Origin of the sequence: Streptomyces exfoliatus, assembly GCF_000725545.1 — a bacterium.
Taxonomy (GTDB): Bacteria; Actinomycetota; Actinomycetes; order Streptomycetales; family Streptomycetaceae; genus Streptomyces; species Streptomyces exfoliatus.
Window position 1 is genome coordinate 512365 of the sequence record NZ_JNZP01000001.1, and the last position, 114039, is coordinate 626403.

103 protein-coding genes (2 of these 103 cut by a window edge) are annotated in these 114039 nt (G+C 72.5%); 62 read left to right on the forward strand and 41 right to left on the reverse strand.

Annotated features, from left to right (window positions below; genetic code table 11):
- The 3 genes from IO20_RS0102345 to IO20_RS0102355 form a co-directional block, all read left to right on the forward strand.
- Positions 1 to 2836, forward strand: the 3' portion of a protein-coding gene (locus tag IO20_RS0102345; RefSeq protein WP_030547157.1) for a DEAD/DEAH box helicase. Its footprint begins 44 nt before the window's first position; the window shows 2836 of its 2880 coding nt (coding positions 45-2880); the start codon falls outside the window, past its left edge; the stop codon is at positions 2834 to 2836.
- Positions 2833 to 4101, forward strand: a complete 1269-nt coding sequence (locus IO20_RS0102350) for an SWIM zinc finger family protein (protein ID WP_030547155.1) — start codon at positions 2833 to 2835, stop codon at positions 4099 to 4101. The genes IO20_RS0102345 and IO20_RS0102350 overlap by 4 nt, the downstream gene beginning before the upstream one ends.
- Positions 4102 to 4226: 125 nt before the next feature.
- A complete protein-coding gene (locus IO20_RS0102355; protein WP_030547153.1) occupies positions 4227 to 5036 on the forward strand; it encodes a chaplin in 810 nt (269 codons plus the stop codon).
- Positions 5037 to 5082: 46 nt separating this feature from the next.
- On the opposite strand, the gene IO20_RS0102360 is transcribed toward IO20_RS0102355, so the two are convergent.
- The 3 genes from IO20_RS0102360 to IO20_RS0102370 all read right to left on the reverse strand — a co-directional run bounded on the left by IO20_RS0102360 (position 5083) and on the right by IO20_RS0102370 (position 7524).
- A complete protein-coding gene (locus tag IO20_RS0102360) occupies positions 5083 to 5772 on the reverse strand; it encodes a DUF2293 domain-containing protein (RefSeq protein WP_030547151.1) in 690 nt (229 codons plus the stop codon).
- Between the two features lie 14 nt (positions 5773 to 5786).
- A complete protein-coding gene (locus IO20_RS0102365; protein ID WP_030206093.1) occupies positions 5787 to 6245 on the reverse strand; it encodes a hypothetical protein in 459 nt (152 codons plus the stop codon).
- A gap of 67 nt (positions 6246 to 6312) precedes the next feature.
- Entirely contained in the window at positions 6313 to 7524 is a 1212-nt protein-coding gene (locus IO20_RS0102370) for a pyridoxal phosphate-dependent aminotransferase (protein ID WP_030547148.1), read from the reverse strand.
- Between the two features lie 91 nt (positions 7525 to 7615).
- Here IO20_RS0102370 and IO20_RS0102375 point away from each other — a divergent pair, with 91 nt between their 5' ends.
- On the forward strand, positions 7616 to 8284 hold the full coding sequence (locus IO20_RS0102375; RefSeq protein WP_030547145.1) for a winged helix-turn-helix transcriptional regulator: 669 nt from the start codon (positions 7616 to 7618) through the stop codon (positions 8282 to 8284).
- On the opposite strand, the gene IO20_RS0102380 is transcribed toward IO20_RS0102375, so the two are convergent.
- Both IO20_RS0102380 and IO20_RS0102385 read right to left on the reverse strand, forming a co-directional pair.
- The gene (locus IO20_RS0102380; RefSeq protein WP_037634382.1) at positions 8277 to 8639 is read right to left on the reverse strand and encodes a MerR family transcriptional regulator; all 363 of its coding nucleotides are present in this window, start codon (positions 8637 to 8639) and stop codon (positions 8277 to 8279) included. The genes IO20_RS0102375 and IO20_RS0102380 overlap by 8 nt on opposite strands.
- Positions 8640 to 8665: 26 nt before the next feature.
- Positions 8666 to 9418, reverse strand: a complete 753-nt coding sequence (locus tag IO20_RS0102385) for an SDR family NAD(P)-dependent oxidoreductase (RefSeq protein WP_030547141.1) — start codon at positions 9416 to 9418, stop codon at positions 8666 to 8668.
- 78 nt (positions 9419 to 9496) lie between these two features.
- On the opposite strand from IO20_RS0102385, the gene IO20_RS0102390 reads away from it, so the two are divergent.
- A complete protein-coding gene (locus IO20_RS0102390; protein ID WP_030547139.1) occupies positions 9497 to 10132 on the forward strand; it encodes a nucleoside/nucleotide kinase family protein in 636 nt (211 codons plus the stop codon).
- A gap of 50 nt (positions 10133 to 10182) precedes the next feature.
- On the opposite strand, the gene IO20_RS0102395 is transcribed toward IO20_RS0102390, so the two are convergent.
- Together IO20_RS0102395 and IO20_RS0102400 are read right to left on the reverse strand one after the other, a co-directional pair.
- Positions 10183 to 11109 (reverse strand): carbohydrate kinase family protein, encoded by a 927-nt coding sequence (locus tag IO20_RS0102395; protein WP_030547137.1) that lies wholly within the window; start codon positions 11107 to 11109, stop codon positions 10183 to 10185.
- Positions 11106 to 12053 (reverse strand): pseudouridine-5'-phosphate glycosidase, encoded by a 948-nt coding sequence (locus IO20_RS0102400; protein ID WP_051874307.1) that lies wholly within the window; start codon positions 12051 to 12053, stop codon positions 11106 to 11108. Before IO20_RS0102400 ends, IO20_RS0102395 begins: the two co-directional genes overlap by 4 nt.
- 273 nt (positions 12054 to 12326) lie before the next feature.
- Between IO20_RS0102400 and IO20_RS0102405 the strand changes: the two genes are divergently transcribed.
- The 4 genes from IO20_RS0102405 (at position 12327) to IO20_RS0102420 (ending at position 16679) form a co-directional block, all read left to right on the forward strand.
- Positions 12327 to 12683, forward strand: coding sequence for a cupin domain-containing protein (locus tag IO20_RS0102405; RefSeq protein ID WP_030547132.1), 357 nt, complete (start codon positions 12327 to 12329; stop codon positions 12681 to 12683).
- Between the two features lie 322 nt (positions 12684 to 13005).
- Positions 13006 to 14349, forward strand: coding sequence for a discoidin domain-containing protein (locus IO20_RS0102410; protein ID WP_030547130.1), 1344 nt, complete (start codon positions 13006 to 13008; stop codon positions 14347 to 14349).
- Positions 14349 to 15674, forward strand: coding sequence for an MFS transporter (locus IO20_RS0102415; protein ID WP_030547127.1), 1326 nt, complete (start codon positions 14349 to 14351; stop codon positions 15672 to 15674). The genes IO20_RS0102410 and IO20_RS0102415 overlap by 1 nt, the downstream gene beginning before the upstream one ends.
- A 3-nt stretch (positions 15675 to 15677) precedes the next feature.
- On the forward strand, positions 15678 to 16679 hold the full coding sequence (locus IO20_RS0102420; RefSeq protein ID WP_031126692.1) for a TolB family protein: 1002 nt from the start codon (positions 15678 to 15680) through the stop codon (positions 16677 to 16679).
- 57 nt (positions 16680 to 16736) lie between these two features.
- Here IO20_RS0102420 and IO20_RS0102425 read toward each other — a convergent pair whose 3' ends face one another.
- On the reverse strand, positions 16737 to 17978 hold the full coding sequence (locus IO20_RS0102425; protein WP_037634385.1) for an MFS transporter: 1242 nt from the start codon (positions 17976 to 17978) through the stop codon (positions 16737 to 16739).
- 185 nt (positions 17979 to 18163) lie between these two features.
- Positions 18164 to 18730, reverse strand: coding sequence for a methylated-DNA--[protein]-cysteine S-methyltransferase (locus tag IO20_RS0102430; protein ID WP_030547119.1), 567 nt, complete (start codon positions 18728 to 18730; stop codon positions 18164 to 18166).
- A gap of 239 nt (positions 18731 to 18969) precedes the next feature.
- Here IO20_RS0102430 and IO20_RS0102435 point away from each other — a divergent pair, with 239 nt between their 5' ends.
- The 5 genes from IO20_RS0102435 (at position 18970) to IO20_RS0102455 (ending at position 26128) form a co-directional block, all read left to right on the forward strand.
- The gene (locus IO20_RS0102435; protein WP_030547117.1) at positions 18970 to 19869 is read left to right on the forward strand and encodes an MHYT domain-containing protein; all 900 of its coding nucleotides are present in this window, start codon (positions 18970 to 18972) and stop codon (positions 19867 to 19869) included.
- A 40-nt stretch (positions 19870 to 19909) separates the two neighbouring features.
- Positions 19910 to 22045 (forward strand): excinuclease ABC subunit UvrB, encoded by a 2136-nt coding sequence (gene uvrB / locus IO20_RS0102440; RefSeq protein ID WP_030206039.1) that lies wholly within the window; start codon positions 19910 to 19912, stop codon positions 22043 to 22045.
- 137 nt (positions 22046 to 22182) lie between these two features.
- Entirely contained in the window at positions 22183 to 22761 is a 579-nt protein-coding gene (locus tag IO20_RS0102445; RefSeq protein ID WP_030206036.1) for a TerD family protein, read from the forward strand.
- A 122-nt stretch (positions 22762 to 22883) separates the two neighbouring features.
- The gene (locus tag IO20_RS0102450; RefSeq protein ID WP_030547115.1) at positions 22884 to 24875 is read left to right on the forward strand and encodes a TerD family protein; all 1992 of its coding nucleotides are present in this window, start codon (positions 22884 to 22886) and stop codon (positions 24873 to 24875) included.
- 245 nt (positions 24876 to 25120) lie between these two features.
- Positions 25121 to 26128 (forward strand): TerC family protein, encoded by a 1008-nt coding sequence (locus tag IO20_RS0102455; RefSeq protein ID WP_030547113.1) that lies wholly within the window; start codon positions 25121 to 25123, stop codon positions 26126 to 26128.
- A gap of 74 nt (positions 26129 to 26202) precedes the next feature.
- On the opposite strand, the gene IO20_RS0102460 is transcribed toward IO20_RS0102455, so the two are convergent.
- The 3 genes from IO20_RS0102460 to IO20_RS0102470 form a co-directional block, all read right to left on the reverse strand.
- Complete coding sequence (locus IO20_RS0102460) at positions 26203 to 27489, reverse strand: MFS transporter (RefSeq protein ID WP_030547111.1); 1287 nt, start codon at positions 27487 to 27489, stop codon at positions 26203 to 26205.
- A gap of 152 nt (positions 27490 to 27641) precedes the next feature.
- On the reverse strand, positions 27642 to 28298 hold the full coding sequence (locus tag IO20_RS0102465; RefSeq protein ID WP_030206024.1) for an MBL fold metallo-hydrolase: 657 nt from the start codon (positions 28296 to 28298) through the stop codon (positions 27642 to 27644).
- Between the two features lie 34 nt (positions 28299 to 28332).
- On the reverse strand, positions 28333 to 29028 hold the full coding sequence (locus IO20_RS0102470) for a maleylpyruvate isomerase family mycothiol-dependent enzyme (RefSeq protein ID WP_030547110.1): 696 nt from the start codon (positions 29026 to 29028) through the stop codon (positions 28333 to 28335).
- Positions 29029 to 29226: 198 nt separating this feature from the next.
- Between IO20_RS0102470 and uvrA the strand changes: the two genes are divergently transcribed.
- Both uvrA and IO20_RS0102480 read left to right on the forward strand, forming a co-directional pair.
- Positions 29227 to 32298: an excinuclease ABC subunit UvrA gene (uvrA, locus tag IO20_RS0102475; RefSeq protein WP_030547109.1), complete on the forward strand. Its 3072-nt coding sequence runs from the start codon at positions 29227 to 29229 to the stop codon at positions 32296 to 32298.
- A 104-nt stretch (positions 32299 to 32402) separates the two neighbouring features.
- Entirely contained in the window at positions 32403 to 32843 is a 441-nt protein-coding gene (locus tag IO20_RS0102480; RefSeq protein WP_030547108.1) for a Rieske (2Fe-2S) protein, read from the forward strand.
- Positions 32844 to 32881: 38 nt separating this feature from the next.
- Here IO20_RS0102480 and IO20_RS0102485 read toward each other — a convergent pair whose 3' ends face one another.
- Positions 32882 to 33811, reverse strand: a complete 930-nt coding sequence (locus IO20_RS0102485; protein ID WP_030206013.1) for a hypothetical protein — start codon at positions 33809 to 33811, stop codon at positions 32882 to 32884.
- A 232-nt stretch (positions 33812 to 34043) separates the two neighbouring features.
- Here IO20_RS0102485 and IO20_RS0102490 point away from each other — a divergent pair, with 232 nt between their 5' ends.
- From IO20_RS0102490 to IO20_RS0102560, 15 genes are all read left to right on the forward strand, one after another.
- On the forward strand, positions 34044 to 34628 hold the full coding sequence (locus tag IO20_RS0102490; RefSeq protein WP_030547107.1) for a papain-like cysteine protease family protein: 585 nt from the start codon (positions 34044 to 34046) through the stop codon (positions 34626 to 34628).
- Between the two features lie 5 nt (positions 34629 to 34633).
- Complete coding sequence (locus tag IO20_RS0102495; protein WP_030547105.1) at positions 34634 to 35434, forward strand: hypothetical protein; 801 nt, start codon at positions 34634 to 34636, stop codon at positions 35432 to 35434.
- Between the two features lie 113 nt (positions 35435 to 35547).
- Positions 35548 to 37524: an excinuclease ABC subunit UvrC gene (uvrC, locus tag IO20_RS0102500; RefSeq protein ID WP_030547103.1), complete on the forward strand. Its 1977-nt coding sequence runs from the start codon at positions 35548 to 35550 to the stop codon at positions 37522 to 37524.
- On the forward strand, positions 37521 to 38510 hold the full coding sequence (gene rapZ / locus IO20_RS0102505) for an RNase adapter RapZ (RefSeq protein WP_030547101.1): 990 nt from the start codon (positions 37521 to 37523) through the stop codon (positions 38508 to 38510). The genes uvrC and rapZ overlap by 4 nt, the downstream gene beginning before the upstream one ends.
- Entirely contained in the window at positions 38507 to 39532 is a 1026-nt protein-coding gene (locus IO20_RS0102510; protein WP_030205999.1) for a gluconeogenesis factor YvcK family protein, read from the forward strand. Before rapZ ends, IO20_RS0102510 begins: the two co-directional genes overlap by 4 nt.
- Positions 39523 to 40512, forward strand: coding sequence for a DNA-binding protein WhiA (gene whiA / locus IO20_RS0102515; RefSeq protein WP_030205996.1), 990 nt, complete (start codon positions 39523 to 39525; stop codon positions 40510 to 40512). Before IO20_RS0102510 ends, whiA begins: the two co-directional genes overlap by 10 nt.
- A gap of 162 nt (positions 40513 to 40674) precedes the next feature.
- Positions 40675 to 43626 carry a M14 family metallopeptidase gene (locus IO20_RS0102520; RefSeq protein WP_030547098.1) on the forward strand — a complete coding sequence of 984 codons (2952 nt, stop codon included), beginning with the start codon at positions 40675 to 40677 and terminating at the stop codon, positions 43624 to 43626.
- A 218-nt stretch (positions 43627 to 43844) separates the two neighbouring features.
- A complete protein-coding gene (gene gap, locus IO20_RS0102525; protein WP_030205989.1) occupies positions 43845 to 44855 on the forward strand; it encodes a type I glyceraldehyde-3-phosphate dehydrogenase in 1011 nt (336 codons plus the stop codon).
- Positions 44856 to 44959: 104 nt separating this feature from the next.
- Positions 44960 to 46171, forward strand: coding sequence for a phosphoglycerate kinase (locus tag IO20_RS0102530; RefSeq protein WP_030547095.1), 1212 nt, complete (start codon positions 44960 to 44962; stop codon positions 46169 to 46171).
- A gap of 7 nt (positions 46172 to 46178) precedes the next feature.
- Positions 46179 to 46955: a triose-phosphate isomerase gene (tpiA, locus tag IO20_RS0102535; protein WP_030547093.1), complete on the forward strand. Its 777-nt coding sequence runs from the start codon at positions 46179 to 46181 to the stop codon at positions 46953 to 46955.
- Between the two features lie 97 nt (positions 46956 to 47052).
- Complete coding sequence (gene secG, locus IO20_RS0102540) at positions 47053 to 47283, forward strand: preprotein translocase subunit SecG (protein ID WP_024758014.1); 231 nt, start codon at positions 47053 to 47055, stop codon at positions 47281 to 47283.
- Positions 47284 to 47360: 77 nt separating this feature from the next.
- On the forward strand, positions 47361 to 47696 hold the full coding sequence (locus IO20_RS0102545; protein ID WP_071891222.1) for an RNA polymerase-binding protein RbpA: 336 nt from the start codon (positions 47361 to 47363) through the stop codon (positions 47694 to 47696).
- Between the two features lie 231 nt (positions 47697 to 47927).
- Positions 47928 to 49580, forward strand: coding sequence for a glucose-6-phosphate isomerase (gene pgi / locus IO20_RS0102550; protein ID WP_030547088.1), 1653 nt, complete (start codon positions 47928 to 47930; stop codon positions 49578 to 49580).
- Positions 49581 to 49584: 4 nt separating this feature from the next.
- Positions 49585 to 50085 (forward strand): PH domain-containing protein, encoded by a 501-nt coding sequence (locus IO20_RS0102555; protein WP_030547087.1) that lies wholly within the window; start codon positions 49585 to 49587, stop codon positions 50083 to 50085.
- Positions 50082 to 51632 (forward strand): PH domain-containing protein, encoded by a 1551-nt coding sequence (locus IO20_RS0102560; RefSeq protein ID WP_051874306.1) that lies wholly within the window; start codon positions 50082 to 50084, stop codon positions 51630 to 51632. The genes IO20_RS0102555 and IO20_RS0102560 overlap by 4 nt, the downstream gene beginning before the upstream one ends.
- Positions 51633 to 51660: 28 nt before the next feature.
- Here the strand turns inward: IO20_RS0102560 and pgl are convergent, their stop codons facing one another.
- Genes pgl through tkt form a run of 5 tightly spaced genes read right to left on the reverse strand, consistent with a single transcriptional unit; the run spans position 51661 to position 58290 of the window.
- Positions 51661 to 52443 carry a 6-phosphogluconolactonase gene (gene pgl, locus IO20_RS0102565; protein WP_030547082.1) on the reverse strand — a complete coding sequence of 261 codons (783 nt, stop codon included), beginning with the start codon at positions 52441 to 52443 and terminating at the stop codon, positions 51661 to 51663.
- Complete coding sequence (gene opcA / locus IO20_RS0102570; RefSeq protein WP_030547079.1) at positions 52440 to 53498, reverse strand: glucose-6-phosphate dehydrogenase assembly protein OpcA; 1059 nt, start codon at positions 53496 to 53498, stop codon at positions 52440 to 52442. The genes pgl and opcA overlap by 4 nt, the downstream gene beginning before the upstream one ends.
- Positions 53495 to 55027: a glucose-6-phosphate dehydrogenase gene (gene zwf, locus IO20_RS0102575; protein WP_030547077.1), complete on the reverse strand. Its 1533-nt coding sequence runs from the start codon at positions 55025 to 55027 to the stop codon at positions 53495 to 53497. Before zwf ends, opcA begins: the two co-directional genes overlap by 4 nt.
- Positions 55028 to 55032: 5 nt before the next feature.
- Complete coding sequence (gene tal / locus IO20_RS0102580; protein WP_030205960.1) at positions 55033 to 56151, reverse strand: transaldolase; 1119 nt, start codon at positions 56149 to 56151, stop codon at positions 55033 to 55035.
- 36 nt (positions 56152 to 56187) lie between these two features.
- Positions 56188 to 58290, reverse strand: a complete 2103-nt coding sequence (tkt, locus tag IO20_RS0102585; protein WP_030547075.1) for a transketolase — start codon at positions 58288 to 58290, stop codon at positions 56188 to 56190.
- Positions 58291 to 58603: 313 nt separating this feature from the next.
- On the opposite strand from tkt, the gene IO20_RS0102590 reads away from it, so the two are divergent.
- The 3 genes from IO20_RS0102590 to IO20_RS0102600 all read left to right on the forward strand — a co-directional run bounded on the left by IO20_RS0102590 (position 58604) and on the right by IO20_RS0102600 (position 61192).
- The gene (locus tag IO20_RS0102590; protein ID WP_030205955.1) at positions 58604 to 59551 is read left to right on the forward strand and encodes a heme o synthase; all 948 of its coding nucleotides are present in this window, start codon (positions 58604 to 58606) and stop codon (positions 59549 to 59551) included.
- A 144-nt stretch (positions 59552 to 59695) separates the two neighbouring features.
- Positions 59696 to 60016, forward strand: a complete 321-nt coding sequence (locus IO20_RS0102595; protein WP_030205952.1) for a hypothetical protein — start codon at positions 59696 to 59698, stop codon at positions 60014 to 60016.
- A 75-nt stretch (positions 60017 to 60091) separates the two neighbouring features.
- On the forward strand, positions 60092 to 61192 hold the full coding sequence (locus tag IO20_RS0102600) for an amidohydrolase family protein (RefSeq protein WP_030547073.1): 1101 nt from the start codon (positions 60092 to 60094) through the stop codon (positions 61190 to 61192).
- A 34-nt stretch (positions 61193 to 61226) separates the two neighbouring features.
- On the opposite strand, the gene IO20_RS0102605 is transcribed toward IO20_RS0102600, so the two are convergent.
- The 3 genes from IO20_RS0102605 to IO20_RS0102615 form a co-directional block, all read right to left on the reverse strand.
- The gene (locus IO20_RS0102605; protein WP_030547071.1) at positions 61227 to 62186 is read right to left on the reverse strand and encodes a COX15/CtaA family protein; all 960 of its coding nucleotides are present in this window, start codon (positions 62184 to 62186) and stop codon (positions 61227 to 61229) included.
- Positions 62187 to 62259: 73 nt separating this feature from the next.
- Positions 62260 to 63027: an ABC transporter permease gene (locus IO20_RS0102610; RefSeq protein ID WP_030547069.1), complete on the reverse strand. Its 768-nt coding sequence runs from the start codon at positions 63025 to 63027 to the stop codon at positions 62260 to 62262.
- The gene (locus IO20_RS0102615; protein WP_037634396.1) at positions 63024 to 63977 is read right to left on the reverse strand and encodes an ABC transporter ATP-binding protein; all 954 of its coding nucleotides are present in this window, start codon (positions 63975 to 63977) and stop codon (positions 63024 to 63026) included. The genes IO20_RS0102610 and IO20_RS0102615 overlap by 4 nt, the downstream gene beginning before the upstream one ends.
- A 180-nt stretch (positions 63978 to 64157) precedes the next feature.
- Here IO20_RS0102615 and IO20_RS0102620 point away from each other — a divergent pair, with 180 nt between their 5' ends.
- The 9 genes from IO20_RS0102620 to IO20_RS0102660 all read left to right on the forward strand — a co-directional run bounded on the left by IO20_RS0102620 (position 64158) and on the right by IO20_RS0102660 (position 71119).
- Positions 64158 to 64883: a helix-turn-helix transcriptional regulator gene (locus IO20_RS0102620; protein WP_030547065.1), complete on the forward strand. Its 726-nt coding sequence runs from the start codon at positions 64158 to 64160 to the stop codon at positions 64881 to 64883.
- A complete protein-coding gene (gene sufB / locus IO20_RS0102625; protein ID WP_030547063.1) occupies positions 64880 to 66295 on the forward strand; it encodes a Fe-S cluster assembly protein SufB in 1416 nt (471 codons plus the stop codon). Before IO20_RS0102620 ends, sufB begins: the two co-directional genes overlap by 4 nt.
- A gap of 61 nt (positions 66296 to 66356) precedes the next feature.
- A complete protein-coding gene (sufD, locus tag IO20_RS0102630) occupies positions 66357 to 67538 on the forward strand; it encodes a Fe-S cluster assembly protein SufD (RefSeq protein ID WP_030205930.1) in 1182 nt (393 codons plus the stop codon).
- Positions 67538 to 67855 (forward strand): bifunctional 3-phenylpropionate/cinnamic acid dioxygenase ferredoxin subunit, encoded by a 318-nt coding sequence (locus IO20_RS0102635; RefSeq protein WP_030322524.1) that lies wholly within the window; start codon positions 67538 to 67540, stop codon positions 67853 to 67855. The genes sufD and IO20_RS0102635 overlap by 1 nt, the downstream gene beginning before the upstream one ends.
- A gap of 7 nt (positions 67856 to 67862) precedes the next feature.
- On the forward strand, positions 67863 to 68630 hold the full coding sequence (sufC, locus tag IO20_RS0102640) for a Fe-S cluster assembly ATPase SufC (RefSeq protein ID WP_030205925.1): 768 nt from the start codon (positions 67863 to 67865) through the stop codon (positions 68628 to 68630).
- On the forward strand, positions 68627 to 69895 hold the full coding sequence (locus IO20_RS0102645; RefSeq protein ID WP_030205922.1) for a cysteine desulfurase: 1269 nt from the start codon (positions 68627 to 68629) through the stop codon (positions 69893 to 69895). The genes sufC and IO20_RS0102645 overlap by 4 nt, the downstream gene beginning before the upstream one ends.
- 9 nt (positions 69896 to 69904) lie before the next feature.
- Positions 69905 to 70375: a Fe-S cluster assembly sulfur transfer protein SufU gene (gene sufU, locus IO20_RS0102650; RefSeq protein ID WP_030547061.1), complete on the forward strand. Its 471-nt coding sequence runs from the start codon at positions 69905 to 69907 to the stop codon at positions 70373 to 70375.
- Positions 70372 to 70710, forward strand: a complete 339-nt coding sequence (locus IO20_RS0102655; RefSeq protein WP_030205917.1) for a metal-sulfur cluster assembly factor — start codon at positions 70372 to 70374, stop codon at positions 70708 to 70710. Before sufU ends, IO20_RS0102655 begins: the two co-directional genes overlap by 4 nt.
- A 43-nt stretch (positions 70711 to 70753) precedes the next feature.
- Positions 70754 to 71119 carry a VOC family protein gene (locus IO20_RS0102660; RefSeq protein WP_030547059.1) on the forward strand — a complete coding sequence of 122 codons (366 nt, stop codon included), beginning with the start codon at positions 70754 to 70756 and terminating at the stop codon, positions 71117 to 71119.
- 6 nt (positions 71120 to 71125) lie between these two features.
- On the opposite strand, the gene IO20_RS0102665 is transcribed toward IO20_RS0102660, so the two are convergent.
- Complete coding sequence (locus tag IO20_RS0102665) at positions 71126 to 72214, reverse strand: DUF7847 domain-containing protein (protein ID WP_031126701.1); 1089 nt, start codon at positions 72212 to 72214, stop codon at positions 71126 to 71128.
- A 63-nt stretch (positions 72215 to 72277) separates the two neighbouring features.
- Between IO20_RS0102665 and IO20_RS0102670 the strand changes: the two genes are divergently transcribed.
- From IO20_RS0102670 to dapD, 3 genes are read left to right on the forward strand one after another with little or no spacing between them, the layout of a single operon-like run.
- Positions 72278 to 72598 carry a DMT family transporter gene (locus tag IO20_RS0102670; RefSeq protein ID WP_030205910.1) on the forward strand — a complete coding sequence of 107 codons (321 nt, stop codon included), beginning with the start codon at positions 72278 to 72280 and terminating at the stop codon, positions 72596 to 72598.
- A complete protein-coding gene (locus IO20_RS0102675; RefSeq protein WP_051874305.1) occupies positions 72598 to 73200 on the forward strand; it encodes a TetR/AcrR family transcriptional regulator in 603 nt (200 codons plus the stop codon). Before IO20_RS0102670 ends, IO20_RS0102675 begins: the two co-directional genes overlap by 1 nt.
- A gap of 44 nt (positions 73201 to 73244) precedes the next feature.
- Entirely contained in the window at positions 73245 to 74228 is a 984-nt protein-coding gene (dapD, locus tag IO20_RS0102680) for a 2,3,4,5-tetrahydropyridine-2,6-dicarboxylate N-succinyltransferase (RefSeq protein ID WP_030547055.1), read from the forward strand.
- Between the two features lie 35 nt (positions 74229 to 74263).
- Here dapD and IO20_RS0102685 read toward each other — a convergent pair whose 3' ends face one another.
- Positions 74264 to 75538, reverse strand: coding sequence for an outer membrane protein assembly factor BamB family protein (locus tag IO20_RS0102685; protein ID WP_078945866.1), 1275 nt, complete (start codon positions 75536 to 75538; stop codon positions 74264 to 74266).
- Positions 75539 to 75755: 217 nt separating this feature from the next.
- Between IO20_RS0102685 and IO20_RS0102690 the strand changes: the two genes are divergently transcribed.
- Complete coding sequence (locus IO20_RS0102690) at positions 75756 to 75974, forward strand: hypothetical protein (RefSeq protein ID WP_030547052.1); 219 nt, start codon at positions 75756 to 75758, stop codon at positions 75972 to 75974.
- Here IO20_RS0102690 and dapA read toward each other — a convergent pair.
- Positions 75896 to 76882 (reverse strand): 4-hydroxy-tetrahydrodipicolinate synthase, encoded by a 987-nt coding sequence (gene dapA, locus IO20_RS0102695; RefSeq protein ID WP_051894183.1) that lies wholly within the window; start codon positions 76880 to 76882, stop codon positions 75896 to 75898. The two genes, IO20_RS0102690 and dapA, sit on opposite strands and share 79 nt — an antisense overlap.
- A 113-nt stretch (positions 76883 to 76995) precedes the next feature.
- Entirely contained in the window at positions 76996 to 77439 is a 444-nt protein-coding gene (locus tag IO20_RS0102705) for a GNAT family N-acetyltransferase (protein WP_030547048.1), read from the reverse strand.
- Between the two features lie 96 nt (positions 77440 to 77535).
- Between IO20_RS0102705 and IO20_RS0102710 the strand changes: the two genes are divergently transcribed.
- Complete coding sequence (locus tag IO20_RS0102710; protein WP_030547046.1) at positions 77536 to 78249, forward strand: antibiotic biosynthesis monooxygenase; 714 nt, start codon at positions 77536 to 77538, stop codon at positions 78247 to 78249.
- Positions 78250 to 78267: 18 nt separating this feature from the next.
- Here the strand turns inward: IO20_RS0102710 and IO20_RS0102715 are convergent, their stop codons facing one another.
- Positions 78268 to 80106 (reverse strand): endonuclease/exonuclease/phosphatase family protein, encoded by a 1839-nt coding sequence (locus tag IO20_RS0102715; protein ID WP_030547044.1) that lies wholly within the window; start codon positions 80104 to 80106, stop codon positions 78268 to 78270.
- A 204-nt stretch (positions 80107 to 80310) separates the two neighbouring features.
- Between IO20_RS0102715 and IO20_RS0102720 the strand changes: the two genes are divergently transcribed.
- From IO20_RS0102720 to IO20_RS0102735, 4 genes are all read left to right on the forward strand, one after another.
- The gene (locus IO20_RS0102720; protein ID WP_030547042.1) at positions 80311 to 81774 is read left to right on the forward strand and encodes a hypothetical protein; all 1464 of its coding nucleotides are present in this window, start codon (positions 80311 to 80313) and stop codon (positions 81772 to 81774) included.
- Between the two features lie 158 nt (positions 81775 to 81932).
- Positions 81933 to 83393 (forward strand): alkaline phosphatase PhoX, encoded by a 1461-nt coding sequence (locus IO20_RS0102725; RefSeq protein WP_030547040.1) that lies wholly within the window; start codon positions 81933 to 81935, stop codon positions 83391 to 83393.
- Positions 83394 to 83467: 74 nt separating this feature from the next.
- A complete protein-coding gene (locus IO20_RS0102730) occupies positions 83468 to 84151 on the forward strand; it encodes a GntR family transcriptional regulator (protein ID WP_030547037.1) in 684 nt (227 codons plus the stop codon).
- Positions 84152 to 84276: 125 nt separating this feature from the next.
- The gene (locus tag IO20_RS0102735; protein WP_030547035.1) at positions 84277 to 85293 is read left to right on the forward strand and encodes a 1-aminocyclopropane-1-carboxylate deaminase; all 1017 of its coding nucleotides are present in this window, start codon (positions 84277 to 84279) and stop codon (positions 85291 to 85293) included.
- Between the two features lie 21 nt (positions 85294 to 85314).
- Here the strand turns inward: IO20_RS0102735 and IO20_RS0102740 are convergent, their stop codons facing one another.
- Complete coding sequence (locus tag IO20_RS0102740) at positions 85315 to 86565, reverse strand: TerD family protein (RefSeq protein ID WP_030547033.1); 1251 nt, start codon at positions 86563 to 86565, stop codon at positions 85315 to 85317.
- Between the two features lie 112 nt (positions 86566 to 86677).
- Between IO20_RS0102740 and IO20_RS0102745 the strand changes: the two genes are divergently transcribed.
- Complete coding sequence (locus IO20_RS0102745; RefSeq protein ID WP_245684845.1) at positions 86678 to 87694, forward strand: AraC family transcriptional regulator; 1017 nt, start codon at positions 86678 to 86680, stop codon at positions 87692 to 87694.
- A gap of 270 nt (positions 87695 to 87964) precedes the next feature.
- Here the strand turns inward: IO20_RS0102745 and IO20_RS0102750 are convergent, their stop codons facing one another.
- Together IO20_RS0102750 and IO20_RS0102755 are read right to left on the reverse strand one after the other, a co-directional pair.
- Positions 87965 to 88720, reverse strand: a complete 756-nt coding sequence (locus IO20_RS0102750; RefSeq protein WP_030547029.1) for an SDR family oxidoreductase — start codon at positions 88718 to 88720, stop codon at positions 87965 to 87967.
- Positions 88721 to 88791: 71 nt separating this feature from the next.
- Complete coding sequence (locus tag IO20_RS0102755; protein WP_030547027.1) at positions 88792 to 89601, reverse strand: NAD-dependent epimerase/dehydratase family protein; 810 nt, start codon at positions 89599 to 89601, stop codon at positions 88792 to 88794.
- A 215-nt stretch (positions 89602 to 89816) separates the two neighbouring features.
- Between IO20_RS0102755 and IO20_RS0102760 the strand changes: the two genes are divergently transcribed.
- A complete protein-coding gene (locus IO20_RS0102760) occupies positions 89817 to 90749 on the forward strand; it encodes a 5-dehydro-4-deoxyglucarate dehydratase (RefSeq protein WP_030547025.1) in 933 nt (310 codons plus the stop codon).
- Positions 90746 to 91879 (forward strand): hypothetical protein, encoded by a 1134-nt coding sequence (locus tag IO20_RS0102765; RefSeq protein WP_030547023.1) that lies wholly within the window; start codon positions 90746 to 90748, stop codon positions 91877 to 91879. The genes IO20_RS0102760 and IO20_RS0102765 overlap by 4 nt, the downstream gene beginning before the upstream one ends.
- A 53-nt stretch (positions 91880 to 91932) precedes the next feature.
- Here IO20_RS0102765 and IO20_RS0102770 read toward each other — a convergent pair whose 3' ends face one another.
- The 8 genes from IO20_RS0102770 to IO20_RS0102805 all read right to left on the reverse strand — a co-directional run bounded on the left by IO20_RS0102770 (position 91933) and on the right by IO20_RS0102805 (position 103055).
- The gene (locus IO20_RS0102770) at positions 91933 to 94710 is read right to left on the reverse strand and encodes a SpoIIE family protein phosphatase (RefSeq protein ID WP_030547021.1); all 2778 of its coding nucleotides are present in this window, start codon (positions 94708 to 94710) and stop codon (positions 91933 to 91935) included.
- The gene (locus IO20_RS0102775) at positions 94707 to 96773 is read right to left on the reverse strand and encodes a SpoIIE family protein phosphatase (protein ID WP_030547020.1); all 2067 of its coding nucleotides are present in this window, start codon (positions 96771 to 96773) and stop codon (positions 94707 to 94709) included. The genes IO20_RS0102770 and IO20_RS0102775 overlap by 4 nt, the downstream gene beginning before the upstream one ends.
- A gap of 52 nt (positions 96774 to 96825) precedes the next feature.
- A complete protein-coding gene (locus IO20_RS0102780) occupies positions 96826 to 98001 on the reverse strand; it encodes an MFS transporter (protein ID WP_031126709.1) in 1176 nt (391 codons plus the stop codon).
- Positions 98002 to 98050: 49 nt separating this feature from the next.
- Positions 98051 to 98491 carry a hypothetical protein gene (locus IO20_RS0102785; RefSeq protein WP_037634400.1) on the reverse strand — a complete coding sequence of 147 codons (441 nt, stop codon included), beginning with the start codon at positions 98489 to 98491 and terminating at the stop codon, positions 98051 to 98053.
- A gap of 115 nt (positions 98492 to 98606) precedes the next feature.
- On the reverse strand, positions 98607 to 100055 hold the full coding sequence (locus IO20_RS0102790) for a peptidoglycan D,D-transpeptidase FtsI family protein (protein ID WP_030547015.1): 1449 nt from the start codon (positions 100053 to 100055) through the stop codon (positions 98607 to 98609).
- A 122-nt stretch (positions 100056 to 100177) separates the two neighbouring features.
- Entirely contained in the window at positions 100178 to 100837 is a 660-nt protein-coding gene (locus tag IO20_RS0102795) for a response regulator transcription factor (RefSeq protein ID WP_030547013.1), read from the reverse strand.
- Positions 100834 to 102078 (reverse strand): sensor histidine kinase, encoded by a 1245-nt coding sequence (locus IO20_RS0102800; RefSeq protein ID WP_030547011.1) that lies wholly within the window; start codon positions 102076 to 102078, stop codon positions 100834 to 100836. The genes IO20_RS0102795 and IO20_RS0102800 overlap by 4 nt, the downstream gene beginning before the upstream one ends.
- On the reverse strand, positions 102075 to 103055 hold the full coding sequence (locus IO20_RS0102805; protein WP_030547009.1) for a hypothetical protein: 981 nt from the start codon (positions 103053 to 103055) through the stop codon (positions 102075 to 102077). Before IO20_RS0102805 ends, IO20_RS0102800 begins: the two co-directional genes overlap by 4 nt.
- Before the next feature lie 169 nt (positions 103056 to 103224).
- Between IO20_RS0102805 and IO20_RS0102810 the strand changes: the two genes are divergently transcribed.
- Positions 103225 to 103728, forward strand: a complete 504-nt coding sequence (locus IO20_RS0102810; RefSeq protein ID WP_030547007.1) for a cupin domain-containing protein — start codon at positions 103225 to 103227, stop codon at positions 103726 to 103728.
- 8 nt (positions 103729 to 103736) lie between these two features.
- Here the strand turns inward: IO20_RS0102810 and IO20_RS0102815 are convergent, their stop codons facing one another.
- Complete coding sequence (locus IO20_RS0102815; RefSeq protein ID WP_030547005.1) at positions 103737 to 104507, reverse strand: IclR family transcriptional regulator; 771 nt, start codon at positions 104505 to 104507, stop codon at positions 103737 to 103739.
- Between the two features lie 150 nt (positions 104508 to 104657).
- On the opposite strand from IO20_RS0102815, the gene IO20_RS0102820 reads away from it, so the two are divergent.
- On the forward strand, positions 104658 to 106163 hold the full coding sequence (locus IO20_RS0102820) for an aldehyde dehydrogenase (NADP(+)) (protein WP_245684846.1): 1506 nt from the start codon (positions 104658 to 104660) through the stop codon (positions 106161 to 106163).
- Between the two features lie 12 nt (positions 106164 to 106175).
- On the opposite strand, the gene IO20_RS0102825 is transcribed toward IO20_RS0102820, so the two are convergent.
- Positions 106176 to 107222 carry a zinc-dependent alcohol dehydrogenase family protein gene (locus IO20_RS0102825; RefSeq protein ID WP_245684847.1) on the reverse strand — a complete coding sequence of 349 codons (1047 nt, stop codon included), beginning with the start codon at positions 107220 to 107222 and terminating at the stop codon, positions 106176 to 106178.
- Positions 107223 to 107323: 101 nt separating this feature from the next.
- Here IO20_RS0102825 and IO20_RS0102830 point away from each other — a divergent pair, with 101 nt between their 5' ends.
- From IO20_RS0102830 to IO20_RS0102840, 3 genes are all read left to right on the forward strand, one after another.
- Positions 107324 to 108238 carry an AraC family transcriptional regulator gene (locus IO20_RS0102830; protein ID WP_030546998.1) on the forward strand — a complete coding sequence of 305 codons (915 nt, stop codon included), beginning with the start codon at positions 107324 to 107326 and terminating at the stop codon, positions 108236 to 108238.
- A 151-nt stretch (positions 108239 to 108389) separates the two neighbouring features.
- Positions 108390 to 109097 carry a DsbA family oxidoreductase gene (locus IO20_RS0102835; RefSeq protein WP_030546997.1) on the forward strand — a complete coding sequence of 236 codons (708 nt, stop codon included), beginning with the start codon at positions 108390 to 108392 and terminating at the stop codon, positions 109095 to 109097.
- Positions 109098 to 109210: 113 nt separating this feature from the next.
- Entirely contained in the window at positions 109211 to 110278 is a 1068-nt protein-coding gene (locus IO20_RS0102840) for an aminotransferase class V-fold PLP-dependent enzyme (protein WP_030546995.1), read from the forward strand.
- A 75-nt stretch (positions 110279 to 110353) separates the two neighbouring features.
- Here the strand turns inward: IO20_RS0102840 and IO20_RS0102845 are convergent, their stop codons facing one another.
- Positions 110354 to 110884, reverse strand: coding sequence for a MarR family winged helix-turn-helix transcriptional regulator (locus IO20_RS0102845; protein WP_031126711.1), 531 nt, complete (start codon positions 110882 to 110884; stop codon positions 110354 to 110356).
- Positions 110885 to 110999: 115 nt separating this feature from the next.
- Between IO20_RS0102845 and IO20_RS0102850 the strand changes: the two genes are divergently transcribed.
- Entirely contained in the window at positions 111000 to 112067 is a 1068-nt protein-coding gene (locus IO20_RS0102850; protein WP_030546991.1) for an alkene reductase, read from the forward strand.
- Positions 112068 to 112128: 61 nt separating this feature from the next.
- Here IO20_RS0102850 and IO20_RS0102855 read toward each other — a convergent pair whose 3' ends face one another.
- Complete coding sequence (locus IO20_RS0102855) at positions 112129 to 113229, reverse strand: pyridoxal-phosphate-dependent aminotransferase family protein (protein ID WP_030546989.1); 1101 nt, start codon at positions 113227 to 113229, stop codon at positions 112129 to 112131.
- A 297-nt stretch (positions 113230 to 113526) separates the two neighbouring features.
- On the opposite strand from IO20_RS0102855, the gene IO20_RS0102860 reads away from it, so the two are divergent.
- Positions 113527 to 114039, forward strand: partial view of an FG-GAP repeat protein gene (locus IO20_RS0102860; protein WP_030546987.1) — the 5' portion only. Its footprint extends 1035 nt past the window's final position; the window shows 513 of its 1548 coding nt (coding positions 1-513); it begins with the start codon at positions 113527 to 113529; its stop codon lies off the right edge, out of view.

The window sequence follows — 114039 nt, forward strand, 5'->3', positions numbered from 1 at the left end:
CGCACTGCCGCGCGAGGGCCGGGTCGCCTTCTGGGCCCCGGACGGCGGCGCGCTGCCCGATCCGGCGGGGAGCGGAGCGGAGCGCGTCGAGCTGACCGTCGCCCGGCGGCACGGCAGCGGCGCCCGGGGGCGCGCGGTCCCCGCGCTCACGCTGCCCGTCGACGCCGCGCTGCCCCATCTCGTCGCGGCCCGCCACCATCCGGCCGCCCACCCGGCGACCGCAGGCTGGGGCGCCGCCGCCCTGCACGCCCTGCACCTGGCGGCCCGCGGCCGAATGCTTCCGGGGCTGACCGCCGACGACCTGGACGCCTGGCGGGCCGGGCCGCTGGACGCCGACGACATCGCCCATCTGCGGGCCGTCGCCGCCGCCCTGCCGTACGAGGCGCACGCCGTGCCCGTCCCGGGGCCCGGCCCGCTGCGGCTGCCCGATCCCGAGGCGCTCGTGCGCGCCTTCCTCGACGCGGTCGCCGACGTGCTGCCCCGCACCCCGGCCGCCGCGCACGCGGTGGGGGCGCCCTTCGCCTCCCGCGAGCCGCAGCACCTGCCCCGCGCGCGGGCCTGGGCCGCGGAGGCGGCCGCCGGGATGGACGCGGGTGTCCGTGTCTCGCTCCGCCTGGACCTCTCGGCGTACGAACTCTTCGACACGGCCGCCGGTGATCCGGCCGACGGGGCCGATGGGGCCCACGGGGCGGACGAGAGGCCGCGCGGCGAGCGCCATGCCGCCGCCGCGCTCCTCCAGGTCCACAGCCTCGCCGACCCGACCCTCGTCATCGACGCCGCGGCCCTGTGGGCGGGGGACGGCGACCACTTCGGGCCCCGCGCCCGGATCGACGCCGTCCTCGCGCTGCGCCGGGCCGCCCGCGTCTGGGCCCCGCTCGCCCGGCTCCTGGAGCGGGACGTGCCCGATGTCCTCGCCGTCACCGAGGACGAGCTGTACGAGCTGCTCGGCCCCGCCTCCGCCCGGCTCGCCGACGCCGGCGTCGCCGTCCACTGGCCCCGCGAGCTGGCCCGTTCGCTCAGCGCCTCCGCCGTCGTCCGGGCCGGCCACACCGCACCCGGGTCCGCGACCGACGGCACCGCCTTCTTCGACAGCGAGGAACTCCTCCGGTTCAACTGGCAGCTGGCCCTCGACGGCGATCCGCTCACCGAGCGCGAGATGGACCTGCTCGCCGAGGCCCATCGGCCCGTCGTGCGCCTCCGCGACCAGTGGGTCGTCGTCGACCCCGACCTCGTCCGCAAGGCGCGCAAGCGGGAGCTGGGCCTGCTCGAACCGGTCGACGCCCTCGCCGTCGCCCTCACCGGCACCGCGGAGGTGGACGGCGAGACCGTGCCCGCCGTCCCCGTCGGGGCGCTCGCGGCGCTCCGCGACCGGCTCCTCGCGGGACCCGAGGACGTGCAGGCCCCGCCCGGTCTCACGGCCACCCTCCGTGACTACCAGCTGCGCGGCCTCGCCTGGCTCGACCTGATGACCTCGCTCGGTCTCGGCGGCTGCCTCGCCGACGACATGGGCCTCGGCAAGACCATCACCCTCATCGCCCTCCATCTGCGCCGCGCCCGCCGGGCCCCCACCCTCGTCGTCTGTCCGGCCTCCCTGCTCGGCAACTGGCAGCGGGAGGTGGGGAAGTTCGCCCCCGGCGTGCCCGTCCGACGCTTCCACGGCGCCGAGCGGGACCTCGACGGCGCCGAGGGCGGCTTCGTCCTCACCACGTACGGCACCCTGCGCACGAGCGCCGCCCAACTGGCCGAGCGGGAGTGGGGGATGGTCGTCGCGGACGAGGCCCAGCACGTCAAGAACCCGTTCTCCGCGACCGCGAAGGCGCTGCGCGAGATCCCCGCGCCCGCCCGGGTCGCCCTCACCGGTACCCCCGTGGAGAACAACCTCTCCGAGCTGTGGGCCCTCCTCGACTGGACCACCCCCGGTCTCCTGGGCCCGCTCAAGGCCTTCCGTTCCCGGCACGCCCGCGCCGTGGAGAACCACGAGGAGATCGAGCACGAGGAGGCCGTCGAGCGGCTCGCCCGGCTCGTGCGGCCCTTCCTGCTGCGCCGCCGCAAGTCCGACCCCGGCATCGTCCCCGAGCTGCCGCCCAAGACCGAGTCCGACCATCCCGTCTCCCTCACCCGCGAACAGGCCTCGCTCTACGAGGCGGTGGTCCGCGAGACCATGGCGCAGATCGAGGAGGCGCGGGGCATGGCCCGCCGGGGCCTCGTCATGAAGCTGCTGACCTCGCTCAAGCAGATCTGCAACCACCCCGCGCAGTACCTGAAGGAACAGGCGCCGCGCGGCAGCGGCACCGCGCGGCTCGCCGGCCGCTCCGGGAAGCTCGCCCTGCTCGACGAACTCCTCGACACGATCCTCGCCGAGGACGGGTCGGTGCTCGTCTTCACCCAGTACGTGTCGATGGCACGGCTCCTCGCCGACCATCTGGCCGCGCGCGGCATCCAGACCCAACTCCTCCACGGCGGAACGCCGGTGGCCGAGCGGGAGCGGATGGTGGACCGCTTCCAGGCCGGTGAGATCCCCGTCTTCCTGCTCTCCCTCAAGGCCGCGGGCACCGGCCTCAACCTCACCAGGGCCGGTCACGTCGTGCACTACGACCGCTGGTGGAACCCGGCCGTGGAGGAGCAGGCCACCGACCGCGCCTACCGCATCGGGCAGACCCAGCCGGTGCAGGTCCACCGGCTGGTCGCCGAGGGCACGGTCGAGGACCGGATCGCCGAGATGCTGCGTGCCAAGCGGGCCCTCGCCGACGCCGTCCTCGGCTCGGGCGAGGCCGCCCTCACCGAACTGACCGACCGGGAGCTCGCCGACCTGGTGTCCCTGAGGAGGCCCTCGTGAACACGGCAAGGGGCGCGCGTGGAGCCGCTCCCCGCCACGACGACCGCCGCCGCAGCTTCCCGCAGGTCGCGCCCCGCGAGGCGCCCGACGGCCGGTTCGCCGCGACCTGGTGGGGCAACGCCTGGGTGGAGGCGCTGGAGGACACGGCGCTCGACCCGGCGCGCCTCGCCCGCGGCAAGGCGTACGCCGGGCGCGGGCACGTCGACGCGATCACCGTCACCCCGGGCCGGGTCGTCGCCTACGTCCACGGCAGCCGCGCCCGCCCGTACCGCACCGAGATCAGGATGCGGACCCTCGGCGACGAAGGCTGGGAGAGGTTCCTCGACGAGGCCACCGCCCGCCCCGAACACATCGCCGCCCTCCTCGACAAGGACGTGCCGCACGCCCTGGAGGCGGTCACCGGACTGCTGCCGGCTCCCGGCGACCTCGTCCCCGACTGCTCCTGCCCGGACGACGGTTACCCCTGCAAGCACGCCGCAGCCCTCTGCTACCAGGCCGCGCGGCTCCTCGACGAGGACCCGTTCGTCCTCTTCCTGATGCGCGGCCGGGGCGAGCAGGAGCTGCTCGCCGAGCTCACCCGGCGCAACGCGGCCCGTTCCGCGGCCGAGACGATCGCCGCCGCCCCGCTGATGCCGACGGTCCCCGCCCGTGCCGTGCTCGACGCGACGGAGCGACCGGGGCCTCCCTTGCCCCCTCCGCTGCCGGTGCCGGACCGGCCCGGCCGCCCCGCGGTGTTCCCGCCCGACCCGGACGCCCCCGATCCGCTCGCGCTCGACCTGCTCGCCGCCGAAGCCGCCGCCCGCGCCCATGTGTTCCTCACCACCGGACACGACCCGGTCGCCTCGCTCACCCCCTGGCAGGACGCCGTCCGCCTCGCCGCGGCGCACCCCGGCTCAGGTCTCACCGCCTCGACCCGCGCCCTCTACCGCGACCTGGGGTACGCGCTCGACCGCACCCCCACGGATCTCGCCAGGGCCGTCGCCGCGTGGCGACAGGGCGGTGCGGCCGGTCTCGCCGTACTCGAAGAGCTCTGGGACCCGCCGGCGGGCCCGTTCGACCGGGCCAGACCCGCGCTGATCGCCGCCGACTTCCCCGCGTTCCGGCCCTGGCGCAACCGGCTCTCCACCGAGTCCCTCCAGCTCCGCCTCGGTCGGGACGGCCTCTGGTACGGCTACGAGTCGGACGCGGGGCGCGAGGACTGGTGGCCGCGTGGTGCCCCCGACGCCGACCCGGTGGGAGCGCTTACCGACCTCCTGGGGCGCTGACCGCCACTCGAACGGAGTCCCACTCGATGGAGTGAAACCCGTCAACGGCTGGATCCGGCACGTGCGTTTGTCGCGTTGATTCCGGTACGGGCACTTGCCCGCACATTTCCGGAAGGCAGGAAGCCATGAGGCAGATTCGCCGAAGTGGTCTGGCCACACTGTTGGTCACGGGTGGAGCGCTCGCGCTCTCGGCGGGCGCCGCGCACGCCGATTCCGGCGCGCAGGGCGCCGCGGTGGGTTCGCCGGGCGTCGGCTCGGGCAACACGGTTCAGCTCCCGGTGCACGTGCCGGTCAACGCCTGCGGGAACACGGTCAATGTCGTCGGCCTGCTCAACCCGGCCTTCGGCAACAGCTGTGCCAACCGCTCCGCCGAGCCCGAGTCCGAGGGCTACGGTTCGGACGACGGCGGCGGCCGGTCCCACAAGGACCAGCCCGGTACCCCGCGCGGCGGCGAGCAGGCCGGCGGCTCCCACGGAGGCGGCACGCAGGGCGGCTCCTCCAACGGCGGCGGGTCCACCGCCGAGGGCCGCGCCGAGGGTTCGCCCGGCGTCCTCTCAGGGAACGGCCTCCAGCTGCCGATCGACCTGCCCGTGAACGTCAGCGGCAACTCGGCCAACGTGGTCGGCATCCTCAACCCGGTCTTCGGCAACACGGCGGTCAACGGCCCCGCGAAGCCCGCCCAGCCGATCGAGAAGCCGACCCCGCGCCCGCAGACCCCCGTCCGGAACGTGCCGGTCCCGCAGACCGAGACGGAGCGCGAGACCGAGCGCGAGACGCCCGCCCCGGCTCCCGCGCCGCAGGGTGAGACGAGCCGGGCCGCGCTGGCCGCCACCGGTTCGGAGACCCTCGGCTACGCCGCCTCCGCGAGCGCGGCGCTGCTGCTCGGCGGCGCCCTCCTGTACCGTCGCGCGCGCCGCACGGGCGACCAGGCCTGAGGGTCGCGTCCCACGGTCCGGCGGAGGCGCGCTGACCCCCGAGCCGTCAGTCGTGTCCCCGGCCGTGGGTGTCCTCGCCACCACGACGCCAGGCCCGGAGCACCGCCTCGATGGCGGGTGCGACCCTCGTCCGGGCCTGGTGCCGGGGAACCCCGGCCATCAGCAGGGAGTCGTACGGTGTGTCGACATGGCGTACGGAGGCGCGCACCGCGGCGGTGACGGCGCCGCGGTCGAGCGAGCGGCCCGCGGCGGTGCGCCCCACCCGCCCGCTGCCCTTCGCCGAGGCGTGGACGGCGACCTCCGTGGCCCGGTCCGCCGGGATGGAGGGGAAGAGTCGCAGGACCTCCGCCCGGAGGACCTCGGTGATCTCGGCGTCCTGCGCCGCCCGCCGTACCGCGTCCCTGGCCCGCCGTCTCGCCCGTGCCTCCGCGTCCGCGAGGCAGGCGAGTTCCGCCACGGCGAGCGCAGCCTCCTCCACGAGGAGGCCCTGACGCTCGTACCGCGTACGGCGCCGGTTGTGCCGTACGACGACGGCCCAGAGAGTGCTGGCCTCCCGGGCACGCCGGGTGAGGGCCGTGTCGCCCCGGCGCAGGAAGACGAGATGCCCGAGGTCGGCGCAGTCCAGACAGACGGGCGCGTTGAACTCGACGATCATCCGCTCCAGCGGTCCCTGCCGGCACTCCGAGCAGCGGGGGCGCCTGAGCGGTTCGACGACGACGGGTGCGACGAGGTCCATGTCCCCCTCCCCGGTCAGCGGACGCCGGGTGCGGCGGCGGCGATGAACACGGCGAGCGCCTCCTTCGCCTGTGCGGAGCGGCGGGCGCGCTCCGCCTCCCCCTCCGCCTCGTGCATGCAGTGGGCCTCCTCGAAGGCGGCCTCCGCCAGCCGGCGGACCCGCGGGTCGTCGCAGACCAACTGGACGCGGAAGAGGGCCTGTCGGGCGGCGGTGCGCCGCCGGTAGGAGGCGTGGCGGGACTCCTCCGCCTCCTCGGAACCGGGTTCCTTCATCGCCCGGAACCAGCGGTCGTTCTGGCTGTGCCGGTAGTCGACGACCGCGCCCGCGTAGGCGCTGTAGGTCGCGATCCGCTCCTGGCGGAGCTGTTCGGTCCGGGCGAGCGAGGCGGTGCGCTCGGTGGTCCGCCTCTGGAACCAGTGCGTGGCGACGACGCCCAACAGGGTTCCCGCCACCGCTATCAACGCCACATCCACGACCGCTCGCCCCTCCGTCTCCCTCAGCTGTCGGACCTGTAGATCATGACAGCCGAGGGGCGGGACGTCACTGCCGGTAGCCGCTCAGGAAGCGGCCGATGCGGCTGATCGCGGCGTCGAGGTCGTCGACGTACGGCAGGGTCAGGATGCGGAAGTGGTCCGGGCGCGGCCAGTTGAAGCCCGTCCCCTGGACGACCTGGATCTTCTCGCGCAGGAGCAGGTCGAGGACGAACTTCTCGTCGTCGTGGATCTTGTGCACGGCGGGGTCGAGACGCGGGAAGGCGTAGAGGGCCCCCTTCGGCTTCACGCAGGAGACGCCCGGGATCTCGTTGAGCTTCTCCCAGGCCCGGTCGCGCTGTTCGCGCAGCCGGCCGCCCGGGGCGGTCAGTTCGTCGATCGACTGCCGGCCGCCGAGCGCGGCCTGGATGGCGTACTGGGCGGGCGCGTTGGGGCAGAGCCGCATGGAGGCCAGCATGGTGAGGCCCTCCAGATAGTTCCTGGCGTGCTGCTTGGGGCCGGTGACGACCAGCCAGCCGGAGCGGAAGCCCGCGACCCGGTACGTCTTGGAGAGCCCGCCGAAGGTGAGGACGACCAGGTCGGGGGCGAGGGAGGCGGCCGGGTGGTGGACGGCGTCGTCGTAGACGATCTGGTCGTAGATCTCGTCGGCGAAGACCAGCAGGCCGTGGCGCCGGGCGAGTTCGAAGATGCCGTCCAGGACCTCCTTCGGGTAGACGGCGCCCGTGGGGTTGTTCGGGTTGATGACGACGATGGCCTTGGTGCGGTCGGTGATCTTCGACGCCATGTCGTCGAGGTCGGGATACCAGTCGGCGGACTCGTCGCACAGGTAGTGCACCGGCCTGCCGCCCGCGAGCGTGATCACCGCCGTCCACAGGGGGTAGTCCGGGGCGGGTACGAGGACCTCGTCGCCGTCCTCCAGGAGGGCCTGGACGGCCATGGAGATCAGCTCGGACACGCCGTTGCCGAGGAAGACGTCGTCGACGTCCACGTCCGGCAGGCCCATGGCCTGGTAGCGCTGGGCCACCGCGCGCCGGGCGGAGAGGATGCCGCGGGAGTCGGTGTACCCGTGGGCCTTGGGGAGCATCCGGATCATGTCCTGGACGATCTCCTCGGGCGCCTCGAAGCCGAAGAGCGCCGGGTTCCCGGTGTTGAGGCGCAGGACGCTGTGGCCCGCCTCCTCCAGCGCGTTGGCGTGTTCGATGACCGGGCCCCGGATCTCGTAACAGACCTCGCTCAGCTTGCTCGACTGCCGGAACTCCATGTCCGACCTCCCCAAGTCCCCGGAATCAGTGTTGCTTGGTTTTACCAAGTTCGAGCTTGGAAAGTCCAACAACTTGTCTAGACTGCGTCGCATGCCACGTCAGCCACGCCGCCGCAGTTACGACCAGCACTGCGCCGCCGCGCGCGCCCTCGACCTGGTCGGCGACCGCTGGACCCTGCTCGTCGTCCGTGAACTCCTCGCCGGGCCGCGCCGCTACACCGACCTCCACGCCGACCTCCCGGGCGTCAGCACCGACATGCTCGCCGGGCGGCTCAAGGACATGGAGGCAGCCGAACTCGTCACCCGCCGCCGACTGCCCGCACCCGCCTCGTCGTTCGTGTACGAGCTCACCCCGCGCGGCCGCGAGCTGCTGCCCGTGCTCCGCGCCCTCGCCGCCTGGGGAGTGCCGGACCTGGGCGAGCCGCGGCCCACCGACGCGGTCCGTGCCCACTGGTACGCGATCCCCCTGCTCGGGGCGCTCGCCGAGCTCGGCGCGGGCGTCGTCCAGGTGACCCTGGACGAGGGCGAGTTCCACGTACGCGTCGGTGACGACGGGAGCGTCGCGTACGGGGACGGGGTGTACGGGGCGGGTACGGCGGCGGTGGCCGACGCGCGGCTGAGCACCGACGCGGCGACCTGCCGGGCCCTCGCCGGCGGGGAACTGACGCTCGCCGAGGCGATCGGATCGGGCCGCGCCACCCTCGAACGGACCGGGCCGGCCGCGGGGAGCCCCCTGACACCGGTCGCCGGGGTCAGCTGATCAGCTGGTCCGACTCCGCGGCCAGGGAGCGCGCCAGGCGGTCCCGGGCCTCGGTCTGCGCCGCGATCCGTGCGTCGAGGACGGCCAGCCGCTCGCGGGCGATCTCCAGACCACGGGCGGACGGCGGGGTCGACGGCATGTCCCCGTCGAGACAGGAACGGAACGCGGACACGTCGTCGAGGGTGAGCCCCGCGTCCAGCAGGTACCGGATGTTCGACACCCGGACCACCGCGCCCTCCCCGTACACCCGGTAGCCGTTGGCCGCGCGGGTCGAGGAGATCAGCCCCGCCGTCTCGTAGTGGCGCAGGGCGCGGGGCGACACCCCTGTCCGCCGGGCCAGTTCACCGATGCGCAAGGGCGCCACCTCCTCACGCAGTCGTATCACGCGACCAGCGCACCCCCGTCGACGGGCAGGACCGTGCCGGTCAGGAAGGCGGCGTCCGGCGCGGCGAGCGCGGTGATCGCCCAGGCGACCTCCTCGGGCCTGCCGATCCGGCCGAGCGGGGTGTGCGCGAGCTGCCACGCGCGCACGGCCCGCAGCTGCTCGGGGGAGAGGCCCATGTGGTCCCCGATCGGTGTCTCGATCGCGCCGGGGGCGACCGCCACCACCCGGACGCCGTCGGGCGCGAGCTCCACCGCCCAGCAGCGGGTCAGGGTCTCCAGGGCGCTCTTGGTGGCCGGATAGAAGGAGTTGGACGGCCAGCCGCGCTGTCCGATCGTCGTCGTCACGTTCACCACGACGCCCCGGGACGCGCGGAGGGCGGGGACGGCGGCCTGGGTGAGCAGGACCGGGGCGACGAGGTTGGTCTCGAGGAGCGGGGTGATCACGGAGCGGTCGAGGGTGCCGAGCGGGCCGCCCGTGGCGACGCCGGCGTTGTTGACGAGCACGTCGAGCCGGCCGTGGTCGCTCAGCGCGGTACGGACGATCTCCTCGGCCGCGCCCTCCGCCGTGACGTCGGCGACGTACGGACGGATCCCGGGATGCCCCTCGGCGGTCTCCCTCAGCGGCTCCTTCCTGCGGCCGACGGCGACGACCGTCGCCCCCTGCCCGGCGAAGGCGCGGGCGGTGGCCCGGCCGATGCCGGTGCCCGCGCCGGTGACGACGACGACCCTGGTGGGTGTGGTGGTGTCCATGAATCCGATGGTGAAACAGTGACGCCAGTGACAAGGTCAAGCCGTGACCTGTGACCGGTGACGAGCGGGATGAGCGGGATGCGATACGAGGCGATCACCTGGGAACGGCTGGCGGCGACCCTCGCCGGGCACGTCGACGCGGCCACCCCCGGCGACGGCGGCGACTGGCTCAAGGTCGGCATCGACGGGCCGCCCGCCGCACCCGGCGGCGAACTCGCCGCCCTGCTCGCCGAGCGGCTGCGGACGCGCGGGCGCTCCGTCCACGTCGTGGGGACCGGCGGCTTCCTGCGGCCCGCCTCCCTCCGGTACGAGTACGGGAAGCGGGACCCCGACGCGTACTACGACGGGTGGACCGACATCAAGGCCCTGTGGCGGGAGGTCTTCGCTCCGCTGGAGCCCGGGGGCACCGGGCGCGTGCTGCCCGACCTGTGGGACCCGGCGCGGGACCGCGCGACCCGCAGCCCGTACGTCACCCTGCCGCCGGGCGGGGTCCTCGTGCTGCACGGGCCCTTCCTGCTGGGCCACTGGTTCCCCTTCGACCTCACCGTGCATCTGCGGCTCTCGCCCGCCGCCCTGGCCCGGCGTACCGAGGAGACCTGGACCCTGCCCGCCTTCGCCCGGTACGAGACGGAGGTCGACCCCACCGCGACCGCCGACGCCGTGGTCCGCGCCGACGACCCCCGCCACCCGGCCTGGACGGGGCTCGGCTCGTAGGCCCGGATGCCGGTAGGACCGGGCCCCGGTAGGCCCGGACGGAGGTTGTGTCAGGCGCCGGCCGGGAGGGGACGCTGGAGGTCGGGTGGGCGACCGCCCACCACGGTGACCGCTTCCGCGCCCGCGCGGCAGCCCGCCTCCGCCGCCCGCGCCGGATCCGCCCCCGCGAGCCGCGCCGCGAGGAACGCCCCGGTGAACGCGTCGCCCGCGCCGGTCGAGTCCACCGGCCGCACCCCCGGCGCCGCCACCCGCGCGGTGACCGCGCCGCCCTCGGCGACCAGCGCGCCCGCCGCCCCGAGGGTGACCACCACCAGCGGGAACCGGCGGCTCAGCTCGGCGGCCGCCGCCTCCGGTTCGCCGCGGCCGGTGAGCGTACGGGCCTCGTCGGCGTTGGGCAGCAGGACCTCGGCGCCCTCCGCCGCCGTCAGGAACCGGTCGACCCCCAGCTCCGTCAGGAACCCCGCCGAGGCCGGGTCCACACTCACCGGAACCCCCGCCTCCCGCGCGTCCCGCAGCGCACGCCGAGCCGCCTCGCGGCTCGGCGTGGCGAAGAACAGATAGCCCGACAGATGCAGCCGGGCCACGCCGTCGAGCAGGGCGGCGGACCAGTCGCCGGGGGAGAGGCGCAGGGCGGCGCCGCTGTCGGTGAGGAAGGTGCGCTCCGCCGAGGAGTCCACGAGCGCGATCACCGTGGCCGTCGACGCCTCCGGGTCCGGTACGAGCAAGGGGCGTACGCCCGCGTGCCGCAGGGCCCGCACGTGCCAGTCCGCCGCGTCCGTGCCCACCCGGCCGAGCAGCCGCACCTCGCAGCGACCGGAACGCGCGGCCCAGCAGGCCGCGTTGGCCCCGGCGCCGCCCGGGAGCGTGCGGATCTCCGCCGCCGTGTCCGTGGCCGGGGCGAGCGGGGTCCGGTGCCGCGCGATGACGTCGGTGACCACGTCCCCGACGACCAGAAGCGCACCCGCCGTCCGGCTCACCGGCCGTCCGCGCCGGGCGCCGCCGTCACGCCGTCCGCCCCCGCGCCGTACGCTCCCGCGATGCTCGCCGCGAGCCGCACATTGCCCCGTACCGCCGCAAGATTGGCCTCCAGGGACGCCCCCTCGGTGTGCACCGTCAGGTATTCGAGCAGGAACGGTGTCACCCCCTGCCCCGAGATCCCCTTCTCCTTCGCCGCCGCCAGGCCTCCCGCGAGCACCCGGTCGTGCAACGCGGGATCCAACTGCTCCGTCACCGGTACCGGGTTGCCGACGACGAGCGCCGCCCGGGGCCCGCCGAGCCGGTCCTGCGCCCGTATCACCGCGGCCACCTCCTCCGGTGTGCGGAGGGTCCAGTCCACGGTCTCGCCCGAGGAGGAGAGGTAGAAGCCGGGGAAGTGCTCCGTGCCGTACCCGACGACCGTCACCCCCAGGGTCTCCAGGCGCTGGAGCGTCGCGGGCACGTCGAGGATCGACTTGACCCCGGCACAGACGACGGTGATCCCGACCCGGGCGAGCAGCCGCAGGTCGGCGGACTCGTCCTGGGTCTCGGTCCACCCGCGGTGGACGCCGCCGAGCCCGCCGGTCGCGAACACCCGTATGCCCGCCGCGTCCGCGAGCCAGGCCGTCGCCGACACCGTCGTCGCTCCCGTCGTGCCCGTCGCCAGCGCCGGGGCGAGGTCGCGGTGCCCGAGCTTGCGCACGGCCGGGTCCTCGGCGATCCGGGTCAGGGCCTCCCGGTCCAGGCCGACCCTGGCCGTCCCTTCGACCACGGCGACGGTGGCGGGGACGGCGCCCCCGGCCCGTACCAGCTCCTCCAGTTCCAGGGCCACGGCCAGGTTGCGCGGGCGCGGCAGGCCGTGGGCGATGATCGTCGACTCCAGCGCGACGACGGGACGCCCCTCGTGGAGCGCCTCCCGTACCTCTTCGGACACCTGTGTCGACATGTCCCATTCCTGGCGCGACCACCGGCTCGGCAAACCTCGTCGGCGAGCACCGGCCACCCGGAGAGCCGCGCCTTCGGAATCCGTCACGGGGTGCCCGGGGCGGTCGCCCGGACGGACGCGCCGCCCGCCGGAGGCCGGGAGGAAGGGCCGGTACGGATTTCGTCGTCCTCGCGGGATACCGGCATCGTCCCTGGTGGGAGGGGAAGCGGAGGGCTGTCGTCCAGCCGGTCCCGGCCTCGGGGCACCCCTGGACCACCGCTACAGTCACCGCCCATGACGACACATGACCAGCCCTCCTTCGCCGTGCACATCCCGGACGCGGACCTCGAGACGGAGCCGCTCGATCCCGGCCAGATCGTCTCCGGCACGCCGGAGGTCACGGGCAAGGTGCTGTGGGAGTCGGCCGACGGCAAGCAGCTGCGCGGCATCTGGCAGATCACGCCCGGCGTCGTGACCGACACCGAGGCCAACGAGCTCTTCGTGGTGGTCTCGGGCCGGGCGACCGTCGCCGTCGAGGGCGGCGACACCCTGGAGATCGGGCCGGGCGACGCCTGTGTGCTGCGCGAGGGCGACCGGACGACCTGGACCGTGCACGAGACCCTGCGCAAGGCGTACCACATCAGCCTCTGAAGCCCCTTGGGTCGGGGGTGCCGCGCGCTTCCAGTGGGCTGGAATCCGGGGCACCGAAGGTCTGGTAGGAAACCTTCCTGTCGGCTAGCATCCCCGGGCAGCGGCTTGGCGCGGCGACCCTTCCCAGGGCGTGACGCGCTCAGTGAGAGCTCTGACCCGGCCGCCGAGCACCACCCACCGCGTGGCGCCCCGAATCGCCACGGCCGGCCGCCCGTGCCCCATGTCCCGGGGCACGGGCGAACCGGTCCGCGCCCCGCGGCGGCCCGTGGTGCGCCGCACCGGTGTCCAGCTCTCGCCGTCCCCCAGGCCAGGGAGCCCAGGTATGCGCCTGAACGCCTCCGCCCCACCCCGCCCCACCGTTTCCCACCGACTTCCCCTCGTCCTCACCGCCGTGCTCATGCTCGTCGGCGGACTCCTCCTCGCCCTGCCGGACCGGGCGGGAGCCGCCGTCGACGTCCTGATCTCCCAGGGCCGGCCGGCCACGTCCTCCTCCGTCGAGGACAGCACGTTCGGCCCGGAGAAGGCCTTCGACGGCGTCTCCACCACCCGCTGGGCCAGCGCCGAGGGCATCGACCCGCAGTGGATCCGGGTCGACCTCGGCCCCTCCGCCACCATCTCCCGCGTCAAGCTCGTCTGGGAGGTCGCCCACGCCAAGGCGTACCGCGTCGAGATCTCCACCGACGGCACGACCTGGACGAGCCTCGCCACCGAGAGCGCGGGCAACGGCGGCACGGACGACTGGACCGGACTCACCGGGACCGGCCGCTACCTGCGCGTGTACGGGACCGCGCGCGGCACCCCGTACGGCTACTCGCTCTACACGGTCGAGGTCTACGGCACCGCCGGCACCACGCCCCCGCCCACCGGCGCGTTCACCGTCGTCGCGGCCGGTGACATCGCCGCCCAGTGCACGGCCTCCAGCAGCTCCTGCGCCCACCCCAAGACCGCCGCCCTCGCCCAGCGGATCGCGCCGTCCTTCTACCTGACGATGGGCGACAACCAGTACGACGACGCCCGGCTCTCCGACTTCCGCAACTACTACGACAAGACGTGGGGCGCCTTCAAGGCGCAGACCCGGCCCGTGCCCGGCAACCACGAGTCCTACGACCCGGCCGGCGCGTTCGCCGGCTACAAGTCGTACTTCGGCGCCATCGCCTACCCCCAGGGCAAGCCCTACTACAGCTACGACCAGGGCAACTGGCACTTCATCGCCCTCGACTCCAACTCCTTCGACGACGCCGCGCAGATCCAGTGGCTCAAGGACGACCTCGCGCGGAACACCAAGGGCTGCGTCGCCGCCTACTTCCACCACCCGCTGTACTCCTCCGGCGGCCACGGCAACGACCCCGTCTCCAAGCCCGTGTGGCAGATCCTCTACGGCGCGAAGGCCGACCTGGTGCTCAACGGCCACGACCACCACTACGAGCGGTTCGCCCGGCAGAACCCGAGCGGACAGGCCGCCGCCGACGGCATCGTCGAGATCGTCGGAGGCATGGGCGGCGCCGAGCCGTACGCGATCGAGACGGTCCAGCCCAACAGCCAGAAGCGGATCAGCGGTCCGTACGGCGTCCTGAAGCTGGACTTCACCGACACGACGTACACCTGGCAGTACGTCGGCGTCGACAACCAGGTCAAGGACACCGGCCCGACCTACACCTGCCACTGATGTACCTCGCGACCACCGGTCGCCGCGACGCGCCGCCCACCCCCTCGGGGGTCCGGCGGCGCGTCCCCGGCACCGTCCTCGCCCTGGGCGCGGTCAGCCTGGTCACCGACGTCTCCTCGGAGATGGTGACCGCGGTCCTGCCGCTCTACCTGGTCCTCGGACTCGGCCTGTCCCCGCTCCAGTTCGGGCTGCTCGACGGTCTCTCCACCGGCGCCACCGCGCTCGTACGGCTCCTCGGCGGCACCGCCGCCGACCGGGGCGGCCGCCACAAACAGATCGGCGGCCTCGGCTACGCCCTCTCCGCCTGTTCACGGCTCGGCCTCCTCCTGGCGGGCGGCGCGACGGGCTGGATCGCCACCGCCATCGCCGCCGACCGGCTCGGCAAGGGCGTCCGCACGGCCCCGCGCGACGCCCTGATCACGCTGCACAGCCCACCCGAGGACCTGGGGCGCGCCTTCGGCACCCACCGCGCCATGGACACCGTCGGCGCCCTCCTCGGGCCCCTGGCCGCCTTCGCCCTGCTGTGGGCGACGGCCGACGCGTACGACGCCGTCTTCGCCGTCAGCTTCTGCGTGGGGGCGTTCGGCGTCCTGCTGTGGGTGCTGCTCGTCCCCGGCCGGACGCGGGAGGGGCCGGGAGGGGTTCCGACGAAGCCGGCCGCCGAATCGGCGGCGCCACGCGCGCGTGGTGGGCTTCTCGCCGGACTGCGCTCGCCCGCGTACCGGCGGATCGTGCTCTGCGCCGGACTCCTCGGCGCCGCCACCGTCGGCGACTCCTTCCTCTACCTGCTGCTCCAGCGGCGGCTCGCGTTCGACCCCGTCTGGTTCCCGTTCCTGCCACTCGCCGCCGCCGGCGTCTTCCTGCTGCTCGCGGTCCCCGCCGGACGCCTCGCCGACCGGATCGGGCGGCGCGCACCGTTCCTGTACGGGCACGTGGCCCTGCTCCTCGCCTACGGACTGCTCCTGGCACCGCTGCCCGACACGGCGGTCCTCCTGGGCGTCCTCGTCCTGCTCGGCGTCTTCTACGCCGCCACCGACGGCGTCCTGATGGCCCTGACCGGCCCCTTCCTCGCCGAGGGGCGGCAGGCGGGCGGCCTCGCGCTCGTCCAGACCGCCCAGGCGCTCGCCCGGGTGGGGGCCGCCGTCGCGTTCGGCGCCGTCTGGACCGCGGGCGGACCCGGGACCGCGCTCGTGGCGGCGCTGCTCGCCCTCACGGCCGCCCTCTGCTGCGCCGCGCGCATGCTGCCCGACACCCCCGTGGACCGCGGGGCCCCGAGGCCCTCCGTGGCCGCCGCCGTCCCCGAGCCCTCCGAGAGGACCGACTGACCCATGCCCGTTCCGACCGGTGCCCGCCCGTCCACCCGCACGCGCGTGTGGATCCTCGTACTCGCCCTCCTGCTGCTCGGCGGCGGAGCCACGGCCTACACCCTGCGGGCGGCCTCAGGACGGGGGGCCGCGACCACCGGCGCCGCCGACCCCGGCTTCACCCTCGCCGCCGGCCCCGGCGCGCTCTACGCCCGGGACACCGCGACCGGCCGCGTCGCGCGCGTGGACCCGTCCGCGCACGGCGGCCGGGTGGTGGGCGGCCCCTCCTGCGACCGCTTCCACGCGGCCGGCGGGACCGCCCTCTGCCTCCAGCGCAGGCCGGGCGTACCGGCCCGCTCGTACGCCCTCGTCCTCGACCGGAGGCTGCGCGAGGTGCGGCGCATCGGCCTGCCTGGCATCCCCAGCCGCGCCCGGGTCTCGGCCTCGGGGAACATGCTCTCCTGGACGATGTTCGCGACCGGCGACTCCTACGCGCGCTCGTCCTTCTCCACCCGCACCTCGATCCTCGATCTGCGCACCGGCTACCTGGTGAAGAACATGGAGCAGATCCCGCTCACCCTCGGCGGCCGTCGCCACCACGCCCCCGACGTCAACTACTGGGGTGTCAGCTTCGCCGCGGACGACAACCGCTTCTACGCCACCGTCTCGACGGCCGGCCGCACCCACCTCGTCGAGGGCGACATACGGAACTGGTCGGCCAGGACCCTGCGGGAGAACGTCGAATGCCCGTCGCTCTCCCCGGACGGCACCCGGATCGCCTTCAAGAAGAAGGTGTCCGAGGGTCCGCGCGAGCCGTGGAGGCTGTACGTGTACGAGCTGGGGACCGGGCGCGAACACGCGGTCGCCGAGCGGCGCGGCATCGACGACCAAGCGCTGTGGACGGACCGGTCGACCCTCGCGTACGGATACGGGGGAGCGGTCTGGTCCGTGCCCGCGGACGGCACGGGTGCCCCGCGCCGGCTGGCGGGAGGGGCGTCCTCCCCGGCGGTGCCGCAGCCGGGCTGATCTCCCGGCGTCAGGTCTTCGGGTGCCAGGTCTTCGGCGGTCAGGCCTTTCGGGCGGTCAGGCCTTGCGGAGCGAGCCGCGGAGCGCGAGCGCGGCCATCGGCAGCAGCAGGCACGCGGCGATCGCGTTCAGCGGGCCGTAGCCCGCCTTCGCGACGATCAGGCCCGCCGCGAGGCCGCCGACACCGGCCGCGGTGTTCATGATGAAGTCGGAGAGTCCCTGCACCGCCGCCCGCGCCGCCTGCGGCACCGAGTCCGTGAGCAGCGCCGAGCCGGACACCAGGCCCGCCGACCATCCCAGGCCGAGGACGAAGAGCCCCAGGGCGATCCGGCCGTGGCTGGGTCCCGCCGTGCCCGCGACGAGCGCCGCCGCACCGATGAGTCCGACCGCGAGCCCGATCACCGAGAGCCGCCCCAGCCGGTCCGACAGCCACCCCATCAGGGGCGAGAAGGCGTACATGCCCGCGATGTGCCCGCTGATCACGAGTCCGATCAGCTGGATGTCCGCGCCGTGGTGGGTGAGGGCCACCGGGGTCATCGACATGATCGACACCATCGCGGTGTGCGAGCCGGCGACGGTGACCAGGGCGAGACGGGCCCGCGGGGACTCCCGTACCACCCGCATCCCGGCCCGGAGCGAACGTTCCTCCGCCGTCTCGTCCGCCCCGGTGTCGGCCAGCGCGCGGGCGGTGAGGAGCGGGTCGGGGCGCAGCAGCAGGGCCACCACGAGCGCCGCGATCACGAACACCCCGGCCGCCCAGACGAAGGGGCCCGCGGTGGCGGGTATCCCCAGTCCCGCGACGCTCTCGCCGGCCGGCGCGGCGATGTTCGGGCCGAGCACCGCCCCGATCGTGGTCGCCCACACCACCGTGGAGATGGCGCGCGCCCTGCGGTCGGGCGCGGCCAGGTCGGCGGCGGCGAAGCGGGCCGCGAGGTTCGCCGAGGATCCGGCACCGAAGCCGACGAGCCCGACGAGCAGCAGCGGGAAGCTCCCGACGACCGCGCCGAGCACCGCCACTCCGGCCCCGAGCGCCCCGATCAGGTACGCGAGGACGAGTCCTGCCCTGCGTCCCCGCGAGGCCATCAGGGCGGCCAGCGGCATGGCGAGCAGGGCGGGGCCCGCCACCGTCGCCGTCGACGCCAGGCCGGACAGTGCCTCCGAGCCGCTGACGTCCTTGGCCAGGACGGCGGACAGCGCGACGCCGGTGGCGATGCCGAGGCCCCCGAGGATCTGGGTGGCGATGAGCACGGCCTGGATCCGCCGGCGGAGCGCGGGCAGCTCGGTGTCGGTGACGGCCATGGGCGCGGGTATGTGCCCGGGCGGGGCAGAGTCAGGGGCATCGGGGGTGCTGGTCACTTACCTGAGTGTGCCAGTCGCCCCACCCGAGGGGAACGCCCGCCGCCCCGTCGGAGCGAGCGGTTCCGACCGCGACGAGAGGCCGACCGTCCCGCGCCACGACCGCGAGACCGATCGCCACCCTCCGCTCAGAACAGCGGTGCGGGCAGCACGCCCTCCAGGGCCAGCAACCGGCGCTTGGTCTCCAGGCCGCCCCCGAAGCCGCCGAGCCCGCCGTCACTCTCCACCACGCGATGGCAGGGCACCACCACCGGCAGTGGATTGGAGCCCATGGCCGCCCCGACCGCCTGAGCCGCCCCCGGCTGGCCCACACGCCGCGCCAGCTCCCCGTACCCCACGACCGTGCCGTACGGGACGCCGTCGGCCAGCTCGCGAAGGACCTGTCGGTTGAACCCCGCCGTCAGGCTCCAGTCCAGCGGCACGTCGATGTCGCCCGGCTCGCCCGCGAAGTACCGGTCGAGGCCGCGTATCGCGCCGGCGAGCAGCCCCGAGGCGCGCTCGACCGGCTCCGTGCCGAGCTGCCCCGCCAGCCGGTCGAGCATCCGCTCCCGCCGCGCCGCGTCGGCGTGGAACTCCACCCGCACGAGCCCCCGCTCGGTCGCGGCGAGGAAGAGCGGCCCGAGGGCGCTCTCCATGACCGTCCACTCCGCCGGGACGGCCCGCCCGCCGCCCGACGGCTCCGCTTCGATGTCCATGCCGACCACGGTACGACCCGCCACTGACAACGGGATCTGCGCACCGAGCGCTCCCCGGACTTTGAGCGAACCAAGCCCGCCAAGATCACGGACCGGTCTCGCTCCGGTCTCGCGAACGCCAATTCCCCGGTCACATGGTCGCGGGACCCCGGGCGCGCCATAATCTCGCCCGGTAGTACTACCCAGCGGTACCGACTGTTTTCGGACGACGTGGCACCAGGGGTGGAGGACACACGCTCATGCAGGGCACGGTCGACGGATTCAGCTACGGGCTCGTCACCCCGGTGGCGGCCTTTCTCATGGCGTGCCTGGGCGGCGCCCTCGGCCTCCGGTGCACCACGAGATCGCTCCGCCATCACGACAGCTTCAAGGCGGGCTGGCTGGCCCTCGGCGCCACCTCCATCGGCACCGGCATCTGGACGATGCACTTCATCGCCATGATGGGCTTCTCCGTCCAGCACGCGCCCATCAACTACGACCGGCCCATCACCTTCGCCAGTCTGGGCGTCGCCGTCCTCATGGTCGGCATCGGCATCTTCATCGTGGGGTACCGCGGGGCCACCGCCCTCACCCTCGTCACCGGCGGCACCATCACGGGCCTCGGGGTGGCCACCATGCACTACCTCGGGATGGCCGGTATGCGCCTCCAGGGGCGTATCGAGTACGACACGCTCACCGTCGCGCTCTCCGTGGTCATCGCCGTCGTGGCGGCCACCACGGCCCTCTGGGCGGCCGTCTCCGTACATGGATTTCTGGCCAGTCTCGGTGCCAGCCTGGTGATGGGCGTCGCCGTCAGTGGTATGCACTACACGGCCATGTCGGCGGTCAGCGTCCATCTGCACGGCACCGAGCCCGCCGACGGCACCGGCGACACCGCCACCTCGCTCCTGCTGCCGATGCTGATCGGCCCGGCGGTCTTCCTCATCCTCGCCGCCGTCGTCGTCATGTTCGACCCGCTGCTCGTGATGGGCGACCCGGACTGGCAGGCGGCCGCGGCCCGTGCCCCGCACCGCCCCGGCGTGCCCGCCCCGCGCCACGTCCCGTCCTACGGCGAACCCGCCAACTGGAGCTCCAGGCCCGCCGGCCGTGCCGCCCGCAAGACCGCCGCCAGGGGTGGTCACCGCTCCCAGGACTGGTGATCACCGCCCGAGTGTCGGTGCCGGGTCGTACGGTGGTTGCATGCGGCCCGTTTCCAAGATCGAACGTTCGGTGGCGCCCTTCGAGGTCGTCAGCTCCTACCAGCCCAGCGGCGACCAGCCCACGGCCATCGCCGACCTCGAGCGGCGCATCCGCGCGGGCGAGAAGGACGTCGTGCTCCTCGGTGCCACCGGCACCGGAAAGTCGGCCACCACCGCCTGGATGATCGAGAAGCTCCAGCGCCCCACCCTGGTGATGGCGCCGAACAAGACGCTGGCCGCCCAGCTGGCGAACGAGTTCCGCGAGCTCCTGCCGAACAACGCGGTGGAGTACTTCGTCTCGTACTACGACTACTACCAGCCCGAGGCGTACGTGCCGCAGTCGGACACGTACATCGAGAAGGACTCCTCGATCAACGAGGAGGTGGAGCGGCTGCGCCACTCCGCGACGAACTCCCTGCTCACCCGCAGGGACGTCATCGTGGTCGCCTCCGTCTCCTGCATCTACGGCCTCGGCACGCCCCAGGAGTACGTGGACCGGATGGTCCCCCTGAAGGTCGGCGAGGAGGTCGACCGGGACCAGCTCCTGCGCCGCTTCGTCGACATCCAGTACACGCGCAACGACCTGGCGTTCACCCGCGGCACCTTCCGGGTCCGCGGGGACACCATCGAGATCTTCCCGGTCTACGAGGAGCTCGCCGTCCGCATCGAGATGTTCGGCGACGAGATCGAGGCCCTCTCCACCCTGCACCCGCTCACCGGCGAGGTCATCAGCGAGGACCGCGAGCTGTACGTGTTCCCCGCCAGCCACTACGTCGCGGGCCCCGAGCGCATGGAGCGCGCGGTCAACGACATCGAGCGCGAGCTGGAGGGCCGTCTCGCCGAGCTCGACAAGCAGGGCAAGCACCTGGAGTCCCAGCGCCTGCGCATGCGGACCACGTACGACCTGGAGATGATGCGCCAGATCGGCTCGTGCTCCGGCATCGAGAACTACTCGATGCACTTCGACGGACGCGAGCCCGGTTCCGCGCCCAACACCCTCCTCGACTACTTCCCCGAGGACTTCCTCCTCGTCATCGACGAGTCGCACGTCACCGTGCCGCAGATCGGCGCCATGTACGAGGGCGACGCCTCCCGCAAGCGGACCCTCGTCGACCACGGCTTCCGGCTCCCCTCCGCCCTCGACAACCGCCCGCTGAAGTGGGAGGAGTTCCAGGAGCGGATCGGCCAGACCGTCTACCTCTCCGCGACCCCGGGGACGTACGAGCTGTCCCGGGGCGACGGCTTCGTCGAGCAGATCATCCGCCCCACCGGCCTCGTCGACCCCGAGGTCGTCGTCAAGCCCACCGAGGGCCAGATCGACGACCTGGTCCACGAGATCCGGCTGCGCACCGAGCGGGACGAGCGGGTCCTCGTCACCACTCTCACCAAGAAGATGGCCGAGGACCTCACCGACTACTTCCTGGAGCTCGGCATCCAGGTGCGTTACCTGCACAGCGACGTCGACACCCTGCGCCGCATCGAGCTGCTCCGTGAACTGCGCGCCGGAGAGTACGACGTCCTCGTGGGCATCAACCTCCTCCGGGAGGGCCTCGACCTCCCCGAGGTGTCCCTCGTGGCCATCCTCGACGCCGACAAGCAGGGCTTCCTGCGCTCCGGCACCTCCCTGATCCAGACGATCGGCCGCGCCGCCCGAAACGTCTCGGGCCAGGTCCACATGTACGCCGACCGGATCACCCCGGCGATGGAGCAGGCCATCGACGAGACCAACCGGCGCCGCGAGAAGCAGATCGCGTACAACACGGAGCGCGGCATCGACCCGCAGCCGCTGCGCAAGAAGATCAACGACATCGTCGCGACCATCGCGCGCGAGGAGATCGACACCGAGGAACTCCTCGGCTCCGGCTACCGCCAGGGCAAGGAGGGCAAGGGTGCCAAGGCCCCCGTCCCCGCGCTCGCCGCGCACGGCGTCAAGGCCAGGGGCAAGGGCAAGGCCGGTTCCACCATGGAGCTCGGCGACCGGCCCGCCACGGAACTCGCCGCGATCATCGAGGAGATGACCGACCGGATGCGCGCCGCCGCGGCCGAGCTGCAGTTCGAGGTGGCGGCCCGGCTCCGCGACGAAGTGGGAGAGCTGAAGAAGGAGTTGCGCCAGATGAAGGAGGCGGGACTCGCCTGACCGGACGCGGTCCGGTGTGTTGCAAGACCGACACAAATCCGGACCGCGTCTCCGCGCTGTCAGTCCCCCTGCGTAGGGTGCTGGACAACCGCACGCACGGACAGCGGGGCGGGGAACGCAACGAGAGGGGCAAGCGCGTGACGGTCAACATGACCAAGGGTCAGGCCATCAGCCTGGAGAAGCAGGGCGGGGGCAGTCTCACCCAGGTAAGGATGGGGCTCGGCTGGCAGGCGGCACCGCGCCGCGGTCTCTTCGGCAAGCGCACGCAGGAGATCGACCTGGACGCCTCGGCCGTCCTCTTCGCGGACAAGCAGCCGGTCGACGTGGTCTTCTTCCGCCACCTGGTCAGCGACGACGGCTCGGTCAAGCACACCGGTGACAACCTCGTCGGCGGCGCGGGCCAGGGCGGGGACGACGAGGCGATCCTCGTCGACCTCCAGCGGGTCCCGGTCCACATCGACACGATCGTCTTCACGGTGAACTCCTTCACCGGTCAGACGTTCCAGGAGGTGCAGAACGCCTTCTGCCGGATCGTCGACGAGACGAACGGCCAGGAGCTCGCGCGCTACACCCTGGACGGCGGCGGCAACTACACCGCCCAGATCATGGCGAAGGTGCACCGGGTCGGCTCCGGCTGGCAGATGACCGCCCTGGGCAACCCGGCCAACGGCCGCACCTTCCAGGACCTGATGCCGGCGATCCTGCCGCACCTCTAGTCGCGCCCGCGCGGCACACACCCACAGCTCCCGGAGGCGTCAGGCCACCGGGAGCTGTCCCGCATGAGTCACACATGTCGATCCGGTCGATCCGACCGGGAAACGCTGAGGGGACAGAGTCGATGACGGCCGAGCTGGTCCGGGGGCAGAACCACCCCCTGCCCGACACCCGCCTCGAGATCCGGGTGTCGGCCGGTCATCCCGTCCTCGCCGGCGCCACCCTCGGCGACGAGCAGGGCCGGGTCCCCGGCGCGGAATGGATCGCGCACCCCGGCGCGCCCTCCCTGCACGGCGTCGCCGTCCCGGAAGAGGCCGCGGCGGACCACCGCCTCACCGTCGACCTGGAGGCGGTCCCCGGGGCCGTCCACCGCGTGTCGGTCCTCCTGGCGCTGCCGGGGGCGCGCGGAGCCGCCGGAGCCGCCCGTTTCGGAGCCGTCGCCGCCCCCCACGTCGTCGTGGCCGGCCGCGACGGCACCGAGATCGCCAGCTACACGATCACCGGACTCGACAGCGAGTCCGCCGTCATCGCCCTGGAGCTGTACCGGCGCCAGGGCGCCTGGAAGGTCCGTGCCATGGGCCAGGGATACGACGGCGGGCTCGCCGCGCTGCTCGGCGACCAGGGCCTGGAACGCCCCGCCGACGTAGCCGCGTCCATCTTGGAGACGGTCGCACCCGGCCCCGCCCAGGTCGCCGCGCCGACGCAGCGCGTCCCCGAGGCGGAGCGGGTACGCCACACCGCGCCGGTGACCTCGGCGGACCCGGCCACCGGTACGCCCGCACCCGTCACGCCCAGCCCCGTCACATCCACACCTGTCACCCCCACCCCTGTCGCGGGCACAGGTGCCCCCGTCACGGGCGCGCCGACCCCGGCCACCGGTACGCCCGCCCCGGCCACGTCCGGTGCGGCGCCGAGCGGCGGTCCCATCGACTACTCCCACCCCCGCCGCCGGGCCGCCACCCCCGCGCCCGCGCCCGAACCCCGGCAGGCGCCGCCCGCGCCGGTCGCGGGGGACGCCTCGGGCTGGTCCATGGACGAGCGCCTGTACAACCAGGTCTGGGGCATGTTCGAGGACCTCGCCAGGACCGCCGCCGCCTACCGGAGCGCCTGCGACTTCGCGGAGTCCCGGCTCGACCGGGAACTCGACGAGACGCTCTCGGACTACCGGTCCCGGGTCGGCGGCGCGAACGACTCCGCGCGGGCCGCCGCCCGCGCCCGGCACGACGAGCTGGTGGAGCGGGCCCAGGCCGTCCTCGACCGGGACCTCGCCCAGCTCGCGGCCGAGTCCGCCGTCGTCGAACCGGCCCTGCCCGCCGCCTTCGCCCGCTGGGACAACCCGGTCTGGCACGCCTACCGCGTCCCCGCGGAGGAACCGATGGCCGTCCGGCTCGGCGACCTGCACCTCCCCGAGCGGTCGGAGCTGCGGATCCCGATGCTCGTCCGCCTGCCGCTGGAGCGGGGGCTGTGGGTGGACAGCGGGCGCGGGCGCTCCGAGGCGGCCGGGCTCCTCGACGAGGTCGAACTGCGGCGGCTCGCCCTGGACAGCGCGGTCGCGCACACGGCACGGCTGCTCGCGGCCCATCCGGCGGGCCAGTTCGCCGTCCATGTGGTCGACGCGGCCGGCGCGGGCGCCGCCGCGCTCGCGCCGCTGGTGGAGTCGGGTGTCCTCGCGGCCCCGCCGGCCAGGGGCGCGGCCGGGGTGTCGGCCGTCCTCGAACAGCTCACGGAGCGCGTCGACCTGCTGCAGATGGCGCTGCGGGGCGGGGCGGCCGACGCCCTGCCGCCCGGTCTGGACGCGGCACGGCAGCTGCTGCTCGTGCACGACTTCCCGCACGGCTTCGACGACCGGGCGGTCACCCGGCTGCGGTACCTCGCCGACGAGGGGCCGTCGGTCGGGGTGCACCTGCTGATGGTCGCGGACCGGCAGGACGCGTCGGCGTACGGGCCGCTGCTCGACCCGCTGTGGCGTTCGCTGCTCCGGCTCACGCCCGTACCCGACGACCACCTCGCCGATCCGTGGGTCGGCCACGCCTGGTCGTACGAGCCGCCGGTGCTGCCCCCGGGCAGTACGGTGCTCCGGCAGGTCCTCGCACAGGTGGCGGGCGCTCGCCGGTAAACCGGCGCTGACCTGCGGCCTTGGTGGCTCTTTACCCTTCCCTTTACCTTCTCTTGGTCTTTCGGGTAGTCTTCTTGGTGCGGAGGGGAGTACTCCCCATTGCGCGGCGTACCCGTCAATACGGACGGATCCTCATCGATCCGATCCCGGGGCGTCGGCCCGGCGGCGATCGTCCGTCGCACGGGTGGAAGAGACCTCCGGCAGCGACGACGCTGATCAAGTAGCCGTACGACGCCGGAGGCGCAGTGGACGTTTCGATGACTCTCTGGGTGCTGACCATTCTCGGTCTGGGTGCCCTGATCGGAGCCGACTTCTTCATCGGGCGCAAGCCCCATGACGTGTCGGTCAAGGAAGCCGGAATCTGGACGGTCGTCTGGATCGTGCTCGCCGCCCTCTTCGGCATCGGCCTGCTGGTCTTCGGCAACAGCCAGGCGGCGGGGGAGTTCTTCGCGGGCTACATCACGGAGAAGTCGCTCAGCGTCGACAACCTCTTCGTCTTCGTCCTGATCATGGCGAAGTTCTCGGTGCCGTCCCATCTGCAGCAGCGCGTGCTGCTCGTGGGCGTGCTGATCGCCCTGGTGCTCCGCGCCATCTTCATCGCCGCCGGTGCGGCGGTCATCGCGAACTTCTCCTGGATCTTCTACATCTTCGGCGCGTTCCTGATCTACACCGCCTGGAAGCTCATCCAGGAGGCGCGTTCCGACGACGAGGAGGACGAGTTCGAGGAGAACCGTCTCCTCAAGAGCGTCGAGAAGAAGTTCGGCGTGGCCGACCGGTACCACGGCACCAAGCTGTTCATCCGGAGCAACGGCAAGCGGATCATGACCCCGCTCATGATCGTCATGCTCGCCATCGGCACCACCGACATCCTCTTCGCCCTCGACTCCATCCCGGCGATCTTCGGCCTCACCCAGGACCCGTACATCGTCTTCACCGCCAACGCCTTCGCCCTCATGGGTCTGCGCCAGCTGTACTTCCTCATCGGCGGCCTGCTCAAGAAGCTGGTCCACCTCAGCTACGGCCTGTCGGTGATCCTCGGCTTCATCGGCGTGAAGCTCGTGCTGCACGCCCTGCACGAGTCCGGGGTGCACGTCCCGGAGATCTCCATCCCGTTCTCGCTCGCGGTCATCTGCGGCGTCCTGGTCATCACCACGATCACCAGCCTCATCGCCTCCAAGAAGCAGGCGGAGCGGGAAGCCGCCGAGAGCGTGGCCGACGCCGACGACGCCGAGAAGGACAGCATCGGCGCCTGACGCGGCACACACGGCGACGGCCGGCCGGGGTTCCCCCCGGCCGGCCGTCGCCGTTCTCGCGTCCTGGAACGGGGTCAGGCCGAGGCGGGGGCGGGAGCCGGTTCCACGGAGCGCTGCGGCAGCGTCTCCGGGAGGAGGGCGAAGCAGCCCAGGCTGACCAGGGCGACCAGGGTCAGATAGGCGGCGACGCCCCACGGCGGACCGGAGCCCCCGTCGGAGAGGGCGGTCGCGACCAGCGGGGTCAGTGCGCCGCCGAGGACGCCGGCGAGGTTGTAGCCGACCGCGGCGCCCGTGCAGCGGACACGGGGCTCGTACAGCTCCGGGAGGTACGCGGCGACCACCGCGAACATCGTGATGAAGGCGAGCAGCGCCCCCAGGAAGCCGAGGAACATCAGGAACGGCCGCGCGGTGTGCAGCAGGGCCACCATAGGGAACATCCACAGCGCGGACGCCGCGCACCCCGCGAGGCAGAGCGGCCGACGGCCCCAGCGGTCGGCGAGCAGCGCCACGAAGGGCGTGGCCGCCCCCTTGATCGCCACCGCCGCCATGACGCAGGTCAGCATCACGGTGCTGCTCACCCCGAGGTGCTTCGTGCCGTAGGCCAGGGCCCAGGTGGAGACCGTGTAGAACACGGCGTACCCGACCGCGAGCGCCCCGGCCGTCAGCAGGACGAGCCGCCAGTGGTCGCGGGCGATCTCGGCCAGGGGGGCGCCCGCGCGCTTCCCGGACGCGGACAGCTCCTCGAACTGCGGGGTCTCCGCGAGGGAGGAGCGCAGCAGCAGCCCCACCGCCGCGAGCAGGCCCGCGGCCCAGAACGGCACCCGCCAGCCCCAGGAGCGGAACGCCGCGTCGCTCAGACCGGCCGTGAGCGCCAGCATCACCCCGTTCGCCAGGAGGAAGCCGATCGCCGGGCCGATCTGCGGGAAGCTCGACCACAGCGCGCGCCGGTGGGCGGGGGCGTGCTCGGCGGTGAGCAGGACCGCCCCGCCCCACTCGCCGCCGAGCCCCAGACCCTGGAGGAAGCGGAGGACGAGCAGCAGCACGGGAGCTGCGATGCCGAGCGTCGCGTACGTGGGGACGCAGCCGACCGCGACCGTGGCGCAGCCGGTCAGGAGCAGCGAGGTGAAGAGGACCGGTCGCCGGCCGTACCGGTCGCCGACATGGCCGAAGAGGACCGAGCCGAGCGGGCGGGACACGAAGCCGATGGCGAAGGTGCCGAAGGCGGCGAGGGTCCCGGCGAGCGGGGAGAAGGTCGGGAAGAACAGCGGCCCCAGGACGAGGGCGGCGGCGGTCCCGTAGACGAAGAAGTCGAAGAACTCGATGGCGGTGCCGACGAGCGAGGCGGCGGCGATCCGGGCCATGGAGGGGGCTCTGGGTGGCGACGGAGAGTCACTGAGGCGCATGTCGCGCCAACTACCCCGTCGGCATCCGGGTTACGGGGGCGTGCGGAAGCGCGCGGCTGCTCAGCCGCGCGCCAGGCCTGACCGACAGGACGCCGTCGGCCCGCCGCGGGTCACCAGCCGCGCTCGCGCCACGTCGCGAGGGACGGGCGCTCGTCACCGAGCGTGGTGTCCTTGCCGTGGCCCGGATAGATCCAGGACTCGTCCGGGAGTACCGCGAACAGCTTGGTCTCCACGTCGTGGATCAGGCTCGCGAAGGCCTCGGGGTCCTTCCAGGTGTTGCCCACCCCGCCCGGGAAGAGGCAGTCGCCGGTGAAGACGTGGGGGTGGCCGTGCGGGTCGTCGTAGACGAGGGCGATGGAACCGGGGGTGTGCCCGACCAGGCGGCGCGCGGTCAGCTCGACCCGGCCCACGCGGATCGTGTCGCCGTCCTCGACGGGCACGTCCGTGGCGACCGGGATGCCCTCCGCGTCGTACGCGCCCGCGTACGTGACGGCGCCGGTCGCGGCGACGACCTCGGCGAGCGCCTGCCAGTGGTCGCCGTGGCGGTGGGTGGTGACGACGGCCCTGATGCCGTCGTCACCGATCAGCGTGAGCAGCGTGCCGGCGTCGTTGGCCGCGTCGATCAGCAGCTGCTCGCCGGTGGCCCGGCAGCGCAGCAGATACGCGTTGTTGTCCATCGGGCCGACCGCGACCTTCGAGATCATCAGGTCCGTCAGCTCGTGCACGTCCGCCGGTCCGCCGACCTTCACCACTCCGCTGTACGTCATGGGATCAGCCTAGCTTCGCCCACCGACAGGGGTGCTACAGCGCGGGAAGCTCCGGAAGGGGCCCGCCCTTGGTCTCCAGGGCCGTGCCGTCGCGGCGGCCGGCGAGCCAGCCGAGCAGCTCGGGCGCCCGGCCCATGACGACGACGCCGCCGGTCGTGCCGCCGGTCGTGCCGCCGGTCGTCCAGATCCGGCCGTCGGTGGACCAGAGGGCCGTCTCCGGGACGCTCTCCAGGCCGGTGAAGCGCTCGGCGAGGAACTCGATCTCGCGGGTCACGAACTCCTCGGGCAGGTCTTCGAGCTCGTATCCGACGCCCAGGTCGACGTGGTGCAGGTCCACCTCCACCCAGCGGCGGAAGGGGATCCGGGAGGCGCTGTCCGTGACGCCGTTGCGGAGCTCGACCGTGCGGCTCCAGTCGGCGGGCTCGGCGCCCACGGCCTGGAAGCGGTCGGCGGTCTCGCGCAGGTCGGCGAGGTGGATGTCGATCGGGCGGCCGGAGTCGCGCTCGATGTCCGCGTCGCGGGTGGCGGCGTCCGCGTACATGGGGCGGCCCTGCAGCACGTTCACCAGGGCGTCGGCGTTACGGGCGACGTGGGCGAGCACGTGGCCCCGGCTCCAGCCGGGCAGCCGTGACGGCATGGCCGTCGCCGCGTTGTCCAGGGAGGCGGCCGCGGTCAGCAGCCTTTCGGTCGCTTCGCGGACCTGAATGAGGTCGCTCTCGTGGTCGATCATGGCGCCGACCCTAGTGGCAGCAGGGGTGTCACCACTCGTTCGGGTGAAGCGGTCTCCGGAAGACCGGAAATCGAATGTGCGTGCTATAAGCTCGAGGGAAGCATCCGGCATCCTTGAAGTGTTGGGTGTGCAGACACCTCTGCTCCGAAGACTTCAGCTCTGAAGACATTCGCTCTCTGAAGAAAGGTGCGGACCGGCGTGGCCGACCGTCTCATCGTCCGTGGCGCTCGTGAGCACAACCTCAAGAACGTCTCGCTCGACCTCCCGCGTGACTCCCTGATCGTCTTCACCGGGCTCTCGGGGTCGGGCAAGTCCTCCCTCGCGTTCGACACGATCTTCGCCGAGGGGCAGCGCCGCTACGTCGAGTCGCTCTCCTCGTACGCCCGGCAGTTCCTCGGCCAGATGGACAAGCCGGACGTCGACTTCATCGAAGGTCTGTCGCCCGCCGTCTCCATCGACCAGAAGTCGACCTCGCGCAACCCGCGCTCGACGGTCGGCACCATCACGGAGGTCTACGACTACCTCCGCCTGCTCTTCGCCCGCATCGGCAAGCCGCACTGTCCCGAGTGCCGCCGGCCCATCTCCCGCCAGTCGCCGCAGGCCATCGTCGACAGGGTCCTGGAGCTCCCCGAGGGCAGCCGTTTCCAGGTGCTCTCCCCGCTCGTCCGCGAGCGGAAGGGCGAGTTCGTCGACCTCTTCGCCGACCTCCAGACCAAGGGCTACAGCCGTGCCCGGGTCGACGGGGTGACCGTGCAGCTGAGCGAGCCGCCGACCCTGAAGAAGCAGGAGAAGCACACGATCGAGGTGGTCGTCGACCGCCTCACCGTGAAGGACGGCGCCAAGCGCCGTCTCACCGACTCCGTCGAGACGGCGCTCGGACTCTCCGGCGGCATGGTCGTGCTCGACTTCGTCGACCTCGCGGAGGACGACCCCGAGCGCGAGCGGATGTACTCGGAGCACCTCTACTGCCCGTACGACGACCTGTCCTTCGAGGAGCTGGAGCCGCGCTCCTTCTCCTTCAACTCGCCCTTCGGCGCCTGCCCCGACTGCACCGGCATCGGCACCCGCATGGAGGTCGACCCCGAGCTGATCGTCCCCGACGAGGACAAGTCGCTCGACGAGGGCGCCATCCACCCCTGGTCGCACGGCCACACCAAGGAGTACTTCGGCCGGCTCATCGGCGGTCTCTCCCAGGCCCTCGGCTTCCGCACGGACATCCCGTACGCGGGACTGCCGCAGCGCGCCAAGAAGGCCCTGATGCACGGCCACAAGACCCAGGTCGAGGTCCGCTACCGCAACCGGTACGGGCGCGAGCGGGCGTACACCACCCCGGCCTTCGAGGGCGCCGTCTCCTTCGTCAAGCGGCGCCACACCGAGGCCGAGAGCGACTCCAGCCGCGAGCGCTTCGAGGGCTACATGCGCGAGGTGCCCTGCCCCACCTGCGAGGGCACCCGGCTGAAGCCGATCGTGCTCGCGGTCACGGTGATGGACAGGTCCATCGCCGAGGTCTCCGCCATGTCGATCAGCGACTGCGCCGAGTTCCTCGGCCGCCTGACGCTCAACGCGCGGGACAAGAAGATCGCCGAGCGGGTCCTCAAGGAGGTCAACGAGCGGCTGCGCTTCCTCGTCGACGTCGGCCTCGACTACCTCTCGCTCAACCGCGCCGCGGGCACCCTGTCCGGCGGCGAGGCCCAGCGCATCCGGCTCGCCACCCAGATCGGCTCCGGCCTCGTCGGCGTGCTGTACGTGCTCGACGAGCCGTCCATCGGCCTCCACCAGCGCGACAACCACCGGCTCATCGAGACCCTCGTACGCCTCCGCGACATGGGCAACACGCTCATCGTCGTCGAGCACGACGAGGACACCATCAAGGTCGCCGACTGGATCGTCGACATCGGCCCCGGCGCCGGCGAGCACGGCGGCAAGGTCGTCCACACCGGCACCCTGAAGGAGCTCCTCGCCAACGAGGAGTCCATGACCGGGCAGTACCTGTCCGGCCGCCGGTCGATCCTCACCCCGGACATCCGCCGCCCGGTGGACCCCGGGCGCCGGCTCACCGTGCACGGGGCCCGCGAGAACAACCTGCGGGACATCGACGTCTCCTTCCCGCTGGGCGTCCTCACCGCCGTCACCGGCGTCTCCGGATCCGGCAAGTCGACCCTGGTCAACGACATCCTCTACACGCACCTGGCGCGCGAGCTGAACGGCGCCAAGTCGGTGCCCGGGCGGCACACGCGCGTGGACGGCGACGACCTCGTCGACAAGGTCGTGCACGTTGACCAGTCCCCGATCGGCCGCACCCCCCGGTCGAACCCGGCGACCTACACCGGCGTCTTCGACCACGTCCGCAAGCTCTTCGCCGAGACGATGGAGGCCAAGGTCCGGGGGTACCTGCCCGGCCGGTTCTCCTTCAACGTCAAGGGCGGCCGCTGCGAGAACTGCTCCGGCGACGGCACGATCAAGATCGAGATGAACTTCCTCCCGGACGTCTACGTCCCGTGCGAGGTCTGCCACGGCGACCGGTACAACCGGGAGACCCTGGAGGTCCACTACAAGGGCAAGTCCATCGCCGAAGTCCTGAACATGCCGATCGAGGAGGCGCTGGACTTCTTCGAGGCCGTCCCGACCATCGCCCGCCACCTGCGGACGCTCAACGAGGTCGGCCTCGGTTACGTCCGGCTCGGCCAGTCGGCGCCGACGCTCTCCGGCGGTGAGGCGCAGCGCGTGAAGCTCGCCTCCGAGCTCCAGAAGCGCTCGACGGGCCGCACGGTCTACGTCCTGGACGAGCCGACCACCGGTCTGCACTTCGAGGACATCTCGAAGCTGATCAAGGTGCTGTCCGGACTGGTCGACAAGGGCAACTCGGTGATCGTCATCGAGCACAACCTCGATGTCATCAAGACCGCCGACTGGGTCATCGACATGGGCCCCGAGGGCGGCAACGGCGGCGGCCTGGTCGTCGCCGAGGGCACCCCGGAGGAGGTCGCCTCGGTCTCCACCAGCCACACCGGCAAGTTCCTCCGCGAGGTCCTCGGCGCGGACCGGATCAGCGACGCCGGAGCGACCGTTCCCGCGGCCCGGGGCGCGAAGACGGCGGCGAAGAGGACGGCGGCGAAGAAGGCCCCGGCCAAGAAGGCCCCGGCCAAGAAGGCGACCGCCGCGGACGCGACCGCCACCAAGGCGGCCGCGCCCGCCAGGAAGACGGCCGCGAAGGCGACCGCCACGAAGGCCGCGGCCAAGAAGGCGACGACCCGGGCCCGCAAGGCCTGACGTCCGAGGCAGGGCCCCCACCGGGGGCCCTGCCTCAAGCCTGCCCGCCGCCGCCGGTATCGTCGGTTCGGTCACGCCTTGCCCCGATCCACCGTGGAGCGCCCATGTCCGGCCAGTCCAGCCGCCGCACCGTACTGAAAGGCGCCGCCCTCGCCGGTGCCGCCGGGCTGGGAGTCACCGCCTGCTCCACCGAGTCCAACCTCGGCCACGCCCAGGTGCCGACCCCGACCGCCCCGGTCACCCTCGGCGCCCCGGACGAGGTCCCGGTCGGCGGCGCCAAGCTCTACCGCGAGCAGCGGGTCCTGGTGAGCTGCCCGGCCAAGGGCCAGTACAAGGCGTTCAGCGCCCAGTGCACCCACGCCGGCTGCGTCCTCGACAAGATCGAGAACAACGAGGGCAACTGCCCCTGCCACGGCAGCCGCTTCGACGTGACGACCGGCAAGGCGCTCAAGGGCCCGGCCACCGTCCCGCTCCCCGAGGTCGCGGTCCGCGTCGAGAACGGCAAGCTGATCGCCGGACCCGAGGCGACGACCCCCAAGGCCTGAGCCCGGGCCGCACGGTTCGCAGGCTCCCGCCAGGCGCGCTACGTCCAGTCCCAGTCGATCCCCAGGATCCCCGGGCGCACCCCCTGCTCCACGACATGCACCGTGCGGTGCCGGCCGCTCAGGGTCAGCTCCGCACGGCCCCCGCGCGGCGCGCCCGTCGAGGCCTGCGCGAACCTCCGGCACCGCAGCGGAAGCGCCGCCTCGTCGAAGCGCACCTGCAGCACGTACTGCCCGCCCGCGAAGCTGAACCCGCGCACGTACTCCCGGCTCGGCCCCGCCGTACCGTCCTCGAAGCCGTACGAGAAGAGGTACGTGTCCCCGGCCCGCAGCCGCACGTCGAAGAGCAGCTCCGCGACGAGCACCCCCGTCCCGGCGTGCCACCGCACCCGCCCGGTCCTGCAGTTCTCCACCGCCCGCACCGCCACCCGCGACGGGTCGCAGCCGGGGTCCCCGTGGTGGATGGCGAGATAGCGGTCCACGCCGTCCCGGTGCGCCCGCACCACGTGCTGCGATTCGCGCCCCACCAGCTCCCGCCCCGCCCCGATCCGCACCCGCTCGTGGTGCCCGACGGTGTGCAGTCCGCCGTCCGTCGGCGTCTCGAGCTCGGCGAGCAGCTCCTCGACCGAGCCGGACGCCTCCACGAGGGAGCGGTACGAGCGGGCCGCCGGACGCTCCGCCTCGGCGCGCGCGACCGCGTCCTCCGCGAGCAACCGCAGCAGTGAGTTCCCGGGGAGCTGGAGCACCTCCTCCAGGGCGCGGACCGCTTTGAGGGACTCCGGCCGCTGCGGGCGGCGGGCGCCCTGCTGCCAGTAGCTCAGACTCGTCACCCCGACCTTGACCCCGCGGTGGGCGAGATGGTGCTGGACCCGCTGGAGCGGCAGCCCGCGCACGGCGAGCGCGGTGCGCAGCGCCAGATGGAAGGGGCCGGTGTGCAGCAGCCGCAGCAGATCGGCCTCGGTGTGGCTCACGAGGGCTCCTCGGTGAACATTCACGACGGGGGCGCGGACCGGTGCGCCGCGAGGGGCGGGCGGGCAGGTGGGCCGAGGGTGTCCGTTCACACCCGGGCCACACCGTTCACAGCCCGATGTCACCCCGCATTGAAGCGTGTTGACCAGATCAGGACAACGGCCGATGCTCCTGACCAGCGTCCGGACGCGCTCCTCCACCCCATCCCCACCCCCCACTCCAGGGAGGAACGCGATGCGCAGAAGAAAGCTGAACCTCGCGGCACTCGCCGCGGCCGCCCTCTTCCTCGTCCCCACCACCTCGGCCTCGGCGGCCCCCGTCGACGACACCGCCGTCCTCGGCTCCCACCGGCTGAACATCACCATGCAGGCCCAGCAGAAGACCAACTGGTGCTGGGCGGCGGGCGGCAACACCATCGCCACCTGGTTCGGCCGGAACCACAGCCAGAACCAGTTCTGCAACGCCGCCTTCGACCGCCGGCAGGGCTACGACTGCCCCAACTGGCAGGCCACGCTCGGCAACGTCCAGACCGGCCTGCGCTGGGCCGGGATCAACCCCGGCTCGTACGTCGACGGCTGGCTGCGCTACTCGACCGTGCAGACCGAGATCAACGCGAACCGGCCCGTCGAGACCCGCATCCAGTGGGCGGGCGGCGGCGGTCACATGCACGTGCTGTACGGCTACGACGACTCCGGCAGCTGGGTCTACTGGGGCGACCCCTGGCCCTCCAGCAACCGCTACAACTGGGCCTCGCACGCCTGGTACGTCGACAACGAGTCGTTCTCCTGGACCCACTCGCTCTACCGGATCGGGGCGTGACGACGATGAACGCTCGTGCCACGGGTGCCGGCCTCCTGGCCGCCGCGACCCTCGTCCTCCTCGGGACGCTCCCGGCGGCCGCCGCCGGGGGACCGCCGCCCGCGCCGACCCCCGAACTGGCCGCCTCGGCGCCCGGCACCCTGGACACCCTGGCCCGGTTCTTCGCCCGGGACGGGGCCGCCGCCCGCTCGGCGGCCGCGCCGCGCGTCGAGGGAGGGTCCGTCCCGGTACGGATCCTCTCCCCGGACTTCGTCGCGGGGAAGGCGGGTGCCCCGGTCGCCCGGACCGAGTTCCGCGCGAGCCGCGCCGTGGCGCCGGACGGGCAGAAGGCCTCGCTCTGGACGGTGAAGGGGGCCGGAGGCTGGCAGGTGGTGAACATCGCGACCGGCGACGACGAGATCCGCTTCGCGGAACAGGGCGGGCGTCTGCTGCCCGGCGGCCTCGTCTTCCGCGAGCCGCAGATCGACGCCTGGTACGTGCAGAAGGGCACGAAGGTGCTCCCGCTCGACGAGGACGCGATACGGGCCGTCGGCCGGAACGGGACGAGCCTCACCGCGTACCGGGACAGGGTCGCCCGCGCGTACGGCGACAAGCTGCCGGGTTCGGCGTACGCGGCGAAGGGCGCGGCCGGCGGGTACGCCCCGCAGGCCGCGGCACCCGGGCCCGCGTCCCGTACGGCCGCCGCACACGACGAGGCCGCCCTCACGGGCGCCTCCGCGGCGGCGGGTGCGGGCGCGCTCCTGGCCCTCGCCCTTACGGGCACGGTGCTCCTCCGGAGCCGTACCCGGAGCACCACGGAGGCCTGAGCGACCGGGCCCCGCGCCACCGGCCGGCAGTCACCCGCGCGAGGGGCGACCGCCGGCCGGTGGTCGGGTTGTGCGAGGCAGGGGTGTCGGTGCCCGCCAGTAGGGTGGGGAGCATGGCAGACCCCTCCAGCTACCGCCCCAAGCCGGGTCAGATCCCCGACTCCCCGGGGGTCTACAAGTTCCGCGACGAGCACCGCCGCGTGATCTACGTGGGGAAGGCGAAGTCCCTGCGCCAGCGGCTCGCCAACTACTTCCAGCCGCTCGCGAGCCTGCACCCGCGCACGGCCACCATGGTGACCACCGCCGCCTCCGTCGAGTGGACCGTCGTGTCGACCGAGGTCGAGGCGCTGCAGCTGGAGTACTCCTGGATCAAGGAGTACGACCCCCGGTTCAACGTGAAGTACCGGGACGACAAGAGCTACCCGTACCTCGCGGTCACCATGAACGAGGAGTTCCCGCGCGTCCAGGTCATGCGCGGCCACAAGAAGAAGGGCGTGCGCTACTTCGGGCCGTACGCGCACGCGTGGGCGATCCGCGAGACCGTCGACCTGATGCTGCGGGTCTTCCCCGTCCGCACCTGCTCGGCGGGCGTCTTCCGGAACGCGGCCTCGGCCGGCCGCCCCTGCCTCCTCGGCTACATCGGCAAGTGCTCGGCCCCCTGCGTCGGCCGGGTCACCCCCGAGGAGCACCGCGAACTCGCCGAGGAGTTCAGCGACTTCATGGCCGGCCGTACCGGGACCTACATCCGCCGTCTCGAGAAGCAGATGATGCTGGCCGCCGAGGACATGGAGTACGAGAAGGCCGGTCGGCTGCGCGACGACATAGAGGCGCTGCGCCGGGCCATGGAGAAGAGCGCGGTCGTGCTCGCCGACGCCACCGACGCCGACCTGATCGCCCTCGCGGAGGACGAGCTGGAGGCCGCGGTGCAGATCTTCCACGTGCGCGGCGGACGCGTCCGCGGCCAGCGCGGCTGGGTCACCGACAAGGTCGAGGCCGTCGACACGGCCGGCCTCGTCGAGCACGCGCTGCAGCAGCTGTACGGCGAGGAGAGCGGCGACGCGGTCCCCAAGGAGGTCCTGGTCCCGGCGCTGCCCGAGGACGCGGAGGCCGTCACCGCCTGGCTCACAGGCCGCCGCGGGTCGAACGTCTCGCTGCGGATCCCGCAGCGCGGCGACAAGAAGGACCTCATGACGACGGTCGCGCGCAACGCCCAGCAGGCGCTCGTGCTGCACAAGACGAAGCGCGCCAGCGATCTGACCACCCGCTCCCGGGCCCTGGAGGAGATCGCCGAGGCCCTGGACCTGGAGTCGGCGCCGCTGCGGATCGAGTGCTTCGACATCTCGCACCTCCAGGGCGAGGACGTGGTCGCCTCGATGGTGGTCTTCGAGGACGGACTGCCCCGCAAGAGCGAGTACCGCCGCTTCCAGATCAAGGGCTTCGAGGGGCAGGACGACGTCCGGTCCATGCACGAGGTGATCGGCCGCCGCTTCCGGCGCTATCTCGCCGAGAAGGAGAGGACGGGGGAGTGGGATCCGGAGGGCGTGGTCGAGGACCCGGAGGAGACCGGGCGGCCCAAGCGCTTCGCGTACCCGCCGCAGCTCGTGGTGGTCGACGGCGGGCAGCCGCAGGTCGCCGCCGCCCGGCGGGCCCTGGACGAGCTGGGCATCGATGACATCGCGGTCTGCGGGCTCGCCAAGCGTCTCGAGGAGGTCTGGCTGCCCGGCGACGACGACCCGGTCGTGCTGCCCCGCTCCAGCGAGGGCCTGTACCTCCTTCAGCGCGTACGTGACACGGCTCACGACTTCGCCATCCGCTACCAGCGGTCCAAGCGGACGAAACGCATCCGGACCAGCCCTCTCGACGAGGTCCCCGGTCTGGGTGACACCCGGAAACGCGCGTTGATCAAGCATTTCGGCTCGGTGAAGCGGCTCCGGCAGGCGACAATCGAGCAGATCTGCGAAGTTCCCGGCATGGGCCGGAAGACCGCGGAAGCGGTCGTCGTGGCCCTCGCCCAGGCGGCCCCGGCCGCACCCGCCGTGAACACGGCGACAGGAGAGATCATGGACGACGACGGGGGCGGCACGGCATGACCGCGCACGAGCAGCAGGACCGGCACGATGAGCAGGACGCGCAGGACCAGCATGACAGGGAAGGCGGAGCAGGAGACGTGAGTACGGGCACGAAGGAGACCCCCGGCGACAACGGCGCCGAGGCGGCCATCCCCGAACTGGTGATCATCTCCGGCATGTCCGGAGCGGGCCGGTCCACCGCGGCGAAGTGCCTGGAGGACCTCGGCTGGTTCGTCGTGGACAACCTCCCGCCCGCGCTGATCCCCACCATGGTGGAACTCGGAGCCCGCTCCCAGGGCAACGTCGCCCGGATCGCCGTCGTCGTGGACGTCCGCGGCCGGCAGTTCTTCGACAACCTCAGGGAGTCCCTCGCCGACCTGGACGCCAAGCAGGTCACCCGCCGCATCGTCTTCCTGGAGTCGTCCGACGACGCCCTGGTCCGGCGCTTCGAGTCGGTCCGCAGGCCCCACCCGCTCCAGGGCGACGGGCGGATCACCGACGGCATCGCCGCCGAGCGCGACCTGCTGCGCGAGCTGCGCGGCGACGCCGACCTGGTGATCGACACCTCCAGCCTCAACGTCCACGAGCTGCGCGCCAAGATGGACGCCCAGTTCGCCGGCGACGAGGAGCCCGAGCTGCGGGCCACCGTGATGTCCTTCGGCTTCAAATACGGCCTGCCGGTCGACGCCGACCTCGTCGTCGACATGCGCTTCCTGCCGAACCCGCACTGGGTCCCCGAGCTGCGCCCCTTCACCGGCCTCAACGAGGAGGTGTCGAACTACGTCTACAACCAGCCCGGCGCCAAGGAGTTCCTCGACCGCTACACGGAGCTGCTCCAGCTGATCGCCGCGGGCTACCGCCGCGAGGGCAAGCGGTACGTGACCATCGCCGTGGGCTGCACCGGCGGCAAGCACCGCTCCGTGGCCACCGCCGAGCGCCTCGCCGCCCGCATCGCCGCCGAAGGCGTCGAGACCGTGGTCGTCCACCGGGACATGGGGCGCGAGTGAAGCCGTACCGACGGCGCGCCTCCACCCTCACGGCGCGGCGCACGCTCCGCAGGCGCGGCGCCCAGCCCAAGGTGGTCGCGCTGGGCGGCGGCATGGGCCTCTCGGCCTCCCTCGCCGCCCTCCGCCGGATCACCGGCGACCTCACCGCCGTCGTCACCGTCGCCGACGACGGCGGCTCCAGCGGCCGGCTCCGGGAGGAGCTGGGCGTGCTGCCCCCGGGAGACCTCCGCAAGGCGCTCGCCGCGCTCTGCGGCGACGACGACTGGGGCCAGACCTGGGCCAGGGTCATCCAGCACCGTTTCCAGTCCAAGGGCGAGATCAACGGCCACGCCGTCGGCAACCTGCTGATCGTCGCCCTCTGGGAGCAGCTCGGCGACCCCGTGCAGGCCCTGGACCTGGTGGGCCGGCTGCTCGGCGCCCAGGGCCGGGTGCTGCCCATGTCCGCCGTACCCCTGGAGCTCCAGGCCCTGGTCAGGGGCCATGACCCGGAGCGGCCGGACGACGTGGACACCGTGTGCGGTCAGGCGACCGTGGCGCTCACCCCCGGCGAGGTGCAGTCCGTGCACCTCGTGCCGCACGACCCGCCGGCTGTGCCGGAGGCGGTCGAGGCGGTCCTGGACGCGGACTGGGTGGTGCTCGGTCCCGGCTCGTGGTTCTCCTCGGTGATCCCGCACCTCCTCGTGCCCGAACTGCTCGACGCCCTGGCCACGACGAAGGCCCGGAAGGTGCTGTCGCTGAACCTCGCGCCGCAGCCCGGAGAAACCGAGGGCTTCTCCCCGCAGCGTCATTTGGAGGTTTTGGGACGACACGCCCCTAAACTCGCCCTGGACGTGGTGCTGGCCGACGAGGCCGCCGTGCCCGATCGCGAGTCCCTCTCCGATGCCGCCAAGCGGCTCGGTGCCGCGGTCGAGCTGGCGCCGGTGGCCGGGCCCGACGGCTCCGCGAAGCATGACCCGGAGCTGTTGGCCGCCGCGTACGACCGTATTTTTCGGATGCATGGAAGGATCGGCCCATGGCGATGACGGCAGCGGTGAAGGACGAGATCTCCCGGCTTCCCGTCACCCGGACCTGCTGCAGGAAGGCAGAGGTCTCGTCGATCCTGCGGTTCGCGGGCGGGCTGCACCTGGTGAGCGGCCGCATCGTGATCGAGGCGGAGCTGGACACGGCGATGGCGGCGCGCCGCCTCAAGCGGGACATCATGGAGATCTTCGGGCACAGCTCGGAGCTGATCGTGATGGCCCCCGGCGGCCTGCGGCGCGGCTCGCGCTTCGTCGTGCGGGTGGTGGCGGGCGGCGACCAGCTGGCCCGGCAGACGGGTCTCGTGGACGGCCGAGGCCGCCCCATCCGGGGCCTCCCCCCGCAGGTGGTCTCCGGCGCGACCTGTGACGCGGAGGCGGCCTGGCGCGGCGCGTTCCTCGCGCACGGCTCCCTGACCGAGCCCGGCCGGTCCTCCTCCCTGGAGGTCACCTGCCCGGGTCCCGAGGCGGCGCTCGCCCTCGTCGGCGCGGCCCGCCGGCTCTCCATCGCGGCGAAGGCCCGCGAGGTACGGGGTGTGGACCGGGTCGTCGTCCGTGACGGCGACGCGATCGGCGCCCTCCTCACCCGGCTCGGCGCGCACGAGTCGGTGCTCGCCTGGGAGGAGCGGCGGATGCGGCGCGAGGTCCGCGCCACGGCCAACCGCCTGGCCAACTTCGACGACGCCAACCTGCGCCGCTCGGCCCGCGCGGCGGTCGCCGCAGGGGCCCGGGTGCAGCGCGCCCTGGAGATCCTCGGCGAGGAGGTGCCCGAGCACCTCGCCGCGGCCGGCCGGCTCCGCATGGAGCACAAGCAGGCCTCCCTGGAGGAGCTGGGCGCGCTCGCCGACCCGCCGCTGACGAAGGACGCGGTGGCCGGCCGGATCCGCCGGCTGCTCGCCATGGCCGACAAGCGGGCGCAGGACCTGGGCATCCCCGGGACCGAGTCCAACCTGACGGAGGAGCTCGACGACAGCCTCGTCGGCTGAGCCGTTCCGCCCCGAACGGAACCTCGAACTCCGAGCTGCCGGTGCCCTTCTGAGGCACCGGCAGCTTTTTCGTACCGCCGCGAGGCACCCTTGACAGGCCCATGGGTGCCCATGAGCCTGGCGTCTGTTCACCTTCGGGGCAGACAACAGCAAGGGGGGCTCATGAGACGCAGAGCGAGATCGATCCTCGCCGCGGCTTCACTGCTGATCGCGGGCATGGCGGCGGCACCCGTCGCCGGAGCGCAGCCCGACGACCGGGACGGCGGCGACGCCTTCTCCGTATGGCGTGCCGAAGTCACCAAGGAGCAGGTCCCGCTGCTCCTGGAAGCCGGTGCGGACGCCCACGAGATGACCGAACAGGTCCCCGACAAGGGTTCCGCGACGGTCGAGCTCTTCCTCACCGGCCGGCAGGCCGGACACCTGCGCGGCCAGGGCGTCGAACTCGCCCGGCACAGCCTGACCGCCCAGGCCGAGCGGCGGGTGGCCGCCGCGGGAGACGGGGTCTTCCGCCCGTACAGCGGCCCGGGCGGGCTCGAGCAGGAGATCCGGGACACCGCCCGGGCCAACCCCGGCATCACCAAGGTCGTCTCCATCGGCAAGAGCCTCAAGGGCCAGGACATCCTCGCCGTCAAGGTCAGCAAGGGCGCCCAGCGGGTCAAGGACGGCACCAAGCCCGCCACGCTGTACCTGTCCAACCAGCACGCACGCGAGTGGATCACCCCGGAGATGACCCGGCGGCTGCTCCACCACTACCTCGACGGCTACGGCAAGGACGAGCGGATCACCCGGATCGTCGACACCACCGAGCTGTGGTTCGTGCTCTCCGCCAACCCGGACGGCTACGACTTCACGCACGCCGCCCCCGCGAACCGTCAGTGGCGCAAGAACCTCCGCGACAACGACGGCGACGGGAAGATCGCCCCCGGCGACGGCGTCGACCTCAACCGCAACTTCGCCTACAAGTGGGGCTACGACAACGAGGGTTCGTCGCCCGACCCGGCCGACGAGACCTTCCGCGGCACGGGCCCCATGTCGGAGCCCGAGACCAAGGCCCTCGACGCCTTCCAGAAGCGGATCGGCTTCGCGTACGGCATCAACTACCACTCGGCCGCCCAGCTCATCCTGTACGGCGTCGGCTGGCAGGTCGCCACGGACACCCCCGACGACGTGGCCCTCAAGGCCCTCGCCGGCACCCCGCAGAACCCGGCGGTGCCCGGTTACCGGCCGCAGGTCTCCTCGGAGCTCTACATCACCAACGGCGAGGCGGACGGACACGCCGCCAACGTCAACGGGATGCAGATGTTCACCCCGGAGATGTCGACCTGCGCCACCGCCTCCCGGGTCGACCCGAACGACGCCTGGAACCCGGCCGACTGCGCGTCCGTCTTCACCTTCCCGGACGACGAGAAGCTGATCCAGGCCGAGTTCGCCAAGAACATCCCCTTCGCGCTCGCCGTCGCCGAGACCGCCGCCCACCCGGACCGGCCCGTCTCCCCGGTCGGCATCGACGCCCCCGACTTCACCCCGAAGACCTTCACCACCTCCTACGCCCGCGGCGAGGAGCAGGAGGTCGCCGTCACCGCCCGCAAGTCCCTGCGCGGCAAGACCCTGAAGTACCGGATCAACGGCGGCCGCACCCACAGCGAGGAGCTCGACGCCTGGAAGGGCGGCGAGACCTTCGGCGGCGAGGACAACCTCTACTTCGACGAGTACCGCGCCGAGGTCGAGGGCGCCAGGACCGGCGACTCCGTCGAGGTCTGGTTCACCGCCCGCACCCGCGAGGGCCGGACCACCGCCTCCGCCCCCTTCACCTACAAGGTGGCCGAGCGCCCCCGCGGCGACGTGCTCGTCCTCGCGGAGGAGGGCGGCACCACCGCCGCCCGGCACACCGCCGCGTACGTGAAGGCGCTCGCCGACAACGGCCGCAGGGCCGCCGTCTGGGACGTCGCCACACAGGGCACCCCCGACGCCCTCGGCATCCTGTCCCACTTCCGTACGGTCGTCTGGTACACCGGCGCCGAGGCGCCCTCCGGCACCACCCAGCTCGCCGTGCGGGCCTACCTCAACGAGGGCGGCAAGCTGATCAACGCCGGTGAGAAGTCCGGCGGCCTGACCCGGATCGGCCGGGCCGAGTCCAACGACTTCGCCCAGTACTACCTCGGCGCCTACCACCGCGCGGGCCTCAAGAACCCCCCGGCCTTCGCGGGCACCGGAGCCCTCGCGGGCGCCGGCGCGAGCCTCGCCGGCGCCGCCGACAACCCGCTCGACCACGCCGGCGCGTACACCGTCACCTCGGACACGCTGCCGCCCGGGGAGTTCCCGCAGTTCGCGAGCAGCGCCTCGGCCGGTGACTACCCGGGCATCCGCATGCCCTTCGAGCCCGCCGAGGGCACGTCCTTCGCCGCCGTCAAGCACGCCGACAACACCTGGGCGCGGCTCAGCAGGACCGTCGACCTCACCGGCGTCGCGGCCGGCGCCGCCCCGCGCCTGGACTTCCAGGTCAGCTACGACACCGAGCCCGGTTACGACAACCTCGTCGTCGAGGCCCACACCGTCGGCCAGGACGACTGGACGACCCTGCCCGACAGCAACGGCGGCACCTCCGCCGAGCCCCCGGCCGACTGCGGCGAGGGCTACTACGTCCGTGGCCACCCCTTCCTCGCCCACTACCTCACCGTCGGCGAGGACGGCTGCGCGGCGACCGGCACCACCGGCTCCTGGAACGCCTTCACCGGCCCCTCCAACGGCTGGCGGCAGGCCTCCGTCGACCTGAGCGCCTGGGCGGGCAAGCAGGTCGAGCTGTCGATCTCGTACGTCTCCGACCCCGGTACGGGCGAGATGGGCGCGTTCGTCGACGACACCCGCCTCGTCACCGGGACCACCACGGAGGCGGAGGGCTTCGAGACCGCCCTCGGCGCGTGGACCGTACCGGGCGCTCCGGACGGCAGCCCCGGCAACGGCGCCGACTGGACGCGCTCCGCGGCGCTCTTCCACTCGCAGGCCGCCGTCACCACCCGTGACACCGTCCTCCTCGGCTACGGCCTGGAGCACGTGCCCGGTGCGGCGGACCGGGCACGACTCGTCCGCAGCGCCCTCGGGGTGCTCCGCCGCTGACGGAGAGTAGTCGGGACAAAGGTCCCACGACGGCCCGTACCCGCCGGTAGGTACGGGCCGTCGGCCCCCCACCCTCACTTTCCGGGCTCGTCCGGATGCGCTGGATGTCACTCCCGGCTCCCTGGAGAGGTAGGGTCGTAAGCGGTCGGGGACATCCCTAAAAACAAAAATCTCGCCGGCGTCGAGCACACCGGCGTACCTAACGAGGAGATCGGTTCGTGACGATCCGCGTAGGCATCAACGGCTTTGGCCGCATCGGCCGGAACTACTTCCGCGCGCTCCTTGATCAGGGTGCTGACATCGAGATCGTGGCCGTCAACGACCTGGGTGACACCGCGACCACCGCGCACCTGCTGAAGTACGACACCATCCTGGGGCGCCTCAAGGCCGAGGTCACCCACACCGCCGACACCATCACCGTCGACGGCCGCACCATCAAGGTGCTCTCCGAGCGCAACCCTGCCGACATCCCCTGGGGTGAGCTGGGCGTCGACATCGTCATCGAGTCGACCGGCATCTTCACCAAGAAGGCCGACGCCGAGAAGCACATCGCCGGCGGCGCCAAGAAGGTCCTCATCTCGGCTCCGGCCAGCGACGAGGACATCACCATCGTCATGGGCGTCAACCAGGACAAGTACGACGCGGCCAAGCACCACGTCATCTCCAACGCCTCCTGCACGACGAACTGTGTCGCGCCGATGGCGAAGGTCCTCGACGAGAACTTCGGCATCGTCAAGGGCCTGATGACGACGGTCCACGCGTACACCAACGACCAGCGCATCCTGGACTTCCCGCACAAGGACCTGCGCCGCGCCCGCGCCGCCGCGGAGAACATCATCCCGACCACGACGGGTGCCGCCAAGGCCACCGCGCTGGTCCTCCCGCAGCTCAAGGGCAAGCTCGACGGCATCGCCATGCGCGTCCCGGTCCCGACCGGTTCCGCCACCGACCTCGTCGTCACCCTCGACCGCGAGGTCACCAAGGACGAGGTCAACGCCGCGTTCAAGAAGGCCTCCGAGGACGGCGACCTCAAGGGCGTCCTGGTCTACACCGAGGACCCGATCGTCTCCTCCGACATCGTCAGCGACCCGGCGTCCTGCACCTTCGACGCCTCCCTGACCATGGTCCAGGAGGGCAACACGGTCAAGATCCTCGGCTGGTACGACAACGAGTGGGGCTACTCCAACCGTCTCGTCGACCTCACCGTCTTCGTCGGCGGCCAGCTCTAAGCTTCAGGGCGGGCTTTCGATGTGAGCAGGGCTCGGGCAGCGCAACGCCGCGCTGTACGAGCCCTGTTTGTGTGCTCCACCGCGTACCAAGGAGTCTGTGACAGATGAAGACGATCGACGAGCTTCTCGCCGAAGGCGTCTCCGGCAAGCGGGTGTTCGTCCGCGCCGACCTCAACGTGCCGCTCGACGGCACCACCATCACCGACGACGGCCGCATCCGCGCCGTCGTCCCCACGGTCAAGGCGCTCGCCGACGCGGGCGCCCGCGTCGTGGTCGCCTCACACCTGGGCCGCCCGAAGGGCGCCCCGGACCCGGCGTTCTCGCTCGCACCGGCCGCCGCCCGCCTCGGCGAGCTGCTCGGCGCCGAGGTGGCCTTCGCGACGGACACGGTCGGCGACTCCGCCACCGCCACCGTCGCCGGCCTCTCCGACGGCCAGGTCGCCGTGATCGAGAACCTCCGGTTCAACGCCGGCGAGACCTCGAAGGACGACGCCGAGCGCGGCGCCTTCGCGGACCGTCTTGCCACCCTCGCCGACGTCTACGTCGGCGACGGCTTCGGCGCCGTGCACCGCAAGCACGCCTCGGTCTTCGACCTCCCGGCGCGCCTCCCGCACGCCGCCGGCTACCTCATCGCCACCGAGGTCGGCGTCCTGAAGAAGCTCACGGACGACGTCCAGCGGCCCTACGTGGTCGCGCTCGGCGGCGCCAAGGTCTCCGACAAGCTCGGGGTCATCGACCACCTCCTGGAGAAGGCCGACCGCATCCTCATCGGCGGCGGCATGGCGTACACCTTCCTCAAGGCCCAGGGCCACGAGGTCGGCATCTCGCTGCTCCAGGAGGACCAGATCCCGGCGGTCCTGGACTACTTGAAGCGGGCCAAGGAGCGCGGCGTGGAGTTCGTGCTCCCCGTCGACGTCCTGGTCTCGTCCGAGTTCCCTGACCTGAAGACCAAGGCCCCGGCCCACCCCACCACGGTCGCCGCGGACGCCATCCCGGCGGACGAGGAGGGCCTGGACATCGGTCCGGAGACCCGTAAGCTCTACGCCTCGAAGCTCGCCGACGCCGGCACCGTCTTCTGGAACGGTCCGATGGGCGTCTTCGAGCACCCCGCCTACGCCGAGGGCACCAAGGCCGTCGCCCAGGCGCTCCTCGACTCCCCGGCCTTCACCGTGGTGGGCGGTGGCGACTCCGCCGCCGCCGTCCGCATCCTGGGCTTCGACGAGACGAAGTTCGGCCACATCTCTACCGGCGGCGGCGCCTCCCTCGAGTACCTCGAGGGCAAGCAGCTCCCCGGCCTCGTCGCACTGGAGGACTGACCCACACATGAGCACCCGCACCCCGCTGATGGCGGGCAACTGGAAGATGAACCTCAACCACCTCGAGGCCATCGCCCACGTCCAGAAGCTCGCCTTCGCCCTGACCGACAAGGACTACGACGCCTGTGAGGTCGCGGTCCTGGTCCCCTTCACCGACCTGCGGTCCGTACAGACCCTGGTCGACGGCGACAAGCTGAAGATCAAGTACGGCGCCCAGGACCTCTCGGCGCACGACTCCGGTGCCTACACCGGTGAGATCTCGGGCTCGATGCTGGCCAAGTTCAAGTGCGCCTACGTGGCCGTCGGCCACTCCGAGCGCCGCCAGTACCACGCCGAGAACGACGAGGTCTGCAACGCCAAGGTGAAGGCCGCCTTCAAGCACGGCGTGACCCCGATCCTCTGCGTCGGCGAGGGCCTGGACATCCGCAAGGCCGGACAGCAGGTCGAGTACACCCTCGCCCAGCTCGACGGCGGTCTGAAGGACGTCCCGGCCGAGCAGGCCGAGACCATCGTGATCGCGTACGAGCCGGTGTGGGCCATCGGCACCGGCGAGGTCGCCACCCCCGAGGACGCGCAGGAGGTCTGCGGCGCGATCCGCGGGCGCCTCGCGGAGCTGTACTCGCAGGAGCTGGCCGACAAGGTCCGCATCCAGTACGGCGGCTCGGTCAAGGCCGGCAACGTGGCCGCGATCATGGCGCAGCCGGACGTCGACGGCGCCCTGGTGGGCGGCGCGGCGCTGGACGCCGACGAGTTCGTCAAGATCGTGCGCTTCCGCGACCAGTGAGTATGCGGTAGCGGAGTTACGTCGTACCCTAGCGGGGGTCGGGCAGGTGCCCGGCCCCCGTCCGTATAAGTCCGAGGAAGTTGGTCCAGCCGTGGTTATGGGGTTCTCGATCGCCCTGCTCGTCTTCAGCGGGCTGCTGATGCTGCTCGTACTGATGCACAAGGGAAAGGGCGGCGGTCTCTCCGACATGTTCGGTGGCGGCATGCAGTCGTCCGTCGGTGGCTCCTCGGTCGCCGAGCGCAACCTGGACCGGATCACCGTCGTGGTCGGTCTGCTCTGGTTCGCCTGCATTGTGGTACTTGGTCTCCTGATGAAGTTGGACGGGTAACTCCGAACACTGGACGCGCGTTGGGCCTTACGTAGACTGGGGCATCTTCGAGCACCATCACGCAGGGAGTTACGACCGTGGCAAGTGGCAACGCGATCCGGGGAAGCCGGGTCGGAGCGGGGCCGATGGGCGAGGCCGAGCGGGGCGAATCGGCGCCGCGCGCCCGCATCTCCTTCTGGTGCTCGAACGGGCACGAGACGCAGCCGAGCTTCGCCAGCGACGCGGCGATCCCGGAGACCTGGGACTGCCCTCGCTGCGGCTTCCCGGCAGGTCAGGACCGGGACAACCCGCCGGACCCGCCGCGCACGGAGCCGTACAAGACCCACCTCGCGTACGTGCGTGAACGACGCAGCGACGCGGACGGCGAGGCGATCCTCGCCGAAGCCCTCGCCAAGCTGCGGGGCGAGATCTGAGCGTGGTGTGACGGTGTGACGAACGGGCCTTGCCCGCGAACCCAGTTCGCGGGCAAGGCCCGTTCTGTGTTTCCCGGCGTTCCCGGCGTTCCCGGCGACCGTGCACCACCGCTCTCCTCACGACCCTGCCGTTCGCGCCTCGCCGTCGCGTCGTCGGCCCCCCTGATCAATTAGGTTTGGAGACGCAGCGGGGCAGACAAGCAGTACGAGAAGAAGTGGGCGATGTCCGAGATGAACAACGAAGGCCGCACCAGGCTCAACCGGCTGCCCGAGTGGGCGGCCCTCGGCAAGCACCGTGAGCAGCTGGGCGAGACCCACCTGCGCGACCTGTTCGCCGCCGACCCCGAGCGGGGCACCGGCCACACCCTCCGGGTAGGCGACCTCCACCTGGACTACTCCAAGCACCTCGTCACCGACGAGACGCTGACGCTGCTGCGCGAACTGGCCGCCGCCACCGGCGTGGCCGAGCTGCGCGACGCCATGTTCCGCGGCGAGAAGATCAACACCACCGAGGACCGCGCCGTCCTCCACACCGCGCTCCGCGCGCCCCGTGACGCCGTGGTCGAGGTCGACGGGGAGAACGTCGTCCCCGGCGTCCACGCCGTCCTCGACAGGATGGCCGCGTTCGCCGACAAGGTCCGCGCCGGCGAGTGGACCGGCCACACCGGCAGGCCGATCAAGAACATCGTCAACATCGGCATCGGCGGCTCCGACCTCGGCCCCGCCATGGCCTACGAGGTCCTGCGCTCCTACACCCAGCGGGACCTGACGCTCCGTTTCGTCTCCAACGTCGACGGCGCCGACCTCCACGAGGCCGTCCGCGACCTCGACCCCGCCGAGACGCTGTTCATCGTCGCCTCGAAGACCTTCACCACCATCGAGACGATCACCAACGCCACCTCCGCCCGCGACTGGCTCCTCACCGGCCTCCGCGCCGGCCAGGAGGCCGTCGCCAAGCACTTCGTCGCCCTCTCGACCAACGCCGAGAAGGTCGAGGAGTTCGGCATCGACACCACGAACATGTTCGAGTTCTGGGACTGGGTCGGCGGCCGCTACTCCTACGACTCCGCCATCGGCCTCTCCGTGATGATCGCCATCGGCCCGGAGCGCTTCCGCGAGATGCTCGACGGCTTCCACCTCGTCGACGAGCACTTCCGCACCGCCCCGCCCGAGGAGAACGCGCCGCTGCTCCTCGGCCTCCTCGGCGTCTGGTACGGCGCCTTCTTCGACGCCCAGTCGCACGCCGTACTCCCGTACTCCCACTACCTGTCGAAGTTCACCGCCTACCTCCAGCAGCTCGACATGGAGTCCAACGGCAAGTCGGTGGACCGCGAGGGCAGGCCGGTCGACTGGCAGACCGGACCCGTCGTCTGGGGCACCCCCGGCACCAACGGGCAGCACGCGTACTACCAGTTGATCCACCAGGGCACCAAGGTCATCCCGGCCGACTTCATCGGCTTCGCCCGGCCCGTCGCCGACCTCCTGCCCGGCCTCGTCGCCCAGCACGACCTGCTCATGGCCAACTTCTTCGCCCAGACCCAGGCGCTCGCCTTCGGCAAGACGCCCGAGGAGGTACGGGCCGAGGGCGTCCCCGAGGAGCTCGTCCCGCACAAGACCTTCCAGGGGAACCACCCCACCACCACGATCCTCGCCGAGAAACTCACCCCTTCCGTCCTCGGCCAGCTGATCGCGCTCTACGAGCACAAGGTCTTCGTCCAGGGCGCGATCTGGAACATCGACTCCTTCGACCAGTGGGGCGTCGAACTCGGCAAGGTCCTGGCCAAGCGGATCGAGCCGGTCCTCACCGAAGGCGAGGGAGGCGAACAGCTCGACAGCTCCACCGCCGGTCTCGTGACCACCTACCGCTCGCTGCGCGGACGGTAGAGGCATGACGGGGGAGAACGCGGTGCGGCTGCGGCCGCCCAGGAACGCCGTGGACGAGCGGGCCGTCACCTGGTGGCGGAGCCGGCTCCTGGCGACCACCGCCGTGCCGGTGGTGGTCCTCGCCGTCCTCGGCGCCCTCATCGGACCCGCCAGGTCCTGGCTGCTGATCGCGGCCGGTGCCGTGGCGGCCGTGGGCCTCGGCTGCGCCGCGTTCCTCCCCTCCTGGTGGTTCCGGGTGCACCGCTGGGAGGTCACCGGCGACGCCGTCTACGTCCGCACGGGAGCCTTCTGGCAGGAATGGCGGATCGCGCCGATGTCCCGCATCCAGACCGTCGACACCTCGCGGGGCCCGCTGGAGCAGCTCTTCCGGCTCGCCACCGTCACGGTGACCACCGCCTCCTCCAAGGGCGCGATCCGGATGGCGGGCCTCGACCACGAACTGGCCGCCGGTCTCGCCGAGCGGCTGACCGTCATCACCCAGGCCACCCCCGGGGACGCCACATGAGCGTGGACCGCGCCGACAGGGTGGACCAGGACACGGCCTGGCTGCGGCTCGATCCCCGGACCGTCCTCGTCCGCGTCGTCCTCTTCGCCGGCGTCCTCGCCGGAGCGGCGCTGCCCGTCGCGTTCGGCCTCGCCGGGTCGCGCCCCCTGTGGCAGGCCTTCGCGTGGGTCGCCACGGGCTTCGCCCTCGCCCTGGCCGCCGACATCGTCGCCGAGACCGTCCGCTACCGCCGCACCCGCTACCGTGTCGGCCTCGAACGCGTCGAACTCCACACCGGACTCCTCGTCGTCCAGCGTCGCTCGCTGGGCCGCGAGCGCGTCCGCAGCGCCGATCTCACCGCCAACCCCCTCCAGCGCGTCTTCGGCCTCGTCAAGCTCCGCATCGGCACCGGCGAGCACACCTCCGGCGGCGAGTCCACGCTCGAACTCGACCTGGTCACCCGGGCCGAGGGGGAGCGGCTCCGCCGCGAACTGCTCGCCCGCGTCACCGCCACCGCCCCCGACGATCCGGACCACGACAACGCCCTGGCCGTCCTCGACCCGCGCTGGATCCGCTACGCCCCCGTCTCCTTCGTCGCCCCCGCCCTCGGCGGCGCGGCGGCCGGAGCCGTCATGCAGGTCAGCGAGTGGTTCGGCGCCCAGGGAGAGGTCATCGACTGGATAGGGGACCGCTTCCGGGACGTCTCCGTCCCGTGGATGATCGCGGACCTGATCCTCCTCGCCACCGTCGCCGGGGTCGTCGGCGCCCTCGGCCTCTGGGTCGAGATGTGGTGGAACTACCGGCTGGAGCGCGAGCCGGGCGGCACCGTGCGGGTCTCCCGCGGCCTCTTCACCACCCGTTCGGTCTCCCTGGAGGAGCGCAGGCTGCGGGGGATAGAGCTGGTCGAGCCGCTCGGGGTCCGGCTGTGCGGGGCCGCCCGTGTGGACGCCGTCGCCACCGGTCTCTCCGAGAGCGGCGACGACCGGCACACCGACCTCAAGACCCTGCTGCCGGCCGTGGGCCGGGAGACGGCCGACCGCGTCGCGGCCCAGGTCCTGCGCGAGCCGGAGCCGCCGACCGCGGCCCCGCTCGCCGGCCACCCCCGCGCCGCCCGGACCCGGCGGCTGCGCTGGGCCCTGTGGTCCGTCGGCGTCCCCGTCGCCGTCCTCGGCGCCCTCGGACTCCTCCTCACCCCGGTCCTGCTGTACGTGGCGGCCGGCTGCGCGGTCGTCCTCACCCCGGTCGCCGTACTGTTCGCCCTCGACGCGTACCGCGGCCTCGGACACGGCGTCAGCGGCGCCTACCTCGTGACCCGTTCGGGGACGGTCCGGCGCGCCACCGTCGCCCTCCAGCGCTCCGGTGTCATCGGCTGGACCGTCAGGCAGTCGTACTTCCAGCGGCGCGCCGGCGTCCTGACGCTCACCGCCACGACGGCGGCCGGAGCGGGCGCGTACGACATCCTCGACGCCGGGCAGAGCCAGGGCCTGACCTTCGCCGCCGGGGCCGTACCGGACCTCCTCGCGCCCTTCCTGGAGCCCGTACCGACGACGGAGGCCCGGTCCACCTGACGGTGAACCGGGCCTCCGTATACGTCGGTCAGGCCGAAGCCGGCGGATACAGACTCCGCGGCAGCTCCGAGGCCGCCGCCGCGTCGAGCAGCCACAGCGTGCGCGAGCGGCCGTAGGCACCGGCCGCGGGGGCCTGCACCTCGCCGGCGCCCGACAGCGCGATGGCCGCCGCCTTCGCCTTGTCCTCACCGGCCGCGAGCAGCCAGACCTCCTTGGCCGCCCGGATCGCCGGAAGGGTCAGGGAGACCCGTACCGGCGGCGGCTTGGGCGCGCCGTGCACGCCGACCACCGTCCGCTCGGTCTCGCGGACCGCGGGCAGCTCGGGGAAGAGCGAGGCCACATGGGTGTCGGGACCGACGCCCAGCATCAGGACGTCGAAGGTCGGCACCCCGCCGTGGTCGCCGGGACCCGAGGCGGCGGCCAGCTCCGCCGCGTACGCGGCCGCGGCGGCGTCGACATCGGCGCCGTAGGGCCCGTCCGAGGCCGGCATGGCGTGCACCCGCGCCGGGTCGAGCGGCACCCGGTCGAGCAGCGCCTCCCTGGCCTGGGTCACGTTCCGCTCGGGGTCTCCCTCGGGCAGGTAACGCTCGTCGCCCCACCACAGGTCGAGCCGCGACCAGTCGATCGCGTCCCGCGCGGGCGCCGCGCCGAGCGCCGCGAGCAGGCCGTTGCCGTTGCGTCCGCCGGTCAGGACGACCGAGGCGGAGCCGCGGGCGGCCTGGGCGTCCACGATCTTCGTGATCAGCCGGGCCGCGGCGGCCTCGGCCATCAGCTCCTTGTCGCGGTGGACGACCAGCTGGGGAGTGCTCACCTGGCCGCCGCCTTCTTGGCCGGTGCCTTCTTCGCGGCGGGCTTCTCGACGGGCTCGGCCGGGGCCGCGGCGGGCTCGGCCGGTGCCGTGACGGCGTCCTGCTCCGGCGTGGGAGCGAGCGTCGCCGCCTCCTCGTCCAGCCGTTCTATGCCGAACTTGAGCGCCGTCGCGTAGGTGTCGTCCGGGTCGAGCCGGCGCAGCTCCTCCGCGATCAGCTCGGCCGTCTCGCGGCGCTTGAGCGCCACGCCGCGGTCCGGCTGTCCCTGGATGGAGAGCGTCGCGAGCGAGCCGTCGGGCCGGTCGAGCACGATCGGTCCCGAGCTGGTCTCCATCCGTACGGACGTCAGACCGGGGCCCGCGGACTTCGAGCGCCGCACCGGCACCTTCAACCGCTCGGCCAGCCACATCGCGAGCAGTTCGACGCTCGGGTTGAACTCCTCGCCCTCCACCTCGGCGGAGGTCACCTCGCACACGACCTGGTCGAGCGCGGCGGCGAGCATCGAACGCCACGGGGTGATCCGGGTCCACGAGAGGTCCGTGTCGCCGGGGGTGTAGCGGTCCGCGCGCGCGGTCAGCTCCTGGATGGGCTGCTCGGCGGCGTACGTGTCGGTCACCCGGCGCTGGGCGAGGGCGCCCAGCGGGTCGCTCGCCGGGTCGGTCGGCGCGTTGACCGGCCACCAGACGACGACGGGGGCGTCCGGGAGGAGCAGCGGCAGCACGACCGACTGGGCGTGGTCGACGACCTCGCCGTACAGCCGGAGCACCACCGTCTCGCCGGTGCTGGCGTCGGCGCCGAGGCGGACCTCGGCGTCGAGCCGTGCCTTGGCGCGGTCCCGCGGCGAGCGCGAGACCCGCTTGATGACCACGAGGGTCCGCGAGGGGTGCTCGCGGGACGCCTCGTTCGCCGCCTTCAGCGCGTCGTAGGCGTTCTCCTCGTCGGTGACGATGACGAGGGTGAGCACCATGCCGACGGCCGGCGTGCCGATCGCCCGCCGCCCGAGCACCAGCGCCTTGTTGATCTTGGATGACGTGGTGTCCGTCAGGTCGGTCTTCATGGCCGGCGCCAGCTCCGTCCGTCTCGTGCGAGCATCTCGTCCGCCTCGACCGGACCCCAGGTCCCGGACTGGTACTGCGCGGGCTTGCCGTGCTTGTCCCAGAACTGCTCGATCGGGTCGAGGATCTTCCAGGACAGCTCGACCTCCTCGACGCGCGGGAAGAGGTTCGAGTCGCCGAGCAGGACGTCGAGGATGAGCCGCTCGTACGCCTCGGGGCTGGACTCCGTGAAGGACTCGCCGTACGCGAAGTCCATCGACACGTCCCGGATCTCCATCTGGGTGCCGGGCACCTTGGAGCCGAACCGCACCGTCACGCCCTCGTCGGGCTGCACCCGGATCACGATGGCGTTGCGGCCGAGTTCCTCGGTCGCGGTGTGGTCGAAGGGGGAGTGCGGGGCGCGCTGGAAGACGACCGCGATCTCCGTGACGCGACGGCCGAGGCGCTTGCCGGTGCGCAGGTAGAAGGGGACGCCCGCCCAGCGGCGGTTGTCGATCTCCAGCTTGACGGCCGCGTAGGTGTCCGTCTTCGACTGGGGGTCGATGCCGTCTTCCTGGAGGTAGCCGACGGCCTTCGCGCCGCCCTGCCACCCGGCCGCGTACTGACCGCGGACCGTGGACTCGCCCAGGTCCTTGGGCAGCTTCACCGCGCCGAGGACCTTGGTCTTCTCGGCGGCCAGCGCGTCGGCGTCGAAGGAGGCGGGCTCCTCCATCGCGGTCAGCGCGAGCAGCTGGAGCAGGTGGTTCTGGATGACGTCACGGGCGGCGCCGATGCCGTCGTAGTAACCGGCCCGGCCGCCGATGCCGATGTCCTCGGCCATGGTGATCTGCACGTGGTCGACGTACGACCGGTTCCAGATCGGCTCGAAGAGGGTGTTGGCGAAGCGGAGCGCCAGGATGTTCTGGACGGTCTCCTTGCCGAGGTAGTGGTCGATCCGGAAGACCGCGTCGGGCGGGAAGACCTCGTGGACGACCTCGTTGAGCTCCTTCGCGGAGACCAGGTCGTGCCCGAAGGGCTTCTCGATGACCGCGCGGCGCCAGGAGCCGTTCTTCTGGTCGGCCAGGCCGTGCTTCTTCAGCTGCCGGACGACGAGCGGGAAGAACTTCGGCGGCACGGACAGGTAGAAGGCGAAGTTGCCGCCGGTGCCCTGCGCCTTGTCCAGCTCCTCGACGGTGGACTTCAGCTTCTCGAAGGCGTCGTCGTCGTCGAAGTCGCCCTGGACGAACCGCATCCCCTGGATCAGCTGCTGCCACACCTCCTCGCGGAACGGCGTGCGGGCGTGCTGCTTGACGGCTTCGTAGACCTCCTGCGCGAAGTCCTCGTCCTGCCACTCGCGGCGGGCGAAGCCGATGAGCGAGAAGCCCGGCGGCAGGAGGCCGCGGTTGGCCAGGTCGTAGACGGCAGGCATCAGCTTCTTACGGGACAAATCGCCCGTGACGCCGAAGATCACCAGGCCCGACGGCCCCGCGATGCGCGGGAGCCGTCGGTCTGCGGCGTCACGGAGCGGGTTGGCTCCGTGGACTGCGCTCAAAGTGCTTACGCCTCCGAAGGTGCGAGGCGCTGAAGCTCCGCCTCGGTGGACTTGAGCAGGTCGTTCCAGGACGCCTCGAACTTGTCGACGCCCTCGTCCTCGAGGAGCTGCACGACGTCGTCGTAGCTGACGCCCAGCCGCTCGACGGCCGCGAGCTCGGCGCGCGACTGGTCGTAGGTGCCGCGGATGGTGTCACCGGTGACCTCGCCGTGGTCGGCGGTGGCCTCCAGGGTGGCCTCCGGCATGGTGTTCACCGTGCCGGGGGCGACCAGGTCCACGACGTACAGGGTGTCCTTGTACGCCGGGTCCTTGACGCCGGTCGAGGCCCACAGCGGACGCTGCTTGTTGGCCTGCGCCTTGTCGAGGGCGGCCCAGCGCTCACCGCTGAACACCTCTTCGAAGGCCTCGTAGGCCAGGCGGGCGTTGGCCAGGGCGGCCTTGCCCTTCAGCGCCTTGGCCTCGTCGGTGCCGATGCCGTCCAGGCGCTTGTCGATCTCCGAGTCCACGCGGGACACGAAGAAGGAGGCCACCGAGTGGATCTTCGCGAGGTCGAGGCCGCGCTCCTTGGCCTTCTCCAGGCCCGCCAGGTAGGCGTCCATGACCGCGCGGTAGCGCTCCAGGGAGAAGATCAGCGTGACGTTGACGCTGATGCCGAGGCCGATGACCTCGGTGATCGCCGGCAGACCCGCCTTGGTGGCCGGAATCTTGATCAGCGTGTTGGGGCGGTCCACCAGCCAGGCCAGCTGCTTGGCCTCGGCGATGGTGGCGGCCGTCTCGTGGGCGAGACGGGGGTCGACCTCGATGGACACCCGGCCGTCCTGGCCGTCCGTCGCGTCGAAGACCGGCCGCAGGATGTCGGCGGCGTCACGGACGTCCGCCGTCGTGATCATGCGGATCGCCTCGTCGACGGTCACCTTGCGGGCCGCGAGGTCGGCGAGCTGCTGGTCGTAGCCGTGACCCTCCGAGATGGCCTTCTGGAAGATGGACGGGTTGGTGGTGACACCGACCACGTGGCTCTGGTCGATCAGCTCGGCCAGGTTGCCGGACGTGATCCGCTGGCGCGAGAGGTCGTCCAGCCAGATCGCGACGCCTTCGTCGGAGAGGCGCTTGAGAGCGTCTGTCATGAGAATTGCATCTCCAATAAGTCGTACGTATGCGGGTCAGCGCGCGGCGGCGGCGATCGATTCCCGGGCGGCGGCGACGATCGCCTCCGGCGTGAAACCGAACTCGCGGAACAGGACCTTCGCGTCCGCCGAGGCACCGAAGTGCTCCAGGGAGACGATCCGGCCGGCGTCCCCGACATACCGGTGCCAGGTGAGACCGATGCCGGCCTCGACCGCGACCCGGGCCTTGACCGACGGCGGCAGGACCGAGTCCTTGTACGCCTGGTCCTGCTCCTCGAACCACTCCACGGACGGCATCGAGACCACGCGGGTCGGGACACCGGCGGCCTGGAGCTGCTCGCGGGCCTCGACGGCCAGGTGCACCTCGGAGCCCGTGCCGATCAGCACGACCTCCGGCTCCGTGATCTGCCCGGAGGGCCCTTCGGCGTCGAAGAGCACGTAGCCGCCCTTGACGGTGCCCTCGTTCGGCGCGTACGTCGGCACGCCCTGACGGGTCAGCGCGAGGCCGTGCGGGGCGCCCTTGCCGAAGACCTTGGTGTGGCGCTGCATGATCTCGCGCCACGCGAGGGCCGTCTCGTTGGCGTCGGCCGGACGGACCACGTTCAGACCCGGGATCGCGCGCAGCGAGGCGAGGTGCTCCACCGGCTGGTGCGTCGGGCCGTCCTCGCCCAGACCGATCGAGTCGTGGGTCCAGACGTACGTCACGGGCAGGTGCATCAGCGCGGACAGACGCACCGCGTTGCGCATGTAGTCGGAGAACACCAGGAAGGTGCCGCCGTAGATCCGCGTGTTGCCGTGCAGCGCGATGCCGTTCATCTCCGCGGCCATCGAGTGCTCGCGGATGCCGAAGTGGATCGTGCGGCCGTACTTGTCGGCCTCCGGCAGCGGGTTGCCCTCGGGCAGGAACGACGAGTTCTTGTCGATCGTCGTGTTGTTGGAGCCGGCGAGGTCGGCCGAGCCGCCCCACAGCTCCGGGACGACCGCGCCGAGCGCCTTGAGGACCTGGCCCGAGGCGGCACGGGTGGCGACACCCTTGCCCTGCTCGAAGACCGGCAGCTTCTCGGCCCAGCCGGCCGGCAGCTCGTTCGCCTGGATGCGGTCGAACTCGGCGGCGCGCTCCGGGTTGGCCGTACGCCACTCGGCGAGCGACTTCTCCCACGCGGCGCGGGCCTCACGGCCGCGGTCGCCGAGCGCCCGGGTGTGCGCGATGACCTCGTCGGTGACCTCGAAGGTCTGCTCCGGGTCGAAGCCGAGGACGCGCTTGGTGGCCGCGATCTCCTCGTCGCCGAGCGCCGAGCCGTGCGAGGCCTCGGTGTTCTGCGCGTTCGGCGCGGGCCAGGCGATGATCGAGCGCATCGCGATGAACGACGGACGCTCGGTCTCGGCCTCCGCGGCCCTGATCGCCGCGTACAGCGCGGCCGGGTCCAGGTCGCCGTTGGCCTGCGGCTCGACGCGCTGGACGTGCCAGCCGTACGCCTCGTACCGCTTCATCGTGTCCTCGGACACGGCCGTCTCGGTGTCGCCCTCGATCGAGATGTGGTTGTCGTCCCACAGCAGGATCAGGTTGCCGAGCTTCTGGTGGCCGGCGAGCGAGGACGCCTCCGCGGAGATGCCCTCCTGGAGGCAGCCGTCACCGGCGATCACGTAGATGTGGTGATCGAACGGGGAGGTGCCGGTGGCGGCCTCCGGGTCGAACAGACCGCGCTCGTAGCGGGCGGCCATCGCCATGCCCACGCCGTTGGCGACACCCTGGCCCAGCGGACCCGTGGTCGTCTCGACGGCGGCGGTGTGGCCGTACTCCGGGTGCCCCGGGGTCTTCGAGCCCCAGGTGCGGAAGGCCTTCAGGTCATCCAGCTCGAGCCCGAAGCCACCCAGGTACAGCTGGGTGTAGAGGGTCAGGGACGAGTGGCCGGCGGAGAGGACGAACCGGTCGCGTCCGACCCACTCGGGGTCGGCCGGGTCGTGCCGCATCACCTTCTGGAAGAGGGTGTACGCGGCGGGCGCCAGGCTCATGGCCGTACCAGGATGGCCGTTGCCGACCTTCTGTACGGCGTCCGCGGCCAGGATGCGGGCGGTGTCGACAGCCCGCTGGTCCAACTCGGTCCACTCGAGGTCTGTGGTGGTCGGCTTAGTGCTCACCCTGGGTCAGGGCTCCTCTCCACATGTCTTGAGCCGGTGACTGAGGGTGTACCGGCGGTGTCGAGCCTACCCCCGCCGGAACCCGCGTCTTTTCGTATGCGCGCCCTCAAATGAGCGGACACAGCAAGACTGCCGCCGCCCGTGTGAGTTCGCCTCCCGAGGTGTGTCCACACCGTGGGACACACCCCCTCAACACGACCCCACCCCCGCGAAGATCGGTGTCTGGGCAACGTCTACAGTGGCGTGGTACGCGCAAGCTTCACCCCGCCTTCGCCCGGGGAGCTTGCTGGGAATTTCTCTGTCAGGGGTGTGCGTGACGGCCGTCGAGTCCCGACCCGCAGGGGTCGTCTTGACTCCCAGCCCGGGGGGCCATCGGCCGTTCGGGGCCCGCGTCAAGGCATTCGTGGCGCTGACCAAGCCGCGGATCATCGAGCTGCTGCTCATCACCACCGTGCCGGTGATGTTCCTCGCCGAACAGGGCGTGCCGGATCTGTGGCTGGTGCTCGCCACCTGCTTCGGCGGCTACCTGTCCGCGGGCGGAGCGAACGCGCTCAACATGTACATCGACCGCGACATCGACGCGCTGATGGACCGCACGTCCCAGCGTCCGCTGGTCACGGGCGTCCTGACGCCGCGAGAGGGGCTGGTCTTCGGCCTCACGCTCGCCGTGGTCTCCACGCTCTGGTTCGGCCTGCTGGTCAACTGGCTCTCCGCGGCCCTCTCGCTCGGCGCGCTCCTCTTCTACGTCGTCGTCTACACGATGATCCTGAAGCGCAGGACCGCGCAGAACATCGTCTGGGGCGGCATCGCCGGCTGTCTGCCGGTGCTCATCGGCTGGTCGGCCGTGACGAACTCGATGTCCTGGGCAGCGGTCATCCTCTTCCTCGTCATCTTCTTCTGGACGCCGCCGCACTACTGGCCGCTGTCGATGAAGGTCAAGGACGACTACGCGCGCGCGGGCGTCCCCATGCTTCCCGTCCTGGCCTCCAACAAGGTCGTGGCCAAGCAGATCGTCCTCTACAGCTGGGTGATGGTCGCCGTCTCGCTGCTGCTCACCCCGCTGGGCTACACGGGCTGGTTCTACCTGGCCGTGGCCGTGCTCACCGGCGGCTGGTGGCTCTGGGAGGCGCACGCGCTCCTCGCCCGCGCCAAGGCGGGCGCCACGGGCGCGAAGCTCAAGGAGATGCGCCTCTTCCACTGGTCCATCACCTACGTCTCGCTGCTCTTCGTGGCGGTCGCGGTGGACCCCTTCCTCCGCTGACACGCACTCCGCCGGGCGGTACGCCGGTTTTGTGGCGGGGTGGCCCGCTCAGATGATCTGTCCCGACCGACGGCCGGGTCACGTGGGATAGGCCACGTGGCCCGGCCGTCGTCAGTAGATCTACGCGTCGGTAGCATCGCTGTCATGGCAGAAACGAAGCAGGAAGAGCGCAAGGCGGCCAAGCTCGCCAAGGAGATCCAGGCCTTCTCCAAGGAGCACGGCGGCTCCGAGGGACACCTCGCGCACATCGGTCAGGCGGGCACCCGGATCGTCCTCGTCGGCACCGACGGCGGCTGGGGCGACCTCGTCGCGCCCACCCACGCGATCGCGCGGCAGGCCGCCGAGAAGGCCGGGCTCACCCTCCACGAGGAGTTCGACGGCGAGTTCGCCGCCAAGGTGGAGACCGGCCCGTACGAGTGGACCCGGATGGCCGGTATCCAGATCGGCGGCCCCTCCAACCGCTGAGGCAACAACCTCGCGCGGGGCTCACCCGTTAGGACGTGTGGAGACGCGACTCGTCCACACAGGGAGCCCCCCGAGATGATCGACACGCCGAGCCTGGTGGACCAGCACTGCCACGGGGTGCTCCGCACGGAACTCGGCCTCGGCACCTTCGAGGCCCACCTCGGCGCCCAGCTCGGCGGGCGCCCCGCGCTGCCCGCCACGGGCACCACCTTCTTCGACACCCAGACCGGCTTCGCGGTGCGCCGCTGGTGCCCGCCGCTCCTCGGGCTCGAACCGCACTGCCCGCCGGCCCGCTACCTCGCGCGCCGCCGCGAACTCGGTGTCGCCGAAGCGGGCCGGCGCCTCCTGCGCGCCTCCGGCATCGCGACCTACCTGGTCGACACAGGGCTCCCCGACGATCTGACGGGCCCCGCCGAGATCGCCGCCACGGGCGCCGCCGACGCCCATGAGATCGTCCGCCTGGAGCCCCTCGCCGAACAGGTCGCCGACACCTCGGGAACCGTCGAGGCCTTTCTGGCCAACCTCTCCGAGGCCGTCCACGGGGCCGCGGCCGTCGCCGTCGCCTTCGCCTCCGTGGCGGGCGTACGCCAGGGGCTCGCGTACGCGTCCGAACCGCCGGGGCCCGGGGAGGTGCGCGGGGCGGCGGGGCGCTGGCTCGCCGGACGCCCGGCCGGCGGCCGGCTCACCGACCCCGTACTGCTGCGCCATCTGCTCTGGATCGCGGTCACCGCGGGACGCCCGCTCCAGCTGCACACCGGGGACCGCGGTCCGGCCTCGGTCGCCGACTTCGCCGCCGCCACCACGGGACTCGGCACCGACCTCGTCCTGCTGCACTCCTACCCGTACCACCGCGCCGCCGCCCGGCTGACCGGGATGCACGCGCACGTGTACGCGGATCTGAGCCCCGTCCTCGCGCACACCGGGGCGCGGGCGGCGGCCGTGCTCGCCGAGGTCCTGGAACGGGCGCCGTTCGGCAAGCTGCTGTTCTCCAGCGGCGCCCACGGACTTCCCGAACTCCACGTGGTCGCCGCGAGCGTCTTCCGCGCCGCCCTCGGCCGTGTGCTCGGCGAGTGGGTCATGGACGGCGCCTGGTCCCGCACGGACGCCCAGCGGGTCGCCACGATGATCGGGGCCGGAAACGCGCGACGGGTCTACCGGCTCGCGGGGAGCCGGTAGACCCGGGGCGGTCCGTACAGGGTGTGCGGGCAGGTCAGGCCCGTGCGGGCTCCGGCTCCGCCTGGGCCGGGATGTCGGCGACGGGGAGCGGGCGCTCGCGCGTGCTCAGGGCGAGCCGCAGCACCGCGATCCACATCAGCGAGGAGCCGAGCATGTGGACGGCGACGAGCAGCTCGGGGACCCCGGTGAAGTACTGGACGTATCCGATCCCGCCCTGGGCCAGCAGCACGATCAGCAGGTCGCGGGCGCGCGCCCGGGTGTCGACCGGGGCGTCCACCACGCGGAGCACCAGCCACATCGCGAGCGCGAGCGCGCAGACGACCCAGGCGGCGATGGCGTGGAGGTGCGCGGCGTCCGTCCAGTTCCACGGCATGCGCGGGACGTCGCTGCTGTCACCGGCGTGCTTGCCCGCGCCGGTCACCGTGGTGCCGAGGGCGATCAGCAGACCCGAGGTGATCGCGATCGCCCAGGACAGCTTCCGCACCGGGCGCGGCACGCGGGGGCGGGGGGCGGTGTCGCCCTCGCCGGTCCGGTGCCAGGTGATGACGGCGACGGTGAGCAGGGCGTTGGCGGCGAGGAAGTGTCCGGCCACCGTCCACGGGTTGAGGCCCATCCACACCGTGATGCCGCCGAGGACGGCGTTGCTCATCACGATCCAGAACTGCGCCCAGCCCCAGCGGGTCAGGTTCCGGCGCCACGGCTTGGTGGACCGGGCGGCGATGATCGCCCAGCCGACGGCCGCCGACAGGACGTACGTCAGCATCCGGTTGCCGAACTCGATCACACCGCGGTAGCCCTGCTCGGGCGTCACGATGAGGCTGTCTTCGGTGCACTTGGGCCAGGTGTCGCAGCCGAGACCGGAACCGGTCAGCCGGACCGCGCCGCCCGTGACGATGATGAGCACGCTCATCACGACGGCGGAGAGCGCGGCGCGCCGGAGCGTCCTGGGGGACGGGGTCCAGCGCCTGGCGATGAAGGCGAGGGGGGTCAGCACGGGCCCTATCGTAGGACGGCGCTTGTGCGCGCTTTCACGAGGGGGGCGTATATGGCGGAACGGAACCTTACGGTTACTCCCAGCGGAAGAACCGCGCCGCCGCACCGAGCCCCAGGACCGCCCAGACCCCAAGGACCAGCGCGTCGCCCCAGGGCATCGCCGCGCCGCCCTGGAGGACCTCCCGCAGGCCGTCGGAGAGCGCCGAGATCGGGAGCAGCTCCAGGACGGAGCGGGCCGCGTCGGGGAACTTCTCCAGCGGGACGATGACCCCGCCGCCCACCAGGAGCAGCAGGAAGACCAGGTTGGCGGCGGCCAGGGTGGCCTCCGCCCTCAGCGTGCCCGCCATGAGCAGGCCGAGGCCGGAGAAGGCGGCCGTGCCGAGGACCAGCAGGAGCAGGACGGCGGCGGGGTTGCCCTGCGGGGACCAGCCGAGGCCCAGCGCGATCGCCGTCAGGAGGGCGATCTGGAGGACCTCGGTGACCAGGACGGAGAGCGTCTTGGCGGTCATCAGCGCCCAGCGGGGGAGCGGTGAGGCGCCGAGGCGCTTGAGCACGCCGTACCGCCGCTCGAAACCGGTGGCGATGGCCTGGCCGGTGAAGGCGGTGGACATCACGGCGAGCGCGAGGACGCCGGGGGCGAGGAAGTCGACGGCCTCGCCGGCACCCGTGTCGACGACGTCCACGGTCGAGAAGAGCACCAGGAGCAGCGAGGGGATGATCACCGTCAGGAGCAGCTGCTCGCCGTTGCGCAGCAGCATCCGGGTCTCCAGTGCCGTCTGCGCCGCGATCATCCGGCCGACGGGGGCGGCTCCCGGCTTCGGGAGATGGGTGCCAGTGCTCACGACCGCAGTTCCTTGCCCGTCAGTTCGAGAAAGACGTCTTCGAGGGTGTGGCGTTCCACCGAGATGCCCTCGGGCATCACCCCGTGCTGGGCGCACCAGGTGGTGACCGTGGCGAGCAGCTGCGGGTCGACCGTGCCGGTGATGCGGTACGTGCCCGGCAGCGGCTCGGCGGCGGCGGTGCCGTCGGGCAGCGCCTTGAGCAGGGAGCCCAGGTCGAGCCCCGCGCGTCCGGTGAAGCGCAGGGTGTTGTCGGCGCCGCCCCGGCACAGTTCCTCGGGGGTGCCCTGGGCGGCGACCCGGCCGGCGTCGACGATGGCGACGTCGTCGGCGAGTTCCTCCGCCTCCTGCATGAAGTGCGTGGTGAGGACCACGGTCACGCCGTCGGCGCGCAGCTCGCGGACCAGGTCCCAGGTGGCGCGGCGGGCCTGTGGGTCGAGTCCGGCCGTGGGCTCGTCGAGGAAGACGAGTTCGGGGCGGCCGACGACGGCCATGGCGAGCGCGAGGCGCTGCTGCTGGCCGCCGGAGAGGCGCCGGTAGGTGGTGCGGCCGCAGGAGCCGAGGCCGAGCCGCTCGACGAGGGCGTCCACGTCCAGGGGGTGGGCGTGGAGCTTCGCCATGTGGCGGAGCATCTCGTCGGCGCGGGCGCCGGAGTAGACGCCACCCGACTGGAGCATCACGCCGATCCGGGGGCGCAGGGCCGCCGCGTCGGCGACCGGGTCGAGGCCCAGGACGCGGACGGTGCCCTCGTCGGGCCTGCGGTATCCCTCGCAGGTCTCGATCGTGGTGGTCTTGCCGGCTCCGTTGGGTCCGAGGACGGCGGTGACGGTTCCCGTACGTACGTCGAGGTCGAGGCCGTCGACGGCGGTCTTTCTTCCGTACCGCTTGACCAGACCGCGTACGCGGACGGCGCTGTCGGCACTGGCGGCACTGTCGGCGGGCTGGTCTCGCATGTCCGGAAGTCTAGAGAGCTTCCGGCGGTCCTCCGGTCGCGGGGCCCCCGGGCGGGGCTCATTCGTCCTACGAATGATCATTTCCGCAGGTCAGGTAAGCCTTACCTGAGTGACGCATGGCACCGCGGCCGGTTCCGGCGCGGCTTGTCAGTCCGAGATTAATTACGCAACAATGGCGTTGTGAAAAACGTTGGCGAGGCTCCGGTGGAGGAACTCGCGACCGGCGAGCGCTCGACGCGCAACCGGGTCGCGCGGTCGATCCTGGACCACGGTCCTTCGACCGTCGCCGATCTGGCGGGACGGCTCCGCCTCACCCAGGCCGCCGTCCGCCGCCACCTCGACTCGCTGGTCGCCGACAAGGTCGTCGAAGCCCGCGAGAAGCGCGTCTACGGGACCCGTGCCCGCGGCCGCCCCGCGAAGATCTTCGCGCTCACCGACTGCGGCCGGGACGCCTTCGACCAGTCGTACGACTCGCTGGCCGTGGAGGCACTCCGCTGGATCGAGCGCAACGCCGGTGGGGAAGCGGCCGTCGCCGCCTTCGCCCGGGACCGCATCGAGTCCCAGGCGGGCGCCTACCGCGAGGCCGTCGAGGCGGCCGAGCCGGCCCGGCGGACCGAGGCACTGGCCAAGGCCCTGACGGCCGACGGGTACGCTGCCACTGCGCGGAACGCGCCGGTCGGCGAGCAGCTCTGCCAGCACCACTGCCCGGTCGCCCACGTCGCCGAGCAGTACCCACAGCTGTGCGAGGCGGAGACGGAGTTCTTCTCCCGCCTCCTGGGAACCCACGTCCAGCGTCTGGCCACCATCGCCCATGGTGACGGCGTCTGCACCACGTTCATCCCGCACGGCGCCCCACAGACCACCGAATCAGCATCCGCAAGTACGGCCGGGAGGAACCCCGCATGACCACCGAGATCAGCCACCCCGAGCTCGAGGGCCTGGGTCGGTACGAGTACGGCTGGGCCGACTCCGACACGGCCGGTGCCACTGCCAAGCGCGGTCTGAACGAGGACGTCGTCCGCGACATCTCCGCGAAGAAGAACGAGCCCGAGTGGATGCTGAAGCTGCGTCTCAAGGGTCTGCGGCTCTTCGGCAAGAAGCCCATGCCGACCTGGGGCTCCGACCTCTCCGGCATCGACTTCGACAACATCAAGTACTTCGTCCGGTCCACCGAGAAGCAGGCCGAGTCCTGGGAGGACCTGCCGGAGGACATCAAGAACACGTACGACAAGCTCGGCATCCCCGAGGCGGAGAAGCAGCGCCTCGTCGCCGGTGTCGCCGCCCAGTACGAGTCCGAGGTCGTCTACCACCAGATCCGTGAGGACCTGGAGGAGCAGGGCGTCATCTTCGTCGACACCGACACCGCGCTGAAGGAGCACGAGGAGCTCTTCCGCGAGTACTTCGGCACCGTCATCCCGGTCGGCGACAACAAGTTCGCCTCCCTGAACACGGCCGTGTGGTCCGGCGGCTCGTTCATCTACGTGCCCAAGGGCGTGCAGGTCGAGATCCCGCTCCAGGCCTACTTCCGTATCAACACGGAGAACATGGGCCAGTTCGAGCGGACGCTGATCATCGTCGACGAGGACGCCTACGTCCACTACGTCGAGGGCTGCACCGCCCCGATCTACTCCTCGGACTCGCTGCACAGCGCCGTGGTCGAGATCATCGTCAAGAAGGGCGGCCGCTGCCGCTACACGACCATCCAGAACTGGTCGAACAACGTCTACAACCTGGTGACCAAGCGCGCCGTCGCCTACGAGGGCGCCACCATGGAGTGGGTCGACGGCAACATCGGCTCCAAGGTCACCATGAAGTACCCGGCCGTCTACCTCATGGGCGAGCACGCCAAGGGCGAGACGCTCTCCATCGCCTTCGCGGGCGAGGGCCAGCACCAGGACGCCGGCGCCAAGATGGTCCACATGGCTCCGAACACCTCCTCCAACATCGTCTCCAAGTCGGTGGCGCGAGGCGGCGGCCGGACCTCCTACCGCGGTCTCATCGAGATCGGCGAGGGCGCCCCGGGCTCCAAGTCCAACGTGCTCTGCGACGCGCTGCTCGTCGACACGATCTCCCGCTCGGACACGTACCCCTACGTGGACGTGCGCGAGGACGACGTCTCCATGGGCCACGAGGCCACCGTCTCCAAGGTCTCCGAGGACCAGCTCTTCTACCTGATGAGCCGCGGCCTCACCGAGTTCGAGGCCATGGCGATGATCGTCCGCGGCTTCGTCGAGCCCATCGCCAAGGAGCTCCCGATGGAGTACGCCCTGGAACTCAACCGGCTGATCGAGCTGCAGATGGAAGGCGCGGTCGGCTAACCGCCACCGCACCCGCAGCGACCGACTCACACGTACGCAGGAAGAGAGCAACACGACAGCCATGGCTGAGGCTCAGAACATCCCGGCGGGCTCCACCACCGCCGGCTCGATCGCGGTGGCCGCCGAGTCCACCGTCGCCACGCGCATGAGCGCGCCCCCGTCCTTCGACGTCGCGGACTTCCCCGTCCCGCACGGCCGCGAGGAGGAATGGCGGTTCACCCCGCTGGCCCGCCTCCGCGGCCTGCACGACGGCACCGCCGTCGCCACGGGCGAGGGCGTCCGCGTCGAGGTCGAGGCCCCCGAGGGCGTCACCGTGGAGACCGTCGGACGTGAGGACGAGCGCCTCGGCAAGGCCGGCACGCCCGTCGACCGCGTCGCGGCCCAGGCGTACTCCTCCTTCGAGAAGGCCTCGGTCGTCACCGTCGCCAAGGAGGCCGTCCTCACCGAGCCCATCCGCATCGCCGTGCACGGCCAGGGCGGCGTCGCCTTCGGCCACCAGGTGATCGAGCTCGGCGCCTTCGCCGAGGCCGTCGTGGTCATCGACCACACCGGTGACGCGGTGCTCGCCGCCAACGTCGACTACGTCCTCGGCGACGGCGCCAAGCTGACCGTCGTCTCCGTCCAGGACTGGGACGAGAAGGCCGTCCACGTCGCCCAGCACAACGCGCTGGTCGGCCGCGACGCCTCCTTCAAGTCGGTCGTCGTCACCTTCGGCGGCGACGTCGTCCGCATCCACCCGCGCGTGCGCTACGCCGCCCCCGGCGGCGAGGCCGAGCTCTTCGGTCTGTACTTCACCGACGCGGGCCAGCACCAGGAGCACCGCCTCCTGGTCGACCACGACGCCCCGCACTGCAAGTCCAACGTGGCCTACAAGGGCGCGCTGCAGGGCCAGGACGCTCATGCCGTCTGGATCGGCGACGTGCTCATCCAGGCCGCCGCCGAGGGCACCGACACGTACGAGCTCAACCGGAACCTGGTCCTCACGGACGGCGCCCGGGTCGACTCCGTACCGAACCTGGAGATCGAGACCGGCGAGATCGCCGGCGCCGGTCACGCCTCGGCCACCGGCCGCTTCGACGACGAGCAGCTCTTCTACCTGATGTCCCGCGGCATCCCGGAGTCCGAGGCCCGCCGCCTCGTCGTCCGTGGCTTCTTCGCGGAGCTGGTCCAGCAGATCGGTCTGCCGGACGTCCAGGAGCGCCTCCTCGCCAAGATCGAGGCCGAGCTGGAGGCCTCCGTCTGATGGCCTTCGTCCGAGTCTGCGCGCTGAGCGAGCTGGAGGCCGACACCCCGAAGCGGGTCGAGGTCGACGGCACGCCGGTGTCGGTCGTGCACACCGAGGGCGAGGTGTTCGCCATCAACGACATCTGCTCGCACGCGAACGTGTCCCTCTCGGAGGGCGAGGTCGAGGACTGCGCCATCGAGTGCTGGCTGCACGGGTCGAGCTTCGACCTGCGCACCGGAAAGCCCTCCGGCCTTCCCGCGACGCGTCCGGTCCCCGTTTACCCCGTAAAGATCGAAGGGGACGATGTGCTCGTCTCCGTCACCCAGGAGTCCTGAGTCACCCATGGCAACGCTTGAAATCCGCGACCTGCACGTCTCCGTCGTAGCCGAGAACGGCACCAAGGAGATCCTCAAGGGCGTCGACCTGACCGTGAAGCAGGGCGAGACCCACGCCATCATGGGCCCCAACGGCTCCGGCAAGTCGACCCTCGCCTACTCGATCGCCGGGCACCCCAAGTACACGATCACCAGTGGCACCGTCACCCTCGACGGTGAGGACGTCCTGGAGATGTCGGTCGACGAGCGCGCCCGCGCCGGCATGTTCCTGGCCATGCAGTACCCGGTCGAGGTCCCCGGCGTCTCGGTCTCCAACTTCCTGCGCACGTCGGCGACGGCGATCCGCGGCGAGGCCCCCAAGCTGCGCACCTGGGTGAAGGAGGTCAAGTCCGCGATGGAGCAGCTCCAGATGGACCCGGCCTTCGCCGAGCGCAACGTCAACGAGGGCTTCTCCGGCGGTGAGAAGAAGCGCCACGAGATCCTCCAGATGGAGCTCCTCAAGCCGAAGATCGCGATCCTCGACGAGACCGACTCCGGCCTCGACGTCGACGCGCTCCGCCAGGTCTCCGACGGCGTCAACCGCGTCCGCGAGACCGGTGAGGTCGGGACGCTGCTGATCACGCACTACACCCGGATCCTCCGCTACATCAAGCCCGACTTCGTGCACGTCTTCTCCGGCGGCCGCATCGTCGAGTCCGGCGGCGCCGAGCTCGCCGACAAGCTGGAGAACGAGGGCTACGAGGCCTACAGCACGAAGGGTGGCGCATCCGCGTGACATCTGCCCACCAGGGGCTCTCCGGCCTCCTCGACACCGAGGCGATCCGCAAGGACTTCCCGCTCCTGGATCGCGTGGTCCACGACGGCAAGAAGATCGTGTACCTCGACTCCGCGGCGACCTCGCAGAAGCCGCGGCAGGTCCTCGACGCGCTCAACGAGTACTACGAGCGGCACAACGCCAACGTCCACCGTGGCGTCTACACGGTCGCCGAGGAGGCGACGGCGCTGTACGAAGGCGCTCGTGACAAGGTCGCGGCCTTCATCAACGCCCCGAGCCGCGACGAGGTGATCTTCACCAAGAACGCCTCGGAGTCGCTCAACCTGGTGGCCAACATGCTGGGCTGGGCCGACGAGCCCTACCGCGTGGACCACGAGACCGAGATCGCCATCACGGAGATGGAGCACCACTCCAACATCGTCCCGTGGCAGCTGCTCTCGCAGCGCACCGGCGCGAAGCTGAAGTGGTTCGGCCTCACCGACGACGGCCGTCTCGACCTCTCGAACATCGAAGAGGTCATCACCGAGAAGACCAAGATCGTCTCGTTCACGCTGGTCTCGAACCTGCTGGGCACGATCAACCCGGTGGAGACGATCATCCGCCGCGCCCAGGAGGTCGGTGCGCTCGTCTGCATCGACGCCTCCCAGGCCGCGCCCCACATGGTCCTGGACGTGCAGGCGCTCCAGGCCGACTTCGTGGCCTTCACCGGCCACAAGATGGTCGGCCCGACCGGCATCGGCGTGCTGTGGGGACGGCAGGAACTCCTGGAGGACCTGCCGCCCTTCCTCGGCGGCGGCGAGATGATCGAGACCGTCTCGATGCACTCCTCGACGTACGCTCCGGCCCCGCACAAGTTCGAGGCGGGTACGCCCCCGATCGCCCAGGCCGTCGGCCTCGGCGCGGCCGTGGACTACCTCTCGGCGATCGGCATGGAGAACATCGCGCGCCACGAGCACGCGATCACCGAGTACGCCGTCCGGCGCCTCCAGGAGGTCCCGGACCTGCGGATCATCGGCCCCACCACGGCCGAGGACCGCGGCGCGGCGATCTCCTTCACGCTCGGCGACATCCACCCCCACGACGTGGGTCAGGTGCTCGACGAGGAGGGCATCGCGGTCCGGGTCGGTCACCACTGCGCGCGGCCGGTCTGCCTGCGGTACGGAATTCCCGCGACCACGCGAGCGTCGTTCTATCTGTACTCCACCCCCGGCGAGGTCGACGCCCTCGTCGCGGGCCTTGAGCACGTACGGAACTTCTTCGGGTAGGGGCTGGTCGTGAAGCTGGATTCGATGTACCAGGACGTCATCCTGGACCACTACAAGCACCCGCACGGGCGCGGTCTCCGGGACGGCGACGCCGAGGTGCACCACGTCAACCCGACATGCGGCGACGAGATCACGCTCCGCGTGAAGTACGAGGGATCGCGGATCGCGGACGTCTCGTACGAGGGGCAGGGCTGCTCCATCAGCCAGGCCTCGGCGTCCGTCCTCAACGAGCTGCTCGTCGGCAAGGAACTGGCCGAGGCGCAGAAGATCCAGGGCACCTTCCTGGAGCTGATGCAGTCCAAGGGCAAGATCGAGCCGGACGACGCCATGGAGGAGATCCTTGAGGACGCGGTCGCGTTCGCCGGGGTCTCCAAGTACCCGGCCCGGGTGAAGTGCGCGCTGCTCAGCTGGATGGCGTGGAAGGACGCGACCGCCCAGGCGCTGGGTGACGACGAGAAGTCTGTGAGGAAGTCGGCATGACCGAGAACGCCGAGGCCACGATGAAGCCGGCCTCCGAGGAAGAAGTCCGTGAGGCGCTGTACGACGTCGTCGACCCCGAGCTGGGCATCGACGTCGTCAACCTGGGCCTGATCTACGGCATCCACATCGACGACTCGAACGTCGCGACGCTGGACATGACCCTGACGTCGGCGGCCTGTCCGCTGACCGATGTGATCGAGGACCAGGCGAAGTCCGCGACGGACGGCATCGTCAGCGAACTGAAGATCAACTGGGTCTGGATGCCCCCGTGGGGCCCGGACAAGATCACGGACGACGGCCGCGAGCAGCTGCGCGCGCTCGGCTTCAACGTCTGATCGACCCCGTAGAGACGGCCATGCCCTCCATAGACTGGAGGGCATGGCCGTTTCTCTGTACCAAATCGCGATCGATGTCCACGACGCCAAGCGTCAGGCCGAGTTCTGGACTCGGGTGCTCGACTGGAAGGTGCTCTACGAGGACGACGAGGAGATCGTCATCGGTGCGGGCGAGAACGCGCTGCCCGGCATCGTGCTGCTCACGGTCCCCGAGTCCAAGACCGTCAAGAACCGTCTCCACCTGGACCTGACGCCCGACGACCGGGACGCGGAGGTGGAGCGGATCATCGGCCTCGGGGCGCGGCGGATCGACGTCGGGCAGGGCGAGGACGCGACCTGGGTGGTCCTCGCCGATCCCGAGGGCAACGAGTTCTGCGTGCTGCGGCCGAAGCGGTCACTCGTCGACTAGCACCGACTAGTGCAGCCTGGCACTGCGGGGGCGGTGCCAGGCTTGCGGCGCCGTCTCCGCGGCCCTCGCCAGCTCCGGGGCCAGGTTCTCCCTGCGGATGCGCTGGTCGACGTAGAGCAGGCTGGTGATCAGGGGCGGGAAGACGGAGACCACGACCTGGCTGAGCAGCTGGCCCACGGCAAGGAAGGCGACGACGCCGACCAGGGAGGCGATCACGGCCGCGGGATCGCCGCCGGAGAAGTCGGTCGTCGCCAGGGGGACCGAGATCAGCAGGGAGAAGACCTGCTGGATCAGCCAGCCGATGGCGGCCGCCATGAGCGCGGCGACGAGCAGGCAGCCGAAGACGCGCCACCAGGAGCCGCGGACCAGGGTCGAGGAGCGGCGCATCGAGGCCACGACGCCCCTGTTCTCCATCACCGCGGCCGCCGGGGCCAGGCTGAACTTCACCCAGAGCCAGAGGGCGAGCGGGACGAAGAGCAGTGCGGCGAGCGTCGCGCCGCCGAAGATCACGAACACCATGGTCACCGGACTGCCGCCGTTGAGGTTGATCAGCAGGGCGGCGAGCGTCCCCACGAACACCGCGACCGGGAGCACCATCGGCAGGCTCGTCAGGATCACCGTGCCGAGGACGGCAGGCATCCGGGCCCATGAGCGGCGCCAGGTCGCACCGAAGGTCGTCGGCCGGCCGAGGACCGCCTCCTGGATCACGGCGGGGCAGGCCGCCGCGACCACGGCGTTGGCGCACAGGGCCGCGAGCGTGCCGGCGACCCAGACGCAGGCGAAGGCGACGAGCAGGGGGCGGACGTCGTCCCATCGCGGCTCCTGGCCGGACGGCAGGTCGAACACGGCGGGGAAGAGGTCGCCGACGGCCGCGTACGCGATGCCGAGCGCCGCCGCCACGATCAGCACGGCTATCCCGTACGCGGCGGCCGTCACTCCGAGCAGCTGCTTCCAGTAGCGGCCGAAGGTGGAGAAGGCACCGCTCAGGATCGCGTTGAAGCCGAGCGGCGCCAGGGGTATCACGCCGGGCTGCGGCGGCGGGGGCGGCGGCGGATAGCCGTAGCCGTAGGGCGGCGGCCCTGGGGGAAACGTCATGCGGGACACCGTATAGGGCGCCGATGCGTACGCCTGTACGTATTGCTGTGTACGCTCGTACGCATGGGTTACGGACTGCTCGCCGGCGCCATCGTGGCGGAGATTCTCGCCACCACCTCGATGAAGTACAGCGAGGGCTTCACCAAGCTCTGGCCCTCGATCGTCACCGGCGCGGGCTATCTGATCGCCTTCGCCCTCCTCGCCCAGGCGCTCAAGACGCTCCAGGTCGGCACCGCCTACGCCATCTGGTCCGGCGTCGGCACCGCCGCCGTCGCCACCATCGGCATCCTCTTCCTCGGCGAGACCCTCAGCCTCGCCAAGATCGCAGGGATCGTCCTCATCATCGCCGGGGTCGCCGTCCTCAACCTCGGCGGCGCCCACTGATGGCCAGGACCCGCCGCCACGACCCCGAACGGCGGGAGCGGATCGTGGACGCGGCCCTGCGGGTCGTCGGCCGGGCCGGGATCACCGGCCTGAGCCACCGCACGGTGGCCGCCGAGGCCGACGTGCCGCTCGGCTCGACCACGTACCACTTCGCCTCCCTCGACGAACTCCTCGTCGCGGCCCTCCGCAAGGCCAACGAGGACTTCGGGCGGCTGCTGCGCGAGAGCCCCGCCCTCGCCGCGCCGGACGCCGACCTGGCGGCCGTGCTCGCCCGCCTCCTGGGGGAGTGGATGGGCGGCGCACGCGCGCGCGTGGAGCTCGAGTACGAGCTCTACCTCGCCGCCCTGCGGCGCCCCGCGCTCCGCCCGGTCGCCGCCGAGTGGACCGAGACGGTCATCGCCGTCCTCGCCCACCGCACCGACCCCGTGACCGCCCGCGCCCTGGTCGCCCTCATGGACGGCCTCTGCCTCCAGGTGCTGCTCACCGGCGGTGCGTACGACGAGGAGTACGCGCGCGCGATGCTGGCCCGGATCCTGAAGGAACCACCGAACTCCCCGCCCCGGGACCTGTCGGAACCGCCGACGCGCCCGACCGGCACCTGAGACCGGTTGGCCCGCGCGGGGCCCCGCCGGTTAGGTTTTCCGTCATGACCACTGCTCCTCGCACCACCGGCGCCGTCGCCGCCGGCCTCGCCACCATCGCCGGCGACGGCACCGTTCTCGACACCTGGTTCCCCGCCCCCTCGCTGACCGACGCGCCCGGCCCCGCCGGCACCGAGCGGCTGACCTCCGACGAGGCCCTGAACGCCCTCGGCGAAGGCGCCGTCAAGGCCCTCGGCGTGGACGCCCGCCGGGGCGTCGAGGTGGTCGCCGTCCGTACCGTCATCGGCTCGCTCGACGAGAAGCCGCTCGACGCCCACGACGCCTACCTGCGTCTGCACCTGCTCAGCCACCGGCTGGTCAAGCCGCACGGCCAGAGCCTGGACGGCGTCTTCGGCCTGCTCGCCAACGTCGCCTGGACCTCGCTCGGTCCCGTCGCCGTCGACGACATCGAGAAGGTGCGGCTCAACGCGCGCGCGGAGGGCCTGCACCTCGCCGTCACGAGCATCGACAAGTTCCCGCGCATGACCGACTACGTCGTGCCCGCCGGTGTCCGCGTCGCCGACGCCGACCGGGTCCGTCTCGGCGCCCACCTCGCCGCCGGGACCACCGTCATGCACGAGGGCTTCGTCAACTTCAACGCCGGCACCCTCGGCACCTCCATGGTCGAGGGCCGCATCTCCGCCGGAGTCGTCGTCGGCAACGGCTCCGACATCGGCGGCGGCGCCTCCACCATGGGCACCCTCTCGGGCGGCGGCAACGTCGTCATCTCCATCGGCGAGCGCTGCCTGATCGGCGCCGAGGCGGGCGTCGGCATCGCCCTCGGCGACGAGTGCGTCGTCGAGGCCGGCCTGTACGTCACCGCAGGCACCCGGGTCACCATGCCCGACGGCCAGATCGTGAAGGCCCGCGAGCTCTCCGGCGCCTCGAACATCCTCTTCCGCCGCAACTCGGTCACCGGCGCCGTCGAGGCCCGCCCGAACAACGCGGTCTGGGGCGGCCTCAACGACATCCTGCACAGCCACAACTGAGGCGTCCGCGGGACACCCTGACCGCCCTTCAGGCCCTAGACGGCAGGGAGGGCGGTCAGTCGCTTTCCGTGCAGGGCGGCGAGGCGCTTGCCGGACGGGACGACGTACCACTTCTCGCTGGACTTCGTGCCGTCGTTGTAGGTCCAGCGAAGGCGTCCGTCGCGGGCGTCGAAGGCGTGCACGCCGCCCTTCGGGTCGAGTTCCGTGGCACCGTAGAGCGTGTCGCCGACCTTGGTGTACTGCCAGGGCGTCGACAGCCCGGCGAGGTCGTCGTTGCGCCAGATCTCCTTGCCCGTCGCCGGGTTCACGGCCCACAGGGAGCGGGAGGAGTCGGCGACGTAGAGCACCCCGTCCAGGACCGCGGGATCCCGGAACCAGACGTACGTCTCGTCGGCCGCGAGGGACCAGCGCTCGCGCCCGTCGCCCAGTGCGAAGGCCCGCAGCCGATGGGTGTCGGGGACGATGACGAGGTCCTCGTGGAAGGCGAGCCTGCGGTGGTTGGACGTGCCGATCTTCTTCGTCCAGACCTGCCGGCCCGTGGCGGTGTCGCGGACCGTCACGTTCTCCCGCAGGTCGGTGTAGACGAGGTGCCGGCCGACGACGGCGGCGACGATGCCGTACTCCTCGGTACCCGCGTCGCGCCGCTCCTGCCAGACCACCTTGCCCGAGGCGATGTCGAGGGCCGCGATCACGTTGTTCTTCACGCTGAAGTCCTTCTCCAGGACGCCGGCGAGGACGTAGACGTGCCGGTCGTCGGCCGCGAGCGTGCGGGGCTGGGCGTACCGCTCGCCACCGAGCCTGCTGCGCCAGGTCTCCTTGCCGGTGGCCGGATCGAGGCCGACGACGTCCCCGTCGTACCGGGCGCTGGCGAGGTAGAGGGTCCCTCCGCTGACGAGCAGTTTCGCGCCCGGTACGGCGACCTCCTTCCGGGACCAGACCTCCTTGCCCGTGACGATGTCCCGGCCCACCAGCGGATCGCCCGACACCAGGACCACGTCTCCGGCGACGGCGAGCGCGTCCAGCGCGCCCAGCGACCCGCCGGCGGCCTCGCCCTGCCACAGCGGGCGGGGGGCCGTGCCGTCCGGCGGAGCGGTGAACGCGTCCCCGCCCTTGCCCGGGGTCGCTCCCGTGTCCGGTGCGGTCGCCGACGGCTCCTCGACGGGGCCGCAGCCCCACGCGCCCGCGCCCAGGGCCGTCAGGCCGAGTCCGGTCCCGGCGAGGCGGAGCAGACGCCTACGGGACGGCTCGCTTCCTCCACCGCCCGCTCCGGTGTCCCGCGCCCCGGCCGTGCGCGCCCCGAGTGTCCCCATCGGCCTTCTCACCACGTCGTCTTCCCCGTCCCACGGCCGGGCCGCCGTCCGCGGCCCGAAGCGCGCTCAGGTTAGCCGGGGCACAGGGCTTCCCCCGGCGGCGGTACGCAACGGGGACAGCGCCGTGAAACTCCTGTCACACGGCAACCGATCCGGTGACGGTGCGTTAACAGTGCGGAGCGCAAGGTTCCAGCAGTGGACAAGGCGAGGAGTCGACATGAGGACGAAGCGCACGGTCGTCGGGATGCTCACGGCGGCGGCGATCCTGCTGCCCGTGGGTACGGCCCAGGCCGACGAGACGCACACGCGCAGCGGTCCGACCGTGACGAACGGGCCGAGCCTCTCGATCCACACCGGTCAGATCGACGACCCGCTGGAGGACGTCCTGGAGCACGCCGCGATCTTCGGCAGCACCTCCACCGCCGACTCCGCCTGAACCAGTGCCTCGTGCGCCGCCCGCAGCCCGTCGACCGCCTCCCGGTCGGCGGGCTGCAGCGGTTCGCGCAGCGCTCCGCCGAGCAGCGCCTTGGCGGTCACCGAGCCCGGAAGACCTGAGGCCATCATCAGCTCGGTCAGCGGCATCGTGCGGGCGTTCAGCCGGGCCGCTTCGGCGCGGTCGCCCGCGTCGAAGGCGTCCAGGACGGCCCGCAGCTGACGGGGGGCCACGTTGGCCACCGTGCTGACGTAGCCCGCGCCCCCGACCGCGTACAGCGGCAGGTTCAGCTCCTCGGAGCCCGAGTAGTACGCCAGCGAGGTCTCCGCGATCAGCCGGGCCGCGGCCAGGAGGTCGTAGGCGCAGTCCTTCACCGCCACGATCCGGGGATGTTCCGCGAGCCGCCGCATCGTCGCCGGTTCGACCCGGGTCCCGGTACGGCCCGGGATGTCGTAGACCATCACCGGAAGGCCCGCCCCGTCCGCCACCTTGAGGAAGTGGGCCTCGACGGCGGACTGCTGGGGGCGGCTGTAGTACGGGGTGACGACGAGGAGCCCGTCGGCGCCCGCCTGTCCGGCCTGCCGGGCCAGTTCGAGGGTGTGCCGGGTGTCGGCGGTTCCGACGCCCGTCAGGAGCGCCGGGCCGGGGCCGACCGCCTGCCGTACCGCCCGGACGAGCGCGGCCTTCTCCGCGTCGGTGGTGGTCGGGGACTCGCCGGTGGTGCCGTTGAGGACGAGACCGTCGCAGCCGTCAGCGACCAGCCGGACGGCCAGCTCGCCGGCCCGGTCGAGGTCGAGCCCGCCGGAGGGGGTGAACGGGGTGATCATCGCGCAGAGCGCGCGGCCGAAAGGACGTTCCGTGCGCGTGGTGCTCATCGGGCTCTTCGTGCTCTTCGTGCTCTTCGTAATCATCGTGCTCATCCCGAGAGTCTGGGCGCCGATGTCGATGAAGGTCCACTTAGATCTGCTTGCTTCGAGGATTCAGTTCTGCTGAACGAACTCTCGATGTCGGACCGGCCCGCCGGCTAGAGCGCCCGCTTGAAGCCGTCGTGGCTGCGCGCGAAGCCCAGGGAGGCGTAGAAGCGGTGGGCGTCCGTCCGCTCCTTGTTGCTGGTGAGCTGGACCAGGGCGCAGCCGCGTTCCCGGGCCCGCGTCATGGCCCGCTCCATCAGCTCCCGGCCGAGCCCGCCGCCGCGCCGGTCGGCCCTGACCCGGACCGCCTCGATCAGGGCGCGCTCGGCGCCGCCCTTGCCGAGCCCCGGGATGTACGTGGCCTGCAGGCAGCCCACGACGAGGTCTTCGTCGAGGAGGACGAGCAGTTCGTTGCGCGGATCGGTCTCGATGTCCGCGAAGGCCCGCTCGTACGCCTCGGTGACGGTGACCGAGGCGGGGTCCACGACCGTCCGCTCGTCGGCCAGGAGGGCGAGCACGGACGGCAGTTCGGCGCGGGTGGCGGGGCGAAGGATCACGGCCCGCAGTCTGGCACAGGGCGGGTCCTTGACCTCGAGCAAGGTTGAGGGAGGACGGTGGAGTCATCCGAACCGAACGGAAGGGCCGACTCCCGCATGAACGCCTTCGCACACCCCGACGCCCGTCCCGACCTCCACCGCCCCGGCGTCGGGGCCGCCCTCGTCAGCACCTGGCGGGTCGGCGGCCCCGAGCGCCAGCGCGCTGTGGTCGAGGCCATCCGCAGGACCTGGGAGAGCAGGGAGTGGCCCGATCTGGGGCTGCTCTCGTACAGCGTCTACACCGGGACGGACGGGGAATCGCTGCTGCACTACTCGCAGTGGACCTCCGAGCAGGCCTACGAGGACTTCGTGCGGACCTACCGCGACGACCGGAACGCCGAGATCGACGCTGCCGTGCCCGGCATCGACCGGGTGGTCCTGCGCCGCTACGCGCCGCCGTACCGCTCCGCCGTCCTCGACGAGCGGAGCGCGGGAGCCGTGCCCGGGGCCGTCGCCGTCGTCGAGGTGGAGTTCGAAGGGCCGGACGCGGAACGCCAGAAGGCCTGGGTGGACGCCGTGTTCACCGCCATGGAGGGCGACGCGGGGCGGAGGCCGGCCACCGGCGGGATCGGCGCGCACTTCCATCTGTCCACCGACGGCACCCGCGTCCTGAACCTCGCCGAGTGGGAGAACGAGCGGGCCCACACGGATTGGCAGGCCGCGGGCGGGCCGCTCGGCGAGGCCTGGGCGCGGGTGCACCGCTTCCCGGGGCTCGCCGGCAGCCGGGTGCGCCGGTACACGCCCGCGCTCAGCCTGAGCGCGGGCGGGTGACCCGGCGACCGGTCCGTCCTACGGGCGGAAGCGCAGCACCTGCGGGTCGTGGTCGCTGTCCTGGTCGGCGAACTCCGCGTTGATGTGCACGCTGTCGTACTCGAAGTGGTGCACGCCGGGGCTGGTCAGGATCTGGTCGAGGACCTGGCTGTTGCCCTGGTAGACGTACGAGTAGCGCTCGGCGCGCGGCAGCGACTTCACGGCCGGGTACAGCGCGCCGCCGTCGGTGAGCGCCTGCGTGGTCCCGGAGAACTCGAAGTCGTTGATGTCGCCGACGACGAGGACGTCCGCCTGCTTCTCGATCGCGACGATGTCCTTCACGAAGGCGTTCACGGCCTGCGCCTGGAGCAGTCGCTTCGCCTCGGAGGAACGGTTCGGCGGCTGGTGGTGCGAGGTCAGGCCCTCGTCGCCGCCCTTCGAGCCGAAGTGGTTGGCGATCACGAAGACCGTACGGCCGCGGAAGACGAACTCGCCCGCGAGCGGCTTGCGGCTGCTGTCCCAGGCGGTGTTCGCCGGGTCGATCCGGCCGGGGGAGAGGGTCAGCGCGGCGCGGCCCTTCCCGCCCGTCACGGCGGTGGGCGTGGTGGTGGCGTCAGCGCCCGCGCGGTCCGTGAAGGAGACCCGCTCGGGGTTGAAGAGGAAGACCTGACGGATGTTGCCGCCGGGCTCGCCGCCGTCCTTGTTGTTCTGCGGGTCGACCGAGCGCCACTCGTACGCCGGGCCGCCGGCCGCCGTGATCGCGTCCGTGAACTTCTTGACCGTCTGGTCGGCGGCGACCGTGCCGTCGTTCTTGGCGCCGTTGTTGTCCTGGATCTCCTCCAGGGCGAGGATGTCGGGCGAGGCGAGGTTGTCGACGACCGCCTTCGCGAGCGCGTCGAACTTCTCCTGCGGGTCGCTCGGGTCGAGGTTCTCGACGTTGTACGTGGCCACGGCCAGCTCGTTCTTGTGCTGCCTGTCCGTGGACTCGCGCTCCAGGCCGTTGTCCTGGACGGTGCCGAGCGTGCGGGCGGTGAGCGTGTAGCCGCCGAACTGGTTGAAGTCGAGCGGGCCCTCGGTCGTGCCGGTCAGCCGGTCGCCGACGTTCGCCTTGGGGAACGGCTGCTGGGCGAGCGGGGTCAGTGACTGGATCTGGAGCCGACCGGTGTTCTGCGACTCGTACGAGCCGTAGACCGTGCCGCCGCGCCGGTTGTCGTTCTCCCAGGGCTTCACCGTGACCCACAGCTCCGCGTACGGGTCGGTGGCGCCGACCACGCGCGAGGAGTCGATCCGGACGTTGCTGCCCTCGAGGGACTCGTAGTAGTCCAGGGCGTACGTCTCCGGGTCGAGCGTCAGGCCGTTGATCGAGCCGCCGGCGGCCGGGTCGCCCTCGGGGGCGTACGCGTCGGGCACGGACCAGCCGGAGATCGTCACGGGCGCCGGGACGGCGTTGCCCTTCGACAGGACGGTGACGGTCGGCTTCGACAGCTGGGTGAGCGACTGGTTGCCGGAGTTCAGGCCACCGGGGACGTACTCGGTGACCGTGCCGTTCAGGCTGACGGCGTCGCCGACGGCGACGGTCGGGACGGAGCTCGTGAAGACGAAGAGGCCCTCGCTGGTGGCCGGGTTCGCGTCGGCTTCCGGGTCCTGGATCCAGAATCCGCGCGAGCCGTACGTGCGGACACCCGTGACGATGCCCGTCACACCGGTGACCTGCTTGCCGACGAGGGGGGAGACCCGGGTCGTGCCCTGGATGTCGTGGACGCGCGTGCCGGTGGCGCTGTCCTCGGCGGCGCTCGCCGAGGAGGCGAGGAGTCCGGCGGCGAGGGCGGCGGCCACGACGGCGGACACGGCTGCGGATCTCGGTATGGAGGAAGGCATCAGGGCTCCGGAGGGTGCTTGGAGGAACGGCAGATGAATCTACGCGCGTCAATCTCTTGCGCGAGTGGTGGACTTGTCAAGAGTCGACGGGTGTACGAAGGCTGACGGATCCATGAACCGGCGGACGTCCCCCCGGATGCGTCTACGCTGGGACCCGCTCTTTGCACCCCCTTCACCCACGTAAGCGTCGAGGAGACCCCCCAGATGTCAGTGGAGCACCCCACCCTTCCCCCCGTTCGGCTGCCTGCGGACGCGGAGCTGGCACGGGACGCCCTGGCCGCCCCCCTCCTCGCCCACGCGGTACGGCTCGCCCGCTGGGCCGGTCCCGACACCCGCGTCGACGCGGGCGGCGAACTCGTCGACGAGCAGCTGCCCGAGGCCGTCGCGCTCCTCGGCCTCTCCACCGACGAGGACGGCGAGATGCTGGCGGGCGACGCCTGGCGGCTCGCGGTCGACACCGGCCTGGTGGACGTCGAGGACGGCATCGAGGGCGAGGACGGCGAGACGGAGGACACCCCCGGCCGGGCCGCCCCCGGCGAGAACCTGGCGCTGCTCACTGCCGGTTCGCCCCAGGACGTCCTCGCGCTCTGGCTGGACGGCTTCGACGCGGTCTTCGCCGACGCCGTCGCCCCGGTCCTCGACGACCTGGACGCGGTCCTCGGCGAGGACGGCGGGATCGACTTCGACGCGCTGGACTGGGACCCCGAGGTGGAGGCCGACTTCCTGGAGGGGGTGCTCGGCAACCTCTACCTGCTGACCGTCAGCGAGGGAGGGGCCGGCGAGGGACCGGTGCCGCTGCCCGCGCTCGCCGCGTCGATGGTCGTCCCCGACGACATGGGCGAGCCCACCGACGACGTCCTGGAGCAGGTCTCGGACGCGATGATGCGGCTCGACGAGCAGTTCCGGCTCCTCGAACCGATCGGCCTCGTCGAGTACCAGCCCGTCGACGAGGCCCTGATGGCCGAGGAGGGCGAGGAGCCCGTGCCGCCGGTCGACGAGGAGGACGTCACCCGGTACGGCATGGTCCGGCTCACCCCGCTCGGCCTCTACGGCGTCCGGGCCCGGATGCTGGAGGCCGGCGTGGACGCCCCCGCCGTCGGCGACCTCGCGGAGAAGGGCGCCGACGCGCTGCTCGACGGCATCGCCGGCTATCCGGAGGCCGCCGCGCGGGAGGAGACCGCCGCATGGCTGGCAGGGCGGGACGCGCTCGGCGCGGCCCGCGAGCTGCTGCACGCGGCGCGCGGCGCGGACGCGGGCTCGCCGCTCCGCCGCCTCCACTGCCAGCAGACCCTGTCCCTCGTCGGCGCCGAGGCCGAGCCCGCGGTCCGGGAGGTCCTCGACGACGCGGAGCTCGGCGGCCTCGCGCGCGTCTGGCTCGCCGAGCGGGGCGCGGCCGACGTCCCCGCGCCGCCGGAGTCGATGATCTTCTGGCTGGCGATCGACACGATCGCGGCCCAGCTCGACGCGGACGGCGACCTGGAGGAACTCCAGGAGCTCGTCGAAGGCCTCACGGGGCGCCACAGCGGCTTCTTCGAGACGGCCTGGCGGGTGGAGCACCCGGCGACGGCGGAGGTCCTGGAGGCGATGGGACGTCTGCACCGGGACAAGACGGTGGCGAAGGAGGCCCGCAAGTCCGCCTTCAAGGCGCGCTCGCGGTCCGGGGCCTGACAGCCCGACGGCCGACAACAGGGGCCGGGTCAGGGGCGGGACCGGACAGGGCCGGGCGGCTCGCGCCCGGCGGTGTTCCCGTGGTGTTCAGGCGCCGTTCGTGGCGGCGCGGCAGGGTGGTCCGCGAGATCCGGCCACCACAGGGAGAACGCCACACCATGCCCCTCAACCGCAGAGAGTTCACCAAGCAGTCCGCCGTCACCGGTGCGGGGATCGCCCTCACCGGTGTCGTCGGCGCTCTCGCCACCGCCCCCGAGGCGCTCGCCGCGGACGAGCCGGAGGCGTACGGAACCGGCCACGACCACGCGAACGGGCACGACAGCGGGCACGACCACGGGCACGGTCACCGGCTCGGCTACGGACCGCTCGTCGCCGACCCCGACGGGATCCTCGCCCTGCCCGCCGGCTTCTCCTACCGCGTCGTCACCCGCAGCGGCGTGACCCGGCTGGAGTCAGGTGAGTTCACCCCGGAGAAGCACGACGGCACCGCCGCCTTCGCCGGACCGCGCGGCACCACGTACCTGGTCAACAACCACGAGCTCAAGGGCCCCCGCTCCAAGTGGGCGCACCCCGTCCCGCTCACCGAGGGCCTCGTCTACGACCCCGCCGCGGCCGGCGGCTGCACGGTCGTCGAGGTGCACCGCGACGGCACCGTCGCCGAGTGGGTCGGCATCGCCGGCACCTCCACCAACTGCGCGGGCGGCAGCACCGCCTGGGGCACCTGGCTGACGGGCGAGGAGAACTCCGACCGCGCCGGCGTCAACGGCATGACCAAGGACCACGGCTACGTCTTCGAGGTCGACCCGCGCGACCGCCGCGCCAACCGCGACCCGAAGCCGATCAAGGCCTTCGGCCGGTACGACCACGAGGCCGTCGTCATCGACCCCAAGCGCGGCCACGCCTACCTCACCGAAGACGCCTCCAACCCCAACGGGCTGCTCTTCCGCTGGGTGCCGCCGCAGGGCTTCGAGCACGGCCGCGGCAAACTCCGTACCCTCGCCGACGACGCCGGTGCGCTCCAGGCCGCCAAGTGCATCGACTCCTCGGGCCGCTTCGTGGACGACCTCTCCCGGGCGAGCCGGATCGGCACCGTCTACGGCGTGGACTGGATCGACGTCCCCGACCGTGACGCCCGCACCACTCCCGTCCGCAAGCAGTTCACGGACGGTCAGATCACCCGCGGCCGCAAGCTGGAGGGCATGTGGTGGGCCGACGGCGGCGCGTACGTCGTCTCGTCCTACGCGCGCGAGGAGAGCCCCGGCGCCGCGCACGACGGACAGGTCTGGTTCTACGATCCGAAGCGCCGCACCCTCACCCTGAAGCTGCTGCTCGGCGTGAACGCCGACCCCGACGCCGACGGCGCCTACGACGGCCCCGACAACATCACCGTCTCCCCGTACGGCGGCATCGTCATCGCCGAGGACGGCGAGGGCGTCCAGCACCTCTTCGGCGCCACCGACTCGGGCCGCACCTACCCGATCGCCCGCAACGACCTGAACGACAGCGAGTTCGCGGGCGTCACCTTCTCGCCCGACGGGGACACCCTGTTCGCCAGCATCCAGAACCCCGGCATCATGGTCGCGATCACCGGCCCCTGGCGTCGCCAGCCCCGCCGCTGAGGCCTTCCGTCCCCGGCACCGAGGCCGGAACCGGCCCTGTCGGTCCCATGGACTGACATCTAACATGTCAGTCCATGGACGCACTACGGCCCGTGGGCCGGACCCTGCTGCGTGACCGGGCGTACGAGGCACTGCGGGAGGCCATCGTGCGCGGCGACCTCGCCCCCGGCGCCCCGCTCAAGGACGCCGAGCTCGCCGAACGGCTCGGGCTCTCGCGCGCACCCGTGCGCGAGGCCCTGGCCCGGCTCGGCGACGAGGGGCTCGTCGAGTCCAAGCCGCAGAGCTTCACCCGCGTCACCCGGCCGGTCAGCCGGATCGTCAGGGACGCCGCCTCGGTGGTGCGGGTGATGCACGAACTCGCCGCCAGGACCGGCGTACCCCTCCTGGGACCCGAGGGCATCCGGGCCATGCGCGAGGCCAACGAGCGCTTCGCGGCGGCCGTCCGCGCCTCCGACGTGGAAGCCGCCCTGAACGCCGACGACGAGCTCCACCAGGTCCTCGTCGTCGCCAGCGGCAACCATGCCGCCGCCGCCACGATCGCGCGGTACACCCCCCTGATCCGCCGGGTCGAACGGCGGCTCTTCGGCGATGCCGGGAGCTGTGGATCGGCGGAGCTGCACGAGCGGCTCATCGACGCCTGCGAGGCGGGGGACGCGGCGGAGGCGGTACGGGTCACCACGGAGATCTGGGCGGCGCTCGAACAGCTCGCGGACGACGCCGTCGAGGTGGCCGAGGTCACCGGCATCGCCGGGCCCTAAGGGGTGTCGTGTCGATCAGGCCGGATCAGGCACCGGACGCCGCGAGCCCGGCCCGATCGGCACGACACCCCCGAGGTCCCGTAGGAGCGTCCAGGACCAGCAGCCTTCACCCACCGGGAGCCGCCTTGCCGATCACCGACTTCGACCGCTACCCGCTCCTCTTCGGGCCCTCGCCGGTCCACCCGCTCGAACGTCTCACCCACCACCTCGGCGGCGCCGCGCTCTGGGCCAAGCGCGAGGACTGCAACTCCGGTGTCGCGTACGGCGGGAACAAGACCCGAAAGCTGGAGTACCTGGTCGCCGACGCCCTCGCGCAGGGCTGCGACACCCTCGTCTCGATCGGCGGCGTCCAGTCCAACCACACCCGCCAGGTCGCCGCCGTCGCCGCCCGCGCGGGGCTGCGCTGCGTCCTCGTCCAGGAGAGCTGGGTCGACTGGCCCGACTCCGTCTACGACAAGGTCGGCAACATCCTGATCAGCCGTCTCGCGGGCGCCGACGTACGGCTCGTCAGGGCGGGCTTCGGCATCGGCTTCAAGGAGAGCTGGGAGCTGGCCCTGCGGGAGGTCGAGGAGAGCGGCGGCAAGCCGTACGCGATCCCGGCGGGCGCCTCCGACCACCGGCTCGGCGGCCTGGGCTTCGCGAACTGGGCGTACGAGGTGGCCGAGCAGGAGCGCGCGCTCGGCGTCCTCTTCGACACCGTGGTGGTCTGCTCCGTGACCGGCTCCACCCAGGCCGGCATGGTCGCGGGCTTCGCCGCGCTCGCCGAGGAGGGCGGTCCTGCCCGCCGGATCATCGGGATCGACGCCTCGGCGAAGCCCGGTCCCACGCACGAGCAGATCACCCGGATCGCCCGGGACACCGCCGCCCTGATCGGGGTCGAGCGGCCGGTGACGGCGGCGGACGTCGAGCTGGACGAGCGCTACCACGCCGGGGTGTACGGCATCCCCGACGAGGCCACCCTCGACGCGATGCGGCTCGCCGCCCGAACCGAGGGCATGATCACCGACCCCGTGTACGAGGGGAAGTCGATGGCGGGTCTGGTCGACCTGGTGGACCGGGGGGAGATCGGCCGGGACTCGACCGTGCTCTACGCCCACCTCGGCGGCCAGCCCGCCCTCAACGCCTACAGCGCGCTGTTCTAGACAGGCGCCGCGGCCGGTCGCTCAGAGAGCCTGGGCGGCCGGCTTCACCATGCCCCGGACGGTCCGGGACTTCACGAACTCGCCCATCGCCGTCATCTCCCACTCACCGCTGAACTGCTTGATCAGCTTGGCCATCATGACGCCGGTCTGCGGCTCGGCGGTGGTCAGGTCGAAGCGGACCAGCTCCTCGCCCGTCGCCGCGTCCATCAGCCGGCAGTAGGCCTTGGCGACCTCGGTGAACTTCTGGCCGGAGAAGGAGTTGACCGTGAACACCAGACCGGTGGCCTCGGCGGGCAGGCGGCCGAGGTCGACGACGATCACCTCGTCGTCGCCCGCGCCCTCGCCGGTGAGGTTGTCGCCGGAGTGCGTCACCGAGCCGCCCAGGATGGTCAGCTTGCCGAAGTAGCAGCTGTCCAGGTGGTTGCGCTGGGGCCCGTACGCGATGACGGAGGCGTCCAGGTCGATGTCCTTGCCCCGGTAGGCGGGCTCCCAGCCGAGGCCCATCTTGACCTGGGACAGCAGCGGGCGGCCGCCCTTGACCAGGGACACGGTCTGGTTCTTCTGGAGGTTGACCCGACCCTTGTCGAGGTTGATCTTGCCGGTGGAGACGGGCGCGGCGGGCGGCGCGGCCGGCGGAGCGGGCGGAGTGGTGGCGGCGATCCTGGGGTCCACCGGGGCGACGGGCGGGGCGGCCGGCGGCGCCATCGGGGCGGGCGGCGCGGCGACGGGGGCCGGCGCGACGGGCGCCGCAGCCGCCGGGGCGGCGGGCGCGTCGTCCACCGAGACGCCGAAGTCCGTCGCGATGCCGGCCAGACCGTTCGCGTATCCCTGGCCCACGGCGCGGGCCTTCCACGCGCCGTTGCGCAGATAGATCTCGACGACCACGAGCGCGGTCTCGGTGGCCAGCCGGGGCGGGGTGAAGGTGGCGAGGACGCTGCCATCGTCCGCGTTGCGCAGGGTGGCCGTGGGCTCGATGCCCTGGAAGGTCTGGCCTGCGGCGTCGGGGCTCGCGGTGACGACGATCCTCTCGATGCCGGCCGGGACGGCGCCGGTGTCCACCAGGATCGCGTCGGGGGCGGCCCCGCCGCCGGAGCGGTAGGTGACACCGGGTCCGGACGGCTGGTTGTAGAAGATGAAGTCGTCGTCCGAGCGCACCTTGCCGTCGGCGCCGAGCAGCAGGCCCGAGACGTCGAGCCGCACCGGGGCGGCGACGTCCACCGCCACGCGCGCGACGGTGAGAGGGATGTTCGAGCCGGGGGTCATAGCGGTCATGTCAGGGGTAACGATCCGGGCCCCTTTGCCGTTCCCTTACCCTCGCCCGGTTCGGCCACCTTGATTACCCGCCCTTCCCGGTCAGATCCGTCATATGAATATTCTTTCGACCATGGGTGCGGCGGGGGCGGAGGTGCTGCCGGGGCCGGTGGGGGGCAGGGACACTGTGGACGGGAGCCGTTTCCGGACGGGGGACGTGGACGAGGCGCGCGAGGAACTCGACGCCCGCTACTACGCGAACCGGATGGACGTCGTCGACCGGGAGAGACGCCCCTTCGCCGCGCGCTTCGACACCCTCGCGTTCGGCCCGCTGGTCATCGGCGACCTCAGCTGCGGCGCCGACGTGCGGATGAGCTTCGGGGAACTAGGCGCCTACCACCTGAACGCACCGTTCAGCGGCAGGATGGAGATGCGCCAGGGCGGGTCCTCGATCGTCGCGACGGCCGACGAGGCGCTGCTCCTCGACCCGGCGGGGGACACCTTCCTCGACCGCTGGACCGGGGACTGCAGGACCCTCTCGGTCAAGGTCGGCGCCGCCGAGCTGCGCGACCGCCTCGAACGGCTGCTCGGCCGCCCGCCCCGAGGCCCGCTGGTCTTCGCCCCCGGCCTGGACATCACCCGCGGCCCCGGTCTGAGCTGGGTGCGCTTCGCCCGCCAGGTGGCCGCGGAGGCGCTCGCCGGAGAGGGCCTCGCCCGGCACGAGCTGGTGGCGCGACCCTTGCAGGAGGCCCTGCTCAACGGACTGCTGCTGGCCGCGGAGCACCCCTGGCGCGAGGCGCTCGCCCACCCGGGGGAGCCGCGGCGGCCGGCCCCGGTCAAGCGCGCGATGGACGCGGTGCGGGAGCGCCCCGAGCACCCGTTCACGACCACCGAACTCGCCGCCCACGCGCGCGTGAGCGTGCGCCGCCTCCAGGAGTCGTTCCGCGAGTACGTGGGGATGTCACCGATGGCGTACGTACGGGAGGTGCGCCTCGACCGGGTCCGCGAGGAGCTGCGGACGGCCGCGCCGGACGAGGTGAGCGTGAGCGAGGTGGCCTGGCGCTGGGGCTTCGCCCACCAGGGCCGGTTCGCGGCGCGCTACCGCGAGAAGTTCGGCGAGACGCCGTCCCGGACGCTCCGGGCGTCGTGATGAGGACCCGTGTGCGGGGCCGTCGGCGCGCTCGGGGCGCACTCGGGGTGGCAGGCCGACGGCGGCGTGCGCGGGGGCGTGCCTCCGTGCGTCGACCCGCCGCGCAATCCGGACAGGTGCCGCGTTCCGCGGCTCGCGATGATCTTCGTCCGGGCCTACGGTGAGCGAGTCCGGTCTGCCAGCGCGCACCGTGACCCGGGCCCCGGCCGGCTCCCCCCGTATCAGTCCGGCCGGGTCCTGTGTAATCCGTCGTGACGCGCCGTCGTTCGTTCAGGCCAGGCCGCCGTTGCTCATCAGCAGCTGCCCGTTGATCCACTGGCCCTCGGTCGAGCACAGGAAGTCCACCAGGTGCGCGGTGTCCCGTGGGGTGCCGAGGCGGCCGAGCGGTGTCAGACCGGCCAGCTGCTCCCTCTGCTCCGCCGTCATCCATCCGGTGTCGACCGGGCCGGGGTTGATGACGTTCGCGGTGACCCCGAGGTGCGCGAGCTCGCGCGCGGCGGCCAGAGTGATGCGGTCGAGCGCGCCCTTGCTCGCCCCGTACGGAAGGTTCCCCACGGTGTGGTCGCTGGTCAGGGCGACGATACGGCCCGTGCCCGCGGGGCCGGTGAAGCGCCGCCCGTACGCGCGGATCAGGAGCCAGGACGCGCGCGCGTTGACCGCGAAGTGGCGGTCGAAGCTCTCCACCGTGGTGTCGAGGAGGCCGGAGTCGACCGACTCGCAGTGGGCCATGACGAGGGCCGTGACCGGGCGGCCGAACCGGTCCTCCACCGCGTCGAACACGCGCGCGGGGGCGTCGGGTTCGGCGAGATCGGCCTCGACGGCCATGGCGGCGGCGCCCCGCTCCGCGAGCTCCCCGAGGACCGCCTCGGTCGCGCCCCGCTCGACGCCCCACTCCATGCGCCGGTCGTAGGGCGTCCAGCAGGTGAGGGCGAGGTCCCAGCCCGACTCGGCCAGGCGCCGGGCGATGCCGGCGCCGATGCCGACGGTGCGGCCGACCCCGGTCACGAGGGCGAGGGGACGGGTCATGGGACCACTCCTGTCGGTGCGGGGTACGGGGTGCCGAGGTGCGGGCGCGGGGTGCCGAGGCGCGGGCCGGGTCAGTAGGGCCAGCGGGGCGGGTCCACGCAGAAGTGGCCGCCCAGGTAGAGGTCGTCGGCGCTGCCCTCCGGCGGGAGGCCCTTCTCGGCGATGAGCTTCTCCGCGTACGGCTCCGAGTCGTCCTGCGGCTCGAAGCCGATGGCCCGCGCCGTGGAGAGGTCCCACCACGCGCGCGTGTTGGCGGACGAGCCGTACACCACGGTGTGGCCCACGTTCTCGGCGGTGAGCGTGGTGTGCAGGAGGCGGGCGCAGTCGGCGGGGCTGAGCCACATCGACAGCATCCGTACCGAGGTGGGCTCGGGGAAGCAGGAGCCGATGCGGACGGAGACGGTCTCGATGCCGTGCTGGTCCCAGTAGAGCTGCGCCAGGTCCTCGCCGAAGCACTTGGAGAGGCCGTAGAAGGTGTCGGGGCGGTGCGGGGTGTCGACCGGGACGGGCGGTTCGCCGTCGCGCGGGCGCCGGGTGAAGCCGACGGCGTGGTTGCTGGAGGCGAAGACCACACGCCGGACGCCCTCCTCGCGGGCGGCCTCGTAGAGGTGGTACGTGCCGGCGATGTTGGCGGCCATGATCTTCTCGAAGCTCGATTCGAGGGAGATGCCGGCCAGGTGCACGATGGCGTCGACGCCCCGGACGGCCTCGCGCAGCGCCGCGCGGTCCGCGAGGTCGGCGACGATCGCGTCGGGCGCCCCCGGCACGGGGGCGACGTCCAGGAGGCGGAGGTCGTAGCCGTACGGGGGCAGCAGCTCCCGCATCAGCGTGCCGACGCCCCCGGCGGCGCCGGTGAGCAGGACGGTGCGGGGTGCTGACATGGAGCGCATCTCCTCTGTTGAGCGGCATTCACAACCGTGGACACGCTAGGGAGCGGCCGGACGGAGCGTCAAGAGCCGTCGATGGAGCGGGCTTCTTCCTTGACCGGCGCTTCCGCGCTGTTCTAGCGTGCGAGGCGGCACCGTTCAAGAATATGGATGACAGTCATACCTGTGCACGCGATGGCCCTGCACGACGGACTTTCCTGGGAGCGCCCGTGACCACTGCCCCGCTCGCCGGCCGCCTCGACGGCCTGCTGTTCTTCCCCGTCACCGCCTTCGCGCCGGACGGCTCCCTCGACCTCGACACCTTCCGCGCCCATGTCCGCGCGGGTGTCGAGGCGGGCGCCGCCGCCGTGTTCGCCTGCTGCGGCACCGGCGAGTTCCACGCCCTCACCCCCGAGGAGTTCCGGGACTGCGTCGCCGCCGCCGTCGAGGAGGTCGCCGGCCGCGTCCCCGTCGTCGCGGGCGCCGGCTACGGCACCGCACTCGCCGTCCAGTACGCCCGGCTCGCCGAGGAGGCGGGCGCCGACGGACTCCTCGCCATGCCGCCGTACCTCGTCGTCGCCGACCAGGCGGGACTGCTCCGCCACTACACCGAACTCGCCGCCGCCACCTCGCTCGACGTCATCGTCTACCAGCGCGACAACGCGGTCCTCACCCCGGCCACCGCCGTCGCCCTCGCCCGCACCGACGGGATCATCGGCCTCAAGGACGGCCTCGGCGACCTCGACCTCATGCAGCGGATCGTCAGCGCCGTCCGCGCCGAGGGCCTCGACCTGCTCTACTTCAACGGCCTGCCGACCGCCGAACTCACCGGCGCCGCCTACCGGGGCATCGGCGTCACCCTCTACTCCTCCGCCGTCTTCTGCTTCGCCCCCGACCTCGCCCTCGCCTTCCACCGCGCCCTCACCACCGGCGACGACGCCACGGTGGACCTGCTCGTCGACGGCTTCTACCGGCCGCTCGTCGAACTCCGCTCGCAGGGCAGGGGATACGCCGTCTCGCTCGTCAAGGCGGCCGTACGCAGGGGAGGCCTGGACGTCGGCGAGGTGCGCCCGCCGCTGAGCGAGCCCGCCCCCGAGCACGTCGACGAGCTCATGGTGCTCGTCGAGCGCGGCCGGGCCCTCCTGAAGGAGGCCGGGGCATGAGAGCGGCAGCCTTCCTCTACCCCTGGGACGTCGACGGCGACCCCGCCGCACCCGCGCTCCTCGCCGGGCTCGGTCTCGCACAGGTCACCCTTGCCGCCGCCTACCACTCCACCCGGGCGCTGACCCCCCGTCACCCGGCCCACCGGATCGTCACCGCCGAGTACGCCGCCGTGCACTACCCGCCGGACCCGGACCGCTGGGCGGGCCGCACCCTCCGCCCGTACCCGGCGGGGGACTGGGCGCCCGGCGACTCCTTCGGGCGGGCCGCCGAGGCCCTCGGCGCCGCAGGCCTCGACGTGCACAGCTGGGTCGTCCTCGCCCACAACTCCCGCCTGGGCGCCGAACACCCGGAGACCTCCGTCGTCAACGCCTACGGCGACCGCTACCCCTGGGCGCCCTGCATCGCCCGCCCCGAGGTCCGCTCCCTGCTCGTCGACCTGGCCGCCGAGGCCGCCGTACGGCCCGGCGCGGCCGGCACCGAGCTGGAGTCCTGCGGCTGGTACGGCCTGGCCCACCTGCACGCCCACGACAAGACCGGCGGCGTCGCCCTGGGGGACCGGGAGCAGTACCTGATGTCGCTCTGCTTCTGCCCCTCCTGCCGTGAGGGGTACGGGGAGGGGGGCGCCGACCCCGACGAGCTGGCCGCCGCCGTGCGCGGCGCCCTGGAGCCCGTGTGGGCGGGAGCGGGACCGGCCGGCGGGCTGGGCGCCCTGGAGGCCCCTGCCCTGGCCTGGCGCGCCCGGACCGCCCATACCTTCCAGGAGGCCGCCGTGACCGCCGTACGGGCCGCGGCCCCGCCCGGCTTCCGGATCCTGCTGCACGCCGACCCCGACCCGTACCGCTGCGGCGCCGACGCCGGCACCGACCCGGCGCACGTCCTCGGCCTCGCGGACGGGGTGGTCGCCCGGCCGCCCCGGGTCGCGGACTTCGCCGCCCACGCCCGCCCGGACACCGTCCTCGCCGCGAACCTCTCCGTCGTCGCCGGTATGGGCGGCGCCCCGGACCGGCTGGCCGAGGACGCCGAGCGGGCCCGTGACGCGGGAGCGACCGAACTGCGGCTCTACCACGCGGGTCTGGCCTCCGACGAGGACCTGACCGCCGTCGGGACGGCGCTGCGGAAGCTGGGTTAGGGCAGAGACGCGGGTCGCCGGAGGATCCGGCGACCCGCACCAGGTCGGCCCCCTCACCAGGCCAGGTCCTCCAGCGCGTCCAGATCCGGCATCTCCGCGGCCACCGGTTCCATCCCGGCCCCCGCCACCCGCAGCTCCGCCCAGATCGTCTTGCCCCTGCGGGCGTACCGCGTCCCCCAGCGCTCCGCGTACTGCGCCACCAGGTACAGCCCGCGGCCGCCCTCGTCCGTCGTCGCCGCGTGCCGCAGGTGCGGCGAGGTGCTGCTGCCGTCCGAGACCTCGCAGATCAGCGTCCGGTCGTGGAGCAGCCGTACCCGGATCGGATCGGCCCCGTACCGCACCGCGTTCGTGATCAGCTCGCTGAGGACCAGCTCCGCGGAGAACGCGAGCCCTTCGAGCCCCCACTCCGCCAGCTTCGCCGCCGCCGCGTTCCGTACCGGCGAGACCGCCGACGGATCGCGCGCCACCTCCCACTCGGCGATCCGCTCCCGTTCCAGCAGCCGGGTCCTGGCCACGAGCAGCGCGATGTCGTCACGCGGCGACGGCGAGAGCAGCGTCGCGAGCACGTCCGCGCAGATCTGCTCAGGGCTGCGGTCCCGGCGGGCCAGCGTCGACCGCAGCAGCCCGAGGCCCGTGTCGAGGTCCCGTCCCCGGTCCTCCAGGAGGCCGTCCGTGAAGAGCACCAGCTTGCTGCCCTCCGGCAGCCACAGCTCCGTCGTCTCGAACGGCACGTCGCCGAGACCGAGCCCCAGCGGCAGCCCCGGCGGCAGCTCGGGGAACTCCACCCGCCCGTCAGGACCCACGAGCGCAGGACCCGGATGTCCCGCGCTCGCCACCGTGCACAGGCCGGACGCCGGGTCGTAGATCGCGTACAGGCAGGTCGCGCCGGTGATGCCCTCCTCGCGGCGCCGGCTCTCGACGTCCGGCCCCTCCGACTCCCGCTCGTCGATGCGGCCCGTCAGCTCGTCGAGATGGCCGAGCAGTTCGTCCGGCGGCACGTCGAGCGTCGAGAAGTTGTGCACCGCCGTCCGCAGCCGTCCCATGGTGGCCGCCGCGTGCAGCCCGTGCCCCACCACGTCCCCCACCACGAGCGCCACCCGGGCGCCCGGCAGCGGGATCACGTCGAACCAGTCGCCGCCGACGCCGGCCTTCGCCGGGAGATAGCGGTACGCCACGTCCACCGCGTTCTGGTCGGGCAGCACCCGGGGCAGCAGGCTCCGCTGCAGCGTCACCGCCATCGCGTGCTCCCGGGTGAACCGGCGCGCGTTGTCGATCGCGACCGCCGCCCGCGCCGCCAGCTCCTCCGCGAACGACAGGTCCTCCTCCCCGAACGGCTCCGGGGTGTCCGCGCGCCAGAAGTTCGCCATCCCCAGGACCACCCCGCGGGCGCGCAGCGGCACCGTGAGCAGCGAGTGCATCCCGAACGCCAGGGCCTGCGCCGCCCCCTCCGGGTCCTGCGCCCGCCAGCCCTCCGCCGCCGCCAGCTCCGCCTGCACCACCGCGTGGCCCGCGCCCAGGGCCCTCGCCATCGGGGTGCTGGGCACGTCGAACCGCACGATGTCCCCGACCGGCTGCAGCGGCTGGTCGGACCGCAACCCGCTCAGTGCCGTCCGCCGCATCTCGGTGGCCGCCGAAGCGGAGCCCGGCGGCTCCTCCCCACGCAGCACCGGTTCGAGCAGCTCCACGGTCGCGAAGTCCGCGAAGCGCGGTACGGCCACCTCCGCCAGCTCCTCCGCGGTCCGCACCACCTCGAGCGTCGTCCCGATTCGCACACCCGCCTCGTACAGCAGCTGGAGCCGGCTACGGGCCACCGCCGCCCGGCCGGTCACCGCGGCGAGTTCGGTGGTGTCCCGCATCGTCATCACGCTCCCGGACTCCGAGCCGTCCGTGACCGTGGGCCGTACGCTCACCGCGAGCAGCCGGTCGCCCGCGCGGTGCACCTCGTCCGTCGCCGACCGGCCCGACACGAGGAGTTCGACCGTACGGGGATCGAGGCCGAGCTCCGAGACGTGCCGCCGCTCCGCGTCAGCCGTGAGACCGAGCAGCCGGCGCGCCTCGTCGTTGGCGAGCAGCAGCCGCCGGTCGGGGCCCACGATCAGGACCCCTTCGCGCACGGCGTGCAGCACCGCCTCGTGGTGCTCCTTCATCCGGGTCATCTCGGCCGGGCCGAGGCCGTGCGTCTGCCGCCGCAGTCGCCGGCTCACCAGGGCGGCCCCGCCCACGGCGAGGACCAGCGCGCCCCCCGCCGCGCCCGCGAGCAGCGGCAGCCGGCCCTCCACAGCCTGCGTGATGCTCTCCACCTCGACGCCGCTGGTGACCATGCCGACGATCCGGCCCCGGTCGTCCACCACGGGGACCACGGCCCGTACGGCGTCGTTGGGCGCCCCCCTGAACAGTTCGGTGAAGGACTCGCCGTCCACCACGGCGCGCGTGAGGTCACCGGTCGCCTTGAGGCCGATCAGTTCCGGTTCCGAGTCGGTGTACCGCAGTCCGGCCGGACTCAGGACCGCGATGAAGTCCACGCCCGTCGCCCGGCGGGTGGCCTCCGCCCGGTCCTGGAGCTCCGCCGTCGGATCGGCCGAGGTCAGGGCGTCGTCGATGCCGGGCGCCTTCGCGAACGCCTCCGCGACCGCGAGCGAGCGGACCCGGGCGTCCCGCTCGGTGTCGTTGCGGGCCTGGTAGAACGTCACGAACACGGCCGCCGCGATCACCAGGAGCGCGATCAGCGCCTCCAGGGCGAACACCTGTCCGGCGACGCTCCGCAGCCCGGTCCCGCGCTCACCCGGGCCCGGGCGCCCGCCGCGCGCCCGCCGCCGGTCCCGGGCACTCATCCCGTGCTCCTGGCGATGAGGAGCGCCACGTCGTCCGCCGCGCCCGGTCGGCGCAGCGCCCGCAGCAGCTCGTCACAGGTCTCCTCCAGCGGCCCGCGCGCCTTGTCGAGCAGGCCGACCAGGACGGCGAGCCGCTCGTCGATCGCCTCGTCGCGGGTCTCGACCAGACCGTCCGTGTACAGCACGAGCCGGTCCCCGGGCCTGAGGGGCACCCGGGTCGTACGGAACGTGGCGCCGCCCACGCCGAGCGGCAGCCCGGGCGGCACCTTCACCAGTTCGGCCGGTCCGTCCACCGGGACCCGTACCGGCGGCAGATGGCCCGCGTTCGCGATCCGGCACCGGCCGAGGACCGGGTCGTGCACGACGAACAGACAGGTGGCGATGTAGTGCTCGAGACCCGCCGTGATCCGGTCCAGGTGCCGCAGCACCTGGGCGGGCGACAGATCGAGGTCAGCGAACGCGCAGGTCGCGGTCCGCAGCCGCCCCATCGTCGCCGCCGCGTCGATGCCGCTGCCCATGACGTCCCCGACGACGAGCGCCGTCTTGTCGTCGGCCAGCGGGATCACGTCGTACCAGTCGCCGCCGACCTCGCTGGACGCCTGCGCCGGCTGGTAGCGGGCCGCGATCTCCAGGCCCGTCCGCTCCGGCGGCGCCCCGGGCAGCAGACTGCGCTGGAGCGTCACGGCCGAGTTCCGCACGCTCTGGTACCAGCGCGCGTTGTCGATGCTCACCGCCGCGCGGGCCGCGAGTTCCGTCGCGAGCAGCACGTCGTCGCCGTCGAAGGGCAGCGCGTTGCGGTCCCGCTTGAGGTCGAGCGCGCCGAGCACCTCGCCGCGCGCGATCAGCGGCACCGCCAGGTACGAGTGCACCCCTGCCCTGGCGAGCAGCTCCGCGGCCTCGGGGTTCCGTGCGATCCGGGCCAGGTCACCGGGGCCGACGTGTTCCACCAGGACCGGCAGACCGGTGTGCACGCACCGGGTGACCAGCCGGTCCGCCCCGTACATCGCGACCGCCCCGGGCGGGTCCGCCGCCGGCAGCGCCTCCGTCAGGGCCCCCGCCTTCACGGCGAGCGCCCGGAACAGCTCGGGCCCCTCCTCGGGGGCGCCGGGTCTGCGCAGCGCCAGGACCGAGTCGAGGACGTCGACGGCGGCGATGTCCGCGAGCTCCGGCACCACCACGGAGGCCAGCTCGTCGGCCGTCCGCTCCACCTCCAGGGTGGTGCCCACCCGGGCCGAGGCGTCCGCGATCAGCGCGAGCCGCCGCCGCGACCGGGCCGCCGCCGAGTCCGCCCGGTGCCGCTCGGTCACGTCGATCACCGAGGCGGCGACCCCCAGGACCCGGTTCTCGGCCCCTTCGAGCCGGTAGAACGACACCGACCAGGAGTGGTCGTGGTCCGGGTCCGCGGGGGTCCGTCCGACGACGGGCCGGTCGAGCAGCGGCGTCCCTGTGGCCAGGACGTTCCGCAACGATGCCGCCACGACACCGGTGTCGAACAGGGGCAGCACGTCGCCGACCCGCCGCCCGATGTGCAGCGCGGCCGGCACGCCGTCGATCCGTTCGAGCGTCGGGTTCACCAGGACGTAGCGCAGATCGGTGTCCAGGACGGCGAGACCGATGGGTGACTGGGAGACGAGCCGGTCGGAGAGGGCGAGTTCGGTCTCGACCCGTTCGACGGCGGAGCGGTCCGCGGAGATCCCGAGGGCGTACAGAGCGCCCAGGTCGTCGGTGAGCCGCATGTTGCGGAACTCCACCTGCCGGACGCTGCCGTCCTTGTGCCGTACGGGGAAGGTGCCGGCCCAGGCGGTGCCCTCGCGCAGCACCTCGCCGAAGAGGCGCATCGCCTCCTCCCGGTGTTCCTCGCCGACGATCAGCCTGGCCACGTACCGGCCGAGGGCCTCGTCGGCGCCGAAACCGAAGAGGGTCTCCGCCTGCGGGCTCCACAGCACGATCCGACCGCGCGCGTCCACCACGATGGCGGCGACCCCGAGCACGTCCAGGAGGCCCTTGCCGCCCAGGGGCACACCGACGGGCCCCGACGCCCCCGGCAAGGAACCGGCCGTCACACTGCCCTCCTCCCGCCGTGCCGTGCCTCCTTCCATGCTCGCCGCCCGCCGGTCACCCCGCACCGCGAACGGCACCCGTCCGCGCCCCCTGCCCCACGACCAGGCAGGCCGCCCAGGAGGCTCCCGCCACCGCGAGCAGCGGCAGCAGGACGTGGATGTCGACCAGGGCGACCAGGGCCGCGCCGAGGGCGAGGGCCAGCGCGTTCGGGGCGAACACCAGGGTGTTCGCGGTGGCCGCCACCCGGCCCACCGCCTCCGCGGGGGCCTCCCGCTGCACCGCCGTGACCACCGCGACGAGCACCCACGGAAGGCCCAGACCGATCACCGCGCTCGCCGCCAGGGCCGTCGCCTCGTACGGCAGCGCCCGCACCCCCACGGCCACCGCGAACAGCGCGAGACCGACGGTGGCGAGGACCCGCTCGGAGACCCTGCGGAGCAGCGGTCCTGTGACCAGGCCCGCGAGGACCGAGCCGACGCCCTGTACGGCGTACAGCACGCCGGCGTACGCGGGGGAGTGCCCGAGCCCCTTGTCGACGACGGCGTAGATCGCGGCCCCGTTCACCCCGGCCAGCAGCATCGTGAACGCGCCCGTCGCCACCAGGGGCCGCAGCACCGGCGAGACGCGGAGCAGCCGCACACCCTCGGCGGTCTCCCGCCACCAGTGCCGGGACCCGGAGGGGGTGGGGCGCGCCTCCCGTACGGGCATCAGCGCGAACACGCCCGCCGCGACCGCGAAGCTCGCCGCGTCGAGGAGGGCGACGGTCCCGCCCCCGTACCGGGTGTGGATCCCCGCCGCCACGAGCGGGGCGACCAGCTTCATCGACTCGTTCGCGGTCATCCGCAGCCCGTTGAGGGTGCCCAGCCGCTTCTCGTCCAGGGCGGTCGCGATCAGGGCCTGCTCCGCCGCCTCGTGGACGGCGCCCTGCGTCCCGTACAGCACGAGCACGGCGAACAGCAGCCATACCCTGTCCGCCGACTCCACCCACAGGAGGAGCGGCAGCAGCCCCGCCATCCCCGCGTTCAGGACGACCAGGAGCGGCCGACGGCGCACCCGGTCCGCGAGCGTGCCGAGGAGCGGCCCCAGGAGCACGGGCGCCCAGAGGGCGAAGGCGGTCAGCGCCGCCAGACTGTCGGACCCCGTCAGGGACTTCACCCAGATCCCGGAGACCAGCCACATCGCCGTCGTACCGAATCCGGACACGACGACACCTGTCAGATACCAGCGCATGAGCCGAAGACTGACGCCTGAGGTGGGGCTCGCGGATCGGGCGGATTCCCTAGAGGGTGTCCGGCGAGGGCGCGCGGGTATCGCCGGCGCCCCGCTTCTCGTACCGCAGCGCCGCCCCCGTCACCAGCGCGCCCAGGCCCTCCCACAGGCCCACGCCAAGGAATCCGGCAGGGGCGCGGCCGGTGACGACCGCGAGGGTGAAGACCGCGCAGGTGAGGAGGCGGAAGGGGACCGTCCAACGGAAGAAGGGCTTCCAGTCGGCGAGCGCGGCCAGCACGTAGTAGACGCCCATGTTCAGCGCTGCCATCGAGGACGCCGTCAGGAAGACGAGGGTGTGGTCGCCGTCCGCGCGCCCGCCCTCGGGCACCGGCTCGAAGCCCATCACGGTGAGCAGCGCGTCCGGTACGACCAGGCCCACCACCCCCAGCGCGGCGGCGAGCACACCGAAGACCGCGATGGTCCAGCCGGACAGGGAACGGGGCAGGCGCACGGCGGTCCTCCGCGAGGTGAGTGCAGGGTCGGTGGATCGAATACGTGCTCGGATGCGAGCGTGACCCTGCATATCGTGTGACGGGGCCCGACGGCCAGTCGGGCCCCGTCCACCGTCACTTCAGCGCCGCGGCCATCATCTTCTGCGCCACCGGGGCCGCCAGGCCGTTGCCGCTGACCTCGGAGCGGGCCGCGCCCGAGTCCTCGATCATCACCGCGACGGCGACCTGCTTCCCGGTCGAGGAGTCCTTCGCGTACGACGTGAACCAGGCGTAGGGCGTCTTGCTGTTGTTCTCGCCGTGCTGGGCCGTCCCCGTCTTGCCGCCGACCTCCGCGCCGTCCACGGCCGCGTTGGTGCCCGTGCCCTTCTCCACGACGGTCACCATCGCGCTGCGCAGCTGCTCGGCCGTCGAGGAGGAGACGACCCGCTCGGTGTCGCCGTCCTCGAACGACGTCAGCGCGTCGCCGTCGGAGTCGACGACCTCCGAGACCATGTGCGGGGAGGCGAGCAGACCGTCGTTGGCGATCACCGCGGACACCATCGCCATCTGGAGCGGGGTCGCGGTCACGTCGAACTGCCCGATGCCGGTGAGCGCCGTCTGCGCCTTGTCCATGCCGGACGGGTACACGCTCGGGTACGCCCGCACCGGCACGTCGAGCTCGGCGTCGTCGAAGCCGAACTTCTCCGCCGTCGCCCTCACCTTGTCCTGCCCCAGGTCGGCGGCCATCTTGGCGAAGACGTTGTTGCAGGAGTACTGGAGCGCGGTGCGGATCGTGGCGTTCTCACAGGGCGCGGAGGCGTTCTCGTTCTTCAGCACGGTCCGGGTGTTCGGCAGCGTGTACGGGTCGGGGCTCTCGGTCGCGGTGTCCACCGACCCGTACAGGCCGTCCTCCAGGGCCGCCGCGGCGATGACCAGCTTGAAGGTGGAGCCGGGCGGCAGCGGCTGGCGCAGCGCCCGGTTGACCAGCGGCTTGTCCTCGTCGGTGGTCAGCTCCTTCCAGGCGTCGCCGTCCGTCGTCCCGGCGATCTTCGACGGGTCGTACGACGGGGTGGAGGCCAGGGCCAGGATCCGGCCGGTCGCCGGGTCGAGGGCGACGGCGGCGCCCTTCTTGTTCCCGAGCGCCCGGTAGGCGGCCTCCTGCACGTCCGGGTCGATCGTGGTGACGACCGTGCCCGGTTCCTGCTGCTTGCGCGTGACGGCGTCGACCGGGTTCTTCAGCCGGTCGTCGGTGCCGTCGAGGACGTCGCCGTAGATGCCCTCCAGCTGGGTGGCGCCGTACGCCTGCGAGCTGTAGCCGGTGACCGCCGCGTACAGCTCGCCGTCCGTGTACGTGCGCTCGTAGGCGAGATCCGATCCCTCCGTCTTCTTCGAGCCGGTGACCGGCGAGCCGGCCACGACGATGTTGCCGAGCGGGTGCGCGTACTGCGCGATGGTCTTCCGCCGGTTCTTCGAGTCGTCCGCGAGCGCCTTGCCTTCGTACGCCTGCACCCAGGTGGCCCGGCCCAGGAGGGCGAGCACCAGGAGCAGGACGAAGACCGACGTGTGCCTGATCGTCTTGTTCATCGCACCTGTGGGGACGAACGGGGCGGTGGGTGGCGTTCCGGATGTGTCCGGTTTCTCAGGGAACCTTCATCCGGAGCCTTCATCCGGAACGGACCTGCCCGCCCCGTCTGCCCCGCCCGGTCTCACCCCGTCCGTACGAACCCCGACTCGTACGCCAGGATCACGGCCTGCGTGCGGTCCCGGGCGCCGGACTTCGCCAGGACCGCCGCCACGTGCGTCTTGACCGTGGCCGCGCCGACGCCCATCCGCGCCGCGATCTCCGCGTTCGTCAGGCCCGTCGCCACCAGGCGCAGCACCTCCGCCTCCCGCTCCGTGAGGCGCGCCACCCACGGCGGCGCCACCGGCGGCCTGCGGCGGGCGTGCTCGGCCGCCAGGCCGCGTACCGCCGCCGGGTAGAGCAGCGAGTCGCTCCTGGCGACCAGCCGCACCGCGCTCACCAGCTCCTCCGCGGCCGCCCGCTTCAGCAGGAACCCGGCCGCGCCGACGCGCAGCGCGTCGTACACGTAGGAGTCGTTCTCGAAGGTCGTCACGACCACGATCCGGGGAGGCTCCGCCATTCCGGCGATGATCTGCTCGGTGGCCCTGATCCCGTCGATCTCCGGCATCCGCACGTCCATCAGGACGACGTCCGGCCGCTCGGCCCGCACCACCGACACCGCCTCGGCGCCCGTGGACGCCTCGCCCACCACCTCCAGGTCGGGTTCCGCGTCCAGGATGACCCGCAGGGCCGTCCGCACCATCCGCTCGTCGTCCGCGATCACCACGCGTACGGCCGCGCTCATCGCGGGACCCTGACCGCGAGGCGCCAGGCGCCGGCCGCCGGGCCCGCCTGCGCGGTGCCGCCGAACAGCCGGGCCCGCTCGGCGACGCCGATCAGGCCGCGTCCTCCGCCGGGGCGGGCGACCGGGGGCCGCGCGGGCAGCGGGTTCTCCATGGTGATCTCCAACTCCTCGGTACGGGCGTCGAGCCGTACGGTCACGGGCTCCCCGCCCGCGTGCCGGGCCGCGTTCGTCAGCCCTTCCTGGACGATCCGGTACGCCTCCCGGGACAGCGCCTCCGGTACGGCGGCGAGGTCACCGGCCACGGTCAGCGCCACCTTCGGCCCGGCGCCCCGCACCAGGGCCTCCAGGGCGTCGAGCCCCGGCCCCACACCTTCCCCGGCCTCCTCGCCCCCGCGCAGCAGGCCGAGGACCCCGTCCAGCTCGCCGACCGTGCGCCGGGTGGTCTCCTCGATCGCGGTGAGCGCCTCCTTGACGAACTCCAGGTCGGCCCCGGCGCCGCCGTCCAGGACCCGGCGGGCCGCTCCCGCCTGGAGGGTGACCGCGCTCAGCGCGTGACCGACCGAGTCGTGCAGTTCCCGGGCGAGCCGGTTGCGGGACTCCGCCTCCGCCGCGCGCCGCTCGGCCGCCGCGAGCCGCTCCCCGGGACCCGGTCCGAGCAGTCGGGGCGCCTGCCGGGCGAGCAGGGCCCCGGTCGCGGCGGCCACGGCGGCGAGCGCGAGCAGCATCAGGAGCCCCGCCGGCAGCGCCGCCCAGTCCCACCAGGGCCGGTCGAGGCCCCAGAACCGGCCGAGCTCCGACGCGCGGAGCGCCGGCGAGAACGGCAGCGCCATCACCGACACCGCGAACGGCGGCAGCGCCAGGGTCGCCCCGCTGACCAGCGCCCCGGCGCCCAGGTGCAGGGAGAACCAGCCGGCCGTCCGGGCCCTCGCCTCCCAGCCCCGGGCCGGGCCGTCCGCGAACCGGTCCGCCGGCACCCCGCACAGCGCCCGGGCCGCCGCCACCGACATCGGCCGGGCCAGGGGGAACAGCGCGGCGACCGCGACGAGCGGCAGCCCCACCGCGTACGCCCCGAACTGCGCCCCGATGCCCCCGACGAACAGGCCGCCCTCGTCGAGCAACGGCCCGATGGCGACGGAGCCGACCATCCAGAACGGCATGAACAGCGCGCCACCCACGATGAGATGGAGCCAGCGCCGTCTGGCCCGCTGCCCGAAGAGCGCTCGGGATGCCCGGTGGATCACGCCTCGGCGCTCCGGCGCCGCAGGAAGAAGGCCACGCACGCGGCGAGCAGGAACCCGGTGATCATGTCGCCAGCGTAGGACAGCTGTACGAGCCCGGGGACGCGCTTGCCGGGATCCGTCTCCGGCAGCAGCGCGACGAGCGACATGTAGGCGCCCCAGCAGCCCACCGCCGCCGAGGCCGTCCAGGCCAGGGCGAGCGTGGTGCGGACCCGGAGCCGGGCGGGCCGGCGCAGCACCAGGAGGAGCGTGGCGACGGCGGCGACGGCGAGGAAGCAGAGCCACTGCGCCTCCAGGACGTGGAAGTCGGCGTCGCGTTCGGCGATCCGCCGGGCGGACAGGCCCGTCGTCGAGCCGGTCGCCCACAACAGGTGGGGCGTGGCGGACGCGAGCGCCGTCACCGAGCCGGCCAGGGCGACGGCCCGCACCCCGGGCCCGGACGTGCGGGCCGACAGCGCGCCGAGCCGGCCGCTCCAGAGCCGGCCCCAGCGGTCCCGGGCGTACAGGACGAAGAGGGTGCCGAGGGCGAGGCCCTGGAGGATGAAGCCGCCGTAGACGACGCCGAAGACCCAGGGGTCGAGGAAGGGTTCGGCGGGTGCGGCCGCCTTCCCGTCGCCGGTGACGGCGGCGACCACGAGCTGTGTCGGGTAGCCGGTCATGATCGGGACGAGCAGCCCGGTCGCCGCCCACATGGGAAGGGCGAGCAGCCAGGCGGGGAACCGCCGGCCCCAGGCCTGGGTGAGGAGCAGGGCGAGGACGACGACGAGGGCGTCGGCGACCACCGTCACCGCGTTGGCGACCACCATCATCCGCGGGTGGTCCAGGAGCACGCTGCCGGCCGGGATGCCGATCTCGCTGCCCGCCACCCAGGCGACCTTGAGCGAGACGTACGGGACGCAGGCGAGGATCGCGAGCCCGCGCAGCGCGCGGCGGGTACGGGGGACGTGGTGGGGACGGGGGAGGGGAGCGGTCCGTGTCATGGCTCCACGCTCCCGGGCGGACCCCCGGTGCCACGTCCTGCCGGGTGGTGAACCGCCTCCGCCGCGCGGGGGAGGCGGCCTCCTCCCGGGGCCTCCGGGGAGCGGGAATTGACCCATGTTTCTGATGATCGATTGAACCCAAGCCGGAGGTCAATGGCGCTCTAGAGTAATGATCATGAACGAGATCACGACCTTCGCCCCGCTCCTCACCCGCGCCGCCGTCGCCGAGACCACCGCCGACCCGAGCAGCGTGATGACGCTCCTCGCCGACTCGGACGGCACCGGCGGACAGCTCACCAGCTACCGCTCCTCCTTCGCGAAGGGCGCGGTCGGGGCCCCGGCCCACTTCCACACCAAGGCCTCGGAGATGTTCTTCGTCCTCGGCGGGTCCCTCCAGGTCCTGGTCGGCGAGGAGCTGACCGTCCTGGAGCAGGGCGACTTCCTCCTCGTCCCGCCGCGCACCCCGCACGCCTTCGCCGCGGCGCCCGGCGCCGAGGCGGACGTGCTCTTCGCCTTCACGCCGGGCATGGCCCGCTTCGACTACCTGCGCCTGCTCGGCCGGGTCATGCGCGGCGAGGCGAGCTTCGAGGAGATCAAGGCCTCCTCGGAGAAGTACGACAACCACTACGTCGACAGCCCGGTGTGGCAGGCCGCCCTCGCCGAGCGCGCGTGACCGTGTGATCAGAGGCGGCGCGTCGCGAGCGTCAGCCGGTCCCGCGCGTCGAACAGCGCGTCCTTGACCATCTGCTCGTGGGCCGGGGTGAGCCGCGCCACCGGCACCGAGCAGCTGATCGCGTCCCGCGCCGGGGTCCGGTACGGGATGGCGACGCCGAAGCAGCGCAGCCCGAGCGTGTTCTCCTCGCGGTCCACCGAGAAGCCCTGCTCGCGGATGGCGCGCAGTTCCTCGATGAGCCGCTCGCGGTCGGTGATCGTGTGCTCGGTGAGCGCCGGGAGGGTCTCCGGGAGCAGTTTGCGCACCTGCTCGTCGGTGTGGGTGGCGAGCAGCGCCTTGCCGAGCGAGGTCGAGTGGGCGGGCAGCCGGCGTCCGACCCGGGTGAACGGCCGCAGGTAGTGCTGGGACTGACGGGTCGCCAGGTACACCACGTTGGTGCCGTCGAGCCGCGCCAGGTGGATGGTCTCGGTCGTGTCGTCGGAGAGCCGGTCCAGGGTGGGTTGGGAGGCGGCCACCACCTCGTCGCCGTCGATGTACGAGGTGCCGACGAGCAGCGCCCGCACCCCGATGCCGTACCGGGTGCCGGTCGCGTCCGTCTCCACCCAGCCCAGCTCGACCAGGGTGCGCAGCAGCATGTACAGGCTGGACTTGGGGTAGCCGACGGCCTCCTGGACGGCGGCGAGCGAGTGCATCCCCGGGCGCCCCGCGAAGTACTCGAGCAGCTCCACGGTCCGCACGGCGGACTTCACCTGTGCTCCGCCCGCGTCGACAGTCGCCATGTCCCTCGCCCCTTTTCGGTCGTCCGGCCGTCCGGTGGCCACCTGGCCGGCCGGGGCCCCTTGTGGAGACGGCCGGGCCGTCCCTAGAGTCCCGTACAGATGCGTTCATCTACGGGAACGTTGTTCAGAATAGCGAACAGGGGCGTAGCGGTGGCGGCAGAACCAGTGTGGAGTGTGGACCCCCGGACGGGGAAGCCGCGCGAGCAGGTCGCGGTGGAGGCCACGGCAGAGGACGTCGACCGGTCCGTACGGGCCGCCCACGCGGTCCGCGAGACCCTCGCCGACCGCAGCGTACGGGCTGCCTTCCTCCGTACCGCCGCCGACCTCCTCGACGGGGCGCGCGAGCAGATCGTGGAGACGGCGGACGCCGAGACCGCTCTCGGGCCCGTCCGCCTCACCGGCGAACTCGCCCGCACCACGGCCCAGTTGCGGGCCTTCGCGGACGTCGTCGAAGAGGGCTCCTTCCTCGACATCCGGATCGACCTGCCCGACCCCGGAGCCATCCCGCCCCGGCCCGACATGCGCCGATGGAAGATCCCGCTCGGCGTCGTCGCCGTCTACGCCGCCAGCAACTTCCCGCTCGCCTTCTCCGTCCCCGGCGGCGACACGGCGAGCGCCCTCGCGGCCGGCTGCCCCGTGGTGATCAAGGCCCACCCCGACCACCCGGCCACCTCCGAACTCTGCGCCTCCCTGCTGCGCAGGGCCGCCGCCGAGGCAGGCCTCCCCGAGGACGTCGTCGTCCTCGTCCACGGCTTCGACGCGGGCGTGGAACTCGTCCGCCACCCGCTCGTCGCGGCGGCCGGCTTCACCGGCTCGGTGCGCGGCGGACGGGCCCTCTTCGACGCGGCGGCCGCCCGACCCGTCCCCATCCCCTTCCACGGCGAACTCGGCTCCCTCAACCCCGTCGTGCTCACCAGCGCGGCGATCGAGGAGCGGGCCGAGGAGATCGGCGCCGGCCTGGCCGGCTCCATGACCCTGGGCGCGGGCCAGTTCTGCACCAAGCCCGGCTTCGTCCTGGCCCCCTCGGGAGAGGCCGGCGACCGCTTCCTCGACGCCCTCGCCCTCGGGGTCTCCGAGACCGGACCGGCCGTGCTGCTCGACCGGCGGATGCGGGACGCCTTCGTCGCGGGAGTCACCGAGCGCACCGCGCTCGACGGCGTACGGGCCCCGGTCGCCCCCGGCGCGGGCGACGCGCACACGGTCAGCGCCGGCGTCCTCGCCGTCGACGCCGCCCTGCTCGCCGAGGGCGACCGGCACCACCTCCTCCTGGAGGAGTGCTTCGGCCCGGTCACCGTCGTCGCCCGCTACGACTCCCGGGACGAGATCACCCAGGTCCTCTCCCGGCTGCCCGGCAACCTCACCGCCACCCTGCACGTCGCCACGGAGGGCGAAGAGGACGCCGACGCGGCCCCGCTCCTGGCCGAACTCACCCCGCTGGCGGGCCGCGTCCTCGTCAACGGCTGGCCCACCGGCGTGGCCGTCGCCCCGGCCCAGCACCACGGCGGCCCCTACCCGGCCACCACCTCCACCTCCACCTCGGTCGGCGCGACCGCGATCGAGCGCTGGCTGCGCCCGTTCACGTACCAGTCGACCCCCGACCACCTCCTGCCCCCGGAGCTCCGCGACGGCAACCCGCTGGGCCTGCCCCGCCGCTGACCCCGCCCCGCCTCAGGATCCGACGCGCACCACGATCTTCCCCAGGTGCGTGTTGGACTCCATCAGCCGATGGGCGTCGGCGATCCGCTCCAGACCGTCGAAGGTCCGGGCGATCACCGGCGCCAGGGAGCCGTCGCGCAGCCCCGAACCGATGAAGCCGGCGGCGCGGCGGCGCCCCTCCGCGGTCCCGGCGAGCACGCCGTTGGCGTACGTGTGGACGGTCTGCGGCCAGTTCATCGAGAGGGTGACCGGCCGTGGGTCCAGCCAGCCGTACAGCACGGCCGTGCCGCCGGGGCGCAGCGCGTCGCCGAGCCGGGCGAAGCCGGGCCCGCCGATCCCGTCGAACACCAGGTCCGCGCCCGCCCCGCCGGTGATCCGCCGCACCTCCTCGACCAGGTCGCCGGCGTCCTCCGACTCCGTGACGACCACGTGCGCGGCCCCCAGCTCCAGGAGCCGCTTCCGCTTGCCCTCGCCGCGCGTGGTGGCGATCGGCACGGCCCCGACCCGCAGCGCCGTCTGGATCGCGGCCGTCCCCACCCCGCTCGACGCCCCCGTGATCACCACGTGGTCGCCGGGGCCGAGACCGCCGGTCAGCACCATGCCGCCGTACGCGGTGAAGTACGTCAGCCAGACCGCCGCCGCCGTCACCGGGTCCACCCCCTCCGGGCGGGCCACCACGTACTCCTCCGGCAGCACCACCCGCTCCGCGTACACGCCGTGCACCCCGAAGTCGAAGTTCGCCGCCGCCATCACCGGATCGCCCGGCGCGAACGCCGTCACCCCCGCTCCGACCGCCTCCACCACCCCGGCCGCCTCGTACCCGAGCCGCGAGCCCGGCAGCGTCGGCGGGTAGTAGTAGGTGCCCGCGCGGAACAGCGCCTCGGCACGGTTGAGCCCGATCGCCTCGACCCGTACGAGCACCTCACCGGGCCCCGGCGCGGGCAGTGGCACCTCGGCCACCGTCAGCACCTCGGGACCACCGAGCTCGTGGAAGAGCACCGCCCTGGTGGTCGTGTCCGTCGTCGTCGGGTCCGCTGTCGTCATGTCCGCTGTCGTCATGACAGCGACGTTAGGAGCGCCCGGCGAGACGATCCATGTCTCCCTCCCTCGGGACCATGTCCGATCGTCTCGCGGTCCCTCGCGGGGAGTACGGTGCCGGGATGGACGTACTGAGCGATGCCATCGCCGCCATGCGCACCGGCCGCCCCCACTCCTCCCGGACGGTCCGCTTCTCCCCCTGGGGCTTCCGCTTCCCGCCGAGCAGGGGCGCCGGATTCCACGTCGTCCTCCAGGGCACCGCCTGGCTGCTGCCCCCGGACGGCGCGACACCCGTCCGGCTCGGCCCCGGCGACGTCGTCTTCCTCGCCCACGGCACCGGCCACGGCCTCGCCGACCACCCCGACACCCCCCTCGTCGACGCCTCGCCCGCGCCCGACGGCTCCTGGCCCACCTCGCCCGACCGGGGGCCCGTCGGCGCCGACGAGACCCTGCTGCTGTGCGGCGCCTACCAGCTCAGCCGTGCCCGCGCCCACCCGCTCCTCACCGAGCTTCCCTCGTACGTCCACCTGCCCGCCCGGGTCGGCGCCCATCCCCGGCTGCGCGCCGCCGTCGACCTGCTCGGCGCCGAACTCGCCGAACCCCAGCCGGGATCCGACGCGGTCGTGCCCGCCCTGCTCGACACCCTGCTGCTCTACCTGCTGCGCACCTGGTGGCTCGCCGAGTGCGCCGACCGGACCACCGGCTGGTCGGCCGCCCTCGGCGACCCGGCGGTCGCGGGCGCCCTCCGGGCCCTCCACGACGACCCCGCGCGGTCGTGGACGGTCCAGGAACTGGGCACCCTGTCCGGTCTCTCCCGCGCCGCCTTCGCCCGCCGCTTCACCGCCCTGGTCGGCCGCTCCCCGCTCGCGTACCTCACCTGGTGGCGCATGACCACGGCGGGCCGCCTCCTGCGCACCGACGACCTCCCCCTCCGCGCGGTCGCCCAGCGCTCCGGCTACTCCTCCGAGTTCGCCTTCGCCAAGGCCTTCAAGCGGGAGTACGGGGTGGCGCCGGGGCAGTACCGCAAGGGCGCCTGAGGGAGCCCGCCCGGCCCCGGGAGGCCCGGAAACGGGCCGGGGGGCCGCCCCGTGCTCCGGCTCACATCGCGGGCCGAAACGGAATGAACCCGGCTGGTGGCGGCGTTATGGCCGTCGCACACCCCACCGGCAACCCTCGGAGAGAAGTCACATGCGCGTCGAGATCTGGAGCGACATCGCCTGCCCCTGGTGCTACATCGGCAAGGCCCGCTTCGAGAAGGGGCTCGCGGCCTTCGCCCACCGCGACGACGTCGAGGTCGTGCACCGCTCCTTCGAGCTCGACCCGAACCGCGCCAAGGGTGACAGGGAACCCGTCCTGAAGATGCTCGCCGAGAAGTACGGCCGCACGCTCGCCGAGGCGCGCGCCATGGAGGCGCACGTCGCGTCGAACGCGCACTCCGAGGGCCTCGGCTACCGCACCGAGGGCCGCGACCACGGCAACACCTTCGACATCCACCGGCTGCTCCACCTCGCCAAGGACCGCGGGCGCCAGAACGAGCTCCTGGACCTGGCCTACCGTGCCAACTTCGCCGAGGAGCGCTCCGTCTTCGACAGCGAGACCCTGGTGACGCTCGGCGTCGAGGCCGGTCTCGACGAGACCGAGGTGAGGGCCGTCCTCGCCGACGCGTCCGCCTACGCCGACGCCGTCCGCGAGGACGAGCGCGAGGCGGCCGAACTGGGCGCGAACGGCGTGCCGTTCTTCGTCCTCGACCGCCGCTACGGCATCTCCGGCGGCCAGCCCGCCGAGGTCTTCACCCAGGCCCTCGAGCAGGCCTGGCAGGGGCGCGTCCTCCAGCCGGTCGGCGGCGACGCGGAGGTCTGCGGCCCCGACGGCAGCTGCGAGGTCCCGCAGGCCTGACCCGCCCGCACCGTGCCCGGACCCGCACCGACCTGCGGAGATAAGCGCGGCTTGGGGATTCCCCACGATCCGACCCGATTGACGGGTGATCGTGGGGAACCCAGGGTGGGGGCATGGACTCCCTTGATTCCCTTGACCAGCCGCTCGGGGGCGCCGAGTTCGCGCCCAAGCGGACCTATCTGAACACCTCCGCCTGCGGGCTGCTGCCCCGCCGGACCATCGAGGCCGTCACGCTCCTCGCGGAGGAGACCGCCGACGGCCGCCCCGACGGCGCCGGAAGCTTCGAGATCGTCGACGAGGCCCGCGCCGCCTTCGCCCGCATCGCCGGCGTCCCGCACGAGCGCGTCGCCGTCGGCAGCTCCGTCGCCGTGCACTGCGGCATGATCGCCCAGTCGATGCCCTCCGGGGCCGAGATCCTCTTCCCCGAGGGCGAGTTCTCCTCCGTCATCACCCCGTTCACGATCCGCGGCGACCTCAAGACCCGGTTCGTGCCCCTGGAGCGGCTCGCCGAGTCCGTCCGTCCCGGGACCGCGCTCGTCGCCTTCTCCGCCGTGCAGTCGGCGGACGGCCGGACGGCCGACTTCGCGGCGATCCGCGCCGCGGCGACCGCGCACGGCGCCCGTACCCTCCTCGACGCCACGCAGTCGGCCGGGTGGCTGCCGCTGCGCGCGGGGGAGTGGGACTACACGGTCGCCGGCGGTTACAAGTACCTGCTCTGCCCGCGCGGGGCGTCCTTCCTCACCGTCACGGAGGAGGCACAGGACTCGCTCCTCGCGATCCACGCCAACTGGGTCACGGGCGAGGAGATGTGGGTGAACAGCTACGGCCCGGTCCGCGAACTGGCCCGGACCGCACGCCGGTTCGACGAGCCCGCGGCGTTCCTCTCGTACCACGGGGCGGCCCGCTCGCTCGCGCTCCTCGAAGAGATCGGCATCGGGCGGATCGAGGCCCACGACAAGGGGCTCGCGGCCCGCTTCCGCTCCGGGCTGGTCTCCCTCGGCCACGAGCCGGTCATGGACGACTCGACGGTCGTCGCGGTCCCCGGCCTCGGGGGCCGGGCGGACGCGCTGCGCGAGGCCGGCGTCCTGCTCTCCGCCCGCGCGGGCAACCTGCGCGCCTCCTTCCACCTGTACAACACGGCGGCGGACGTGGACCGGGCCCTGGACGTCCTGGCCGGCTGAGGCCGGGTCGTCGGGGGCCGGGGCGCCGGGGCCGTCAGCGGCTCCCCGGCGGGCCGGGGCGCGCCTCGGGGTCCCTCAGCAGTTCGCCCGCGGCGCGGCACCGCCCGGCGCCAGCGGGCACTCGCCCGCCTCGCCGGCCTCCACGCGCAGGTTCTCCGCCACGAGCCCGAGGAGCCGGGCCAGTTCCGCCCGGTCGTCCGGGCCGAGGCCCTGGAGGGAGAGCTGCTCCAGGTCCGACCAGACGCCCTCGACGCCGGTGCGCAGCGAGCGGCCCTCGTCCGTCGCCTCGACCAGGACCGCGCGCCGGTCGGCCGGGTCCGGGCCGCGGCGGACGTGGCCGCACTGCTCCAGGCGCTGGAGCATCTTGGTCACCGTCGAGGCGTCGAGGCCCAGGGACTGGATCAGCTCGGACTGGCGGACGGGGCCGCAGTCCCAGAGCCGCATCATCATCATCTCCTGGCCCGGGTAGAGGCCGAGCTCCTTCAGACGCCGTCCGGCGGCGATCCGGTGCATCCGGGCCACCCGGGCCAGCGCGATGCTGACGGGTCCGCCACGGGCCGCGGACGGCGGCGTCGTCTCCGTACAGACGGGGTCGGTTCCTGACATCGGTGCTCCTCCGGAAGGCTCTCCCCACAGATTACCTTGGCCGACCAATGAATGGGTTACAGTGGCATCCGGGCCAGATACTTGGCCGACCACATAAATCGTGAAGGGGACAGCCATGACCACCGCCTTCGACCCGATCGACCTCGCAGGGACCCGGCTCGCCAACCGCATCGCCATGGCGCCCATGACCCGCAGCCGCGCCGAGGCCGAGAGCCGCACCCCCACCGCGCTCGTCGCCGAGTACTACGCCCAGCGCGCCTCCGCGGGGCTGATCATCACCGAGGGCGTCCAGCCGGTCCCCCAGGGCCAGGGCTACCCCTTCACCCCCGGCCTGCACAGCCGCGAGCAGATCGCCGCCTGGCGCGAGGTCACCGACGCCGTGCACGAACGCGGCGGAAAGATCTTCGCCCAGCTGATGCACGCCGGCCGGATCAGCCACCCCGTCGTCCTCCCCGACGGTCTCCACCCCGTCGCGCCCTCCGCCGTCGCCCCGGCGGGCCAGCTCTTCGCCGGCACCGGACCCATCGACTTCGTCGCCCCGCGCGAGCTCACCGCCGACGAGGTGACGGAGGCGATCGCCGGCTTCGCCGCCGCCGCCCGCAACGCCGTCGAGGCCGGCTTCGACGGGGTCGAGATCCACGGCGCCAACGGCTACCTCGTGCAGCAGTTCCTCGCTTCCGGCTCCAACCACCGCACCGACCGCTGGGGCGGCTCCGTCGAGAACCGCATCCGCTTCGCCGTCGAGGTCGTCAAGGCCGTCGCCGACGAGATCGGCCCCGAGCGCACCGGCCTGCGCATCTCCCCGGCCAACACCTACAACGACATCGCCGAGACCGACACCGAGGAGATCTACCCCGCCCTCGTGGCCGCGATCGAGCCGGTCGGCATCGCGTACCTGCACGTCACGGAGGCCGCGCCCGAGATCCGCGAGCTGACCCTCGCCCTGCGCAAGGCGTTCTCCGGCGCCTTCATCCTCAACCCGGCCACCGAAGGGCCGACCGGCGCCGACGCCCTGACCCTGATCGAGGACGGCACCGCCGACCTCGTCGCGTACGGGGCGCTGTTCCTCGCCAACCCCGATCTGCCCGCCCGGCTGAAGGCCGACGGCCCGTACAACACCCCGGACCCCGCCACCTTCTTCGGCGGCGACCACCGCGGATACACCGACTACCCCGCGCTGTAGCGGCCCACGGCAAGGGGCGGGGGTCCGGCACCGGACCCCCGCCCCCTTCCCGTACCCGGGACTACTTCCACGCCTCCGTGACCGCCCGGCGCGCGCCCTCCAGGTCCACCGCGCGGCCCGATTCGCCGAGCGCCGCGCCCAGGGCCGCCAGCGAGGACTGCACGGCCCCCGGCGTCGCGTCCACCCCGTAGTGGTTCACCCGGATCATCTCCGTCGCCAGCGCCCCGCCGCCCGCGATCAGCGGCAGCGACGGATCGGCGGCCAGCGCCTTCGCCACGAGCTCCGAGGCGTCCACCCCGGCCGGGGTGCGCAGCGTCGTCGCGACCGGCGCCGCGTCCCCCGCCTCGTACACGTACGGTTCGAGGCCGCCGCCCAGGGCCAGCGCGCCCGCCCGCGTCGCCGCCGCCGCCGAGGCGTGCCGCGCCATCAGGGCGTCGAGACCCTCCGCCTCGATCCGCTCCACACAGGCTTCGAGGGCCAGCATCTCCAGCTGCGCCGGAGCGTGCAGGAGCGCCTTGCGGCCGCCGTCGATCCAGCGCTCCTTCCAGTCGAGCAGGGAGAGGTACGAGCGGCGCGGGGCGGCCGGGTTGGCGGCGAACCGCTCCCAGGCACGCGCGCTGACCGACACCGCCGACACGCCCGCGGGTCCGCCCATCGCCTTCTGCGCGCCGATGATGCACATGTCCACGCCCCAGGCGTCCGGCAGCACCGGCTCGGCGCCGATCGACGCCACCGCGTCCAGGTAGAACAGCGCGCCGTGCGCCCGTACGACCTCACCGATCTCCGCGACCGGGTTGGTGTTCCCCGTCGCCGCCTCCGCGTGCACCAGGGACACGAAGTCGATCTCCGGGTGCGCGGCGAGCGCCTCCTCCACCTGAGCGGCCGTCACCGCCGTGTGGAAGGGCACCTCCAGGTCGACGACGGTCGCGCCGCAGTCGCGCAGCCAGTTGCCGAAGGTCTGCCCGTACGGACCGGTGACGACGTTCAGCGCGGTCGAACCGGCCCGCGCCCCGCTGCGGATGCACCCCTCCAGGGGGAGCAGCGCCTCGCCCTGGGTGATCACCACGTCCTGCTCCGTGGAGAGCAGCGCGGCCACTCGCCGCTCGATCGACGCGAAGTGCGCGGCGGTCAGCGGGGCGAGGTCCAGGAGCGGATGTGTCACGGTCACGGCGGTGCCTTCTTCGACTCGGTGCGGTGCGGGCGGAACTCGGATCAGGGTACCGACGCACACCCCGGGCGCCCCTTGGCCCACCCGTACAAAGCCCCGTGGCCCACCCGTACAAAAGCCCCTGGGCCCACCCGACGGAAGCCCCTGGGCCTACCTGCACAAAAGGGATCTTCGTTCCCGTGCAACCGTCAAGGGACATCAGGTGTCCAACTGGACGACGGACCGGGCACGGGCCCCGTCCGGCGCACCCCCCGCAGCCGCCCGGAACCCTCCGAATCCAGGAGCCGCTCCATGCGCAAGCACCGTTCCGCCGCCCTCGCCGCGGCGACGCTCCTCCTTCTCACCGGTGCGGGGATCGCGACCGCACCCGCCGCCTGGGCCGGAGTGCCCGGCAGCACCCGCGCCGACGACCGCAACTGCGACTTCGACGGCGACGGCTTCGACGACGTGCTCGTCGGCTCGCCCGGCGCGGCCGTCGGCGGCGGCCGGGGCGCCGGCCTCGTCACCGTCCAGTACGGCTCGCCTCACGGCATCGACACCCGCGCCGGCACGGTCATCAGCCAGAACACCTCCGGCGTGCCCGGCGCCGCCGAGGCGGGCGACTCCTTCGGCGCCGCGGTCGCCACCGGCGACCTCGACGGCGACGGCTACGACGACGCCGTGATCGGCGCCCCCGGCGAGGACATCGGCACCCGCGCCGACGTCGGCGGCGTGATCGTCCTGTGGGGCTCCCCGCACGGGCTCGTCGGCTCCGAGAGCCTCTGGGTCGACAGCCTCCTCGGCGCGGTGGCAGGGGCCCGCTTC

Coding starts and splice junctions, on each gene's coding strand:
- IO20_RS0102360 (WP_030547151.1), bottom strand. CDS start 5,772: ATGGACCTCGTCGCACCCGTCGTCGTCGAACCGCTCAGGCGCCCCCGC.
- IO20_RS0102495 (WP_030547105.1), top strand. CDS start 34,634: ATGAACGCTCGTGCCACGGGTGCCGGCCTCCTGGCCGCCGCGACCCTC.
- IO20_RS0102400 (WP_051874307.1), bottom strand. CDS start 12,053: ATGTCGACACAGGTGTCCGAAGAGGTACGGGAGGCGCTCCACGAGGGG.
- IO20_RS0102450 (WP_030547115.1), top strand. CDS start 22,884: ATGACGGCCGAGCTGGTCCGGGGGCAGAACCACCCCCTGCCCGACACC.
- IO20_RS0102410 (WP_030547130.1), top strand. CDS start 13,006: ATGCGCCTGAACGCCTCCGCCCCACCCCGCCCCACCGTTTCCCACCGA.
- IO20_RS0102710 (WP_030547046.1), top strand. CDS start 77,536: ATGAACGCCTTCGCACACCCCGACGCCCGTCCCGACCTCCACCGCCCC.
- IO20_RS0102815 (WP_030547005.1), bottom strand. CDS start 104,507: ATGGCGACTGTCGACGCGGGCGGAGCACAGGTGAAGTCCGCCGTGCGG.
- IO20_RS0102665 (WP_031126701.1), bottom strand. CDS start 72,214: ATGACGTTTCCCCCAGGGCCGCCGCCCTACGGCTACGGCTATCCGCCG.
- IO20_RS0102375 (WP_030547145.1), top strand. CDS start 7,616: ATGCCACGTCAGCCACGCCGCCGCAGTTACGACCAGCACTGCGCCGCC.
- sufC (WP_030205925.1), top strand. CDS start 67,863: ATGGCAACGCTTGAAATCCGCGACCTGCACGTCTCCGTCGTAGCCGAG.
- IO20_RS0102795 (WP_030547013.1), bottom strand. CDS start 100,837: ATGAGCGCGGCCGTACGCGTGGTGATCGCGGACGACGAGCGGATGGTG.
- IO20_RS0102415 (WP_030547127.1), top strand. CDS start 14,349: ATGTACCTCGCGACCACCGGTCGCCGCGACGCGCCGCCCACCCCCTCG.
- dapD (WP_030547055.1), top strand. CDS start 73,245: ATGACCACTGCTCCTCGCACCACCGGCGCCGTCGCCGCCGGCCTCGCC.
- IO20_RS0102390 (WP_030547139.1), top strand. CDS start 9,497: ATGCGATACGAGGCGATCACCTGGGAACGGCTGGCGGCGACCCTCGCC.
- IO20_RS0102835 (WP_030546997.1), top strand. CDS start 108,390: ATGCGCGTCGAGATCTGGAGCGACATCGCCTGCCCCTGGTGCTACATC.
- IO20_RS0102730 (WP_030547037.1), top strand. CDS start 83,468: ATGGACGCACTACGGCCCGTGGGCCGGACCCTGCTGCGTGACCGGGCG.
- IO20_RS0102430 (WP_030547119.1), bottom strand. CDS start 18,730: ATGGACATCGAAGCGGAGCCGTCGGGCGGCGGGCGGGCCGTCCCGGCG.
- IO20_RS0102750 (WP_030547029.1), bottom strand. CDS start 88,720: ATGACCCGTCCCCTCGCCCTCGTGACCGGGGTCGGCCGCACCGTCGGC.
- IO20_RS0102370 (WP_030547148.1), bottom strand. CDS start 7,524: ATGGAGTTCCGGCAGTCGAGCAAGCTGAGCGAGGTCTGTTACGAGATC.
- IO20_RS0102355 (WP_030547153.1), top strand. CDS start 4,227: ATGAGGCAGATTCGCCGAAGTGGTCTGGCCACACTGTTGGTCACGGGT.
- IO20_RS0102770 (WP_030547021.1), bottom strand. CDS start 94,710: ATGAGTGCCCGGGACCGGCGGCGGGCGCGCGGCGGGCGCCCGGGCCCG.
- sufB (WP_030547063.1), top strand. CDS start 64,880: ATGACCACCGAGATCAGCCACCCCGAGCTCGAGGGCCTGGGTCGGTAC.
- IO20_RS0102840 (WP_030546995.1), top strand. CDS start 109,211: ATGGACTCCCTTGATTCCCTTGACCAGCCGCTCGGGGGCGCCGAGTTC.
- secG (WP_024758014.1), top strand. CDS start 47,053: ATGGGGTTCTCGATCGCCCTGCTCGTCTTCAGCGGGCTGCTGATGCTG.
- IO20_RS0102470 (WP_030547110.1), bottom strand. CDS start 29,028: ATGATCGACCACGAGAGCGACCTCATTCAGGTCCGCGAAGCGACCGAA.
- IO20_RS0102420 (WP_031126692.1), top strand. CDS start 15,678: ATGCCCGTTCCGACCGGTGCCCGCCCGTCCACCCGCACGCGCGTGTGG.
- IO20_RS0102685 (WP_078945866.1), bottom strand. CDS start 75,538: ATGGGGACACTCGGGGCGCGCACGGCCGGGGCGCGGGACACCGGAGCG.
- IO20_RS0102850 (WP_030546991.1), top strand. CDS start 111,000: ATGACCACCGCCTTCGACCCGATCGACCTCGCAGGGACCCGGCTCGCC.
- IO20_RS0102780 (WP_031126709.1), bottom strand. CDS start 98,001: ATGCGCTGGTATCTGACAGGTGTCGTCGTGTCCGGATTCGGTACGACG.
- IO20_RS0102845 (WP_031126711.1), bottom strand. CDS start 110,884: ATGTCAGGAACCGACCCCGTCTGTACGGAGACGACGCCGCCGTCCGCG.
- IO20_RS0102715 (WP_030547044.1), bottom strand. CDS start 80,106: ATGCCTTCCTCCATACCGAGATCCGCAGCCGTGTCCGCCGTCGTGGCC.
- IO20_RS0102465 (WP_030206024.1), bottom strand. CDS start 28,298: ATGACGTACAGCGGAGTGGTGAAGGTCGGCGGACCGGCGGACGTGCAC.
- IO20_RS0102635 (WP_030322524.1), top strand. CDS start 67,538: ATGGCCTTCGTCCGAGTCTGCGCGCTGAGCGAGCTGGAGGCCGACACC.
- IO20_RS0102790 (WP_030547015.1), bottom strand. CDS start 100,055: ATGAACAAGACGATCAGGCACACGTCGGTCTTCGTCCTGCTCCTGGTG.
- IO20_RS0102530 (WP_030547095.1), top strand. CDS start 44,960: ATGAAGACGATCGACGAGCTTCTCGCCGAAGGCGTCTCCGGCAAGCGG.
- tpiA (WP_030547093.1), top strand. CDS start 46,179: ATGAGCACCCGCACCCCGCTGATGGCGGGCAACTGGAAGATGAACCTC.
- IO20_RS0102460 (WP_030547111.1), bottom strand. CDS start 27,489: ATGGCCCGGATCGCCGCCGCCTCGCTCGTCGGCACCGCCATCGAGTTC.
- uvrC (WP_030547103.1), top strand. CDS start 35,548: ATGGCAGACCCCTCCAGCTACCGCCCCAAGCCGGGTCAGATCCCCGAC.
- sufD (WP_030205930.1), top strand. CDS start 66,357: ATGGCTGAGGCTCAGAACATCCCGGCGGGCTCCACCACCGCCGGCTCG.
- IO20_RS0102825 (WP_245684847.1), bottom strand. CDS start 107,222: ATGACGACAGCGGACATGACGACAGCGGACCCGACGACGACGGACACG.
- IO20_RS0102615 (WP_037634396.1), bottom strand. CDS start 63,977: ATGCGAGACCAGCCCGCCGACAGTGCCGCCAGTGCCGACAGCGCCGTC.
- tal (WP_030205960.1), bottom strand. CDS start 56,151: ATGACAGACGCTCTCAAGCGCCTCTCCGACGAAGGCGTCGCGATCTGG.
- pgi (WP_030547088.1), top strand. CDS start 47,928: ATGAACAACGAAGGCCGCACCAGGCTCAACCGGCTGCCCGAGTGGGCG.
- IO20_RS0102765 (WP_030547023.1), top strand. CDS start 90,746: ATGAGAGCGGCAGCCTTCCTCTACCCCTGGGACGTCGACGGCGACCCC.
- IO20_RS0102480 (WP_030547108.1), top strand. CDS start 32,403: ATGTCCGGCCAGTCCAGCCGCCGCACCGTACTGAAAGGCGCCGCCCTC.
- IO20_RS0102755 (WP_030547027.1), bottom strand. CDS start 89,601: ATGTCAGCACCCCGCACCGTCCTGCTCACCGGCGCCGCCGGGGGCGTC.
- IO20_RS0102425 (WP_037634385.1), bottom strand. CDS start 17,978: ATGGCCGTCACCGACACCGAGCTGCCCGCGCTCCGCCGGCGGATCCAG.
- IO20_RS0102655 (WP_030205917.1), top strand. CDS start 70,372: ATGACCGAGAACGCCGAGGCCACGATGAAGCCGGCCTCCGAGGAAGAA.
- IO20_RS0102520 (WP_030547098.1), top strand. CDS start 40,675: ATGAGACGCAGAGCGAGATCGATCCTCGCCGCGGCTTCACTGCTGATC.
- IO20_RS0102720 (WP_030547042.1), top strand. CDS start 80,311: ATGTCAGTGGAGCACCCCACCCTTCCCCCCGTTCGGCTGCCTGCGGAC.
- IO20_RS0102740 (WP_030547033.1), bottom strand. CDS start 86,565: ATGACCGCTATGACCCCCGGCTCGAACATCCCTCTCACCGTCGCGCGC.
- IO20_RS0102805 (WP_030547009.1), bottom strand. CDS start 103,055: ATGACACGGACCGCTCCCCTCCCCCGTCCCCACCACGTCCCCCGTACC.
- IO20_RS0102405 (WP_030547132.1), top strand. CDS start 12,327: ATGACGACACATGACCAGCCCTCCTTCGCCGTGCACATCCCGGACGCG.
- dapA (WP_051894183.1), bottom strand. CDS start 76,882: ATGATTACGAAGAGCACGAAGAGCACGAAGAGCCCGATGAGCACCACG.
- IO20_RS0102670 (WP_030205910.1), top strand. CDS start 72,278: ATGGGTTACGGACTGCTCGCCGGCGCCATCGTGGCGGAGATTCTCGCC.
- rapZ (WP_030547101.1), top strand. CDS start 37,521: ATGACCGCGCACGAGCAGCAGGACCGGCACGATGAGCAGGACGCGCAG.
- uvrB (WP_030206039.1), top strand. CDS start 19,910: ATGCGGCCCGTTTCCAAGATCGAACGTTCGGTGGCGCCCTTCGAGGTC.
- IO20_RS0102595 (WP_030205952.1), top strand. CDS start 59,696: ATGGCAGAAACGAAGCAGGAAGAGCGCAAGGCGGCCAAGCTCGCCAAG.
- IO20_RS0102690 (WP_030547052.1), top strand. CDS start 75,756: ATGAGGACGAAGCGCACGGTCGTCGGGATGCTCACGGCGGCGGCGATC.
- IO20_RS0102560 (WP_051874306.1), top strand. CDS start 50,082: ATGAGCGTGGACCGCGCCGACAGGGTGGACCAGGACACGGCCTGGCTG.
- IO20_RS0102660 (WP_030547059.1), top strand. CDS start 70,754: ATGGCCGTTTCTCTGTACCAAATCGCGATCGATGTCCACGACGCCAAG.
- IO20_RS0102675 (WP_051874305.1), top strand. CDS start 72,598: ATGGCCAGGACCCGCCGCCACGACCCCGAACGGCGGGAGCGGATCGTG.
- IO20_RS0102555 (WP_030547087.1), top strand. CDS start 49,585: ATGACGGGGGAGAACGCGGTGCGGCTGCGGCCGCCCAGGAACGCCGTG.
- IO20_RS0102435 (WP_030547117.1), top strand. CDS start 18,970: ATGCAGGGCACGGTCGACGGATTCAGCTACGGGCTCGTCACCCCGGTG.
- whiA (WP_030205996.1), top strand. CDS start 39,523: ATGGCGATGACGGCAGCGGTGAAGGACGAGATCTCCCGGCTTCCCGTC.
- IO20_RS0102385 (WP_030547141.1), bottom strand. CDS start 9,418: ATGGACACCACCACACCCACCAGGGTCGTCGTCGTCACCGGCGCGGGC.
- IO20_RS0102725 (WP_030547040.1), top strand. CDS start 81,933: ATGCCCCTCAACCGCAGAGAGTTCACCAAGCAGTCCGCCGTCACCGGT.
- IO20_RS0102600 (WP_030547073.1), top strand. CDS start 60,092: ATGATCGACACGCCGAGCCTGGTGGACCAGCACTGCCACGGGGTGCTC.
- IO20_RS0102830 (WP_030546998.1), top strand. CDS start 107,324: ATGGACGTACTGAGCGATGCCATCGCCGCCATGCGCACCGGCCGCCCC.
- IO20_RS0102490 (WP_030547107.1), top strand. CDS start 34,044: ATGCGCAGAAGAAAGCTGAACCTCGCGGCACTCGCCGCGGCCGCCCTC.
- opcA (WP_030547079.1), bottom strand. CDS start 53,498: ATGAAGACCGACCTGACGGACACCACGTCATCCAAGATCAACAAGGCG.
- IO20_RS0102810 (WP_030547007.1), top strand. CDS start 103,225: ATGATCATGAACGAGATCACGACCTTCGCCCCGCTCCTCACCCGCGCC.
- IO20_RS0102745 (WP_245684845.1), top strand. CDS start 86,678: ATGGGTGCGGCGGGGGCGGAGGTGCTGCCGGGGCCGGTGGGGGGCAGG.